Raw genomic sequence first — 113,874 nt, forward strand, 5'->3', positions numbered from 1 at the left:
TGGTCGAAAAGCTGAATGACCGTCCTCGAAAGCGACTCGGCTACCGGACACCGGCGCAGGTGTTTCTAGGGGAATACTCAGGTGGGCTGGATACTGCAGGTGCTGCGCTTATTGCTTGAATTCAGGGCTTTAGCGTTTTCTCAACGGCTCCAGCAGCGCATTCAACCCGTTGTGATCAATCTCGTGCATCAGCGCGAGCAGGCGACCGATCTCGCCCTGCGGGAATCCCTTGCGCGCAAACCAGCCCAGATAATCCCCGGGCAGGTCGGCAATCAGGCGTCCGGCATACTTGCCATAGGGCATCTGGCGGGTCGTCAGTTTCTGCAGGTCTTCAGGGCTCATCCTTTGACTCTCATTCGGTTTCGGTAGGGGGGATGCTCTCAGTTGGCGGTGCCATTCTGGCATAGCTGAGTTGCGGTGGTTGGGTTTTGCCACACTATCGCCATGTCTCCTATAACCCCATAGCACGGAGAGACTCATGCCTCGCGATTACCAGAACCTGGAGCAGCTACCTCTCGCCGGTGAATGGCGTGCCGGACGAGCCGGCAAGACGCTTGAGGTGTTGGACCCCTTCGATCAGAGCTCGCTGCTCTCGATTTCCATGGCCAACGCCGAGGATCTCGACGCCAGCTATCGCAAGGCGCGCGATGTCCAGCCTGACTGGGCCCAGACGCCGGCAAGCGAGCGCGCGGGCGTGATGCACAAGGCGGTGGAGCTGATGGACGAGCGACGCGAGGAGCTGCTCGGCTGGTTGATTCGTGAGTCCGGCAGTACTCGCATCAAGGCGCAGGCGGAACTGGCCGCGGCTCGCGCGATCACGCTGGAATCTGCCGCGATGGCCAACCGCGTGGCCGGAATGGCGATGGAGGCTCAGGTGCCGGGCAAGGAGAGCCGTGTCTTTCGCAAGCCGCTGGGTGTCATCGGCATCATCAGCCCGTGGAATTTCCCGCTGCATCTGACCCAGCGTTCCCTGGCACCGGCATTGGCGCTTGGCAACAGCGTCGTCATCAAGCCGGCGAGTGACACGCCGCTGACCGGTGGCCTGCTGCTGGCCAGATTGTTCGAGGAGGCGGGCCTGCCTGCCGGCGTCTTGAGCGTGGTGGTCGGTTCCGGCAGCGAGATCGGCGATGCCTTCGTGGATCACGAGGTGCCGCGGCTGATCTCCTTCACCGGTTCCACCCAGGTGGGCAAGGGCATCGGCGAGCGCGCCGTCGGTGGTGATCATCTCAAGCACGTTGCCCTGGAACTGGGTGGTAACAGTCCCTTCGTGGTGCTGGATGATGCGGATATCGAGCAGGCGGTGGACGCCACTCTGGTCGGCAAGTTCCTCCATCAGGGGCAGATCTGCATGGCCATCAACCGCATCATCGTCGATGAGTCGGTCCATGACGCCTTTGTCGATCGCTTCGTGGCGCGTGCCCGTGCACTCAAGGTCGGCGATCCCGCACAGGACGATACCGTCATCGGGCCGATCATCAATGCCAAGCAGCGTGATGGTCTACTCGAGATGATCGAGACGGCCAAGGGCGAGGGCGCCCAGGTGATGCTTGAGGGCGAGACGCAGGGTCAGCTGGTGCCGCCGCATGTGTTCACCGAGGTCACCAATGACATGAGTCTGGCCCGCAACGAGATCTTCGGTCCGCTGGTCGGCATCCAGAAGGCCCGTGATGAAGCTCACGCGCTGGAGCTTGCCAATGGCACCGAATATGGCCTTTCGGCGTCCGTCTTCACCGCGGATATCGCACGTGGCGAGCGCTTCGCGCGCCAGGTCGAGGCTGGCATGGTGCACGTCAATGACATGCCAGTGAACGATGACCCGCGCGCGCCCTTCGGTGGCGAGAAGAACTCCGGCCTTGGGCGCTTCAATGGCGACTGGGTGCTTGAGGAATTCACCACCGACCAGTGGGTCAGCCTGCAGGTCGAGCCCCGCCAATATCCGTTCTGATGTCTCTGACCTGTAGTTGACGCATGACAAGCAGCGCCCCGCTCAGCCTGATGCCTGAGCGGGGCGCTTTTGATGGTAGGTAATGCTGACGTGTCATGATGGACGAGGTAGGCAAAGAGCCAGCTCAGTGTGACACCCAAGGCATCCCTGTCGAGAGGACAGGGACACATGCTGTGATCATCAGCGCGACCGCCAGATGAGCCGTGCGTGAGAAGCGGATCAGGGCGCGCCTGACGGCGGATCAATGACTGATCAGAGAAGCGCTACCCAGCCAGGCAAGCCTGAGCGCCAGCAATGACAGCGCCCATTTGAACAGGCCATCGAAATGCCGGTTGGAGACGCGATCCAGAAAGCGCAGTCCGAGGCGGGTACCGATCAGGCCCGCGCCGATCATCAGCACGATCAGGGGCAACCACTCCTGGAAGAGAAACCCTGCCATGCCGAAGATGAAGGCTTTGGTGAGGTGCTGCGCGACCATGCAGGCCGCGAAGGTCGCCACCTTGGCGTGACGCTCGCCGCCGCCTTGCTTGATGAAGCTCGCGACCAGTGGGCCGCTGGCACCGATCAGACTCGAAAGGAAAGTCGTGATGGCTCCGGCGATCAAGGTGCCCGTGCGGCTCAAAGCTCGCTTAGGCAGTGCCGGCCCCCAGCAGGTGAACAGCACGAACAGCGCGATGGAAAGCTCCAGTACCCCTTCAGGCAAGCGGATCAACACCCAGGCCGCGACCAGCGCACCCAGCGCCACGCCGGGCAGAAAGGCCAACAGGCGGCGCATGTCGATATGGCGCCACGTCATCGCCATGCGCCCGCCGTTGGAGCCCAGCTGCACCATGCCATGCACCGGAATCAGGGCAGCGGCAGGCATCAACTGCGCCATGAACATGATCAGCAGGGTGCCGCCGCCGACCCCGACAGCTGCGGACATGGCTGACGTCAGCAGGGCAAGCAGCAGCAACGTGCAGACGATAGATAGCGAGAGCGGGAAATACTGCGCGAGGCCCTCAAGCAGGCTTGCGAGGTAGGGAATATCGGCGGGACTTGCGAGCATTGCGGGCATCCTGTGCAATTAGCCAATAGAGAGAGAATAGGGGCTCAGGCAGCCGACATGATGCATGTCCTGCCTGACAGGCGTGCAAGGCTACCGTGACCAAGAGGCGCTATCCAGCCAAGCGTGCGTGGCTGGATAGCGCCTAGGAGATTCGAGCGGCTTCGCGTGTTGGTGAAATTGCATGTTGCTGTCTTTTCAGCTAGAGATCAGCTTTCCCCTATAGGATGGTGAGGCTTACCATGGCATGTTGGTTTAGCCATATGCCGCAGTGTTCAGTGGGTGTTTTGTGGATCAGGAGAAAGCTGGCATGAAGCTGTTGTTGCTTGAAGATGATGACCTGCTGGCGGAAAGCCTGGCCGAGCTGCTTGAGGACAATGGTTATCGACTGGATGTCTCCTCCAATTTGAATGATGCGCAAGCCTTCATGGCAACCGAGCAGTACGCGCTGGCCATTCTGGATCTGGGACTACCGGACGGCTCCGGGTTGGATTTGCTCAAGCGCTGGCGTCAAGGTCAGGTGGATATTCCGATACTGATTCTCACGGCCCGTGACACGTGGGAAGACAAGGTCGTCGGTTTGCGCAGCGGGGCAGATGATTACCTGACCAAGCCATTTCATGAAGCAGAGTTGCTGGCACGTCTTCATGCGCTGCTTCGGCGTCGTCAAGGGGCAAGTCATGGGTATCTTCAGGTGAGCGGAATTCAGCTGGATGAAGAGGCGCAGCGTGTGTGCTGTGATGGAGAGCAGTGGGCGAGCTTGACGGCCACCGAATTTCGCCTGTTACGGTACCTCATGCATCATCCAGACAGAGTGCACTCCAAGACACAGTTGCTGGATCAGCTATATGCCCTGGAGCAGGACGCCGCGGCGCCCAATCTGGTAGAAGTCTATATCGCTCGCCTTCGCCGCCGCCTGGGCAAGGACTTGATACAGACCCGCCGCGGACAGGGGTATCTGCTTGTTTCACATCGATCGTCGTAGCCTTCGTTTTCGCCTGCTGACCCGCCTGGGAGGTGCATCCCTCGCGGTGGTGTTGTTTGCCTGGTATCTGCATGGCTTCTTTCTCCACGAGCTGGCGAAGGACTTTCTTGGGGAGCGTCTCAAGGATGAGGCATCGCATATCGTCACCTTGCTCAAGAAGGATGAGCGGCCTGTTGCCCAGCTCATGGCAGCGGCCCGTGAGGAATCTCTGAGCTTTCATCATTTCTATGTGTTGCGAGTCGGGGAGAAGGTCAGTACCTCGTTGCCTGCCTTGCCGACGCAGATGCTCCCTTTGCTTGAGGGCAAGGGGGATGCGTTATTCATGCATCAGTTTCAGCAACAGCCACTGTTGGTCTATCGGCACGTCTTCGATATCCGCGGGGACGCGGTGCAATTGTTGATTGCCGAGAATTTCTCGCCAGTGGAGCAGGGCTTGACCCGAGTTCATTGGTGGATCGCCGCCAGCGCCATCCTGTTGTGGGGGATTCTGATATCACTCAATCTGCTGGCGGTAAGGCGGGGGCTCAAGCCGTTGAGTGTCCTGCGCCATCAATTGAGTGAACTTCAGTCCGGGTATCGAAAGCGGATTGTGCTTGAGGCCCCTTCCGAGCTTGATGCGCTGGTATCACAGCTCAACACCTTGCTGGATGAGTTTGATCTTAGGTTGACTCGTTCACGAGAGTCTGTGGCGAATCTGTCCCATGCGCTCAAGACACCTCTGGCGGCACTGACACAGGTGCTGCGTGGCAAGCGACCGATCAATGAGGTACGTCGTGGCAAGATGCTGCAACGTGTAGAGACGATTCATTCCCAGCTGGAGACAGAACTCAGGCGAGCCCGCATTGCTGGCCCGCGCGCCGGTCAGACAACACGCCCGGTTGAAGAGGCCCAGCGCTTGATCGAGATGTTCCAGGGGATCTATCCGCAGCGTACCTTCTTGCTGGAGTGTCTGGGCGTATCTAATGAGCATGCGGATAGCTGGGTGAATGTCGAGACACAGGATTTCACCGAAATGCTCGGCATATTGCTGGATAATGCGGGCAAGTGGTCTGTCAATCAGGTGCAATGCCGATTGACGATAGAGAGTGACCAGATCGTGCTCTGCGTCGAGGATGATGGTCCGGGGGTGCCGGAGGCACAGTTGGCCCATCTTGGCGAGCGTGGGTGGCGTCAGGACGAAACTCACCCGGGTTATGGGTTGGGGCTCTCCATTCTTGCCCATCTCGTCAAGCATTACGCTGGTTGCGTGAGCTACTCAACAGCCGGCGCAGGGGGATTGAGAGCCGAGGTGCATCTGCCCACACGCAAATAGGCACTCCATTCAGGTTCGTTTCAGCTTGCCGTGGCTTCATCCATGTCATGACTCTTCATTCATGACTCGGGAGCAGCAACGGCCATGGCACCAAAACCGTCTGAATTTTCTGTATCACGTCGTCAGTTGCTCAAGGGAGGTTCTGCCCTGGGGCTGGGCGCAATGGTGTCAGGCGTGGCACCCGCCTGGGCCAACCCCTGGGGGCGCACATCAGGTTACTCCCAAGGGGTTGAGCATGGGCCCGAGATCTCTCTTGTCATTCGACGTGAAGACATCGACATTGCCGGGCAATTCGCTCGTCCTATCAGCATCAATGGCAGTAGTCCCGGGCCCATGGTGCGCTTGAAGGAGGGGCAGGATGCTGTCATCAAGGTGACAAACCTGCTCGATGAGCCAACCTCCATTCACTGGCATGGCATCATACTTCCTCCGGAAATGGACGGCGTGCCGGGTATCAGCTTCGCAGGGATAGCACCGGGCGAAACCTTTACCTACCGGTTTCCTGTCACTCAGAGCGGTACCTACTGGTATCACAGTCATTCAGGCCTCCAGGAGCAGGAAGGCCACGCAGGTCCATTGATCATCGACTCCGCAACACCCGAAGCCTTCACCTATGATCGTGAGCATGTCCTGCTGCTGACTGACTGGACATTCGAAGACCCCAAGTCCGTATTTCGCAATCTCAAGACCATGGAAGGCTACTATAACTACCAGGAGCGCACCGTCGCTGATTTCTTTGCGGATGTACGACGGGGTGGTTGGGTGGACACGATCGAGTCGCGCAGCATGTGGGCAGAGATGCGCATGAGCTCACGGGATATTGCCGATGTCACCGGCAGTACCTATACATATCTTCTCAATGGTCATTCACCAGAAGAAAACTGGAGCGCGCTATTCAAGCGTGGGGAAACAGTGCGTCTGCGTGTCGTCAATGGCTCGGCAATGAGCTACTTCGATTTACGCATTCCCGGCTTGAAGATGACCGTGGTGGCGGCAGATGGTCAGCCAGTGCAACCGGTTGAAGTGGATGAGTTCCGTATTGCCGTGGCGGAAGCCTACGATGTGCTGGTGACACCGGAAGATGACAAGGCGTACACCATCTTCGCCGAAGCCATGGACCGCAGTGGCTACGCGCGAGCCACGTTGGCACCCCGCCCCGGAATGGAGGCGCCCGTACCTGAACGACGGCAGATCGCTGATCGCGGGATGGAGGCCATGGGCGCTCATGCTGGAATGGACCATTCGCAGATGGCAGGCATGGATCATTCGCAGATGGCGGGCATGGATCATTCGCAGATGGCGGGCATGGACCATTCGCAGATGGCGGGCATGGACCATTCGAAGATGGCAGGTATGGACCATTCGAAGATGGCAGGCATGGACCATTCGCAGATGGCGGGCATGGACCATTCGAAGATGGCAGGCATGGACCATTCGCAGATGGCAGGTATGGACCATTCGCAGATGGCGGGCATGGACCATTCGCAGATGGCAGGTATGGACCATTCGAAGATGACTGGCCTGCAAGCCGATGCAGCCCAGGGCGGCATGCTGATGGCGGGTGCTGCTCAGCAAGGGGCTCGTTATGACCAGGCAGGAATCGGTCTGGACCAGTCGCTGCGTCGTGTACTGGTCTATCAGGATCTCAAGGCCTATTCACCATGGCCGGACAGACGTGGGCCCATGCGCGAGATGGAGTTGCATCTGACCGGCAATATGGAACGTTATATGTGGTCCTTCGATGGCAAGAAGTTCAGTGAAGTCAATGGCCCTATTCATTTTCATAAAGATGAGCGCCTCCGTCTCATCTTGATCAATGACACCATGATGGAGCATCCCATTCATTTACATGGGATGTGGATGGAGCTCGAGAATGGCCACGGTGACCTGATCCCTCGCAAGCACACCTTGAATGTCAAACCCGGTGAGCGCGTCTCAGCGTTGATCACTGCCGATGCAGAAGGTAGCTGGGCTTTCCATTGTCATCTTCTGTACCACATGGATGCAGGTATGTTCCGTGTCGTAAAGGTTTCCTGAGGAGTCATCATGTCAATCAGTCAGCATTCATTTCGTCTTGCCTGCGTGACGGTATGTCTATTCTCCAGTGCTGGTGCCTCCCAGGCATTTGCCCAGGATGGATATGATGCCCCGGCGTCATGGCCATCGCCCATGGCCGAACATCTCCAGTGGAGCGCAGTTTTCGATCGCCTGGAATATAGCCTTCCGGACAAGGGAGAGGACTCCCTGGTGTGGGATTTTCAGGCCTGGTATGGCGGAGATACCCACCGCGTCTATCTCAAGTCAGAAGGGGAGAATGTCCAAGGCGATGGTGAAGAAGCCGAGTTTGAATCCCTTGAGCTTCTCTACAGTCGCCTGGTTGCCGATTTCTGGGAGTTCCAGGTTGGAGCTGGCTATCAGGGTGGTGTGTTCAACGATGATCATGATGAAGGCGTATATGGGGTCTTCGGCTTTCAGGGGACCGCCCCCTACCGGATCGAGACGGATGCCGCAGTGCAGTACCGAGAGGAAGGTATCGTGACTGCCAGCCTGGAGCTTGAACATGATGTGCGCCTGACCCAGCGCTGGTATCTACAGCCACGTAGTGAAATGGTGTTCGCTGCCAATGAGTCCAGGCAGCAGGGGATTGGGACGGGCCTCAACTCAGTACGAATCGGCTTGCGTGCACGCTATGAGATAACTCGGCGGGTAGCGCCTTACGTCGGCATGTACTGGCAGAGAGAGTATGGCGAAACCGCCGATATGCAGCGTGAAGAAGGTGAGGATGTGGAGGATACGGCTGTCGTGGTCGGTGTGCGCATGATGTTCTAGAGGAGTCAGGATGGCAGTGACATTTTTCAATTGAATAGCGGTGGTGTAGTTGCGTGATCATGTTTTACATGAATATGCAGAATGGCCTTTTGATTGGGAGACTATGTCTTATGGTTTTGTACAATGTGATGATAATCTATTCTATTTTCAGGATGTTTTCAGGTTGTGTTGCCATGATGATAAGTGAACCCATAAAGAGATGATTTTCATGAAAACATCAACGCTGTTACTTGCTGCTACCATGACTTTTTTTACCGCTGTGACGCAGGCCAATGATGAGCATAGCCGTCTTCCGACTCTTTCGGCTGGAGTTTCAGAAACATATGGACTTGTGGCTGGAAAGCCATTGCGTTTCCAAATAGCCGTTGAACATGATGCAGTTCTAAAGATCAGCAGTCGACATTTTGCAGCTGATTCGAGTAAGAACAACCTGATGACTGCTGTGCTACGAGACCCACAAGGAAATGTCGTCGCGACAGCCTCTGATGATAATGGGCATTTTTCACTGGAGCAGGATGTCCAAGAAGGCTATTACCAATTGGAGGTCGCAGGAAATTCAATAAGTGGTTCGGCTGACGAAAATGGGCGTAGCTATTCTCTAAATGTTGCTTTTGAATAAGAGGTGGTTATGGCGAAAGATGATCAATGATAGGTTTAATGTAAATTGCTGAGCGATATTTTAAAATTATTCATTGATGTTGTGTTGTAAATAAGGCGTCACTCTGGATCGTGTTGATGGCCGGCATTCGTCGGCCTTTTTTTTCGCTTTGGTTGACAGCCTTGTCATTGACTATTCTTGCCGTCTAAAAGGGGGGCGACATGAAGAAATTATTGTTGGGGATGTGTCTGGCATTCATGGTGCTGCTGGCAGCAGGGGCCGGAGTCATTTACTCCGGCGTCGTCAGTGTCGCGGCAGATGATCCGCATGGGTCATGGGTCCATGGAATTCTTGAAACGGCGCGTGAACGTTCGATCGAAAGCCACGCGAGTGATATCGCCGCGCCACCCCTCGATGATGAAGCCATGAAAGTGGCGGGGGCCGGCAATTATGCATCGATGTGTGCCTCCTGCCATCTCGCGCCAGGCATGCAAGAGACAGAGCTCAGCAAGGGGCTTTACCCCAGTCCACCGAATTTTGTATCTTCGGATATGCATGGTGAGCCTGAAGAGCGCTTCTGGGTCATCAAGCATGGGATAAAAGCCAGCGGAATGCCGGCATGGGGCAAGAGCATGCAGGATGAATATATCTGGCAGATGGTCGCTTTCATGCAAGAGCTACCGGACATGAGTGCTGCTCGTTATACGGCTCTTGTGGCAGCAAGTGATGGTCATCAACATGGCGGAGGCGAGACTGCACAATCACCGTCATCGCATCATGACGATGACACCCGCCAACCACATCACGCTAGGGAAGCTGATGGGCCTGCTGATTTACAAGACAGCCATGAGCCGGAGGGCAGTCATGAGCCGAAAGAGAATCATGAGCCGAAGGACAGTGGCCGGGCTGAGGATCATCCTCACTCATCACATGATGCAGAGCATCAACATTGAGGCCAGGGCCAGCATCAGGCATCGGAAGTGACGTACACGGCCAGCCGCAAACAACATGACCTGCCTGACAGGCGTACGATGCCAGAGCCGGCCTCAGCTTGAAGAGGTGGTGCACGGCGACATTCTCGATGTGCTGGCAGAGACGCCGGCATCCTGCGTGGCGATCAGCTGTCGCATCAGTGCCAACTGGCAGCAGGGCGAGCAACTCGCGAGACTCGTCGAGGTGATTCTTCGTCATCCACGCCTGCGAATCGTGATCGATGCCTGTGATGTCGAACGTCTGCCGTTGTCCACGCGCATCGTGTCGGGCAGCGGTCGCCATCAACTGGCCTGGCAGACCCTGTCACGTCACATGCTGGAGCCGGAATGGGGCATGCATGCCGTCCACTGGCGGGGCGAGAAGCCTGATAGGCCGGCATGGGTCAGCGCCTGTGAACCTGCGACGCTGACCCGATGTCTTGCCCGCCAGTTGCCTGGTCATGAGGTGCGTTGTCTGCCGCCCCTGATCCCGCAGGACCCCGGCTTCACGCTCGTCATCACGCCACGCACGCCCTGATTCCCCCGCACGTTCTCATTCTCATGCCGGCCATCGGCGTGAGCTGATGTGTGAGCCAATTCGCGAGCAGAGGCATGCCGTGCCGAATCACGCCGTCTGGGTAGCTTCCTCGACCCGCTCGGCGCGTTCGGCGCGTTCGGCACGCTTGAGCATGCGATAGCGAGAGCGCACCTCGTCACGTTCCAGGTAGCAGCCTTGCAACCAGCGGCTGCCGCTGTCGCCCTCGAAGGCATCGCGGGCGTGCAGCAGGCGGCGATTGTCGAAGATGACCATGTCGCCGGGGGCATAGGTGAAGCGCATGGCGAAGCGCGGCTCACGCAACATGCGCTGTAGCGTCATCAGTGCCTCATAGGCGGTCTCGGTCTGCTCGAACGGCGCCATCATCGGCCCGCGCAGGAAGTCGGCGATTCGCACCTCCAGCAGTTCTCCTGCCTGACCCAGCACGATCATCGGCGAATACCAGACATGATCGGTATTGCGCGAGGTATTGGCGTAGCGCCAGTGCACCGTGGTGAGTGTCGCGTAGGCCTCGGGGTGTTCTTCCTTCAGCGCCGCCGCGATGGCGAAGCCATCCATCATCACCGCCATGCCGCCTTCCACGGTGTTCTCGAGACAGTAGAGGCATTGCAGGCCCGGCTGATATTCCCGGGTCGGCAGGTCCACATGCGGCGGCAAGGCGATGGAGGTATAGGCGTTCGAATCCGGGTTCTGGATTGCGCGGACATTGAAGAGGTGGCCGAAGTTGGTGGTGCGGATCGAGCCGATGCGCTCGGCGACCTTTTCGATGGCGCCTTCTTCCGTCGGCAGGTTGCGCAGGCGCACCAGTCCCTTGCCGAGCAGTTCGTGCAGGGTCGGATACAGAATCTCCGCCTCCTGCGCGCTGCCATGATCGGCCTCGGCCAGGCGGGCGGCATCGATGGTCGGCGGCTGTTCCAGCTGCTCACCGTGCCAGAGCGTCAGCGGCGGCAGTTCCGGCGGCAGCGCGTCCTGGTTGTCATAGTCATTGGCGCGCAGGAAGCCCGGGTGGAAGCGCAGGCGGCGGTCTTCTGGCGTGAACAGTACGCTGAGTGCGCCGTCCTCATCGATGCTGGCCTCGGCGATTTCCGGCCAGGCGGGAATCTGGGAGAGGTCCAGAATGCGTTCGCGCGTCGCCGGATTGACGGTGGTATCGTCCGCGGCGTTCTCGCGCAACCAGACACTATGAAAACGGCTGACGCGGCCATCGCTCCAGGTCACGCTCAGATAGCGTGCTTCGTGAACGACCTTCACGAGAGTCTCGTCAATTGGCCAGCTGTCGTAATCGGGTGTGATCGGGAGCGCCATGGAGAGTCCTTCCTTCTGTCAGGTGAGCGATTCCCCGACAGAATGGCAGCCCACGGCGCTCGCTACTGTGCCCAATTCGACACCGACTGTGCCCAATTCGACATCGCGTTGCGGGTATCGAGCGTGGATCACATCAGAGGACGTGGTGGCTGACGGCGTGCCTGGGTCGGGGTAATGCCGAAGCGACGGCGAAAGGCACGGGTGAAACTCGAATGCGAGGTGAAACCGCAGGCCAGGGCGATATCGGTCACGCCATGGCGGGTATCGTGAAGCAGGCTGCGTGCATGCAGCAGGCGACGCTCCCCATGATAGGCGCGAGGCGTGCAGCCGAGCCCTTGCTGGAAGCGGCGCTCCAGCTGGCGCCATGAGAGGCCGAGTTCCTCGGCGAGTGCCTCGATGCTGAGCGGGGCCTCCAGGGTGTTCTCCATGCGCGTGATCGCACGCCTGAGCAGCGGGTCAGCCAGATCGGCCGTCTGCTGACTGATGCCGCGCTGGCGGCTGGCCGGCAGTCGGCCCTGATCGAGAATCAGCTGTTCGCGTACCGCTTGATAGAGTGTCTGGCCATGCTGGCGGCGGATCAGCTCCAGGCTCATGTCCAGCGGGGCGCTGCCGCCGGCGCAGAAGAAGCCATCGTCACTGATTTCATACAGTGACTCCACGGCGTCCACCTCATCGAAGCGCTGGCTGAATTCCGGCAGGCTTTCCCAATGCAGCGTGACCGTCTTGCCGGCGAGCAGGCCGGCGCGCGCCAGCACGAAGCAGCCGGTATCCACGCCTCCCAGCTGGCAGCCGCTGTGTGCCCGCTTCTGCAACCAGTGCAAGGTGCGGTCTTCCAGATAGGCTTCCGGGGCAAAGCTGGTGCACACCACCAGTTTGTCCACTGCGGTGAGCTCATCACGTGCAGTATCCACCGGCAGCAGCATGCCGTTGGAAGCCTTGACCGGCGCGCCATCCTGGCTTGCGAGTGTCCATTGATAAAGGCGCGCACCACGCAGTCGATTCGCGATGCGCAGCGGCTCGATCATCGAGAAAAGCGCGACCATCGCAAAGCCCGGCAGCAGGAAGATGCCGAGTTGGTGACGGTCAGCGGGGGCAGGCGAGGCAAGGGTGGCGGTCAGGGGCGCAATGCTGGTGGGCTGGTCAGACAACACGCCGTCTTCCGGAAGGCCGAAGGCGTAGGACGCACCGGGTGGGACAGCGCTGGAATCGTGTGAAGGCATGAGGATAGGCAACGACGACGTCGGGTGGCTCGGCAGAAGGGGATGGGCCTGACCTTAGCGTGTTCGCTACCTGACTGCGAGAGAGACGATGGCGTGACCCAAGGGCTCTGTTGAAAGGAGTTCAGTAAGCAGGCTCCGCCTTGCATGTGGCTCCTGATCAGGACAGACAGGGCGGAGTATTTCACGAATCATTGCGTTATAGCATCCTGAGGCAGTTGCGCCCTGCTTCCTTGGCCGCGTACATGGCCTCATCGGCGCGTGCGATCAACTGCTCACGCGTGGCGCTGTCATCGGGCTCCAGACAGGTCACCCCGATGCTCAATGACAGTGGAAGTTGTTGGCCATTGTACTTCAGGACACTGTCCATCATGCGTTGTCGGAGCAGGTTGAGACGCGTGGCCGAGTCACTGAGCAGCGAGTCAGGTAGAATTGCCAGGAATTCTTCTCCACCCCATCTGGCAAGGGTGTCGCCGGGCAACAGAACCTCTCCGGCGAGGACGCTCAAGTGTTGTAGAGCAAGATCCCCGGCGTCATGGCCATGATTGTCGTTGATCTTCTTGAAGTGATCGAAGTCCAGCAGCGCTACGCACAGGGGGTGATCCACCTCGGCACTGGCAAGTGCCGCGATGCTGTCGTCGAGCACCTGCTGGGCATGGCGGCGATTGTAGAGGCCGGTCAATGGATCGGTGATCGCGATCTTCTCGAGTGCCTGATGCGCTTCTTGCAGGGCAGTGAAGTCATTGGCGCGTGCGACCTCGTGGCCGGCCCAGAGCGCTATCAGACGCACCAGCTCGATATCCTGTGGGGTGAAGGGGGGGACCGGGTCCGGGCTTGAGAAATTGAAGGTGCCATAACGCTCGCCATCCACGATCACTGGCGCCCCGATATAAGCTTCCAGGTTGAAGCTGGCGTAGCAGGGGTGATTGCGTATCTCACTGTTGGCCACATGGTGGAAGGCCTGCACACTGTCAGCCCTGTAAACGTGATCGCAGTAAGTCTCGCTTAGCGAAAAGCTCAGCCCTGGCTCCAGCAGGTCTTCCGGGTGACAGGCACGCTGGACGATATAATCGTCGCCCGAGATGCGGCTGAAGATACCGATCGGCAGACCGAAATGAGCGCAGCCCAGTTTCAGCAGCTCGTCAATACGCGCATTGAAGTTGAGATCGCGTGATGAAGTGATGGCATGCAGGCTGTGCAGGGTATGTTCTGCTGTCACGCGCCGTGAGACATCGCGGATCAGCCCGAACATGAAGATGTTGTCGCTGGTGGGGTCCTTGATGGGGCCACCGAGCGTTTCTCCATAGAAGTAGGTGCCATCCTGGCGTCGGTAGCGGATGACCCGGCCTTCCTTGGCGGGTTTGGCATCGACACGAAAGCGTCTCTGCCCCTGGCGTTCGAACTCATCACTGGAGGCATACAGCACACGTGTCTGCTGGCCGATCAATGCTTCACGCGGGTAGCCGAATGCCTCCACCGCACTGTCGTTCATATAGGTGATATGGCGCTGATCATCTGCAAGCAAGATGATGTCGTCGATCTGGCCCAGCATCTGGCCCAGCAGGGTTTGAATCGTCTCAAAGCGTTGCATGATGCAGACTCCTTGTGAGTGCCGCTATCTCGGGGAGAGGCTTCCCTTGTCTCAGACATCCATATTGTCATGTCGACGGGAAGGCACGGCATTTCTGGCATCAAGCTCAGGCTTCACGCCAAATGTTGTACGATGCAGAATTCATATTATCGTATGAGGAGGCAGGTACGCCTTGCTATCATCCCGTCCGGCATTCGTGTATTCAACGCAAGGGTAATTCAGTGCCAGAGGCCGTATCTGAAGATATCCCCCACGCTCCTGTCGAACTTCATGGCTTCGTGCTGACACGCCATTGGCGGGACACGTCAGAGGGAGTGGTGATCAGCTTCTGGATCCGCACCGAAGAGGGCGCCGTACGTGTTGAATGTGCGCCCCAGAATGTCGTCGCTTTCCTGCCCGCCGAACAGCAGGTGCTGGCAGAGACACTGGTGAGGTTTGAGGTCGGCGCCGAGTTGCGTCCGCTGGCATTGGAAGACTTCCACCATCGCCCGATAGTGGGGCTCTACTGCCGTGAATATCGCACCCTGGACCAGCTGGCGCGTCGTTTGAAGGCGATTGGGGTCGATGTCTACGAAGCGGATGTTCGTCCGACGGACCGCTATCTGATGGAGCGTTTCATCACGGCAGGCGTCACGGCACGCGGCGAGCGCCAGCCTGATGGCAGCGTGAGGAATGCACGGCTGGCTCCGCTGAAGGGCTATCGGCCACCACTGCGATGGGCATCGCTGGATATCGAGACCGATGCGCGGGGCAATCTGTATTCCATCGCGCTCGAGGGTTGCGGTCAGCATCAGGTGTACATGCTGGGCCCCCCTAATGGCGAGGAGAGCGCCAGCCGCGATTTCTCGCTGGAGTACCGCGTCAGCCGGCGTGACTTGCTGCAATGCCTGCTGGACTGGGTCGCAAGGCATGATCCTGATGTCATCATCGGCTGGAACGTCATCCAGTTCGATCTGCGCATGCTGGTGCGGCTGTCAGAGGCCGAAGGCCTGCCGCTGCGACTGGGGCGTGACGCCAGCGTGATGCAGTGGCGCCCTCATCCTCGCCAGGCCGAGCACTTCTTTGCCGGGATCGCCGGGCGCTGGGTGGTGGATGGCATCGAGGCGCTCAAGTCAGCCTTCTGGCATTTCGAGTCGTTCAGCCTCGAGAATGTCTCGCGTGAGCTGTTGCACGAAGGCAAGGCCATCGATGACCCTTACGGCCGGCTGGACGAGATTCTGCGCATGTTCGCCGAGGACAAGCCTTCCCTGGCGCGCTACAACCTCAAGGATTGCGAGCTGGTCACCCGTATCTTTTCGAAGACGCGACTGATGGAGTTTCTGCTCGCGCGGGCGGCAGCCACGGGGCTCGAGGTAGATCGCAGCGGTGGTTCGGTGGCGGCCTTCACGCATCTGTATCTGCCGAGATTGCACCGGCTGGGCAAGGTCGCGCCCAATCTGGGAGACGTGGTGGGGGAGGACAGCCCCGGCGGCTTCGTGATGGATTCCCAGCCAGGGCTTTATGACTCGGTGCTGGTGCTGGATTTCAAGAGTCTGTATCCCTCCATCATCCGCACTTTCCTGATCGACCCGCTGGGCCTGGTCGAAGGGCTGCGTGGGTCGGAGAACGGCACGGATGATGCCCCTGAGGCCGGTGTGCCCGGTTTTCTCGGCGCGCGCTTCTCGCGTGACCGACACTGCCTGCCGGGCATCGTCGCCGAGATCTGGCAAGCACGTGACGCCGCCCGCGCGGCGGGTGATGCCCCGCTGACCCAGGCGCTCAAGATCATCATGAATGCCTTCTACGGCGTGCTGGGGTCACGCGGCTGTCGTTTCTTCGATCCACGGCTGGCGTCCTCGATCACGCGGCGTGGCCATCAGATCATCCAGCAGACGGTGGAGTTGATCGAGGCGCAGGGCTATCGCGTCATCTATGGCGATACCGACTCCACCTTCGTGTGGCTGGGCGCTGCGCATGAGGAAGCCGAGGCGAGCCGGATCGGCCGTGAGCTGGCGGCGCATGTCACCGACTGGTGGCGACGGCATCTCAAGGACAGTCTGGATCTCGACAGCGCGTTGGAGCTGCAGTTCGAGACCCACTATCAGCGCTTCGTGATGCCGACCATTCGCGGGGCCGAAGAGGGCAGCAAGAAACGCTACGCTGGGCTGCAACAGACAGGCAGCGGCAGCCAGACGGAACTGGTGTTCAAGGGACTGGAGTCTGTGCGCTCTGACTGGACGCCGCTGGCAAAGACCTTCCAGCAGGGACTCTATCGCCGCATCTTCGAAGGCAGCCCCTATCAGGAGTACCTGAAAGGCTTCGTGCAGGATTACCTGCAACGCCATGCCCATGGAGCGGCGGACACTACGGATGTCGAGGCCTTGATCTACCGCAAGCGACTGAGGCGCAAGCTCGACGATTATCAGCGCAACGTGCCGCCCCATGTCCGTGCGGCGCGTCTGGCGGATGAAGAGAACCGCCGGCGGGGCCTGCCGTTACGCTATCAGCGCGGCGGCTGGATTCGCTATGTGATGACCACCTCCGGCCCGGAACCTCTCGAATATCTGCGCTCGCCCATTGATGTCGAGCATTACCTGAGTCGCCAGCTCAAGCCCGTCGCCGATGGCATCCTGCCATTCGTGGGGGATGATTTCGATCGCCTGCTGGATCGTCAGATGACGCTGTGGTGACGCTTTTTGCGTAGTGATAATCTTTCTCATTATTTCTTGCATTAATGTATGTTCGACGTAAGATCCTCTCTCGGTGCAGCCATCAGGCCTGCACAGTTTTCATGTGATGGCGGTCTGATCGCCATGGTGCCCGGGAGCAGGTGTGACGTTACTGAAAGTGGTTCTTGCCCATTATCGCTGGTCCTTTGTTGGCGTGATGCTTCTCAGTCTTGCCAGCGCGGGATTGGGTATCGGTGTCATTGCCTATATCAACCAGCGACTCATCACACATGCTGATTCCGCCCCCCTGGATCAAGGGCTTGCGGCCCATGTCGGGGTGCTTCCGGAGTTTCTCGGACTGATTCTGCTGTTGCTGGCGATCACCTTGGGGGCACAGCTGGCGTTGACGACGCTGGGGCATCATTTCGTGCACGGACTTCGCGGGCGTCTGGTCAAGCAGATTCTCGATACCGATATCGAGCGGCTCGAGCAGCTGGGCAGTGCCAATCTGCTGGCGAGTCTGTCCAGCGACATCCGCAACATCACCCTGGCGTTCGTGCGTCTGCCGGAACTGGTGCAGGGCATCGTGCTGACCCTGGGGGCCGTGTTCTATCTTGGCTGGCTATCCCCCGGCATGATGCTGGTCACTGCCATCTGGGTGACCTTGACCATCATGGGGGGCAGCTGGCTGGTCACGCGAGTCTATCGCCACCTGGCCGAGGTGCGAGAAGCGGAGAGTCGCCTTTACGCCGACTATGAGGCTGTCATCGATGGACGCAAGGAACTGGCGCTCAATCGACCCCGTGCGCGTGACTATTTCGACACTCGCTACAGCGTCAATGCCCGCGAGTATCGTCACCACGTCGTACGTGCCGATACCTACCACCTGAGTGCCGTCAACTTCTCCAATATCATGATGCTGGGGGCCATCGGCATCGTCTTCTATCTGGCCAATGGCCTGGGGTGGGCCAGTGGTGAGGTCGCCGCGACCTTTTCCCTGACGCTTCTCTTCCTGCGTACCCCGCTGATTCAGGCAGTAGGCGCATTGCCGACTCTGCTGGGGGCGGATGTGGCCTTCGCCAAGCTGCGCAAGCTGGCATTGGCTCAGGTCAACGCCGATTTCTCATCACCTCAAGGTGTGCAGCCTCAGGCACAGGCATCAGCCGCAGACACGTCGGCCGAATCTGGCTGGCAGACCCTGAGCCTGCAGAGTGTCTGCTTTCGCTATGGCAGTCACGTGAATAGTGAGCACAGCGCACAGCAGGACGATCAACAGGCCTTCTCGGTCGGCCCGCTGGATCTCACCCTCAGACGCGGTGAGCTGGTGTTTCTGATCGGCGGCAACGGCAGTGGCAAGTCGACTCTGGCCAAGCTCTTGACCGGTCTCTATCAGCCGACGTCAGGCTCACTTCTGCGCGATGGGCGCCCGATTAAGGCGCATGAGCGGGAAGGTTGGCGTCAGCAGTTCTCGGCAGTCTTCACCGATTTCCATCAGTTTGATCGTCTGCTGGGGCCGACCGGCGAGCCGGCGGACCCGGCACTCATCGCACAGTGGATGGAATATCTGCAGATGCGAGAGAAGCTGATGCTGGACGGAAATCGCATCGTCAATACGGAGCTGTCGCAGGGACAGCGCAAGCGACTGGCGCTGTTGATGGCCGTGGCCGAGTGTCGTGACATCCTGCTGCTGGATGAATGGGCGGCAGATCAGGACCCGCAGTTCCGTCGTATCTTCTATCGTGATCTCTTGCCGCATCTGCGCGAGATGGGCAAGACGGTGTTTGCCATCAGTCACGATGATCATTATTTCGAGCAGGCGGACCGATTGTTCGAGATGCGTGCCGGCAAGCTGCAGGAGTTGTCGGGCGCCCAGCGTGATCGCATCAGTCAGGATGCCGTCGCGCGTCTGGATGAAGCCTGAAACACCCCGATCGGGCTGGCGGAGAGGACGGCCGCGGGATGCCGCGGCCGCTCATTTCCACCGAAATCACCTGACAGGCAGTGGCAGGACGTGAGCCCAGGAGCCGGGCTCATGTGATGGGCCAGGGAGGATACCCACGGCAGCAGACTCCACGACTTGCGTTGCTGCAGTGTGGTGACACGCGCGATTCTCGAGATTGCAGGCAGGATCTCCGTGAAATGGCGGGCCATCATGATCGATGAAAGATAAATACGAATCATCCTGATTCCATTCCGTATTCGATATCAGCGTGCCAGTGAGAGAAGCGTCGAGACGGAAGGGGAGATTGACCACATAACGATCGTTGCAAGGGAACACGACATGTCCAGATATCCAACATCACGGCAGGCACCTGTCCGGCCGGCACTCGCCCCTCTTTCGCATGCCATACGGCTCTGCATCGCGGCAGGGCTCCTGTCACAGTCGGCCAGCGTGCTGGCTGACGAGACCGATGACACCATGGTCGTGGTCGGCACGGCACTGAAAGTCGATGCGCCGCTGGTGGAGACGCCGCGTCCGGTCTCGACGGTCAATCGCGAAGAGCTCGACACGCGCAACGTCCAGCAGCTCGATGAAACCTTCCGCTACCGTGCCGGCGTCCTGTCTGGCCACTATGGGTCGGACAACAATACCGATTGGTTCAAGGTGCGAGGCTTTGATCAATCCACCTATCAGGATGGCCTGCGCATCTACCGTGAAGGCTTCTATCAGTGGTTGCCGGAGACCTGGGGGCTGGAGCGCGTCGATCTGTTCAAGGGGCCTTCTTCCATCCTTTACGGGGAGGCGCCTCCCGGCGGATTGATCAACGCCATAAGCAAGCGCCCCACCGATGAGCCACAGAGCGAGATTCAGATTCAGGTCGGCAATCGCGGTCTGCGCCAGACGGGGCTCGATACCAGTGGCTATCTGAGCGATGACGGTGACGTACGCTATCGGCTGGTCGGGTTGTATCGCGAACGTGATGGGGATCTCGACCACACTGAGAACGAGCGCTACTACTTCGCGCCGAGCCTGACCTGGGACATCTCGGATGCAACCCAGCTGACGCTGCTCGCCAGCCTCCAGAAGGATGATGGCGTGCCCACCAATGCCTTCAAGCTGGCCTATGGCACCGTGGACGATACACCGTTCGGCAAGGTGGACCCGCAGACCAACTACAGCGAGCCGGGGTATGACAAGGATGAGCGTACCCAGACCTCCCTGGGCTATGAGCTGCGCCACCAGCTGAACGACACTTGGGCGCTGGAGCAGGACTTCCGCTATAGCCAGCTGGATCTCGACCTGATCAGCAGCTACATCCTCTTTCAGTCCTCGGCGCGCGAAGGGCAGCGGGGGCTGCTGTACCGCGAGGGCACCATCGACAGCTATACCGTCGACAATCGCGCCATCGGCAAGTGGTATGGCGAGCGCACCGAGAACACCTTGCTGCTGGGCGTGGATTATCAGAATCTGAGCCTGTCGGGCAAGGAAGCTGATGATTATGCCTTTGGCGATCCGATCGATCTATTTGACCCGCAATACGGTAATTACACCGCCTTGAGCGATGACCAGATTACGCGGCGCGATATCGACAAGGAGCAGATCGGCCTCTATGTGCAGGATCAGCTGCGCATCGACGACGAGTGGGTATTGCTGGCCGGGGTTCGCTACGACCAGGCCGAGACCGAGAACGTCAATCGGACTACAGGGGTTCGTGAGCGCTCCGATGATGACGAGATCAGCTGGTCGGGCGGGGTGATGTACCTGACGGACTTCGGTCTCAATCCCTATCTGAGCTATACCGAATCCTTCGAGCCGATCAGTGCGACCGATGATGGTGGCTCTCTGTACGAGCCTCGAGAAGGACGCCAGTGGGAGCTGGGTGCCAAGTATCAGCCCGCCGGCTGGGATGGTTACGTGACGGCGGCTGTCTTTGACCTCACCGAAGACAATACGCTGGTCACCACCGGCGGTGTTCAGGTGCAGGAGGGCGAGCGTCAGTCGCGTGGCTTCGAGCTGGAAATGGTCGGTTACCTGACGGACCACCTCAAGCTGACCTCGGCGTATACCTATACGGATGCACGCCTGGAAGACGATGTCCGCGCGCCGCTGATACCGCGCCACCAAGCTTCCAGCTGGCTGGATTACGCCTTCGAGAGTGGTTCCCTGGAGGGCCTGCGTCTGGGGGCGGGTGCCCGCTATGTCGGTGAATCGGTGGATGGCGACACCACCGTGTCGGACTATCTGCTGTTCGATGCGATGGTGGGGTATGACTTCACGCGCGAGCTGAGCGCTCAGATCAATGTCAGCAACCTCACCGACAAGGAATATGTCGCCAGCTGCAGCTACTGGTGCTACTACGGGGAATCCCGCAGCATCATCGGCAGTCTGAGCTATCGCTTCTGATCCCTTGCGCCTTTGCATCATGTCCTGTTGAACGACAACGCCCCGCAGGCAGCAGCCTGCGGGGCGTTGTCGTGTCTGGCCGGGTGTCACCTTCCTTCCCGTCATGGGGTGCTGTTGTCCCCGGTAACGTCCTACATCAACGCCAGATGATTGTCCCAGTGGGTATTGGCCAAGCGCACCGGCCCCAGTGCCGGCAGGCCCTCCTCATCGATCAGCAGCCATTCCCCGCGTCCATTGCTGACCACGAAACCTGCGGGGGTCTCCTGCGTCACCGGTACCGCCAACACCCCGGCGCAATCGGCAAAGTCCAGCGTGGTCTCAAGTTCACCTGCTGCAAGATTCCACAGCGTGATCAGATTGCCGCGCGGTGCGGTCGCCACGGCCAGGTGACCCTGGGGGGCGATGGCGATGCTCGCGATGTATTGCTTGAACTGCGGGACGTATTCCTGTGGTAGCGGCAATTCCTGCAAGGTCTCGCTGGCGGGGCGCTTCATCACCACCAGGGGGTGATGGTCCGAGGCCGGCCCCTGATACTGATACCCCGCGACGATGGTGCCATCACGGCTGACATCCAGGTGTCGCAATGACAACTGGTGATGTGATGGCTCGCCTTGCCAGCGAATCTCGCCCGAGACGCGATCCAGCAGCGTCAGGTTGGGCTGCATCGTATCAAGATTGAGCTTCACGCGACCGGTCTCCGGGCGCGTGAGAATTCCGCCATTGGCGATGATCAGCTGCTGGCCATCCGGATGCAGGCGAGTTTCATGCGGGCCGATCCCGCCACTGGCGAACTCGCCGATCCGCGCGAAGTCGCGATTCACGTCGTAGATGCCGATGCGGCCTTCTCCGGGCGCGATGGCATTCTCGGTGGTGTAGAGCAGACCGCCATCCGGGCTGAACACGCCATGCCCATAGAAGTGGCGGTCCGGTGCGGCCTCGATGCGTGCGATCCGCTCACCGCTATCGAGGTCGAAGACATTGATTTCCGTCCCCGGACGCCGTGAGAAGGTCAGCGCCCACGGCTTGTGAGGGTGCCGAGTGGCACCGTGGGCGCGCTGGCGTATCGGCTGGCGCCAGCGCTCCACTCCCTGATAGCTGGTGCAGCTGGCAAAGTGCTGCCCCGTGTCATCATCACATGCCGAGATGGCCACCCCGAGCGGCTCGCGCCCCTGGGCGCTGGCGGCGTTGTTGCCGCCTGCCACGGCCATGCCGCCGGGCAATCCCATCAGTGGCGTGCAGGCCAACGCCTTGAGCAGCCGACGTCGCTGGCGGGCGTCGGCTGCGTGTGTGTCTGTCATGCCGTGAGGCATCTCGCCTGGCCCCTTGTCAGTTGTCATTCGCCGCTCTCAATTCCTCAGTCGCCATCGGTGCTGTTGAAGCCCAGTGACAGGCCAAGCGCCGGGTTGAGCGTGTCGGCAAAGCCGGCCTGCAGGGTCTCGACATGGATCATGGCCTGCTGCAGCTCACCATTGCGCGGGTCATCGCGCAGTATGCCGGCGAGGTCATCCGGCAGGGCGGCGAAGGCCTGGCGCGCATCGACGAAATCGCTTGTGGTGGAGGCCACCATGCGCGGGTCGAGCTGGCCATTCAGGTAGCCTTGAATGCCTGCTACATCGTCATTGCCAAGCCAGAGGCGTTCCATCATCGCCAGGGTCGCCGCGATGTTGGCAAGCCCCATGCCGCCGCGCCAGGACTCAGCCGCATAGGGGTTGGCGGTGCCGCCGTTGTCGAGGCCGATCGGCCGACGCAGTTTGCGGTCCTTGATGGCTTCCAGCTGCACGGTCAGCGCGCGAACCAGAGACAGCACGGCGTCGCGTGAATCGCTGAAGGCGCCAGTGCCTTCGGCCAGTTGCGGCGCGAACTGCTGCCACTCATCACGCAGCGTCTTGCCGGTATTGGCGGCGTAGGCGGTGTTGGCCGTCATCAACTCGCAGCGACGTGAGTCGGCCGTGAGGGGCGAGTCGGCATAGCGGGCATCGAACAGCTGATACTCCACGCTGCCCAGTCCCTGCATGACGATGGATTGCTCCGCCAGACTCTCGACCGTGATCGGGGCATCACCGGCGAGCAGGGCGCGGGTCTTGCGCGCGACCAGATCCTTCTTGTCCGGCCAGAAATACAGCTGCCACTGACGCGAGTTCTGCAGTATCGGGCCCATTTCCACCCAGTTGACCTGATTCAGTCCCAGCATGGCGCTGCGCCAGTCCTGCTTGAGGGTGTCGAGGGTCACGTCGCCCTCGGCGGAGCAGAACGCTTGAGTATGCTGCGCGAGCTGTTGCAGGCGGCTGGCAAGTTGCTGGTGCGCCTCGCTAAGCGTGTCAGCGGCAAACTGGCTGACGGCCGCTGCGCTGTTGGTATCTGTGGCGGCGTCTGTGTTGGCAGCAGAAGAGTCCGTCGCCGCCAGTGTGCTCGTAGGCAATAGCGCGGCGCCCAGCAGTGTCATGCCACAGGCCATCAGGGCCAGGGGCGAGGTCTTGCGCAGGGCAGGTTTCATCGGGGTTGCAACTGGGGTGAAGGTGTCGCGGGGCATGAACGGGTATTCCTTGTCAGAGGGTCTCGAGGAAGCGTAACAGGGCTTCACGCTGGTCAGTCGGCAGGGCCACGACGGCATCGCGGCTGGGCTGGGCTTCGCCGCCATGCCAGAGCACGGCCTCGAGCAGGGTGCGTGCACGGCCATCATGCAAGAAGCCCGTGGCAGGGTTGACCGTCTGGGCCAGGCCGATGCCCCACAGGGGCGGCGTGCGCCATTCCTGGCCGCTGGCCTCGAATTCGCGGCGATCATCCGCCAGTCCTTCGCCCATGTCATGCAGCAGCATGTCGCTGTAGGGCCAGATCGTCTGCTCGGCCAGTTGTTCCGCCACGCCGCCGGACTGGGTGGTCAGGCGAGGGCGGTGACAGCTGGCGCATTCAAGCTCGCGGAACAGTTGCTCGCCCTGGCGCACCGTCGGGTCATCGATGTCACGCCGGGTGGGCACGGCCAGATTGCGCGAGTAGAAGGCCACGTTGTCCATCACGTTGTCGTCGACCTCGATCTCTCCCCCATCGGGCAATGCCTCGCACTTCTGGAGCGGGGTGCAGTCGGTGGAGCTGACCAGATGGGAAGTCAGCCCCATGTCGCCGGCGAAGGCCTTGGCGCTCTGCTGTCGCACATCGGGCTGGCCGGCCTTCCAGCCGAAACGCCCCATGACCTCGCGTTGCTCGGCGAGTGACCAGACAGTATTGGCGCGCCCGCTGATGCCGTCGCCATCCGCATCCTGCGGGTCGGCCCACTCGAGCAAGGTCTCGTCGCTGACCGCCTCGAGCAGCCCCAGCCCCACCATGCCGGGGGCGAGACGCGGGGAGAGCGCGATGGCGCCCGGGTCACCGAAGCCGGGTTCGACGATGGAATAGCGCGGCTTGCGCAACGCGATCACTTCCCCGTCCGCCAGAGTCACCGTCACGTCCTCGTAGTCCACCTGCATGCGGCCTTCGCGCTCGATGCCGGGCACGGCGGCATTCTGCAGCTGGGTGCCATAGACAGGATGTGGCATCACCCCGGCGATACGCCGGAATTCACGCTCCTCATCGCTCCAGCTGTCCTCGTGGCTGTCCGGCAGACCCAGGCGCAGGAAAAGGCCCACCGAGGGGTCGCCCTCGGCCGGCAGGCTGCCGCGACCATCCTTGACGTGGCAGTTCTGGCAGGCGTTGGTGTTGAACAGTGGGCCGAGGCCATCGCGCGCGGTGGTGCTGGCGGGCGCGATCACCCAGGGGCTCTTGAAGAAGCTGTTGCCGACACTGAAGGACAGACGCTGATCGAAGCTCAGGTTCTTGGCCGGCAGCGAATAGGCATTGGTATCGTGCTTGGGCACGCTGCCTTCACCGCCGCTTCTGGCGTTCTCCTGCATCGGTAGCGCGGACAGGTACTGTGTCACTGTCAGCGCTGAATTCGCGGCAGGCTCGTCATGAACTGCCCACACCGACTGCGCCGGCAGGAATGTCAGCGCGATAGCGAGTGATAGGGAGCGCCGTAGCGGGTGGCGTGAGGGGATATCGGATATCAAGGGTTGCATCACGGTAGGTCCTTGCATGCGCTGTCAGGTTGCGAGCTCGTCTCAGGCTGCCGAATGCCCAAGAGATTTAGCATGAGCGCATAAAACACTGTCACGAAAAGCATCAACGCCCGCCCTGTACAGGACAGGAGCGGGCGAGGGGGTTGACACGATACGGGGCGATTCAGGAATCGCCCCATGAACTGGTAATGGCGAGATCAGAACTCATGGTCCGCGGTATCGGCCTTCATGCCGCTGATGCCGACATCGTCTGCAATCTCTTCGATCAGGCGGGTCTGGGCGACCAGATCCTGAATGCTGGCATTGATGATCTCGGCGCCTTCAGCGTTGCCCGGGGCGATCATCTGGTCAAACTTCATGCCGCCGTCGGCTTCTGCCGTGTCGACCATCACCTGCAGCTGGCCCATGGTGGTGTCCAGTGCCTCGTGCATCTTCTCGGCCAGTTCCGGGTCATTCTGGGCGACGAGTGCATGCAGTGACGGGCCTTCGAAGGTGCGACCGTCCAGGGTCACGTACTTGCCTTCGTAGACGTTCTGGATGCCCTTGGCATTGTAGAAGTGCGAGTAGTGGGTGTTGTCGGAGAAGCAGTCATGCTCGTCTTCATAGGAGTTGGCTTCCAGCGCGACCTTCATGCGCTCACCGGCCAGCTCGCCCAGTGACAGGGAGCCCATGCCGAACAGCATCTTCTCGAGGCCTTCACCGGCTGGCAGTGAAGTCAGTTCCGCACGGTAATTGTCCTTCTCGTCCTGTGCCCACTGGCCGACCATGTATTCCAGGTCGCTGATCAGCAGGTCGTTGGCGGCCAGCAGGTAGGCGCCACGACGGTCACAGTTGCTACCGGTACAGTCCTCGCCCTTGGCGAAGTCGGTCGCCGGACGCTCGCCGGCACCGGCCTCAAAGCCGTGCATGTCCTGACCCCAGAGCAGGAATTCGATGGCATGGTAGCCACTGGCCACGTTGGCCTCGAAACCGCCCAGCTCGTTGAGGGACGCCAGCAGCTCCGGGGTGATCTCGGTGGTGTCGATCTTGTCAGCACCGATCTGCACGCTGTCGCTGGCGATGATGTTGGCGCTGGCACCCGGGTTGCCCAGCTCTGCCTGATAGCCGTCGCCTTCGACGTAATCGATCAGCCCTTCATCCAGCGGCCAGGCGTTCAGCTGACCTTCCCAGTCATCGACGATGGAATTGCCGAAGCGGAACACTTCGCTCTGCTGGTAGGCGACGCGCGCTTCCTTCCAGGCGGCACGTGCCGCGGCCAGCGTCGCCTCGGAGGGAGACTCGATCAGCGCGGCATTGGCGGCGCGCAGGGCATTGGCACTGGCCAGGGCATCGCTGTAGGTAGCGTGCGCGACGTTGGCGTACTGAGCGACGACAGCGGCTGCCGTCACCGCATTGTCATGTGCGTCGCCATGATGCTCTGCCAAAGCGGCACCGGTGAACATGGAGGCTGACAATGCGATGGCAGCTGCCAGCGGCTTGCGTGAGGCAAAACGGAAAGAGGCAGTCATGTGAATCCCTTGATCGGTCTGTTGTTATGCAGTGCGCGCAGAACGGCAGTGCGTGGGGTAGCTCGAGAGAGGACGGGAAGTCATTACACGATCTCTCGATGGTCGGCCCGCATCTCACTGGATAATATTGAGAACCTTTATTATTTGCAATCGACAAAACGTGAGTCCTGCAACGCAAGGGTGCACTGACTGCAATGCGTCAATGCGCTGCACATCACTTGTGGCTGCCTGAGCAGGGTGATCGTCACACTCGTGCTGGTCGGGCCAGCCAGGCTAACCGAGTCCGGTCAGGCCATGGCAGAGCGTGTCAGGCCAGACCCGCGGCCTGTATCAGGGCACGCGTATAGTCCTCGCGAGGGTTGCCGAGCACTTCTGCCGTCGTGCCCGTTTCCACCAGACGTCCTTCACGCAACACCATTACCCGATGGGACAGCGCGCGAACCACTGCCAGGTCATGACTGATGAACAGATAGCTCAGGCCTCGGCGTGCCTGAAGTTCACGCAGCAGGGCAATCAGCTGTTTCTGCACGCTGCGGTCCAGTGCCGAGGTGGGCTCATCGAGCACCAGCAGTCTGGGCTCGAGGATCAGGGCGCGTGCCAGGGCAATCCGCTGACGTTGGCCGCCGGAGAACTCGTGGGGATAGCGATCGGCACACGCCGAGGGCAGTTCGACTTCCTCCAGCACCCGTGCCACACGCAGGCGAACCTCGTCCTTGTTGAGCGTTGGATGATGAAAGCGCAGACCTTCACTAATGATGTCCGCCACCGGCATGCGCGGCGACAGCGAGCCATAGGGGTCCTGGAAGACGATCTGCATCTGACGGCGACGCAGGCGCAGCGTATTGCGATCCAGCGTATCGATGCGTTCGTTCTCGAGGTGGATCTCGCCCTTGGCGGCCTGCAACTTCAAGAGCGCCAGGGCGAGTGTTGTCTTGCCGGAGCCCGATTCCCCGACCACGCCCAGCGTCTCGCCGCGGGCCAGTGTCAGATCCAGCGGATGAACGGCGACGAAGTCAGCGGGGCGCTTCTGGAACAGCTTCTTGCTGCGCGCGAAGCGCACCTCCAGCTTGCGCGCGGCGAGAACCGGTGTCGCGGCGTCCTCGGCACTCAAGTCGCTGGCGAGGCCTTCGGGTTCGGCGGCCAGCAGCTCGCGGGTGTAATCGGCCTGCGGCGCATCGAATACCCCGTCGACGCGCCCTTGCTCGATGCATTCCCCGTCGCGCATCACGATCACGCGGTCGGCATGACGGCGCACCAGATTGAGGTCATGGCTGATCAGGACCATCGCCATGCCCTGGTCGCGACGCAGGCGATCCAGCAGCTGGAGTATCTCCTGCTGCACGGTGACATCCAGCGCCGTGGTCGGCTCATCGGCGATCAACAGCGGTGGCTGATTGGCCATCGCCATGGCGATCATCACGCGCTGGCGTTGCCCGCCGGAGAGCTGGTGTGGCCAGGCGTCGATCAACTCCTCGGGGCGCGGTAGCTGCACCTGGCAGAGCAGCTCCAACACGCGCTGGCGGGCGGCATTGCCACGCAGTCCCTGCTGGAGGCGCAGGCTTTCACTGATCTGTTCGCCGACACGCATCAATGGGTTGAGCGAGGTCATCGGCTCTTGGAATACGAAGCCGATCTGTCCACCACGCACCCGCTGCCATTGGCGTGGCGTCAGGGCGGCCAGATCCAGCGTCTTGCCGTCCGGCTGCGTGAATTCGCGCTGCCCGGTGACATGGGCGTGGCCTGGCAGCAGGCCAAGACTCGCCAACAGACTGACGGACTTGCCCGATCCGGACTCGCCGACGATGGCCAGGCATTCTCCCCGTCTGACTTCAAGGCCGAGATGCTTGACGACGGCTGTCTGACCGAAGCGGATGCAGAGGTCGTCGAGTCTCAGCACGCTGGCAGTGGCGGCGGTGTTGGCTGCAGGTGAAGAGGGATGACTCATGCGTTCTGCTCCCGGGCACTGATATGACGTGGGTCGAAGGCATCGCGCAGCCCTTCGCCGATGAAGACCAACAGCGTCAGCATGATGCCGAGGCTCAGGAAGGCGGTCATGCCCAGCCACGGTGCCTGCAGGTTGTTCTTGCCTTGGGCGACCAGCTCGCCCAGTGAGGGGGAACCGGCCGGCAGGCCGAAGCCGAGGAAATCCAGTGCGGTCAGAGTGGTAATGGCGCCGGTGAACAGGAAGGGGATGAAGGTCAGGGTGGCGACCATCGCGTTGGGCAGCACATGACGCCACATGATCAGGCGCGAGGGCAGCCCCATGGCCCGGGCGGCGCGCACGTATTCCAGATTGCGCGCGCGCAGGAATTCGGCGCGCACGATATCGACGATGCCCAGCCACGAGAACAGCAACATGATGCCGGTCAGCCACCATAGGTTCGGCTCGACGATGCTGGCGAGAATGATCAGCAGGAACAGCACCGGCAGGCCAGACCACACCTCGATCAGGCGCTGGCCGATCAGGTCGACCTTGCCGCCGAAGTAGCCCTGCACGCCACCGATCACCACCCCCAGCACCAGCGAGCCCGCCGTCAGTACCAGCGCGAAGATCACCGACAGCCGGAAGCCATAGATGACGCGCGCCAGTACGTCACGGCCCTGGTCATCGGTGCCCAGCCAATGCCGGCCATTGGGGGCCGACGGCGCCGGAGAGCCCAGATTCAGATCCAGGGTGTCGTAGGAGTAGGGAATCAAGGTGTTGAGCATGAAGCCCTGCGCCTCGATGGCCTCGATCACATAGGGGTCGCGATAGTCTGTGGCGGTGGGCAGGAAGCCGCCGAAGGTGGTCTCCGGATACTCGTGCAGCATCGGCAGGTAGGTCTCGCCTTGATGCTCGACCAGCAGGGGGCGGTCATTGGCGATCAGCTCGGCCCCCAGCGAGAGCACGAACAGCACGCCGAAGATCAGCAGCGACCACCAGGCGCGACGGTTGTCACGAAATGCCGCCATGCGCCGTCGGGTGATGGGCGACAGGCGTGAGGCGCGCGGGCGTTCCAGTGGCTGCTGGCTTTCGTCGCTCGCGTCGTGAGCGGGTGTTTCGTGATTTGAGGTTCTGTGAACCGTTGTCTCGTGGCGCATGTCAGGCCTCCCGTGTCGCGAAGTCGATGCGCGGGTCGATCCACACATACATCAGATCAGAGACCAGCTTCAGGATCAGACCGATCAGGGTATAGAGATACAGGGTGCCGAAGATCAGCGGGTAGTCGCGCTGCAGGACAGCCTCGAAGCCGAGCAGTCCCAGCCCGTCGAGGGAGAAGATCACCTCGATCAGCAGCGAGCCGGTGAAGAAGATGCCGACCAGCGCCGCGGGCAGCCCGGCGATGATGATCAGCATGGCGTTGCGGAAGACGTGCCCGTAGAGGATGCGGTTCTCGCTGGCTCCCTTGGCGCGTGCCGTCAGGACGTATTGCTTGTGGATCTCGTCCAGGAAGCTGTTCTTGGTCAGCATCGTCAGGGTCGCGAAGCTGCCGATGGCGGAGGCCAGCACGGGCAGGGCGATGTGATGGAAGTAATCCAGAATCTTGCCGGCGGTGGACAGCTCCTCGAAGTCCGGCGAGGTCAGCCCCCTGAGCGGGAACCAGTCCAGATAGCTGCCGCCGGCGAATACCACGATCAACAGGATCGCGAACAGAAAGCCCGGAATGGCATAGCCGACGATGACGACGCCGGAGGTCCAGATGTCGAAGCGCGAGCCATGCACCAGTGCCTTGCGGATACCCAGTGGGATCGAGACCAGATAGACCAGCAGCGTGGTCCATAGCCCTAGCGAGATGGAGACCGGCAGGCGCTCCAGCATCAGGTCGATCACCGGGCGATCACGGAAGAAGCTGTCGCCGAAATCGAACTGCGCGTAATCGACGACCATGTCGGTGAAGCGCTCCCAGACCGGCTTGTCGAAGCCGAACTGCTGCTCCAGCTCCTCGATCAAGGCCGGGTCGACCCCTGACGCGCCGCGATAGGTCGAGGAGCCCCCGCCACCGCTGATGACGCCATCACCGCCACCACTGTTGAGACGGGTGCTGGCACCGGCACTCATGCCGTCCAGACGTGACATCAGTTGTTCGATCGGGCCACCGGGGGCGGCCTGAACGATCAGAAAATTCAGCAACAGGATTCCGAGCAGCGTCGGAATCATCAACAGAATCCGGCGCAGAATATAGGCACCCAATGGCAATCTCCCTGCGTGCCCCTCATCACCGGCATCTTGTGTGCGGTGCAAGGGGCATCGGTTATTGGTGTCGTGGACGCATCAGCAAGGCGTCAGTCCCGCCAGGCATCTATGCCTGGCATAGGCGGCGAGCGTGTTCTTCAGGTTTGTTGACCAGACGTATTCGCTCGGCTCATTCACCTGGTTCAAGCGAGGCATCCTTGTCGGGCTCGATCCACCAGCTGTCCAGACTCAGCTGGTATTCCGGGAAGGGCTGCGGGTAGCCGAACTTGTTCCAGAGCGCGATGCGCGTCGCCGCCAGGTGCCACTGGGGCACGACATGGAAGCCCCAGCGCAGTACGCGGTCGAGTGCCCGTGTCGCGCTGAGCAGGTCTTCGCGGGTCTGTGCCTGAATCAGAGCATCGGTGAGCGCGTCCACCACCGGGCTCTGCAGCCCGATCAGGTTGCGTGAGCCGGCCACGTCGGCATAGTCGCTGGTCCAGTATTCACGCTGCTCGCTGCCGGGACTATTGGACTGCGGATAACTGCCGACCACCACGTCGAAGTCGAAGCTGCGACGGCGGTTGATGTACTGATTGACGTCGACGGTGCGAATTCGCGCCTTGATGCCGATGCGCGCCAGATTGCGAATCCACGGCTGGATGATGCGCTCGAACTGGGTGTCGTAGTTGAGCACCTCAAGCGTCAGCGGCTTGCCGCTGCTGCGGCTGACCAGCTGGCCCTTGACCACTTCATAGCCCGCTTCGCGCAGCAGTCCCAACGCCTTGCGCAGGCGAGGGCGCAATTCCTGTGGCTCATCGATCGGCAGAGGCTTGTCGAAGACCGCGCTGGGCAGCTCATCCTTGAAGGGCTCAAGCAGCGCGAGCTCCTTGCCGGTGGGCATGCCATCCGCGGCCATGTCCGAATTCTCGAAATAGCTGTGGGTCTGCTGGTAGGCACCGTAGAAGAGGTTGCGGTTGATCCAGTCGAAGTCGAAGACCAGCGCCAGTGCCTCACGGACCCTCGGGTCCTGGAAGCGCTCGCGGCGCTCGTTGAGCACGAAGCCCTGCATGCCTGCCGGGTTGCTGTCCGGGACTTCCAACTTCTTCAGTCGCCCCTCGTGGAGCGCGGGAGTGTCGTAGGCGGTCGCCCAGTTCTTGGCGCTGCTTTCGACGTGCAGATCGATGCTGCCGGCCTTGAAGGCTTCCAGCGAGACGGTCTGGTCCCGGTAGTAGTCGTAGACCAGTGTCTGGATGTTGTGGCGGCCCTTGTTGACCGGCAGGTCCTTGCCCCAGTAGTCGTCGACACGCTCGTAGCGAACCTGGCGGCCGGCGTCCAGAGATGCCATGCGATAGGGGCCGGAACCCAGCGGGATTTCCAGGGTGGCGCGCGTGAAGTCTCGGCTCTTCCAGTAGTGCTCCGGCAACACCGGCAGCTGTCCGATGATCAGCGGCAATTCGCGCGCCGCGCCTGGCGCCATCTCGAAACGTACGGTGTCGGCATCGATCACGCTGACGCCGGTGACATCGTGGTAATAGCTCTTGAAGAACGGCAGACCTTCATCCTTGAGCAGGCGATAGGTGAAGACGACATCTTCGGCAGTCACCGCCACGCCATCGTGAAAGCGCGCTCGATGATCGATATCGAATTCGATGGCGCTGCGGTCCTCGGCCAGGCGGACGCCGCTGGCCAGCAATCCGTATTCGGTGAAGGGTTCATCGGCGGAGGGGATCATCAGGGTGTCGTAGATCAGCCCCCCGAAGTAGTTGAGTCCCGCCACCGAATTGCCCTTGAGAATGAAGGGATTGGTGGAGTCGAAACTGCCGATGGCGGCGCGCGTCATGCGGCCGCCAACCGGCGCCTCAGGATTGACGTAAGGGAAGTGCGTGAAGCCGGGCTTGTGGGCGGGCTCGCCATAGATGGCCAGGCCATGCACGGTCGGGACGTCCAGCGGTGTCTGCACGTTCGAGGTTGGGATACTGGATGCCTGCGCGCTGGTTGTCTGTGTGCCCGGCGCCATGTCGGCGCTGGGGCGTGAATCGGCAGGTTGCTCGCTATTCGCAGTGGACTTGGCCGTATTGGACTCAGCCGCATCGGCCGTGGCAGTGAACGAGCCGCTCACCATCAGCGCTCCCAGGCAGAGCGCACGTAGCGCGGCCCAGCGGCGGTGGGTGAGTGAAGAAACACGCTGCATCGAAGACTTCCTTGACTGAATGACCCGGGCCTCGCGGCCGTGATGAAATGACCAGCATATGAGCAGCGCGGCTGGTTTGCGCCTGACTCGCTATCAACTCCGCTGGCTTGGGAAGCCTGCGCGGCTGTCGACAAGTGTGGCCGGCCATCGACACACTACCTGAGCTGCCGTGAGCTGAAGGAGAGCTGCAGAAGCGGTACGGAAGGACTGCGTCACGCGCCGGGCTGCGGCCGGTCTCCTTGCATCAACCCCGCCAAGAGTAACGAAGTTCCCTGTCAGCGGCCATGCTGCGGCGTTTGAATCGCAAACGCCCCCACCATCACGGATGGCAGGGGCGTTGAGGAATCGCGTATCACTTGTCGCTTCAGGACGCGTGAATCGACTGGCTTGGTCTGGCTGAAGGCTCAGTCGGGCTGAAGGCTCAGTCGGGCTGAAGGCTCAGTTGGCGCTGTAAAGGGTCAGCATCTGACCGGGGCGCAGGTAGTCCGCAGATGACAGCTTGTTCCAGCGCGCGAGCTGGTGGGTGCTGACATTGTGACGCGCGGCGATCAGCGACAGAGAGTCGCCACTCTTCACGCGCACCTTCTTCTCGCCGTTGGCCGAGGCCAGCTGAGTGGCGATCGAGTTGCCGCGGTCCGGTACCAACAGTGCCTGACCGATGCGAATGGTGTTGCCCGAGAGACGGTTCCTCTGTTTCAGCTCAGACAATGTCAGCCCATTGCGGCGTGCGATGACGGACAGAGTGTCGCCGCGTTTCACGCGATAGCTGGCCCAGCTCTGGCGCGCTTCTTCGGGCAGCGTAGCCAGCTGACTGAGGAAGGTGTCGCGGGCGGTGACCGGAATGACCAGCGAGCTGTCGCCCGGCTTGGTGGCCCAGCGCTTGTAGGCCGGATTCAGGGCGCGCAGCTTGTCTTCACTGATACCGGCCAGCTCCGCGGCAGTGGAAAGATCCAGCTGTCCGCCCGTCTCGACGGCCGCGATCTGCGGCTTGTCGGCAATCTTGGGCAACGACAGGCCATATTCCTGCGGATCGCGAATCACCGCGGCCAGGGCCAGCAGCTTCGGCACGTATTCCATGGTCTCGTTGGGCAGCTTGATGTTCCAGTAATCCTCATCGCCACCGGCGCGGCGGCGTGCACGATTCACGGTGCCGGCACCGGCATTGTAGGCGGCCAGTGCCAGCTCCCAGTCACCGTCATACCAGCGCTCGCCCTGAGTCTCCAGGTAATCCAGCGCGGCGTCCGTGGACAGCAACACGTCCTTGCGACCGTCATACCAGCGGTTGCGTGTCAGCCCCATGGCGTCACCGGTGCGCGGCATGAACTGCCACATGCCGGTCGCACCGCCCGGATGCGCGGCATCCGGATCGTAGGCGCTCTCGATGAAGGGCAGCAGTGCCAGCTCTGCCGGCAGGCCGCGTGCTTCGGTGCGCAGTGTCACGTAGCGAATCCAGGGGCGGGCCTGTTCGGCGATGCGCTCCACGTGGTGGGGGTGTTCCTGATACCAGCTGATCCATTTGCGCACGCGTGGGCGACCGGTGTCCTGCTGCAGCTGATAGCCGGCGCGCAGGCGCTCCCAGACGTCGTCGTAGTGCGCGGGAATGGCATCGACGGCCTCCATGAAATTCAGCGGGGCGCGCTGATATTCACTGGTGGGCGTAACCCCGGGCACCATCGCTGAATTGGCGCTGGCGGTCAGCGGCATCAGGCACAGGGTGGCACCCAGAGAGGCGAGGTGAATCAGGTGACGCAGTCGAGCCGGACGGAAAGGGGGCTGGGTCGGAGTGACACGACACGGCGTGTCGGCGGCCATCTGGCCGTCGGTACGGAGGTCTTGCTGATGCATTGACGAAATACTCTCTGGCGAGCCGCGGCTGGATGGGGTCAGCTGCGGCTCGGCTGGCCGGCCATGCCGGCACGAATCAGTGACTGCGGGGGCTGATCGAGATCAGGAATGTTCTCGACCCGCTGTCACGCGAAATGCCATTCACGCCGCGCTCCAACCGCTCACCAGAGTGGCGTCAGAACGGGGGCAATGGCACGCGGGCAGCAGGGCTAGAAGTTGTCCTTCCACTGACGCAGTGCCGTGAAGGCCGCCAGTGGGGAAGCTTCCTGACCCGAGGGTGCCGAGAGGCGTCCTTCCTGCTCGAGGTGGCGTTGCAGCGCCACCTCGTCACTACGCAGGAACGGATTGATCTGCTTTTCTCGGCCGATGAGGGTGGGCAGCGTGGGGCGGCCCAGTGAACGCAGCTGTTCACATTCTGCGTTGAGGGTGTCTCGCGTGGGGTTGTTTGGCTCGGCGGCTCTGGCGAAGGCCAGATTGGCCAACGTGTACTCGTGTGCCGGGAAGACGAGCGTCTCTTCCGGCAGAGCGGCGAGGCGCGACAAGGAGTGATGCATCTGCTCCGGCGTGCCTTCAAACAGGCGACCGCAACCGCCACTGAACAAGGTGTCGCCGCAGAACAGCAGTCCCGGCATGCCGGAGCTGACAAAGGCGATGTGGTCCAGGGTATGGCCCGGCACTTCCAACACCTCGAAGAGGCGGCCCTGCAGGCGGAAGCTGTCGCCATCGCCGACACGCTCGTCGATACCGTGGATGGCCGGGTTGTGCGGGCCGACCACGTGAGGTTGATAGCGTTCGATCAACTCCGGCAGGCCGCCGGTGTGATCCTGGTGATGATGGGTGATGAGGATGGTGTCGAGGATCAGGCCTCTGGACTCCAGGACCTCCATCACCGGGCGTGCATCACCGGGGTCGACGACCGCCACGCGGGGATTGTCGTCGCTCTGTATCAACCAGATGTAGTTGTCCTGAAAGGCCGCTATGGGCGTTACGCTCATCATGGTGGTCAGGTGCTCTTGATGTCTTGCAGTCGTCGATCGAAGCAATGACAGGCCAGTGACGCGAAAAGGGGCTTCATACGTCCTCGTCAGGGAATCGGCGAGGCTGAAGCAGATGAACATGGCATGTCATCGTCGCCTGCAATGATGCTGGGCAGGCGTTCCATCGACTCCTCACTGAGAGTTAGTTGTCGAAAGCGGCACAAGATCATGCTCAGAGACGGCTCAGGCCGCTCGTGCTAATGAGAGCTCCCCCATGCCGCGTATCCGGGCGGCAGGGGCAATACGGGGGCTCCATCATCGACAACGCATGTTTATGGGTCATTCGCAGGATGTTGGGTAACACCTTGCTTCACTCTATCCTGAGTGTCGGGTCGGGCTGTCGAGAAGCTCGGCACCCACAGTTCTGTTCAAGACTCGCTCATCGGCATTTCGTTCCCGATCGGGCTCGCCGTTTGCGATCAGGCAGCGGATGGCAGATGCCTGGTCCTGCAGGGAGTGTCCTTGAGGAAGAGTCCATCAGGAAAAGCCACGACTGGCCGCCTGTGCTCAGGTCCATGAGCGCCATCAATCGCAAGGCCGAAAGCCAGCATGATGATGCTCAGTGGACTGATTCGTGGCGGGAATCTGATTTTTCCGGATAACAAGCCTGACGAGCCAGCAGGTAAGTGTCAAACCTCTTATGGTGTGAGAATGTAGACAAGTGTCAAAGCCTGTCTATGCCGTGGGGAGTGTCTCCCCGCCTGAAGCCCGGGAGATGCAAGATGTGGAAAGGCCCCTTTGGTGTGAATGACTCCGGTGCGGACGAGGCCAGCGCGTCCCTGACCGCCGAGGAACGCCAGCGCCAGCATGCGCGCCAATTGAGTGCCCATGTGCGCGCCATGCGTGCCTTTTTCGAGGGCTCGGATGGCCAGGACATCCTGACGGCGGAGCGCGAGATGCTGTCCCCGCTGTTCGAGCGCTGCTTCGGTTTTCACAGTCTGAACCTGGGCCCGGGCGGCAATGACCTCCTGTCACTCTCCGCCATCCGCCATGCCATCCAATGGAGTCCCGAGGCAGCGCTTGCCGAGTCGCCTTCCACCTTGATCTGCCCGCTGACGCAGCTGGCATTGCCGGACGAGAGCATGGATCTGGTGATGCTCCACCATCTGTTGGAAGTCGCGCCGGAGCCGCACCGACTGCTGCGCGAGGCGGCTCGTGTCCTGCGCTCCAGTGGCTGTCTGGTCATCGTCGCCTGGCAGCCGTTATCTGGCGAGGGGCTGCTGCGTCTGGACCCGCGCCGTCGCCACATCACTCCCTGGGAGGGGAGCTGGCGAACGCCGGCGGCCCTGCGCGATTGGCTGGCCTTCGTGGATTTCGAGATCGAGCGCATCGACTATGCCGGCTTCCACCTGCCGGGGTTACGCCTGCGACACGGTTGGCTTGAACGTATGGGGCGCCGCTACAACCTGCCGCTGGGCAGCCTGATGTTGATACGGGCGCGGCGCAATGTCGGGTACGTGCAACCCTTGAATGCCAAGCGATCGCGAGTCGCCATTCCCGGTGTCTCCATCGGCCAGGCCACGCGGGTGCATTCCCGGGAGGAGCATGTGAAGCGTGAGTCACGCAAAGACCTGTCCGAGCGCAGCTAGCTCGGCGGCTCGCTGCAGGGCTCCCTTTTCTTCAAGGCTTCAGTCTGGCGGAAGCTGTAAAAAAACACAGGGGCTTTGGCCATGCTGCATGCGAGTGGGTAGAATGACGCTCATTGTGGCGAGGCCTGCTGTTGCCGCGGGAGGGCTACCGGATAGTGATTGTCAGGGGGCGGTTTCCAAGCCCCGCCTCTGCGAGCCAGGCTTGCCCCTGTCGTGACAGCCAGCGCCGTCGCACTTGCCCGTCTTCGTTTCCTTTGTCGAGAGTGCCGTTTGTGAGCCAGAGTTCATCCACGTCCGAACCCCAGAATCTCTCCGCTGTTGCGACGTCCGAATCCAAGGCGGCGCCGACGCGCGTGGTCATCCACACCGATGGTGCCTGTCGTGGCAACCCGGGGCCGGGTGGCTGGGGCGCGATTCTGGTCAGTGGCAAGCATCGCAAGGAACTCAATGGCAGCGAGGCCCAGACGACCAACAATCGGATGGAGATGATGGCGGCGGTCGAGGCGCTTACGGCGCTTACCAAGCGCTGTCAGGTGGTGCTGTGGACCGACTCCGAATACGTCAAGAACGGCATCACCAAGTGGGTGCACGGCTGGGTTAAGCGCGGTTGGAAGACGGCAGCCAAGCAGCCGGTAAAGAATGAAGATCTGTGGAAGGCACTGCTGGCCCAGAGTGAGCGGCATGATATCGAGTGGCGCTGGGTCAAGGGCCATAGCGGCGATGAGGGCAACGAGCGCGCCGATGCGCTGGCCAACGAGGCCATCGACGAGATGCAGCGCCGCCGCTGAGTGCCTCGGCTGGCAGGCACGCCGAGCGCGGTGGCCAGCCGTGTTTGAGCACGGACATGCAGGATCCGATATTGAGGCACCCTGATGCGCGGGCCGAAGCTTGAGGCGGACCGATCAGGGAGCTGTCACTGTTTACCAAGAGGTCTGAGATGCGTCAGATTATTCTCGATACCGAAACGACAGGTATCGACCCGAAGGAAGGCCATCGCCTGATCGAGATCGGCGCGGTGGAGATGATCAACCGCCGCCTGACCGGACGCACCTACCATCAGTACGTCAATCCTGAGCGCTTGATCGATGCAGAGGCGATCGGGGTCCACGGCATCACCGATGACCGAGTCGCCAACGAGCCGGTCTTCGCCGAGATTGCCGATGCCTTCTGGGACTTCATCAAGGGTGCCCAGCTGGTCATCCACAATGCGCCCTTCGATGTGGGCTTCATCGATCACGAATTCGGGCTGATCAACCCCGGGCGTGCCAACCCGCTGGGCCCGGTCGCCGATCACTGCGCCATACTCGATACCCTGAAGCTGGCCCGAGAGAAGCACCCCGGACAGCGCAACAATCTGGATGCGCTGTGCAAGCGCTACGATATCGACAACGGGCATCGCGTGCTGCACGGCGCCTTGCTGGATGCCGAGATTCTCGGCGACGTCTATCTGGCGATGACCGGTGGCCAGACGGCGCTGGGCCTGGACGTGATAGAGGAAGGCGATGGCGAGGAGGGCGGTATCGTCGGGGTTCGTCGCCTGCGTGCCGATCGCCCACGTCTGGTCACGCCCGGCTTGTCCGCGCTGGAACTTGAGCGTCACTCGGCCTGGTGTGAAGAGATTCGAGGCAAGGCGGATGAGTGCCTGTTCGATCGCCTCTCGATCGATGCCTTGGGCAGTCTTGAAGGCGCCAGTCTGGACAACCGAGGTGCCCGCGGAGACGACGCCTGATGTTGATTCGTGATCTCTCGCGTGTGACTCAGCGCCATGGTTATCTGATTCGCGTGGGACGTGATGGCGTGGCGCCTGCGCCGGATGGCGGCATCATCCAGCCTATCGCGGATTGGCCCAGCGGCGCCGTGGCCCTTGGGGAATGGCTGGGCGCACCGATTGCGGTGTTCGGTGAGAATGGCAGTGCGGATTGGCCCACCGCGCGTCAGTGGCTGCATACGCTACCACGTGATCAGTTTCCGCTGCTTTCCAGCGCGCTGCAGGTACTCAAATGGCTGCGTGACCATCGATTCTGTGGCCGTTGTGGCAAGCGCATGAAGCGTCTGGAACATGAGTTCGCCATGCACTGCACCGGTTGTCAGCATCGCAGTTACCCGCGTATCTCGCCCTGTATCATCACGCTGATCACCCGGGGTCGCGAGATGTTGCTGGCGCGCAGTCCGCGCTTCGGGCCGGGCATGTATTCGACCCTGGCGGGCTTCATCGAAGCCGGTGAAAGTGCCGAGGAAGCCGTGCGGCGTGAGGTGCATGAGGAAGTCGGTGTCGAGGTCGGGCGAGTCAGCTATTTCCAGAGTCAATCGTGGCCGTTCCCGCACTCGTTCATGCTGGGCTACTACGCGGAATATGCCGGTGGCGACATCACCATCGATGGTGTCGAGATAGAGGATGCCCAGTGGTTCACGCCGGAAGACTTGCCGGGGCTGCCCCCGAAGTTCTCGATCTCGCATGCCTTGATCGACAACTTTCTGCGCTCGGTCGCGACGGGCCGCTGAAATTGTGAGCCTCTCCCCAAAGAAAACGCCCCGACCATTGGCCGGGGCGTTTTCTTTGGCAGGTGCATCAAGCGAACCTTTCCATCGGGCATGTTCGCAGCGTTGCAGCTGCTCAGCAGACGCTTACTTGTTCGGGAACAGAGACGTCAGCTTGGTGGCCAGCATGATGTTGCCGGTGGCTTTCAGGCGGCCAGTCATGAAGGCCTGCATGCCGTCGACTTCGCCCTTCATCACACCCTTGAGGGTGTCGCTGTCGGTGCTCAGGGTCACGGACGGATCATCGTGCTCACCCTCGCCGACGTCCAGAGAGCCGTCCTTGACGACCATGTAGTAGTCATCGCTGTCGGTGATGTTGAATTGAAAGACTTCATCCATGCCCTTGGCGGCTTCGGGGTTGAAACGGCTCTTGAGCATGTCGATGACGGCGTTGGCGTCGGCCATGGTGATATTCCTTGTCAGTGCTAGCGGTGGAGAAAGGCCAATGATCACGGGGAAAGATGACGTGCATGATGAGGGGGGGGGTCGTTCATCACCTTGCTCACCATGAAGTGATCACGCTGCTGACCTTCAAGACTGACATCAGACTATTTCAAACGAGCGTTCCAATCAAGTCGTGTGATCGATCTGGCGTGTTCCGCGCTTCAGCGCTCAGCTCTGAACCTGCAGAAGTAACGTGCAAACATAACGTACAGGGATAACGTACAGATCCCTTCCAGGTCACCTGGAGAACTCACACAGGCGGCACGCCAGTCCCATGACAATACGAGCAGTGTGAAAGATGCCCAGGCGCCAACCAGCCTTGCAGGCGGGCAAGCTTGCCCCCATATCGAGTATCATCCCGCGCCGGCCCTTTAGCCGGTGATTTCGTTATGGGGTCCTGGTCGTGTGGCAGATGTCTTGACCTTCTGCCTGACAGCCATGCACTCGAGAGCGAGCGTTCGTCGCTCACGTGCAGGCGAGAGATCAGACACCTTCTTCAATGTTTCAGGAGCAAGTGCATGCAATGGATTTCACAGTACGGCCTCTTTCTGGCCCAGGCGATCACCGTGGTGGTCGCGATCGCGGCCATCGTGCTCATCATTGCACGTGCACGACAGGGGGATGCGGGGGAGCGCCAGGCCAAGCTGAAGATTCGTCCCTGGCATGAGCGCATCAAGGGCTATCAACGCGAATTGAGCCACGCCGGACTGGAAGAGGCCGAGTGCGCCGCCAAGGAGAAGGCGCGGGCCAAGAAGCACAAGCAGGAAGCCAAGGCGCTCAAGAAATCGCTCAAGGCCAAGGCGAAAGCCAACAAGGGCGGCAATGCGGACAAGGACGATGCGCCGGCTAGTACGCGTGGGCGTCGGGTCTTCGTGCTCGACTTCGTCGGCGACATCAAGGCCAGCGGTGTGGAAAGCCTGGCTGAGCAGATCACGGCACTGGAAGGCGTGCTGGGTGAGCAGGATGAGGTCGTGCTGCGACTGGAGTCCGGTGGTGGCCTTGTGCATGCCTATGGCCTGGCCGCGGCACAGCTGGACCGTCTGCGTGCCAGTGGTGCGCGCCTGACGATCACGGTCGACAAGGTCGCGGCCAGTGGCGGCTACATGATGGCCTGTGCGGCGGACCACGTGGTGGCAGCGCCCTTTGCGGTCATCGGCTCGATCGGGGTCGTGGCTCAGGTGCCCAATGTGCACCGTCTGCTCAAGAAGCATGATGTGGATGTCGAGATTCTGACGGCGGGGCGTTACAAGCGCACCTTGACCATGCTCGGCGAGAACAGTGAAGAAGGGCGTGAGAAGTTCCTGTCGGACCTGGCGCGCACCCATGAACTGTTCAAGCAGCATGTTGGCAGCCGTCGTCCGCAATTGGACGTCGAGGCAGTGTCCCAGGGCGATATCTGGTATGGCAGTGAAGCCATCGATATCGGTCTGATCGACGAGGTCGGTACCAGTCAGGCGTTGCTGGCGCGCTATCTGAAGGAAGAGGTCAAGATATTCGAGGTGAGTCTCGAGAAGCCGCGCCGCGTGATGGACCGTTTCGGCAAGGGCGTGACATCGAGTCTGGATCGCGTGCTGGACCGCGTGCTGGAGCGCAATGCGGAGTCGCGCTGGCATCAGCAATAAAGGAGATTGCCGTCGCTGGCAAAGATAAGAGGCTTGGAAGGCCATTCCGTGGCCTGCCCGATCTTGTTGGAGTCGGCGAGTGATACAGATGTCCAGCGGGTCACGATCAGCGTGACTCAGCGACATTCCCCTCTAGGGGCGTCAGTCACCGGCTGGCGCCCTTTTTCAGTTATAGAGCTCCTGCAGGGCACGAATGACACCCGTGGCGTTGGGGCCTTGCAGCGAATAGTAGATGGTCTGCGAAGCGCGGCGTGTGCGGACCATGCCTTCACGACGCAGAATGGCCAGATGCTGTGACAACGCGGATTGCGACAGCTCCAGGCGCGAGTTGAGCTCGCTCACCGACATTTCGCTGTCGCTGAGCAGGCACAGGATGCGCAGGCGGTTCTCGTTGCCCATCGCCTTGAGCAGGGCAGTGGCTTCTTCGATGACGCGGTCACCGGCCTGGTGCAGGGTGATGGCATCGCTGGACACTGGCATGGGGTTATTCCTTGCAGCTGTAGAAAGTGTTGCGTTCATGCGGTCTCTCCCGGTCGGTCTATCTTGGTGCATCCCGAGGGACGCAATGGGCCATTGGCATGTTGTTATGACTTAACCTTGTTTTAGTGAATGATCAATAACTCCGCCTGCTACGTCCAAGAAAATCTTAAACGATAAATCATCGACTATGTCGTTCTCAGGCTTTGACTTTTTGTCGCATCTGCTGTGAGACCGTGTTCAAGCGTATGTTTTATTGCGCGAATGACGCCTTTCACGCTGTCAGCTCGTCTGCGACCAAGGATTGAGTCTAAGACCATCAGACGCTGAAAACGGTGAGCTGAGCAGGTTTGAAGGGCGATTTTTGGCCTAAGGTTTCAACGTAACTATCGGTTCAGGCATCTCTGTCCTGCCTGTCCTACCTCCATCGTCGTCTGTCGCATCGTCGTTGGTGAGCGACATCAATGACGACATGAAAAGAGGTCCGGTCAACGGGCCCCGGAGACAAGGCCTTGCGTCAGGACAGGCAAGAGATGCCCACAAAGCCATTCGTGGATCATGAGGTACGCCATGCCCGACGCCAATCACACCTGTGCACGCGAGCGTTATCTAGCTCTGACGGCAAGAGCCAACGAGACGCCAGAAGACTTCTGGGCTGAGCAGGCGCAACGCATCGCCTGGTTTCGCCCGCCGCAGACCATTCTGGCCTGGGATGAGCAGCAGCATGCGCGCTGGTTCATCGATGGCGAGATGAACATCTGCCATGCCGCGCTGGACCATCATGTCGCCAATGGGCGCGCGGATCAGGTCGCGTTGTACTGGGACTCGCCGGTTACCCAGAGCAAGCGGCAGTACACGTTTCGTGAGCTGCGTGATGAGGTGGCCCTGCTGGCGGGGGCGCTGCGCAATCTCGGGGTGGAGAAGGGCGACCGTGTCGTGCTCTACATGCCGATGGTCGCCGAGGCCATGATGGCGATGCTGGCCTGTGCACGTCTCGGGGCGGTGCACTCAGTGGTCTTCGGCGGCTTTTCCCCCAAGGAGCTGGCGGTACGTATCGATGACGCCGCGCCCAAGGTGATCATGGCGGCGTCCTGCGGGGTGGAAGTCGATCGCATCATTCCCTACAAGCCCTGGCTGGATGCAGCCATCGAACTTGCCGAGCATACCCCGCAAGCCTGTCTGATCCTGCAGCGTGAACAGCAGCGGGCGACACTCGGGCCGCGTGATCATGATTGGCATGAATGTCTGGCCAGCGCCCAGGCCACCGAAGCGGTCAGCATGCTGGGCAGCGAACCTCTCTATGTCCTCTATACGTCCGGCACCACCGGCAAGCCCAAGGGAGTGGTGCGTGATCACGCCGGCTACGCCGTGGCGTTGCATTATTCAATGCAGCTTCTCTATGCGACCCGCCCCGGCGATACCTTCATGGCGGCCTCGGACATCGGCTGGGTCGTCGGCCACTCCTATATCGTCTATGGCCCGCTGTTGATGGGGGCCAGTACCGTCATGTATGAGGGCAAGCCGGTCAAGACCCCTGATGCCGGAGCCTTCTGGCGCTTGATCGAGGAATACCGCATCAACTGCTTCTTCACTGCGCCGACGGCATTTCGCGCCATGAAGAAGGAAGACCCGGAAGCCAGTCACATGGCCAATTACGACCTTTCCAGCCTGCGCAGTCTGTTCCTGGCCGGAGAGCGACTGGACCCGCCGACCTATCACTGGCTCGCCGATCTCCTGCCGGTGCCGGTCGTCGATCACTGGTGGCAGACCGAAACCGGCTGGCCCATCGCCGGCAACCTGCTGGGCTTCGACATGTTCACCGAAGGCAGCCGCGAGGTGAAGGCGCCGGTCGAGGCGCGTGCCGGTAGCGCCACCTGGCCGTTGCCGGGCTTCAATGTGCAGATTCTCGATGGCATGGGAGATGAGGTGCCCACGGGAGAGCAGGGCAATGTCGTGTTGCGCCAACCGCTGCCGCCGGGCTGCCTGACCGGACTCTATCAGGACCCCGGACGCTTCCATTCTGCCTATCTTGCCGCCTACCCCGGCTATTACCTGTCCGGTGATGGCGGCTACTTCGATGAGCAGGGCTATCTGTTCGTGATGGGACGCATTGATGATGTCATCAATGTGGCGGGGCACCGTCTGTCGACGGGCGAGATGGAGCAGGTGCTCGGTGCACACGCCGCGATCGCGGAATGCGCGGTGATCGGCATCGAGGATTCGCTCAAGGGCGAGATGCCGATGGGGCTGGTGATTCTCAAGGATGGCTGGCAGGGGGATGAAGCCAGCCTGTGCGCCGAGCTTGCCCAGCGGATACGCGAGGAAATCGGGGCCTTTGCCTCGCTCAAGGAGGTGCTGATCGTCGAGCGCTTGCCCAAGACTCGCTCAGGCAAGATACTGCGCAAGATGATCCGTCAGATCGCCGCGGGCGAGCAATACCAGGTGCCCTCGACGATAGATGACCCCTCAAGCCTGGAAGATGTGCGTGAGGCGCTGAGCGAGGCCGGCGTCGGTCAGGCGAGAGAGGCACGTAGCGCATGACTCGAGACGCATGAGCCGATGCAGTGATATCGCGGACGCATGACGCGGCCCGCGCTGCTCCAATAATGAAAAAGCCCCCACCATGAGACATGGCGGGGGCTTTTTTTCTGCAAGGCAGCATTTATTGCATCAGGTGCGTGCCACGACCGGATTGGCCATCTCGCGGCGTGCAAGCCAGGCAATGCTGATGACCAGCAGACCCGCCAGGCTCAACCAGCCAAACAGGGTGCTGTCGGTCAGGCCCATCACCAGGTAGGCGATCAGCGAGATCGCGGCACCCAGCAGGGCGTAGGGCAACTGGGTGATCACGTGATCGATGTGATGGCAGCTGGCACCCGTCGAGGACAGGATGGTGGTGTCGGAAATCGGCGAGCAGTGATCCCCGAACACGGAGCCGGCCAGCACCGCCCCCATCATCGGCAGCATCATGGCGAGCTCGGTGGCGGCCGCCATGTCACCGGCGATGGGCAGCATGATGCCGAAGGTGCCCCAGCTGGTGCCGGTGGCAAAGGCCATCAGGCCGGAGAGCACGAACAGCAGCATCGGCAGCCAGGTCGGAGACACGACGCCCTCGACCAGCGTGGCGAGGTACTGACCGGTCCCCAGGGAGCCGATGATGCCGGTCAGCAACCAGGCGAAGACGAGGATATAGACGGCCGGCAGCATGGAACTGGCGCCCTGGGCGATGGCGCTGAGACTGCGACCAGCGCCCATGCGATGCCGCAGCAGCATCGCTACCGCAGCCAGCAGACCGATGGCGCCGCCGATGATCAGCGATTTGGCGACATCCGTCAGTTCAAAGGCGCGAATCAGGCCGAAGGCCTCGCCCTCGGCGGCCAGTGCACTGGCGCCGGTCTGCACGATCATGAAGAAGGTCGCGATGACCAGCACGATGATCGGGATCAGCAGGTCCATCGGGCGGCCACGCTCGGACTCTTCCACGTGGGTGTTGCCCGGCGGATTGCCGCGCTTGGCATCGAAAAGCTCACCGTCGCGCGCCGCGATGGCATGACGGCGCATGGCACCGAAGTTGATGTCGAACCAGGCGGAGGCGATCACCAGCACCAGCGCCGCAATCGCGTAGTAGTTGAAGGCGGATAGCTCGAGGAAGGCACCGAACGGGCTGACATCCGTGATGTGGTGGGTCGCCAGAATACCGGCGATCAGGCTGATGATGTAGGCACCCCAGCTGGAGATCGGCGTCAGCACGCAGACGGGCGCGGCGGTGGAGTCGATCAGATAGGCCAGGCGCGCGCGCGACAGCCCCTGACGATCGGTCAGTGGACGACAGATGTTGCCCACGGCCAGGCTATTGAAATAATCATCGATGAAGATGAATACCCCCAGCAGCACGGTCATCAGCTGCGAGCCACGGCGGGTAGTGACTCGCGCCCGCGCCCAGTTGCCGAAGGCACGGGTGCCGCCTGCCAGCGTGATCACGCCAACCATGGCACCCAGTGCAAGCAGGAACAGCAGGATATAGACATTCCAGCTGTTGAGGCTGGCATCGGCAAGCTGATCGCTGTCCGGCATCTCGATGAAGACGGCAACCAGCTGTTGCCAGAGATAGTGCAGCGTGACGAGCGGCGAGAAATCATTCAGCAGCAGGGCGCCTGACACGATACCCAGCCCGAGGGAGAGCATGACACGACGTGTCAGTATTGCGAGACCGATGGCTATGATCGGGGCGAGCAGCGAAAGCGGGGACGCCGCGTAGCTGGTCAGTTCCATGTATCACCTGTAATCAAAGGCAGGCGCCGGGACAAAGCGCGCTACCGGGTGCCGTGATGGCGGTTATGGTGCGTGGGTGTCAGGGAGTTGCACCGCCTGATCGCAGCGCACACTCACGGGATCGCCGTTGCGCAACGGCAATCGATGAGTCGCGAGCCTGCGCTCGACAAGTCCTGGGCCGCCACTGGCAGGCGGCGACTTCCGGAAGGGGGCGCATTATGCCCGAGCCAAACAAGACGTGAAACATTACCGTGTTCACCTAAAGTCTAGATCGCAGTGAAAAACACCGTCATTGCGCTATTTCTCCCCTAGAATTCGGGCGCAGAAGACCGCTATACAGTGGGCTCTTCTTGCTTATCCCCGTGGGATATGAAGAATGGCGCTCACCAAAGCATGTCGAGCAGCCCTATCGTAGTGGTTGCTCGCTGTCAGTCGCAGGAAAGTCATGGGCTTTCCGTTGCCCTGGCAGCGTCGACAAGACCAAAAACCCGCCAAAGCGAGACCGACATGTCGGAAACAACGTCCATCATTCCAGCGCCGATTCTGGCGTTGATCGATGCAGGCAATGGCCTGCTGTGGGGCAGTGTATTGATTTACCTGCTCATCGGAGCGGGTCTCTTCTTCACGGTCATGACCAAGGGTATCCAGTTCCGTTATTTCAGACACATGTGGAAGCTGCTGGCCACATCTCGTCAGGGCAGTGAAGGGGGTATCTCTTCCTTCCAGGCGCTGGCCACTTCTCTGGCGGCGCGCGTCGGTACCGGTAACCTCGCCGGTGTCGCCGTGGCGATTTCCCTGGGTGGCCCGGGCGCCATCTTCTGGATGTGGATGACGGCGCTGGTCGGCATGTCCACCAGTTTCATCGAGTCCACCCTGGCGCAGGCCTACAAGGTCTCCCACGATGACAATACCTTCCGTGGTGGTCCGGCCTATTACATCGAGAAGGGCCTCGGTCAGCGCTGGATGGCCATCCTGTTCTCCGTCTGTCTGATCATCGCCTTCGGTCTGGCCTTCAACTCCGTGCAGTCCAACTCCATTGCGTTGGCCATGGAGCAGGCCTTCAGCGTGCCGCCGTGGATCATGGGTGTGGTGCTGGTCGTGGTCATGGTGCCGATCATCTTCGGTGGCATGAAGCGCGTCACGCGCACCGCTGAGCTGATCGTGCCGATCATGGCACTGCTCTATCTGCTGCTGGCCATCTTCGTCGTCGCCATCAACATCACCGAGCTGCCGGCGGCGCTGGGTACCATCTTCCGCAGTGCCTTCGGTCTTGAGCAGGCCGCAGGTGGCGCGCTGGGCTACACCATCGCCCAGGCGATGATGAATGGTATCAAGCGGGGTCTGTTCTCCAACGAAGCGGGTATGGGTTCCGCCCCGAACGCCGCCGCAATGGCGACCACCAAGCATCCGGCGTCCCAGGGCTTTGTCCAGATGCTGGGCGTGTTCATCGACACCCTGGTCATCTGCACTGCGACCGCGGCCATCATCATCATGAGTGGCACCCTGGGCAACGATGGCGGCAATGACGGCATCCAGATCACCCAGGTGGCGCTGTCTTCTCAGGTCGGTAGCTGGGGGGGCGGCTTCGTGGCGATCGCCATTCTGCTGTTCGCCTTCACCTCGCTGGTGGCGAACTACTCCTATGGCGAGTCCAATATCGAGTACATCGCCGGCAAGAAGAACGCCAAGGCCGTCGTCATGGTCTACCGCTTCGCCGTGCTCGGCATGGTCATGCTCGGCGCTGTCGCCAGCCTGAAGAACATCTGGAACTTCGCTGATCTGTCGATGGGCGCGATGGCCTTGATCAACCTGATCGCCATCCTGCTGCTGTCGCCGCTGGCCTTCCGTATCTTCAAGGATTACGACCGTCAGCATAAGGCCGGCAAGGAGCCGACCTTTGATCCGGAGCAGTTCCCGGAGCTCAAGGGCAAGGTCGATGCCAGCATCTGGAAGAAGTGACTCTGAGACTCGCTTTCTTTGCAACGTAAGGGGCACCGGGGGAGACTGACGGCCTGATCATCTGGCCAGATTTTACCCGCAGGTACCTGTCAATGGCCGCGCATCGTGATACGATGCGCGGCCATTTTGCGTTCTGACGATGTGCAAGCCGCCCTGCGGTTGTCAGTGGAGCATGTCGGCTGCCGCTTGCCAGCAGTGCTCAATCGTTGCGCCTAGGCGTCAGCGGCCGAATGCCAGTCGATGGCAGTGATGTCAGCATCGACGATGCAAACCTCAACACGCTCGTGACAGGGTTCCCTCACCCCTGGACGACGGCTTTGATCCAAAAAGGACCTGCAATGCTACTCCTCTCGTCTGCCCAGACGCAGCGCGCACTCGTCGCCCTGGCCCTGTTTCACATCCTCATCATCACCGCCAGCAATTACCTGGTGCAGTTGCCGATGACCCTGTTCGGCTTCCATACTACCTGGGGCGCCTTCAGTTTCCCGTTCATCTTCCTGGCAACGGATCTGACGGTTCGTCTGTTCGGTAAGTATAAGGCGCGGCGCATCATTGCACTGGTCATGCTGCCGGCGCTGTTGGTCAGCTACATGGTGTCGGTGATGTTTCAGGCGGGCAGCTTTGCCGGAGTAGAGGCGCTGGCTGACTTCAATCTGTTCGTGGCCCGTATCGCGCTGGCAAGCTTCATTGCCTATGTGATCGGTCAGTTGCTCGACATTCAGGTGTTTGATCGTCTGCGTCGCAATGCCCACTGGTGGATCGCGCCGCTGGCGTCGACATTGTTCGGCAATCTCGCTGACACCTTTGCCTTCTTCTCGGTGGCGTTCCGCAACGGGCCCGATGCCTTCATGGCGGCTCACTGGATCGAGATCGCCTGGGTGGATTACGCGATCAAGCTGGCCATCTCGATATTGCTGTTCCTGCCGATGTACGGATTGTTGCTCAATCGCCTCACGAATCAGTTGCTCAAGCGCGGCCTGGTCGATGAGCGAGAGCCTGTTTGACATAAAACTGTCATATCATTTTCTCTCGTTTCGCCGTTGTCAGTCAGGGATATGGCGCCGGATTGTGCTAACGTTGCACAAACTGGAATGAAGGGAGGGAGCCATGAAAATTGCTGCGGTGTACAGCATCAAAGGGGGCGTGGGCAAGACTGCTTCTGCCATCAATCTGGCGCATTGTGCCGCCAACAGTGGCCTGCGTGTGTTGCTGTGGGATCTTGATCCGCAGGCCGCTGCGACCTTCTACGTGCGTACCAAGCCCAAGCTGAAGGGCGGGGTCGAGAAGCTGATCAGCGGCAAGCAGGACATGTCCCGCGTGATCCGTTCCACGGATTATCAGAACCTGGATGTCCTGCCGGCGGAATTCTCCTACCGCAATCTTGACCACATACTCGAGGAAGAGAAGCGAACCCGACTGCGCAAGGTCCTCAAGCCGGTACGCGATGACTACGACCTCGTCATCCTCGATTGTCCGCCGAGCATTTCCAGTCTTTCCGAGCAGGTCTTCGCCGCTGCCGATACCCTGCTGGTGCCGATCATTCCCACGGTTCTGTCGCTGCGTACCCTGGAGCAATTGAACGCCTATCTGGCCGAGATCGATCTCGATGTGCCCGTCTGGCCGTTCTTCACTCTGGTGGATCGCCGCAAGACATTGCACAAGGATGTGATGGAATCGCTCAAGCAGGATTATCCGCTGCAGCTCAGTGGTTTTATCCCGTATTCCAGCGTGGTCGAGCGTATGGGAATCGAGCGCAAGCCCATCGGGACTTTCTCGCGTAACAGCTCACCGGCCGTCAGCTATCGCAGCCTGTGGCAGGAAATCGGCCAACGCCTGAGCCTGCTCAAGGAGCCGACGGTGTCGCCAGCGCCAGCCGCCGCCAAGCCCGCAAGCAAGGAAGCTTCGAGCAAGCCAGCGGCCAAGCCTGCCGGCAAGAAAGCGCCCAGCACTGACAAGAAGCCGGCGAGCAAGGACTCTGCCAGCAAAGACACCAGCAAGGCGACCAGCAAGGTGACCAGCAAGTCGGCCGCCAAGGGCAAGAAGAAGGGCGGTAACCTGGGCGATTGATGCCGAGTGTCAGCCAGCCAGAAACACAGAGCCCCGCCAATTGGCGGGGCTCTTGCGTATTGCAGCGGCAGACTGTCATTAACGTCACGTCATGAAAGTCATGTCATCACAGTAGCGTCACTACTGTCTTTGACGAAGCACTTCGCTACAACCCCGGCAGCCCTGAACTGGCATCGGCTTCTTCCAGCAGGCGCTTGAGCGGGGCATGCAAGGCCGGTGAGGCCACCACAATATTCTCGCCATAAAGCTCATCGGGAATGCCGTCCGGGCAGCGATACAGGTGCCCCGTGCGTGCGCCGGCTTCACGCGCGATCAGAAGGCCCGCCGCAAAGTCCCAGGGGGAAACGCTTTCGTAGTAGGCATCCAGACGTCCGCACGCCACATCACAGAGATCCAGCGCGGCACTGCCGTTGCGGCGCACATCCTGGCAGACCAGCAGCATGGCCGAGAGGCGCTTGAGTAGCGGCGGACGGCTGTCACGGTTGTAGGGGAAGCCGGTCGCGACCAGTGCGCGGCTCATCTCATCGGTCTCGCTGACCGAGATGCTCTCACCGTTGAGCCAGGCCCCCTTGCCGCGGATGGCGGTGAAGGTCTCGCCGAGGAAGGGGGCATGCACGACCCCCATCTGGATCTTGCCGCGCTCGCACCAGGCGATGGACACGGCGACATGGCGCAGGCCATGGGCAAAATTGACGGTACCGTCGATGGGGTCGATCACCCACAGGCCGCCCTTGGTACCGATCACATCCCGCTCAGGCGACAGCTCTTCGGTAAGGCGCGCATCCTCGGGAAACTCGGCTTCGAGCGCTTCCGCCAGGAAGGTATCGATCGCCACGTCGATGTCGGTGACCAGCTCATCGCCTTTCTTGAAATGGTGCGCGAAACTCTGTTCCTCGCGCGCTTGCACCATGCGTTCACCAGCCTGTCTGGCCAGTTCCGTTGCTCGTTCCAGGCGTTGTTCCAGCGTCATGTGGCTCTCCGGCAGCGATGATCAGGTCGGATGAGACAACCCTCACTCATCCGATGCCTCCTTGTATAACAGACTCATGTGGCGAGTTCAGCCTCGGGCAGTGAGCGCCGGCGCATGAAACAGGTAATGAAAGCGTCGATTCATCTCATTCATGCCCCGTCATGGTGCCTGGCAGGCAAGGCATGCACTGTCAGAGCGATACTGGGCAGTGTGGTCAGCAAGATTCAAGCGTTATCCTCGAGCCATGCCGTCTTTTGCCGAGGTGCCTTTCTGTCACACGGTTATCAGGTTGCCTGGTTGCCTTTTGCCCCTCGATGCCCACGCCATGACAGGGAGGTGGCGCCCGCCAAATACACCGGTAATTCAACATTTGTTTCATATCTGAAATTCTGGCGCATTTGTTGCAGTGATCTGGTCATGAGGCTCGGCGAGTTGGCGAGTCTTCCCGCATTCCATGCCCTGCTGCACGAGGAGCGACCGTGAGCCCGACCTTTGACCAGATTCATCCTCCCCAGCGCCTGCTGATGGGCCCCGGTCCGATCAATGCGGACCCGCGTGTATTGCGAGCGCTTTCCGCTCCCTTGATCGGCCAGTACGACCCAGCGATGACGCACTACATGAACGAGACGATGCAGCTCTATCGCGGCGTCTTCGAGACCACCAATGATGCCACCCTGTTGATCGATGGCACCTCGCGTGCCGGTATCGAGGCGGTGCTGGTCTCGCTGATCCAGCCGGGGGAGCGTGTGCTGGTGCCGATCTTCGGCCGTTTCGGTCATCTGCTGCGCGAGATCGCCGAGCGCTGCGGTGCCCAGGTGCATACGCTGGAATGCGAGTGGGGCCAGGTGTTCCGCCCGGAGCAGATCGAAGCGGCCATTCGCGAGGTCAAGCCCAGCGTGCTGGCACTGGTACAGGGCGATACCTCGACCACCATGTGCCAACCGCTCGAGGAGATCGGCACCATCTGTCGCCGCGAAGGCGTACTGTTCTACAGCGACGCCACGGCCTCGCTGGCGGGCAATCCTCTCAAGACCGATGAGTGGGGACTGGACGCCGTCACCGCTGGCTTGCAGAAATGTCTCGCCGGGCCATCAGGCAGCTCGCCGTTGACGCTGTCGCCGCGTGCAGTGGAAGTGGTGCATTCGCGTCGTCATGTCGAGGCAGGTATCAGTAGCGGGGCGGATCGACTGGCGGAGCCGGGCGCACGCATCCGCTCCAACTATTTCGATCTCTCCATGGTGCTCGATTACTGGGGTGAGCTGCGCCTCAATCACCACACCGAAGCCACCAGCATGCTGTATGGCGCACGTGAGTGCGCGCGCCTGCTGGTCAATGAGGGCATGGACAACGCCATCGCGCGCCACGCGTTGCATGGTCAGGCGATGGTCGAGGGCTTGAAGGGGTTGGGACTTGCGCTGTTCGGCGACCAGGCCCACCGCATGAACAACGTCAGCGCGGTGATGATTCCCGACGGCCTGGATGGCGATGGCCTGCGCCGCAGCATGCTGGAGGATTTCGGCATCGAGATCGGCACCAGTTTCGGCTCGCTGCACGGCAAGGTCTGGCGTCTTGGTGTGATGGGCTACAACGCGCGTCGCGATACCGTGCTGACTACGCTGGCGGCGCTGGAACAGACTTTGCGCCGGGGTGGCGTCAAGACTGTGGCCGGCGGTGGCGCCGGCGCCGCGCTGGACTTCTATCAGGAGCATCAGGGTCAGGCGGCCAATGGTCGTGCCAAGCCCAGCACGGGAGGCCAGCCATGAACGATGCAGGATCCATGGGGGCAGATGCCATCGCGCCGCTGGAAACGGCCGCCGATGTGCTGGCCGCCTGCGACACCCTGGCGGCGATCTCACGCAGCGACAGTGGAATCGACCGCCGCTATCTGACGCCGGAACACGCCGCCGCCAATGCCACCACGGCTGGCTGGCTCAGGGCTGCCGGTCTGCGCAGCTGGCAGGATGGCGCCGGCAATCTCTGGGGCCGCTGGTGTCCACCCGCTCTCACCGCTGCCGCTGACAGCGAAGCCGGCGTGCCGCGACTGGTGATCGGCTCGCATCTGGACAGCGTGCCGGACGCCGGCCGTTATGACGGCATTCTTGGTGTCCTGCTCGGGGTGGCCGCCTTGACGCATTTCAGGAAGTGCGCCGATGCCGGCGAGCAGAGCTTGCCCTTCGCGCTGGAAGTGGTCGGTTTCGGTGATGAAGAGGGCACCCGCTTCGGTGCGACCCTGCTCGGCAGCCATGCCATCGCCGGACGCTGGCAGTCGGACTGGGAGCGGGTGGAGGATGAGGACGGCATCCCGCTTGGCGACGCGCTCGAACGCTTCGGGCTTTCCGGGCAGACGGCCGCCGGGGCCAGCCTGCAGGCGAATCCGCCGCTGGGCTATCTGGAAGTGCATATCGAGCAGGGCCCGGTGCTGGAAGCCGAGAAGCTGGCGCTGGGCACCGTGACCGGTATCGCCGGTGCGCGACGCTTCGCGGTCAACTTCGTTGGCCAGGCGGGGCATGCCGGCACCACGCCGATGGCACTGCGTCAGGATGCGCTGTGTGCGGCGGCGGAGTGGACACTGGCGGTGGAATCGCTGGCGCGTGATGTCCAGGCGGGCAAGCGCGCTGACATGGCGGACCACTCGCTGGTCGCGACCGTGGGCTGTTGCGAGCTGCGTCCCGGGGCGGTGAATGTTATCCCCGGGGGTGCGGCGTTGAGTCTGGATATCCGCGCGCTGGACGATGCGCAGCGTGATCGTGCGCTGGATGAACTCTTGAATGTGGCGCACAGAATCGCGGCGCGACGGGGCCTCACCTTTCACTGTGAACAGACGCATGCGGCCGATGCCGTGGCCTGTGACGAGGGATTGATGAAGGCCGTCGATGCCGGTATCGCGGCCATCGGTCAGGCGCCATTCCGGCTGCCGAGTGGTGCCGGGCATGACGCCATGGCGGTCAGTCATCTGTGTCCGGTGGGCATGCTGTTCCTGCGCTGTGAGCGCGGTATCAGCCACCACCCGCTGGAGGCGGTGACCGAAGACGATGTCGCCAAGGCCCTGGCGGCACTGATCGCCAGCATCGAGGCAGTGGCTGCCAAGTACGTGTAGGACAGCACGCGTAAGACAGAGCCTATTAGCTGCCGCAGGGGCGCTGGTCATTAACTGGCGTCGAGCAGGCCCGGCAGGCGCACTGCGGCGATCGCATTTATCTGGGCCAGAGCCTCCTGGTATTCCGCCTCGCTGGATTGCGGCAGACGGCGCTCCAGTTCCTCGAGAATGCTGGTGACGCTGTTGCCCTTGACGCAGATGATGAACGGAATGCCGTGGCGCGCCTGGTAGTCGGCATTGGCCGTCAGGAAGCGTTCACGGGTGGCATCATCGAGCTGATCGAGCCCTGCGCCACGCTGCTCGCCCTGCGAGGCGGGCGTCAGGCTCTCCAGCTTGCCGGCAGCCAGCTCAGGATGGGCCAGAATCAATTGATGGCGTTCGGCATCACTGGCCTGGCGTACCGCATTGGCACACGCCGTCAGCAGGACTTCCATGCTCGCGAACGGGCGCTCTGCCGCGGCGCGCTCCACCACCCAGTCCGAGTGCTCATAGAGACCACTCAAGCGTCGTGCCAGCGCCTCGGGTGGCAGGGCGTTGAGCGTGTCCAGCATCACCAGATAGTGCATCGGGGTCTCGATTGGCATGCGCCTTGCTCCAGAGAAGGGGATAGGTTTGAAAAGCTCACGGAATCATCAGCTTGCAAGGCACATGCCGTCGCTGGCAACGCGCCTGACCAACGCTCAGTCACACGCTGCATCGCCATGCCAGTGGTTGATGACAAGGCTGAATCGCCACCGGCTTGCCTGACGGCGCCGAGCGGCGTCTGTCATGGGGCGATACGGCCTGCACCTTGACCGATCGGTCAGAATGCAGCATTGGACTCATCGGGTGCAATACCACCAACCGCTGACGGCAGGCCAGAACAGGGCAAGCCAGAAAACCGAAACACGGTCGTCTTTCGCAGGGCTTCATTTGTACAGGCCCCCGCCTTACAGGGCCCAGCCGTACCCGCCACACCCACACAAGAACAGGAAATCGCCATGCCCAGACTGACGACGCATGTGCTCAACCAGGCCGAAGGCATCGCTGCCAGCGGTGTGCATATCACCCTGGAGCACCAGGATGCGCAGGGTCACTTCCACGAGATCGCGCAGGTCACGACCAATGCCGATGGGCGCCTCGATGCACCGCTGCTTGAGGAGACCGACGCTTCCGCTGATCTCTCCGGCATCTATCGTCTGACGTTTCAGGTCGGGGATTACTTTGCCAGCCGCGCGGTGGGCCGGGGCATGCTCGGCCGAGTGCCGGTCGAGTTCACCCTCGAGGCCAGTGGCCATTATCACATTCCGCTGCTGGTCACTCCGTGGGCCTACAGTGTCTACCGCGGCAGCTAAGGAGCCGGCATGAGCGCATATCTTCTCGATTGGGCGATGCTGCTGACACGCTGGCTGCATGTCATGGCGGGGATCGCCTGGATCGGCGCATCGTTCTTCTTCATCTGGCTCGACAACCGGCGACAGCCTGCCACTCATGCAGTCGATGGCCGTCCTGGCGGCGAGCTGTGGGCGGTGCATGGTGGCGGTCTCTATCATCTGTTTCGTCATGATGGGGTCAGCGAACGGCTACCCAGCGAGATCCACTGGTTCAAGTGGGAGGCCTATGTCACCTGGCTGTCCGGGATGGGACTTTTCACGCTGATCTACCTGCTGCAGCCGCACGCCTACCTTATCGACCCGCGCGTGTTCGAGATGAGCGGCACGCTCGCCGTGTGCAGCGCTCTGGGTGTGCTCGTCGGCGGCTGGCTGGGCTACGAGGCGCTGTGTCGCAGCCCCTTCAAGCGCCATGCCGGGGCGCTGTTCGTCGCGGTCGGTGTGTGGCTGACGCTGGCGGCGTGGGTCGCGACCGAACTGTTCTCGGGGCGTGCCGCCTTCCTGCTGATGGGCGCGCTGATGGGCAGCATCATGGCGGGCAACGTCTTCAATGTGATCATCCCGGGTCAGAAGGCCCTGCTGGCTGCTGCCAAGCGTGGAGAAACGCCGGACCCGATCCACGGCCAGCGCGCCAAGCAGCGCTCGGTGCACAACACCTTCATTACGCTGCCTGCGGTGCTGATGATGATCAGCAACCACTACCCGCTGCTGTATGCCAATGACTATCGCCTGGGCGTCATTCTGCTGCTGCTGGTGACGGGCGGTCTGATCCGCATCGCCACGGTGGATCACCACAAGGGCGTCAAGTGCCTGTGGGTGCCCGCGGGGGGAGTGTTGGCGTTGATCGGCGTGATCCTGCTCTGCGCGCCGCGCTCACAGACGGCGCCCGCGACTGGCGAGACAAGCGCACCTTCAGCGTCCATAGCGGCCAGCAGCGGCGCTGACAATGAGGCCCCGGGGGAGAATCAGGCCCTGCGAGACAAGGTCAGCCATATCGTCGAGCAACGCTGCGCCGGCTGTCACAGTGATACGCCGAACTTGATCGGTTTGACGGCCCCTGCAGCCGGCGTGGCCTTCAATGGCTGGGAGGACATCCAGCGTCAGGCCATGCGTATCCATCAGCGCACGGTGGTCGACAAGAGTATGCCGCTGGCCAACATGACCCAGATGACCGATGCCGAACGTCAGCTGCTGGACGACTGGTGGCAGATGAGCCAGTAACTCTACCACTGAATCCCTGTCGTCTCGTCGCCAGTGAAGCCCCCGCCAATCTCTCTGGCGGGGGCTTTGTCCTTTCAGGTCGGGTGTCGCGCCGCAAAGCGTGCCAGCTCCTGAGGCTCGCAGCGCTCGCCGACGAAGACCTCGACATACTCGGCGACGCGGCTGATGCGCTCGCTGACGCTTTCCTGAGTGCGCATCGACAGATAGCCGATCTGGGTCAGGTAAGTGGTGCGCGCCCGCACGTTGGCGAGTTGCTCGGGCTGGCCGTAGCGCACCAGCATGCTGGTCAGCGCCTGAATGCGTGCCTGATCGGCGCGGGCGACGGCAGCGGCGACCTCTGCGTTCTGAGAGGCCCAGTTGCGGATCGCCAGCTCGAAGCGTGAATCGAACAGTGATGCATCCAGCCAGCAGTCGAAGACATTGAGCATGGCTTCCACCACCGTGGCGGCGTATTGCTCGCAGCGCCCGATCAAGCCAGCGGTATTGTGAGCATCCCATCGGGCGAGCAAGGCCGCGAGCAGGGCATCGCGGTCCTTGAAGCTCCAGTAGAAGCTGGTGCGAGACAGTCCCAATGTCTTGGCCAGCGTCAGAACGCGTACCGAGTCTACGCCACCGAGCAACAGCTGCTGATAGGCGGCCTCCAGCCAGTCTTCGGCCTTGCCGCGCCCGGCAGCCTGGGCGCCGTCACTTGCCGGGGGGGCGCTTGGGGACTCTGGCATGGGCGGTCTCCTGAAAGGCGGGGGATGGTGGGGCTGATGTGAGGTAAATCGTGTGATGACGCCAAGAGCATGCTGTTTGCGACAGCGACGAGTCTGGCTGCGTCAGGCGGGCGAGAACGGCGTGTCCGGCGACGCATGGTCTGAAGCCTAGGACTATAGTCAGCGTATGTACACAGGTGTACTCAATAAAGACACCCCTGTTCTCGCTGTCTGCTCATCAGGAGGCCACATGGCTCAGGACCCGCTGCTCACGCCGTTCACGCTCAAGCATCTGACCCTCAAGAATCGCTTGATGATGACTTCCCACGAGCCTGCCTATCCGGAAGATGGCATGCCGAAGGCGCGTTACCGTGCCTATCACGAGGAGCGGGCGCGCGCCGGCATTGCCCTGACCATGACGGCGGGCTCCGCCTCGGTGGCAAAGGACAGCCCGCCGGTGTTCAACAACATCCTGGCGTATCGCGATGAGGTGGTGCCCTGGCTCAGCGAGCTGACGGATGCCTGTCACGAGCACGGTACCGCGGTGATGATCCAGCTCACTCATCTGGGGCGTCGTACCCGCTGGGACAAGGCCGACTGGTTGCCGGCGGTCTCGGCGTCCCATCGTCGCGAGGCGGCTCATCGCGCCTTCCCCAAGCGCGTCGAGGACTGGGATATCACACGTCTCGTCAAGGATTACGCGGATTCTGCCGAGCGCATGCAGGCGGCAGGGCTCGACGGTATCGAGTTGCAGGCCTATGGCCATCTGATGGACCAGTTCTGGTCACCACTCACCAACACCCTGGAAGGCCCCTACGGCGGCAGTCTCGAGAATCGACTGCGCTTCACCATGGAAGTGTTGAGCGCCATTCGCGCACGGGTGGGCAACGAGTTCATCGTAGGCGTGCGCTACACAGGAGATGAGTGTCTGAGTGGCGGGCTGGATGCCAGCGATGGCCTGGAAGTCTCGCGACTGCTGCGCGATAGCGGTCATGTCGATTTTCTCAATGTGGTGCGCGGCCATATCGATACCGATGCGGGCCTCACCGATGTCATTCCGATCCAGGGCATGGCCAGTGCGCCGCATCTCGACTTCGCTGGCCAGATTCGCGAGGCGATGGATTTCCCGACCTTCCACGGCGCCAAGATTCAGGACATCGCCACCGCGCGTCACGCCATCGCCACCGGCAAGGTCGACATGGTCGGCATGACGCGCGCCCACATGGCGGATCCGCACATCGTGCGCAAGCTGATGGCCGGGCAGGAGGAGACCATCCGCCCCTGTGTCGGGGCCAACTATTGTCTCGATCGCATCTATCAGGGCGGCTCCGCCTACTGCATCCATAACGCTGCGACCGGGCGGGAGCTGGAGCAACCGCATGACATCACGCCTGCCGAGGTTGCCAGGAAGGTCGTGATCATCGGGGCGGGCCCGGCAGGGCTCGAGGCCGCACGCGTCGCCGGTGAGCGTGGGCATCAGGTGGTGGTACTGGAAGCGGCCGACCAGCCGGGTGGCCAGATTCGCCTCACCGCCCAGAGCGAGCGGCGACGCGAGATGATCGGCATCATCGATTGGCGCATCAGTCGCTGTGAGGCGCTCGGCGTCGAGATGCGCTACAACGTCTTCGCCGAGGCCGCGGATGTGCTGGCGGAGCAACCCGATGTTGTCATCGTGGCCACCGGTGGCTATCCCGAGGAAGACATGCCCCAGGTCGGCAGTGGGCTGGTCGTCTCCAGCTGGGACATTCTTTCGGGCCACGTCACGCCTGGCCGCAACGTGCTGCTGTTCGATGATGCGGGAGATCACGCCGCACTCCAGGCCGCCGAGATGATCGCCAACTCCGGTGCCAGACTCGAGATGATGACGCCAGACCGCACCTTCGCGCCGGAAATCATGGCCATGAACCTGGTGCCCTACATGCGCAGTCTGCAGCGTCTCGCCGTCATCTTCACGCCGACCTATCGTCTCGGCAACGTCACACGCAGCGAAGATGGCCAGCTGATCGCCCATATCGGCAGTGATTATCTGGATGACGCCGTGGCGCAGGGCAAGGGCACCGGCGCCTACGCGGATCAGCGAATCGTCGATCAGGTAGTGGTCAACTACGGCGCCCGCCCGATGGAAGATCTTTACTTCGAACTCAAGCCTCACTCACGCAACGGCGGTGCAGTGGACTACGACGCCCTGATCGGAGGCCTCGCCCAACCGGCGGACGGTCCAAGTCCGCAGCACACCGAGCGCGCAGCAGATGGCAAGTTCCAGCTCTACCGCATCGGTGACGCCGTCGCGACCCGCAATACCCATGCGGCGATCTACGACGCGCTGAGGCTGATGAAGGTGGTGTGAGGGTGAGCAGAGAGATGGGATATCACAGGGGAGTCATGGCAAGTGGCATATAAAGGCTCAGGGAGAGTCTTGAGAGCAGGTGTGGATCACTCGCCCCTTGACCAGCCGACAAGACAGCATCCCCATCATCTCGGAAGAAGTACTGTCTGGATGGGTGCCTTCCAGCCATAGCATGCCGTCTCGCTGTATCTTGCAGATGCGCTTGATGATGCGGCCGAAGTGGGGGTGCTGCGCCACCACGATATCGCCGATGAGATAGCGCGATTTCCAGCGTTTCAGCGTCACGACATAATCTCCCGGCGCAAGGCCGGGAGACATGCTGAGTCCATTGACGCGATAGAGTCCGATCGGCATCCGTTCACTCTTGATCAATTCAGGCTTCATCAGTGCTTTGGCGCGTCATGTCGTTGCCTCAATCCAGCTTCGGATAGACGACGCTCTCAGACGGCGGGTACGGGCAGGTCGCGGTAAAGGTGGTGAGTCCCTTGGTATCCCAGAATGCCGCAGCGAATTCATTGATGAGGGTCAGCAGTTTCTCGCCCTTGTCGCGCTCGATGCCCTGTTTGCAGGCAGAGCCGGCCAGCATGATGCTGTGGACCAATGCATCGATGTCCGGATAGGCATCACGCTGCGGTTGCTTGATGTAGTCGCCCCAGATGATGCGGATCTCATGCTTGGCTTTCTCGGCGTGGCTTTCCTTCTGTTCCACCAGGCGCGCCAGCAGGGCCTGGTCTGCCAGCGTCAGGCTGTCTTTCTGGCCCAGCTCATTGATGAGGTCCATGAAGCGGATCACGCTGAGCGCGGCGATCTGCGCAGCGGATGGGTCGTAGATCTTGCAGGGAATATCACAGTGCGCGGAAGCCGAAGGGACTGATACCAGGCGGTCAATCCCGCGAAGCAGGGCGTGAATCATGCTCAATCCTCCTTTTGCTGAGAGTTCTGGCGCTTGTGACGAGACTGGCGGATGACGAAGAACGCGGTACCGATGATGGCTGCGATGGCGCCATAGAACAGGGTGTGAACGAGCGGGCTGCTCCAGTCACTGTGGTCATGTCCCGGGTGGGCCAGGGCCGTATTGGCGGCGGTCAGCAACAGCAGTCCGCCCGTGGTGAGGGTTTTCTTCATGCCGTATCTCCTGTGAGGGTGAGAGTCAGTGATAGACCCGCGTCGTGGAGTGTTCCGCGGGTTTTGTCGGTTGAGTCCGTCGCTTGGTAACGCCGAGCCATTGCACGGTATTCATGATCTCCATGCGTACCTGGCCGCTGCCGCGCAGCAAGGCTTGTTGATGGGCATGGCACAGACCCGGGGCGGAAAGCGCATGGGAAAGGCGCGCATGGGCAGCCTGCAGGGCGCGCATCGCTTGCGGATGTCGGCCCTGGGCGCGATAGAGCTCTGCCAGATTCTGGTAGCTCACGACCAGTGCCGCGACGCCGCCATCCGGGTCTGCTGAGGGCATCAGAAAGATGTCGGCAAAATGGCAGGCGCTGAGATAGTGCTGCTCTGCCTTGGTGTAGTCGCCCTGTTCGAACAACGCATTGCCTGCCCGTGTTTCACGCTTCCATTCGTCCATGAGGCCCTCCCGTGTCCGGTTACCGTCTCTTTAGCGAATCGTAATGATTATGATAATCATTATCATTCAATAATGGTGCAAAGCCTCAGCGACTGCAAGAGGGAATGGAAAATCAGGGGGGAGGTGGCTTGGCCCCGGGTCGTGCGCGCAATATCAGATATGCTGTCAGCGCGTAGGCTGGCTGCGATGCAGTACTGGTGAGCGTTCTACGTTCAGAGAGCTTGGCTTGCGAGGCCCGGGCCCGGCGAGAACGGGGTAGCGTCTGGTGAGAGGTCCGCTGACTGTGGCGCTTGTTCGGGCGAGGAATAACGCTGTTTCGCCGTGTGCATGATGGTCTCCATGCTGGCATATACCATGTAGAGATCTCCCAGGTTCCTGTCGGTCCGGAGCGTGGCATCGTGAATCGGCAGCAGGCCGAAACGCTTGAAGATCTTCATGTTGGCGCGTTTGCACAAGGCCAGGATGCCATCGCCTTCTTGAGATCTGACATGACGTGCCGCGGCTGCCATCAGCAGATTGCCGTGGGAAAAACGCTTGGCCTCCGGCGCCATCACCAGCCGGCTGAACTCATAGATGGCGCCCTCCGGGATGGACACTGCATCGCTGTCATCGAAGAGTGTGCGCGACTCGAGACTCCCGGGGGTGACGCGAATGCTGCCCAGTAGCGTGTCGAGCTGGGTGTCTACCAGGCAGATATGCTGACTGTTGCTGTCGATCACATCATCGTGATCACGGTGCTTCTTGAGGTAGGCCTTCGAGGCGCTGTGGTGGTCTTCGCGTAGCGTGAGCACCTGGCGAAAGAGAGGGTGATTGCGACCAAAGAAAGATACTGTCTCGCGATGAGCCTGATGCGTGAAAGATGAAGTGAACTGCTGGATGACGGCAATGTCCTGAGTGTCTTGCATTCCCTTTCTGTCTCCTCGTGTCATGAGGTTGCTTAGTTTTCTCATTCATTTGGAATGGCAAATCTAACACTTAATTAGTTTTAATGCATGTTTGTTTCAGCATCATGACGTAGGGCTGGATGTGGCGAAGATGGCCCAGATAGCATGATTGTCAGCGCGCCGACGAAATGAAACCGACGTGTCGGAGGATGTCCGCATGTCACGATAAACTCGATATGGGCGGCTAACATGAGGCGAAAAGAGATTAAGCTGCGCTTTACCACATTGCTCGAGACGGGCTTGTGGATGGCCTTGAGGCCTTTGCCCCTCAAGATACGAGAGCAGTATTGTCATGAGAAATGGCGGTGCTGATGACGCAACGCCAAGGACTCCGCCACGCTACCTTCGCAGAGGGGTATCAGTCGCCAATTGCAGATACTGAGGGTGATATGGTTCATGCCAGCAGGTCATGCCCTTCGGGGATTGGAAGGGGGCTGGCGCAGCAATCAAGTAAAGAATGGGGAAGGTGGTAAAGCCACCAGGCAAGAAATTCATGGCAGGAAATTCATGGTAGGGAATGCATGGCTGGGAATGCACATTCATGATCTGTGTCAGGCGCAGCATGAAGATTGATGCAGTGTCTTGCGACGCAGTGCATCGGTGTTCAGAGTTCGGGATATGATGCAATGCAAGAGCGAATATCGAGTACAGGAATCCATTTCACAGGGCTCGCTACAAGGAGAGAACAATGGCGCTGAAGATTCTGGTCTTTCTGGGGTCGGTGCGGACCAGCACACCCCCAGCACCTGCACGTCTTGGGGAGAGGGTCGCCAGATGCTGCGTCGCGCAGCTCAAGGAAAGTGGCCATAAGGCGGTGCTAATCGATCCACTCGATTACGATCTGGCAGACCCCTTCAAGCCGCTGTTTTCCTATGCGCAGCGCAATGCCCCTCAGGACTTGCTCAATCTCGCCCAGCAGATCGAAGCGGCGGATGGTTACGTGATGGTCAGCCCCGAGTACAACCATTCCATGAGTCCGGCGCTGGCCAATCTCCTGAATCACTTCGGTAGCTCGCTTTACTCCTACAAGCCCTCGGTAATCGCGACTTACTCCGCAGGACAGTGGGGCGGGGTACGTGCAGCGGTCAACATGCGCACCTTCCTCTCGGAGCTGGGCTGCCTGCCGGTCTCGGCGATGATTCACGTGCCTCGAGCGCAGGAAGTACTCGATGAAGATGGCGGCTACGCCGAGAATCAGGATGCCCGGGAATGGGGCGGCTATCTCCAGCGCGCCTTCGAACAACTTGTCTGGTGGGCGAATGCCGCCAGGCGTTATCACCAGAGCGAAGACGGCGAGAAGCGCCCCGGCGCCTTCACGCGTAGTCCCTCGCAGCGCAACGCACCTTGAAGAAGTGTTGGCGTTTCACGCCTCGACACATGGGTGATGCAGCAAAAAGGGACTGCCTGAGCAGTCCCTTTTTGCATTGATAGTCAGTCACGTTTCGTCATGAGACTGCCGGCTCACTCGAAGTAGCCACGCACCTTGTTCATGTCATCGGTCTCCGTCAGCGCCAGCGAGAGCAGAATGCGCGCCTTCTGAGGATTGAGGGCGCCACTGCCGATGCCTTCTTCCTTGGCACTGACGATACCATTGCCGGTACGGGTGCTGCGCACGACCGGGATGCCATCCGCCATGGCCTGCTTGACCACCGGCTTGACGGTCTCCGGAATCGAGCCATTGCCGCTGCCGGCGATCACGATGCCTTTGGCACTGTTGTCGAGGGCGGCGGTGAACAGCGCCGGGTCCATGTCCTGGTGGGCGTAGATGATATCGACCTTCGGCAGGCCATCGAGGGACGTCACATCAAAGTGAGGCTTGTCGGTCGGTGTCGCCGGTGTGTAATAGAAGTGCGGCTTGCCGCTGATAAAGGCACCGAGGTAACCCTGCTCGGTCGCCTTGAAGGTGTCCATCATGATGGCATTGGTCTTGGTGGTGTAATACGCCGAGCCGATGCGGTCGTTGAGCACGATCATCGCCCCACGTCCCTCCGCGCCTTCATCGGCTGCCAGAGTGACCGCCTCCAGCAGGTTGAACGGGCCATCGGCGCTGATGGCAGTCGCCGGCCGCATGGCGCCCACCATGACCACCGGCTTGTCACTGTCGACGGTGAGATCCAGGAAGAAGCCGGTCTCCTCCAGCGTGTCGGTGCCGTGGGTGATGACCACGCCGTGGGTGGTGTCCGTCGCGAGCTCTTCATTGATCGCCTTCGACAGCTTGAGCAGGATTTCCTGATCGATATTGCTGCTGCCGGTATTGGCGATCTGTTCACCGCTCACTTCGGCGACATCGGCCAGTTCTGGTACGGCGTCCAGCAGCGCTTGCACCCCCAGGCTGCCGGATTTGTAGTTTGTGGTGTCCGTGGAGGAGGCAGAGCTACCCGCAATCGTGCCGCCGGTGGCATAGATCTTCACCCCCGGGTGTTCTGCGGCATTGGCCTGAATGCCATAGGCCAGAGAACAGGCGGCGATCGAGATGGCAGCTACAAGGCGGCGGGGAGTCATGAAGTCAGCTGTTGTCATTGTGGTGAGTCGCTCTGTCGTTGTTATGAGTGCAGATGAAGGTCGTGTCGCAGTCTTTTCATTGTTTATGGATAAGTAATATCTAAATTAAGAGTGTCTGTTCTCCTTGTCATCTTGTGTGCAATTGTTGCTCAGTATGCGGTGGCGGTGGGAGCCAGCCGGAAGGGCCCATCCCCCATGAGAACAAGCAAGAAGCCGGCCAGTTCGTGACATGACACTGGCCGGCTTTCATCACGTCAGCGCCGCGCCACCATCACTGCGTGGGTCGTGGGCTGCCTCGACCTGTCCATCCGGGTGGCGCATCACGGCGCCGGCGTGCCCCAGGGTGTCGCTGAAGGCTTCATCGAGGACTTCCACCTCATGGCCAATGGCCGCGAGTGTCTGAGCCATCTCGCCTGCGAGGCGTGATTCGAGCTTGAGGCTGGTGCTGACATCGCCCCAAGTGCGGCCGAGCAACCAGCGGGGCGCACTGATGGCGTCTTGCAACGACATGCCGTGGCGGGCGATGCGCGTGAAGACTGCCGCCTGGGTCTGCGGCTGACCTTCACCGCCCATGGTGCCGAAGGCCATCACGCGGCCATCATCGAAGCAGGCCAGTGATGGATTGAGGGTATGGAAGGGCTTGCGGCCCGGTGCCAGGCTGCGCAGTCTGTCCGGCGCCAGGTCGAACGCCAGCCCACGGTTCTGCCACATCACGCCGCTGCTGGGCAGCACCAAGCCACTGCCGAACTCCCAATAGACGCTCTGGATGAAGCTGACGGTGGTGCCGTCACTGTCCGTGGCGCCCATCCAGATGGTGTCGCCCTCGGCGGGCTCTTGCGGCCAGCCCAGCGCGGACTGCATGTCGATCATCTCGGCCTGGCGGGCGAGGGCCTCCGGGGAAAGCTGTGCCTGTTGCGTGGCGATGCTGCCTTCGAGGCTGTCCTCGAGCGCCCCCTTGATGCATTCCGGCGAGGTAATCAGGCTGTCGCGTACCAGGAAGGCGCGCTTGGTGGCTTCGATCAGTGCATGCAGGTGACGCGGTGTGTTGCCGTCTGCCTCGCTGATGCCATTCGTCGCGCTCAATGCATCGTAGAGCCCCAGAATCATCAGCGTCGCGAGGCCCTGGGTCGGGGCGGGCAGGTTGTATACCTCACTGTCACGCAGGCGGACCTTGAGCGGCGTGACGCGCTGGGCGCGATAACCGTTGAGGTCAGACAGGCGCAGCGGGCTGCCGGCGGCTTCCAGCTCCTGTGCCATGCGCGTGGCAAGTTCACCACGATAGAAGTCATCGAGTCCGGCATCTGCCAGACGCGAGAGCGTTTCGGCCAGCGCCGGCTGACGCAGGCGTGCGCCTTCTTCCAGCGCGATCGGCTCACCTGACTCACTCTGACCCAGATAGCGCTCAGCGAAGCCGGGCTGCTGCGAGAGCACAGTTAGGTGTTTTTCGCTGAGTGCCTTCTGGCTGGTGCTGACAGCCACGCCCTCATTGGCATGCCGAATGGCATGGCCCAACAGTGTCGCGAGCGCCACAGGCGAGCGCCCATCTGCCGAGGTTTCGGCAGAGAAGGCCAGCGCCTCCTGCCAGCCGCCGATGGTGCCGGCCACCGTCAAGGCGGACAGCGGACCCCGCGAGGGAATGCTGTCGCCATTCATCAGGGGAGCGGCAGCCTCATCACCAGCGACACCGTAGCCTTGGGCGGCATAGAACTCCCGGCTGGCAAGCCCTGCCGCCGGGCCACAGGCATCGATCGCCAGCGGCGCCAGCCCCGGGCGCTTGATCAGCCAGAAGCCGTCACCGCCGATGCCGTTCATGTGGGGGTAGACCACCGCGATGGTCGCCGCCATCGCGACCATCGCCTCGATGGCGTTGCCACCATCGCGCAGGATATCGCGGCCCGCTTGCGCCGCCAGATGATGGGGCGCGGCGCAGGCGCCGCCAAAACCACGTCGGGTATGAATCATGGCGTCTTGCTCCTGAGGGTTCCGTTGTTGTTATTGAGCGTCCAGTGCGTCTCAGCTACCGGTGAACAGGTCGTAGAACATGCGCAGTGCCGTGAACATCAGGAAGATGGCGAAGACCTTCTTGAGCTTGGCGGCGTCCATCGCGTGAGCCAGCTTCGCGCCGATCGGGGCGCACAGCATGGTGGCCGGGACGATGGCGGCAAAGCCGAGCAGATTGACGTAGCCGATGGAGCCCGGCAGCAGGTTCGGTTCGCCGATGCCATTGAGCAGGAAGCTGGCGGTGCCCGGCAGACTGATGACCAGACCCAGCGCCGCGCCCGTGCCGACGGCCAGGTGCATCGGGGTGCCCAGGGTGCTCAGGGTCGGTACGCTCAGGGTGCCGCCGCCGATGCCCATCAGCGTCGAGACACTCCCGATGAAGGTACCCAGTGCGCTGCTGCCCAGCGGGCCCGGCAGGCCATTGCCCAGCACGGTGGACTGACGGCGGAACATGTTGAGCGCGACCAGGAAGGCCACGGTGGCAAACAGCCCCATCAGTACCGCACCACTGAACAGGTTGGAGAGCAGGCCGCCGATGATGACGCCGATGATCACGCCCGGCAGCAGGCGCTTGAGAATCGCCGGGTCCAGATTGCCCTTGGCGTAATGCGCCCTGGCCGACATGATCGAGGTGGGAATGATGGTCGCAAGCGAGGTACCGACCGCCTGGTGCATGCGCACCGCTTCATCGACGCCCAGCAGGCTGAAGAGGTGAAAGAGTACGGGCACGATGACGATGCCGCCGCCGACCCCCAGCAGGCCGGCCATCACGCCGGCAATCATGCCGGTGACGATCAGTGCGGCGATCAGGCCGAGAATCCAGTGGAGTGGATAGGCTGAGAACAGTTCCATGGTGTTTCCTTGTCGTCCCTTATGGCGCGGGGTGGTTCATTGCTGATGAAGGTTGCCGATGAACGCCATCGGCAGTCGATGCATGTCCCCTGAAGCACTGCCTGAAGCGCTGGCGGGTGTACTGTCTTGAGGGGCGGCGAGCCGCAGGGCAGGCCACAAGACATTACGCGTTGCTGAATTACCTTTCCAATGGCCTTTGCGCTGAATCATCACTCGAGTGTCTCGAGCCGTGCCGCTACATGTCTGACCGGCTACCAACCGATTGCCTCCGGCAGCCAGGTCGCGAGCCCCGGGAAGCAGAACAGCAGCACGACTGCCGCAGCCTGCAGGCCCACGAAGGGCAGCACACCGAGATACAGATGGCGGGTGGTGACTTCGGGCGGAGCGACGCCCTTGAGGAAGAACAACGCCCAGCCAAAGGGCGGCGTCAGGAAGGACATCTGCAGATTCATCGCCACCAGCACGCCCAGCCACACCATGTCGGTGCCATAGCCGATGAAGACCGGCAGAAACATCGGCAGCGCGATATAGCTGATCTCGATCCACTCGAGGAAAAAGCCGAGCACGAAGAGTATCACCATCAGGAAGATCAGCGCGCCCAGCTCGCCACCCGGCAGCAGGTTGAACAGATCATGCACCATGTTCTCGCCGCCAAGGCCGCGGAAGGCCAGTGAGAAGGGCTGCGCGCACAGCAGAATGAAATAGACCATGGCGGTGATGGTCAGGGTCGAGTGCAGACAGGCCTTGAGCATGGTGAAGTTGAGACGCCGGGCCAGCAGCGCGATCAGCATGCTGCCCAACGCGCCCATCGAGGCCGCTTCGGTGGGAGCGGCCACGCCGCCCAAGATCGAGCCGAGCACCGCGAACACCAGCATCAGCGGCGGAATCACGCTACGCGCCAGGTCACGCAGCAATTCCTTCATGCCACCGGCGGCGGCGCGCTCCTCTTCCGGGATGGCCGGAACGAGAGCCGGCTTCCACCAGCCCAGTACCAGCAGATAGACGATATAGATGACGGCAATGGCCAGCCCCGGTACGAAGGCGGCGGCAAACAAGGTGCCGACGGATTCACCGAGAATTTCCGAGAGCAGGATCAACACCAGACTCGGCGGAATGATCTGCCCAAGGGTGCCGGAGGCGCAGATGGTGGCCGAGGCCACGCCGGGGTGGTAACCACGCCGCAACAGGGTCGGCAGCGTCAGCATGCCGACGGTGACCACCGTCGCGCCGACGATGCCGGTAGAGGCCCCCATCAGCACGCCGACCAGGATGATCGCGATGCCCATGCCGCCATTGACGCCGCCCATGGCGCGCCCGATGGTCTCGAGCATGTCCTCGGCGACCCGCGATTTCTCGAGCATGACCCCCATGAAGACGAACAAGGGGATCGCCAGCAGGGTGTAGTTGGTGACCACGCCATACAGACGGGCCGGCATCAGGCTGAACAACAGCGGGCCAAAGCCTGCCAGCCCCGCCACGAAACCGGCTACGGCCAGGGAAATCGCGACCGGAATGCCGATCAGCATCAGGACCAGAAAACCGCCGATCATGGCCAGCGCGATCCAATCATTCGGACTCATGGCGTCACCTCGCATTCCAGCTCACCGTCGACGGACTTGCCGGACAGCACCAGCAGCGCGCGCAGGCAATCTGCCACGCCCTGTAGCGCAAGCGCGGCGAACCCGAGGGGAATGAAGGCCTTGAGCAGATAGCGATAGGGCAGGCCGCCGGGGTCGGGCGAGCCTTCCATCAGCTGCCAGGACTGCTCGGTGTAGCTCAGGCCCAGCCAGGCGATGGCGGCGCCGATGACGATGGTCATCAGCGCACCGATCAGATCCACCAGCGCGCGGCCCTTGAGAGAGAAACGGTCGTAGAAGACATCGACGCGAACGTCGGCGCGATGCTTGAGGGCGTAGGAGATGCCCAGCAGCGCGATGGGAGAAATCAGGTGCCACTCGAATTCCTGGAGTGGCACGGGACTGATGCTGAAGAAGTAACGCAGCAGCACGTTACTGGCGACCAGCAATACGAGCGCCAACAGCGAGTAACGGGCGATGACGCCCAGTCGCTCGATGATGCCCTCGAGAAAATGGATGACGTACAGCATGGCATGGCCTCATGAACGCCACGACGGGACAGGTCGTGGCGTTGGACAGGGAAGCGGAAAATCGGGAGGAACAAAGACGCACTGTCACGGCACAGCACCGTCAGGCGTCAGAGCGCCAGGAAGGTCTTCTCGCTGACGGCGGCCCATTCCTTGTGCTGGTCGCGGAAGGCCATGAAGGACTCGTGGACGCGCGCGGTATCCGGATCGGCCGCCGCCATGTCGGTCAGCGTCTTCTCGGTGACTTCCTTGAGACGCGCTACCACCGCGTCCGGCAGCGGCTGGGCGGTGACGCCTTCGTTGTCGACCAGATCATTGAGCGCTTCGGCGTTCACCGACTCGCACCAAGCCTGGCTCTCGACGTTGCACGCCTGGGCGGCGGCCTTGACGATAGCCTGCAGGTCTTCGGGCAGGCCCTCCCAGGCGGCCTTGTTGATCATCAGCTCGGTAACGTTGGTCGGCTCGTGCCACCCGGTGGTGTAGTAATACTTGGCGGCCTTCTGCAGCCCCAGACGGCGATCCTGATAGGGGCCGACGAACTCGGCGGCATCGATGACGCCACGTTCCAGCGCCGGAAAGATCTCGCCACCCGGTAACAGGCGTACGGCGACGCCAAGTTCGGCGTAGACCTTGCCGGCCAGTCCCGGGATGCGCATCTTCAGGCCCTTCAAGTCTTCGACGCTATTGATCGGCTTGCGGAACCAGCCGGTCATCTGCACGCCGGTATTGCCCATCGGGAAGGCGATCAGTCCCTTGGGGGCGTAGAGCTCATGCCACAGCTCCAGCCCGCCACCGTGATATAGCCAAGCATTCATGCCCTGGGTATTCATGCCGAAGGGCACGGTAGTGAAGTACTGGGCAGCGGGAATCTTGCCGGCCCAGAAATAGGCATTGCCGGCGTTCATCTCCACCACGCCACTGGCGACGGCATTGAAGCCCTCCAGGGCCGGAATCAGTTCACCGGCTGCGAAGTGCTGGATTTTCATGCGCCCGCCGGACATGGCCTCTACCTTGCGGCAGAAGTCGGTCGGACTGCCTGGACCCTCGACATAGAAGGGCGAGCCCGGACCATAGGCATTGGTCATCTTCCATTGATAGGTCTTGTTGGATTCCGCGCGCACGATGGCGGGCGCACCCATCACGAGTCCAGCGGTTGAGGTTGCCAGTGCGGCACCCAGGAACTTGCGACGATCGAATGTCATGGGAGGATCTCCTGCGGACGGATGACCAGTAATGCCCTTGCGACAGACTGCTTTGAATGCTCTGTGTGAAAGAGTTTCTGTCTCAAGGGGCGCCTGTACGGCATGCCGACATCGAGGCCGGCGATCTTGTTGTGTAGGTGTTTCTGCATGTTCTTGAGTAGCGTTGCCTGTCATTTGTCAGCCAGAAGGCTGCCATTTGTCAGTGGGCTACGTGTAAGACATTGCAAGGCATGTGCCATTTGGCGAGCAGGGAGATTTGTTCTTTATTTTCAATTGATTGCATGGGGATGCTGGACGCTGTGTTCCGCGGACTGAGCGTGAGCGCGCCCCTGGCGTTGCCCAAGTGAGGCCGTGGCAGCGCTGATTGGCAGAGTTCAGGGCCTGACAAATGTCAGAAGATGACGCCTGTCGCGGCATTTGTTCACCGATTGCGACGGGGAGGGTGACATCTGGCTCACGAATGTGGGGTGGGGATGATCAATTGTCATGCTCGCGACCTGATGGTGCGTGCGATCGATCATGGTGCACCTGGATAGGGGCGCTCAGCGTCGGTCAATCAGAGTCGGTCAATCAGAGTCGGTTCGCCCATATCGAGTCTTCATGCGAGGCGCCATAGACGACAGTCTGACGGGTCGGTGGCATCATGCGGCTTTGTCCTGATGGAGCGTTAGATGTCACCTCATGAGCCTGAAGAGCCTACCGCCCGCTCGGAGTCTTCGCCTGCCGCCTCATCCACCTGCGTGACGAAGACTGCCGGGCCGCGCCTGCCCGCCACGCTCGGGGCGCCCATAGAGGCACCGGTGCCGCGCATCCTGCTGGTCGCCATCCTGGTGATGATGGCGGTGCTTGCCTGGTGGGAAGTGCCGCAGCAGTGGGCGCTGGATTTCCTCGACGCCACTCTGGGTCAGGCCTTCAGTGCCTTCGCCATCGCCAAGGGGTTGAATGCGACCATCTCGGTGCTGCAGTCCTCGACCATCGACCTGCAGGTCTTTCAGGTCTCGCCCGGGGAAGCGTTGGACCCCGCCAATGACATGATCGAGCGCTTCTCGTGGGTGATGTTCGCGGCGACCGGCTCGCTGGCGCTGCAGAAGCTGCTGCTGGGCATCTCCGGCTCGCTGATCATCAAGGCATTCGCCAGTGGTGCCTGCATGCTGGCAGCGCTTGGACTGCTTACGGGGAGTCGCCAATCGGACGAGGGGATGTATCCCCGCCAGCGCTGGTGGCAGGTGGCCATTCTGCGCGTGGCCCTGTGGGGCATCGCACTGCGCTTCGCGGTGCTGAGTGTCGCGCTGGCCAGCGGCGCCGCGGGGCAGGCCTTTCTCGATGACAGCCGCGATACCCAGATGGCGCAGTTGAGCGTGACGCAGCAGCAGCTGGCGGAAGTCGCCGACAAGCAGGTAGGTGGCGCGCACGAGGAGCGCAGCTGGTGGCAGCAGTTCAAGGGCAGCATGGAAGGCTGGGTCGGTGGTCCGATCACCAGTGTTACCCAGGGCTTTGATGCGATGACCGACAAGGTGATCGGCCTCACCATGCTGTTCATCACCCAGACGGTGCTGTTCCCGCTGGGCTTTCTGTGGATAACGCTACGGCTGCTGCGCGGGCTGGGAAGATTGCAGTGACGCTTGAGGTGATACTGGAGATGACGATTGAGCTGACAGCCTTGGCGCCGGCCGGGGCTGCGGCGTCAGAGATAGAGGCGGAGGCAGAAACAGAGACGTTATAGCCGCGCACCGCCACGCCGGTGCTTCACGCGAGTCATCAGCGACTTGCAGTCGACGGAGAGGATCTCGTCGCGATTGAAGATATGCGCGCGCACGAAGGCATCGAAGGCCTCGTAGGTGTCGGTGAGGGTGTGGATGTGCAGGCTTTTCAGGTCGCTCATGATATAGAGGCTGACCACCTCGACGCAGGCGGAAAGCTCCTCGGCGATGCGTTCGATGGCACTGGGGGCGACGGTCAGATCCACGAAGGTGGAGATGCCCTTGCCGAGCTTGTCGGGGTTGATGACGGCGGTGAACTGCTCGATCACGCCGCTCTCGACCAGCGCCTGGACGCGGCTGCGTGCATGGGCACGCGAAATGCCGAGCTTGCGGGCGATATCGGCGTAGGACATGCGACCGTCCTTGATCAGCAGGTTGAGAAGCTCACTGTCGGTGCGGTTGAGATTCATGGGCCAGGGTCTCGACGGTCTTTGTTGTAGTGGTGCGCATGTCGTATCAAACCTGTGCGATCCGCACTTGTATAGTCCGACTTCCGCCTCTGGCGAGGATATTCCGGCTCTGGAAACGACAACGGGACGCCAGGGCGCCCCGTTGTCATGTGCATGTTTAGAGCAGAAGCCTCAAGCGTCACTGATAGACGATCTCGCCCGCAGGCAGCGAGGCGCGCACGCCACCTGCCCTGATAGGGGGCAGGAATTCGCGCAGTTCGCTGTCCTCGGAATTTCCTTTGCGACCAGCACCTTCCTGCGCTTGCCATTCTTCTCTACGGTCTTCTTTGGAACCACCGGAATCAGCTGATAGTTGACCATTGTCAGCTCGCCATTGCGGAACTCGTAGTCGGTGGGCTTCTTCCTTGGGGTCGCGGAAGTCGAGGTTGATGAAGTATCGGGGTTGCCGATGCGCACGGTGTCTTCGGTGGTCAGGCGTGTTCCTGATCCGCGCTGATGCTGTCGGTGGACTCACGCTCACTCGCTCTGGGATTGAACACCTCGGCGTCTTCCATCTTCGGCAGCAGCAGCTCGGCGATGATGGCGGTCAGGCCGCCCATGGTGATCGGCGAGCGCAACGCATCGGCGAAGGCGCCCGGAATGGCGTTCAGCACATCCGGCACCATGCCGACGCCAAGCCCCAGACCCAGGGCCAGCGCGATGATCATCATCTCGCGACGCCCGATGGGCTGCGCCATCAGGATACGGATACCGGACACCGCGATCAGCGCAAACATCAGCGTGGTGGTAGCACCGAGCACTGGACGCGGCATCTGGGTCAGCAGGGTGGCGATGAAGGGCGACAGGCCCAGCAGCAGCAGGAAGCCGGCCACGTAGCGGCCCACATGGCGGCTGGCGATGCCGGTCAGCTGGATCACGCCGGTGTTCTGGCTGAAGGTGGTGTTGGGGAAGGTGCCGGCCAGCGCGCCGAGCGCGGAATTCAGGCCATCGCCCAGTACGCCGCCGCGCAGACGCTTCTGGTGCAGCTCATCATCCACGGCGAGCCCCGAGGCGCGTGCGCTGCCGGTGAGGTCACCGACCGTCTCGATGGCGGTGATCATGAAGATGAAGGCCACCGGCAGGAAGGCGGCCAGCGAGAAATCGAAGCCGGTATTCAGGGTCGCCGGATGCGGCAGGGCCAGCAGAGCGGCATCGGCGAGTTGCGGAGCGTCGTACATCCCGCCCAGCGCCGCGATCACGCAGCCGACGGCCATGCCGATGAAGATGGAGGCGATTCTCAGCCACGGATGACGCGAGACCTGACAGGCCAGCACCGTGATCAGCACACAACCGGCCAGGGCCAGATTGGCGGGCGCACCGAAGTCCTCGGCGCCGAAGCCGCCGCCGATGTCCGTCATGCCGACCTGGATCAGGCTCAGGCCGATCAGCATCACCACCACGCCGGTGACCACGGGCGTGATGACCCGCTTGAGCCACGGCAGCACCGTGCCCAGCGCCATCTCGATCAGGCTGCCCGCCAGGCAGGTGCCGAACAGCACCGCCAGTACCTGTTCGTCACTAGCATTCTGCGAACGAGCGATCAACCCCGCGGTGATCAGCGCGGACACGAAGCTGAAACTGGTGCCCTGGATGCTCAACAGCCCTGAGCCGAACGGGCCGATGCGCTGGGACTGGATCCAGGTGGCGACACCGGAGACCACCAGTGCCATCGACAGCAGGCTGGCGGTGTAGGCATCGAGGCCCAGCGCGCTGGTGATGATCAATGTCGGTGCAATGATACCGGCCAGACTGGCCAGCAGATGCTGGGCGCCGGCGAGGGCCGAGATGGGGGCCGACGGGCAGCTTTCGAGGCCGAGCAGTGGTTCGTCGATCCCCTTGGAATCGGAAGAGGATTGGCTCATGTGACGCTCCTTGTTCTGCTCGCGGTGCAATGGCGGAAATGGTGTCGGGCACTGGAGGGTTCAGCGCGGGCAGCCAATTATAAGCAAGATGTGAACCAAGTTCAGTGATCGTATCGATTTTTCCATCACTTGTTGCGTGTTCCGCGGCCAGGCCCGTGTGCCACAAACGCAAGATCCCCGCCGGGCGTGATGCCCGGCGGGGATCTGTCTTTGCTCTCGCGGCGCCTTGTCTGAGCGAAAGTACGCCCAGCGGCTCAGGGCGTCAGCAGGCGCTGGATATTGAGGCTGATCTCGCCTTCGCCGAAGGTGCTCAAAAAACCCTGGAAGTGTTCGGTGGCCACGTGGGCTTCGATGGCGTCTTCATCCCACCATTCTTCCAGTACCACGAAGTCGCCTTCCGGTACTGGCTCACCTTCCGCGACGTTCTTGTCGATCGCGAAGAATTCGTACTGCAGGCAGCCCTTGTCGGACCGGCTCTTCTCGACCAGTTCGGCGAGAGCATCGCGTGCCTTGTCCTGCTGGTCGGCGGGGAAGGTCAGTGTCGCGATAAGCTTGATGGACATGGCATGAATCCTGTCGTGGGCGTAAGAAGTGGACGTAACGGATGGGCGAAATAAATCAGGCACGCAAGCCGGCCATCGCCGCCGGGAATGCAGTGCGCTGGCCTGCCTCGAAAAGGTGGCATGTCCGCCATCGGGATGCAATGCGGCGGGCACGGGCGGCGACTTGCCCCCCGTGCCCGCCGTTGGCCCGCAAGGCGGTCACGTCGATGTCTTGCGGACAGCTGCTGTGAACAGATCTTCAGAATCCGCTCTTGAGAGCGAGCTGCTGAGAGCCTGACCTTGAGAGCCCGGCCTTGAAAGCGAGCCTTACAGGCGAGTGAAGATCTCGTCTGCCGGCAGACGGGACTTGGGCAGCTCGGCATTGAAGTCGTCAGCGGCGCGGTAACCTAGGCTCACCGCGACCAGGGCATTGAAGCCTTTCTCGCGCAGGCCGAATTCCGCATCCAGCGCTACCGGGTCGATGCCTTCCAGCGGCACCGCATCGATGTTCAGGCTGGAGGCTGCGTACAGCAGGCTGCCGTAGTTGAGGTAAACCTGCTTGTCCATCCAGTGCTGCAGGTCCTTGAGGTCATGACGGTGCAGGTCGATGAACAGACGACGCGCGCCGTCCATCATCGCGCTGAACTCGTCATCTTTCTTGAAGCGGCCATCAGACGCTTCGGTGTCCAGCAGGTGGTTCAGGTAGTCGTCGTCCAGGGTGGAGCGAGTGCAGAACAGCACGACGTGAGACGCATTGGTGATCTTCGGCGAGTTGAAGGCGTACTTGTCATCGGTACCGGCACGAGCGAAGCGCTGCTTGGCATCGTCGGATTCCAGCACCAGGAAGTGCCACGGCTGGGAATTGACGCTGGAGGCGCTCAGGCGCATCACGTTTTCCAGTTCCTGCCAGTCGGCGGCGCTGATCTTGCGTGCCGGATCGAAGGCCTTGGTGGAATAACGACGTTGCATGATGGCGGTGGGAGTCATGATGATGGTCCTCGTAGTGGCAGGCCAGTCGCTGAGCGTCCATGACCTTGTGAGAAGCCTTGTGGAAAGACTTGTAGAAGAAGATGTCGCCATCATAGCGAGTGGATTCAGCGTTGAGTATCCGCGTTGCGCGCATCTTTAAGATGAAAAAATGGCACCAATCCAGAGAATTGGTGCCATATGTCAATTACTTGTCATCGCTGTGATGCTTTCATGGCATTAATGCTGCGGCAGGCTCTCTGGATGGTGTATCAGAAGAGGCACTCAGCATCAGGCCGTGCAGCTTGCGGCACTGGCCCGCCACATGGACTTCGCGTATCACGCGGTCGTCGCCCAGCATCATCAATGCGAACAGCACCTCCTGCAGCGATACCTGGCTGGACTGACCCCAGCGCGTGCGCCGCGCCAGCAAGGGCGTGGCGGCGGGGTCGAGCACGATGACATCGGCTTCCATGCCCGGATGCAGGTTACCGACCTTGTCTTGCAGGCGCATGGCACGCGCGTTGCCCAGCGTCAGTTGATAGAAGCCCTGCCAGGGTGTCAGCGGTTGATTGGCGCGTGCGTCGAGTCCGGCGACATCATGGGCGACCGCGCCGTGAAGCTGGCCGACCTGATAGGCGGCCTTGAGGCTCTCCAGCTGACACAGGCTGGAGCCACCGCCGACATCGGTGGCGATGCTGATGTTCATGCCCATGGCGCGGGCACTGGCGCGATCGAAGAGTCCGCTGCCGAGAAACAGGTTGGAGGTCGGGCAGAAGGCGATGCTGGCGCCCTGATCCGCGATGCGCTGTCGCATGCCATCGTCCAGGTGGATGCCGTGGGCGAAGGTGGTGCGCTCATGGCTCAGGCCGACATCCTCATAGACCGCCAGATAGTCCCGAGCGTCGGGGAACAGCTCGGCGACCCACTTCACCTCATCGAGATTCTCGGCCAGATGGGTCTGCAGGTGCAGGTCCGGCTGGCTCTTGAGCAGCTGACCGGCAGCCACGAGTTGCTCGGGCGAGGAGGTCGGCGCGAAGCGCGGCGTCAGTACATAGCCGAGGCGATCACGTCCATGCCAGTCGGCGATCAGACGCTCATCATCCTTGAGTGCGGCGGCGCCGGTGTCCAGCAGCTGGGGCGGGGCATTGCGGTCCATCATCACGCGCCCGGCATGCACCCGCATGTCACGAGCTCGAGCGGCCCTGAACAGGGCATCGGCACTGCTGGCATGTGAGGTGGCGAACACTTGGGCGCTGGTCGAACCATGACACAGCAGCGCATCGAGGAAGGCATCGGCGACCTCGGCGGCATGTGCGGGGTCGGCGAAGCGCTGCTCGGCGGGGAAGGTGTAGGTGTTCAGCCAATCGATCAGGCAGTGGCCGTAGCTTGCGATGATATCCAGCTGCGGGAAGTGCACATGGGTATCGATGAAGCCCGGCATCATCAGGCCTTCGACCTTGCGCGGCGGAGACAGGCGCATCAGTTCGCCCACGGCCTCATGCCGGGCAAGCGAGCGATGATCCCCCACGGCGACTACATGGCCTGCGTGCAGCACCAGCAGGGCATCGGCGTAGTGTTCGACGGCGCGCGCCAGGGTCGCCGCCATGTCAGAGGCTCGGTTGTCTCTATCATCGTTGCCATCGCTCGAGGCCGCCTCACTCAGCATGGCGTCTTCAGGGTCGGCGACGAAATGCAGCAGTGCCCCGCGCAGCAGGCTGACGCAGGAAGCGTCCCTGGCGGCCGCGCGCAGGGCTGCCGTTAGGCGCTGCTCATCCAGGTGGCAGGCCGCAGTGTGCGACGTGTCTTGGTCAGTCATCATTCGGCCTTCTGTGTCGGTGCTGTCTGGTGCGTGGCGTCAGGGGAAAAGCGGGCACGCAGCTGGCGGGCCTCCCGGCGTGTCAGCCCATGGCCATCCAGTGAGGTACCTTGAATTGACGTGCCATGTCCGCTGGCCCTGTCGTGTGAGCTCAAGGCCGCTTCATCATTGCGCCGCGCCTCGATCTGCAACAGTTCTGCGACGACGCCAATCGCGATTTCCTCAGGGCGCTTGCCGGGAATGCCGGGTACGCCGATCGGGCAGCGAACCCGGGCGATCTCGTGCTCATCGAGATCACCGCGCAGGCGCTGACGAAAGCGCGCCCACTTGCTGTCGGAACCGATCAGTCCCAGTGAGGCCAGGTCCTCGCGCGTTGCGAGCGCCGCTACCAGGGCCTGATCCTCGATATGGTCATGGGTCAAGATCAGTACATGGCAGTTCGTCATCCCGGGCAGCAGGGTAGACAGTGACTCCTTGGCGGGAGTGGCGCTGGCAAGCGACGGCTCACTCAGGATATTGAATATCTGACGCTGCACCCGGCCCTCACAGCCCGGCGGTACCGCGGCGGCCGCGAGCTGCTCGGCACGTGAGTCGTGCCAGTCGATCTGCCAGCCCAGCGGCGCCAGCAGGTGGACGATCGCCTGACCGACATGGCCGGCGCCGAACAGGGCGAGGCGTGGCGCAAGCGCCGGATACAGCTCGATCAGCACCTGCACATGGCCGCCGCAGCATTGCTGGGCATGCTGGCCGAGCGCGATTTCCTCCAGCAGGCAGCCTGACTGCCCTTGGGCCAGCCTCTCGCGGGCGCGCTCCACCACCAGCTGCTCCAGCCGACCGCCGCCGAGGCTGTCGTGCAGCGTATCGGGGGTGATCAGCATCTTGCTGCCGGCACCACGCGGGGCAGAGCCCGCCACCGTCACCACGGTGGCCAGTGCATGCGCCGTCAGCGCTGCCTGAGCCTCGGCGAGCGCCTGATACCAGCGGCCGGTCGCGGCACTCTTTGCATTCATGACGGCACCTGCGCTGGCTCTGCGCCAGCAGTGGCGTGCTGCGCCTGCCAGTCACGCTGTTCGCGCGCCGCCAGCATCACACGCTCCGGCGTGGCCGGGGTGTCGAGACGTACTGCGCGGCGGTAGTCGGTCAGCGAGGCCAGCGCATCGCGCAACGCCGCCCACACGCTGATGGCGAGCATGAAGGGCGGCTCGCCGACCGCCTTGGAGCGGTAGATGCTGGCGGCCGAGTTGGGGTGGCCCTCAAGCAGGCGCACCTTGAGCGCGCCGGCCGGCACGTCACTGATCGCCGGAATCTTGTAGGTCGCTGGGCCATCGGTGAGCAGTCGGCCATCCTCGTTCCACTTGAGCTCCTCCGTCGTCAGCCAGCCCATGCCCTGCACGAAGCCGCCCTCGATCTGGCCGATGTCGATGGCCGGATTGAGCGAATCACCGACATCATGCAGGATCTCGGCGCTTTCCAGACGGTATTCACCACTCAGCGTATCGACGACCACTTCGCACAGCGCCGCGCCGAAGGCGTAGTAGTAGAAGGGGTGACCGGTGCCGCTGGCGCGATCGTAATGGATATCCGGGGTGGCATAGAAGCCTTTCTCGGACAGTGAGATGCGTTCCAGATACGCCGCCTGGATCAGCTCGCCCCAGGTCATCAGCACACCGCTTGGGCCATGCAGTTTGCCGTCCGTGAGGCTCAGGCCCACGCGTGGCTGCGCGAGATGCTCGGCGGCGAAGTCGAGCAGGCGCATCTTGAGGCGCAGGCATGCATCACGCGTCGCCATGCCGTTGAGGTCCGCGCCGGAGCTTGCCGCCGTCGGCGAGGTGTTGGGCACCTTGTCGGTGCGGGTGGCGGTGATGCGCACCTTGTCCACGCTCAGCCCCAGTTCACGCGCCGCGACCTGGGTGATCTTGGTGTGCAGGCCCTGGCCCATCTCTGTGCCGCCGTGATTCACCTGCACGCTGCCATCGGTGTAGACATGCACCAAGGCGCCTGCCTGATTGAGGTGCTTGGCGGTGAAGGAGATGCCGAACTTGACCGGCGTCAGTGCCAGCCCCTTCCTGACCACCGGATTGGCGGCATTGAAGGCGCGTATCTCGGCGCGGCGCGTCCAATAGCGGCCACTCTCCTCAAGCTGATCGATCAGGGTGGTCAGAAGTGGGTGCTGATTGACATGCTGACCGTAGTGGGTCGTCTCACGGCCCTCGCAGTAGAGATTGCGCTTGCGGATCTCCAGCGGATCACGCCCCAGACGCCGGGCGATATCCTCCATCGCCGACTCGACCGCCAGCATGCCCTGAGGCCCACCAAAGCCACGGAAGGCGGTATTGGATGCCACGTTGGTGCGCGCACGAATGCCACGGACATGGGCATTGCCCAGGTAATAGGCATTGTCGGCATGAAACATGGCGCGATCGACGATGGCATCCGACAGATCCGGCGAGTGGCCGCAGTCGCCGGTCAGCTCGATGATGGCGGACTCGATGCGCCCACTGTCATCGACGCCGAACTGGTAGCGGTGGTGGAAGGGGTGGCGCTTGCCGGTCAGGCGCATGTCATCACCACGTGCCAGGCGCAGGCGTGCCGCACGCCCCGTGCGCCGGGCGACCATCGCGGCCAGACAGGCCACCGGTGCGGCCTGGGTTTCCTTGCCGCCGAAACCGCCCCCCATGCGCCGGGTTTCCACGGTGACGGCGTGGAAGGGTACGCCAAGCACCTCGGCGATCAGCTTCTGGACTTCGCTGGGGTGCTGGGAGGAGCTGTGCACCAGCATCTCGTCATCTTCGCCGGGCAGGGCGAGCGCGGCCTGACTCTCCAGATAGAAGTGCTCCTGGCCGCCGCTTTCCAGCTCACCACTCAATTGCCAGGCGGATCTGGCGAGCCTGGCGCTGATGCTGTCGAGGTCGCCGGCGCGACCATTGGCCAGGCGTGCCTGGGTGTGGGTCGGGCGCACCAGGTCTTTACGGCTGGCCGCCTCGCGCGGGTCCAGGCATATCGGCAGGGGGGACGTTGCGACCTTGGCCAGTCGCGCCGCCTGACGTGCCGCGCGCTCGCTGTCGGCGGCGACCACGAACAGCGCCTGACCATGATGGCTGATGATGTCACTGACCAGCAGTGGGTCACCGGGGAAGACCGGCCCCACATCGCTGTGACCGGGGATGTCGGCGGCGCTGAGCACGCAGACCACGCCGGGGGCGCGGCGCACGGCTTCGAGATCCAGCGCCTCCAGGGTAGCGTGCGCGACTTCACTCATGCCGATGGCCAGGTGCAGCGTGTCCGCTGGCAGTGGCAGGTCATCCACATAACGCGCCGAGCCGCTGACATGGCGCTGGGCGCTTTCATGCTGACGCGACTGGAGAACGGGGGCGGCCGGCGCGGTGCTGGCGTCGGACTCAAGACTGTGCAAGGTACGCATCGAGGCTCTCCAGTGCGGTGTGGGAGGTCGTGGCCTGGCGCTCATTCAGGATGCGCTGGGCGACGCGGGGAATCAGATGGCTGGCGGCCAACAGGCGATATTCGCGTGAGCCGCGCACGTCACTCAGCGGCGAGAAATCCGCCTCGACCGCCTGCTCGATCTGCTGGCGAGTCCCTGCCGCGAGGGCGCCAGGCGCGAGGCTCTCCAGCGAGTGTCGCGTCAGCAATGCCTCAAGATGCGGTGCGCGGGCCGGGATACCGGCCATGCCGCCGAAGGCCACGCGCCAGTGCTGCGCGCGCCCGCTGGCATCACGCCGCCAGGCGAAGACGCCCAGCAGAGTGGAAATGTCATCGTCACGCCGCTTGGAAAGCTTGTGCACTGCCAGTCGCTGGTTGGGGAGCGGGCGCGGCAGGAAGACGGAGTGAATGATCTCGTCAGGCATCAACTGGGTGCGCTTGTAGTCGAGGAAGTAGTCCTCGAGCTTCAGGATGCGCTCATTGTCCTGGCTCATCAGCTGGAGATAGGCGTCCAGCGCGATCAGCAGCGGCGGCATGTCCCCGATGGGTGAGGCATTGCCGATATTGCCGCCCAGGGTGCCACGATGGCGGATCTGCTCACTGCCCAGCCGCGTGAGCAGCTCCGCGCCATCCGGGTAATGCTCCCGCAGCAGTGGCATCAGCTGGTGATAGCTGACCGCAGCCCCGATCCACCAGCCTGCCTGACCGGCGTGCTCGCCTTCCTCTATCTTGCCAAGCGCCGCGACCTGGGTGGTGTCGATCAAGGCCGGAAAATCGCGCAGGCGCTGGGTGTGCTCCAGCATCAGGTCAGTGCCACCGGCGATCAGCGCGGCATCCGGGCGCTCGGCGCGCAGTGCCAGCAAGGCCTGCAAGGTAACCGGCCGATAGAAGCGGCGGGTGTCGCGCTCGTCATCAGGGGCGGTGTCATGCGCTTTTGCCGTACTCACGCCAGCATCCTGCAGGCAGGCAGACCCGAATTCGCCTTGCAGCAGACGGTGAGCGGCCTCGCGGATCGGGCGATAGCCGGTGCAACGACACAGGTTGCCGCCCAGTGCATGGTCGATCATGGTGTCGCGCTGTCTGGCATCGATCACTTGGCCCTTATCGACCTGGCGCTGATGACGGGCATGCAGCACCGCAAGGCTCATGGCGATGCCCGGGGTGCAGAAGCCGCATTGGCTGGCATGAGTGCTGACCAATGCCTGCTGCACCGCCGAGAGCGATGGCGCCTGGCTTGTATCCGCCAACCCCTCGACGGTGATCAAGTCGCAGCCGGCCAGCTGGTGGGCGGGCATCAGGCAGGCGTTGGCGGTGCTCAGACTCTGGCCCGGCCCCTGCAAGGCAATGGTGCAGGCGCCGCAGTCGCCGGAGGCACAGCCTTCCTTGGTGCCGCCTTGCCCAAGTGAGGTGCGCAGCACTTCGAGTACGCTCGTTCCCGGTGCAGGTGAGGGCAGTCGGCATGCGTGCCCGTTCAAGGTGAAGTCGATCATGCGGGCATCCTGTCAGGTCGTATTTTCATTATGGTGCCTTGTTGCGTACAGCATGGTTCCAGCGCTCAAGCCCCTGTCGTGTCCTGGCGGCGAGCGGTGTCCTGTAGGCTGTTGTCTCTATCAATGTAACAGGTCGTATTGTGATTCCTGCAAGAATCTGACCAAATGGTCAGTGCATGTTGTGGTATTTTGTTCGCCGGTGTCTCAACGGGCTGTTTTCACTGCTGTTCCAACGCCACGTGATAGTCGCTTGACCAGAGCCTCCTGCTTGCGCCCATCGCCGCTGACAGGCGAGCGAGATAGACAAGCGGCTGTCGCCAAGAGACTCGAATGCTTTCTTCTGACCTGATGAGTGATGCCGATGCCCGCGGATTCTCCTTCTTCCCTTTACGCTGAAGTCCGTCGTACCCGTAGCGCGGAATTGAGCGTGCCGCCTGCCAGCTCTCCGCGTGAGCAAGCCGAGAGCCGCATTCTCGAGGCCGCCGAATGTGTATTCGCCTGTCACGGTTATCGCGGCAGCACCTTGAAGCAGATTGCGGAAGTGGCCGAGTTGCCCAAGGCCAATCTGCTCTATTACTTCGGCTCCAAGGAGAAGCTCTACGTTCACCTGCTGGAGCAGACCCTGACGCGCTGGAATGCCTCGCTCGAGGATATCTCGCCTGATGACGAGCCGCGTGAGGTGTTGGAGGCGCTGGTGCGCGTCAAGCTCAAGCTGGCGCGCCAGGCACCGCAGGCCTCGCGTCTGTTCGCGGCGGAGGTGATCAGCGGGGCGCCTTTCCTGCGCGATTATCTCAGTGGCGACCTGCGTGACTGGGTACAGGCGCGCTGCGATGTCATGAAGGCCTGGATGGCCGCGGGCAAGCTGCGTGAGGCGGAGCCGATGTGGGTGATCTACCTCATCTGGTCCACCACTCAGCATTACGCGGATTTCGCCGCCCAGATCGATCAGCTGGGGGGAGCGCCGCAGAGCGATGAAGACTGGGAGCAGCTGGCGGATTTCGTGGCCAGCACGCTGTGTGATGGTCTGTGCCCGCGACAGTCATGAGCGGAATGAGCGCTTGAGCGGCATGAGTGGCGTAAGCGCTTGAGCCGGCGGGTTCAGCGCTCTGTCAGTCGCATGTTGTCTGTTGTCAGTGCCTCGCCGCACATCAAAAAGCCCGCCCCGGAATCGGGGGCGGGCTTTTTGGTTCTTGAGTCTGGAGTCGTTCTTGCGTCGCTCTTGCGTCATTCTGGAAAAGCGGAGGAAACCGCCATCAGGTGGTCAGCTTGCCATCTCCAAGGGCATGCCAGGATCGCGATCCAGCATGGCTTCTTCCTCTTGCTTGGCCCCCGACAACTCGGCTTTCTCCAATTGAGAAGCATCACAGTGTTGGTGCATCTGCCAGCCATCGCGGGCATCGTCGGCAAGATAGATCAGCGCGGCATCGGCGCTGGCCCATAGCCGGGCGAGGTCACGTTGGTGGCGGGTGCGGTTGGCCAGCGGCAGCGCACCGGCGGTGACCACCACTACCGGCGCCTTGCGCAGCCAGCGCGGCGCATGACTCGGCCAGCTGTGATGCACGGCGTCCAGCCAGGGCGCCTTGGGATGGCCGGGCGATGACTGCCAACGCCAGCCACGCCCGACTTCGGTGATCCCGTGCGCCGTCCAGATCAGGCTGCGGCGCGGCAGCTGCGCCTCCAGGCTTTTCAGCAACGCATCGTCGCTATCCGTCAGCGGCTGGATGGCGCCTGACATCATGCTCAGGTACTCGCCAGCATGCTGGCCGGCGGTCAGTTCCAGCTTGATGCGAGGCGCCGGGGTGAGGGCGATGCTGTTCTCCAGCGGTATGTGCATGCCGCATTCCATGCCGATGGTATAGACGCTCATGCCAGCATTCCTCGACGCGTCATGGTCTGGCGCAGCAGGGTGTGGTGGCGGTGCATCGCCTCCCAGTCGGCGTGAGCCCTGTGATTGATGTCCGGGTTGAAGACGGCTTTCTGCTGCGCGATGGGCGATGCTGTCGAGGTCGAAGTCGGAGTGGATGTCTCGTCTGAGGTCTGGGCCGCGACGTCCGAGGCGGCAATGTCAGCCTGGCTGCGCGTGTCATGGGCCGGCGAATGCGGCGTGGGGGCCGCCGTTGTCTTCAGACTCAGCGGCGGTGCCTCGTAGCCCATTGCCATCACCCCCAGCAATTGAGCGGACTGGGCATTGGCGACATCCTGGCTAGCGCTGCCAGAGCGCGGCAAGAGGGTGAATGTCTGTGTCGTGACCTTGGCTGTCATGGCTCGGCAGGTATCGAGGAGGGCAGTCATCGTTGAGGTGGCCATGAGAATGCTCCTTGCGCATCGCGAGCGCTTTATCGGGAATATTGCAGTCCGGCAAGGGTCATTGGCGTGACTTCAGGGCATATGACCTGTCGGCTGGCTAGTCTTGATCAAGCGGCTCGCGTGCCGATTTGATGTGATGAACAGTAAAAACAGGCGCTTGTGTCTGTCGCGCGGTGCGGATGGTTGGCGTCGTGCAGCGCTTGAGGGCGTCAGAGGCGCTCAGGATGAGGAAAAAGCGCTCATCGCGAGGGTTACGCCTTTCGTCTATGCACTGTCAGTCAGCACCTGGCCCAGGCTTTGCACTGTCTTGATGCAATCGTTGAGGCAATCATTGCTCTGTGCTCACGCAGAATCTTTTCAGGAGTGTGTCTTCATGCCACGAGCGCCCATAGATCACAGCGCGCCCCCCGAGGATGACGTGTCCGGTGAATCCCGGGCAGTGCACCCGGATGGGGAAGCGCCTGCCCCCGTTGCCGATGCCGACGACACTGTCAATCTTGCGACCAGTCTCGCTCGCCATGCCGCAAGGCAGGGCACCAGGAGCCTGAGTCTGCATCAGCGTCTGACCCGTTCGCTTGAGGAGCTCACCCCGAATGAGCAGCGCATCGCGCGCTTTCTGCTCGCGCATCAGGATGAATTGGCGCTATACAACGCCGCAGAACTGTCACGCCTGACCGACGTCTCCAAGGCGACGGTCAGCCGTCTTTTTCGCCGCCTCGGCTATCAGGACTTCCGTGAAGCGCGGGACCAGGCGCGCAGTCTGCGTCAATCGGGTGTGCCGGTGGCGGCAGCGCCGACGGCAGACCATCACCAGCGTCACTATGAGCAGGAGTGTCGCAACCTGCGTCAGGCGCTGGCGGCGCTGGACATGCTCGACATGGAGGCCTTGAGCAGCGCTCTGGCCAAGGCCGAGCGGCTGCAGATCATCGGCTTTCGCAATGCCTATCCGCTGGCGCTGCACCTGCGCCAACAGTTGCTGCAGCTGCGCGCGCAGGTGGCGGTGTTGCCGCAACCCGGCCAATCACTCGGCGAGGAGGTCGCACGCCTGGGTGCCGATGATGCCGTGGTGGTATTCGCCATGCGCCGGCGACCGCAGGGGCTGGCACGATTGCTTGAATGGCTGGGGCAGGCGCCCTGTACGGTGCTGTTGGTTTGTGATGACAGTCTGAGCACCATCCCCGCCGGTATCGAGCATGTCCTGCGCTGCCCGTTGGACAGCGTCAGCGCCTTCGACAGCTATGCCGCAGCCATGAGCCAGATCAACCTGCTTGCCACGCGCCTGCTGCATGACGATCTCGTCGGCGGGCGCAGTCAGATACGCCGCGTGACCGATACCTTCGATGCGCTGGAGGAACTGGGCGACGGCTGATCGTCCAGCGTGAAGTACTCCTGCCTTTCCTTCCTCTCTCTCTATCTCCCGGTGGGCCGGCAGCCTTGCTTGTGATCTGTGCGGCGGCCCGATTCGACTCGCCGCGCTCTGCGCACCCGCAGGGCGCATATGCCTGCCTGACTGCACCATCTGCTGCCATGTCGCTGGTGTCGGCGCCCTGATCTCGTCGCCCGGTGAGGGCGTCATCCGCGACTTCATCTCCCGCAGTCCATCTCCCGCAGGCATGTGTCGCTCCTTTTCCTTTCCATTCGCTGCTTGGCTTGCATGCCTGTGCTCAAGCGCGTTCTCAAACCCCTGCTCGGGCGTGTGAGCCGCAGGCGCCTCAGCACTTCCTGCAACTTGACCATCTTGTTGAGCGCGAAGCGGAGGTCTTTGGCACACCTGTTGCAAAGATTGATAAGGGAATCACTTGTTTCATTGGTCAGGTTCTGAAGACCAATGGGGCAGGGAGTCACTGGATATGACTCGACGAGACACTCGGCAAGCAGCACGGCGGGACACTCAACAACAACCAACAACAATCCACTGCCGCAAGGCACCAGGTGCACCAAGAGCCGTTCTCGCATCAGCGCCTGGCATTGACGGATACCGGAGTCGACCGATGAGCAAGCGTCACGAGAGCAAGGCCCAGCAGCGCGCCACACGGACAGGCAACAAGCAGCGTCTTGGCAACTGGGTCCGCAAGGGAATATTGCTGGCCCTGTGGGGCACGTTGGCGTCCACCGCCCTGAGCGCACACGCGGATGCACTGAGTGACATCAAAGATAGCGGGGTGCTGAAAGTGGCGGTGCCCCAGGACTTCCCGCCCTTCGGCTCGGTCGGCCCGGACCTCAAGCCGCGTGGCTACGATATCGACATGGCGCGCTATCTGGCAGACGAGATGGAGGTGAAGCTTGAGCTGGTGCCGGTCACCACGGCCAATCGCATCCCTTACCTGCAGACCCGCAAGGTCGATCTGGTGATCTCGAGCCTGGGCAAGAATCCCGAGCGTGAGAAGGCGATCGATTTCTCCGATGCCTATGCGCCGTTCTTCCTCGGCGTGTTCGGCGAGAAGGGCAGTGAGGTGGACTCCGCGCAGGGACTGAGCGAGAAGACCATCGGCGTGACACGTGGCTCGGTGGAAGACATGGAGCTCAGCAAGGTGGCACCGGAATCGACCACCGTGAAGCGCTTCGAAGACAACAACACGACCTTGTCGGCCTTCCTGTCAGGGCAGGTCGAGATGATTGCCACCGGCAATCTCGTCACCGCCGCCATCGCCGAGCGCAATCCTGCCCGCGTGCCGGTCAGCGTGCTGCCGCTCAAGAATTCTCCCTGCTATGTGGGCATGCGTCATGACACGCCGGCGCTCAAGGCGCGCGTGAATGAGCTGATCGCCCAGGGAATCGAGGATGGCACGCTCAATACGCTCTCCGAGACCTGGTTCAAGGCGCCGCTGCCGTCACTGGATGCCTGAATCGAGACGTCACACGTCTGATCCCTTTGCCCGTGAGGCTTGTTCGATGAATTATCTCCCTGATTTCCCGCGCCTGTTGCCGTATCTGCCCGACCTGATGGCCGGGCTGATGACGACGGTCTGGCTGACGGCGCTGACCACCACACTGGGGATACTCGGCGCGGTGATGTGTGTCTGGCAGCGCCATCGTGCGCCGACCAGCCTCTTCAGCCGGCTGCTGGGCATGCTGGTGGAGCTGCTGCGTAACACGCCCTTCATCGTCCAGCTGTTCTTCATCTTCTTCGGCCTTCCAGCGCTGGGGCTGTCACTCAGTGCCGAGATGGCCGCGGTGATCGCGATGACACTCAACCTAGCGGCCTACAGCAGTGAAATCCTGCGTGCCGGGGTCGATGCCACCGGTCGTGGCCAGTGGGAAGCCGGGCGAGCACTGGGACTTACCCGCTGGCAGAGCTATCGCCATGTGGTGCTGATGCCGGCGCTGGAACGCATGTATCCGGCGCTGACCAGTCAGTGCGTGATCGTGATGCTGGGCTCCGCCGTGGTCTCCCAGATCAGCGTGGCGGACCTGACCTTCGCGGCCAACTTCATCCAGTCACGTACCTTCCTGAGCTTCGAGAGCTACGTGGTGACGGCGGGCATGTACCTGCTGCTGGCCATCGCGATGCGTGCCTTGCTCAACCGCATCGGGCGTCGCCTGTTCGGCTTTCGCCACCTGACGCCGGCCCCGCGTAGCCGTCTGTCTTCCCCTGTCCTGAAAGAGGCCCACTCATGATCGACTTCACGCTGTGGGACATTCTGCGCAACCTGTTGCTGGCGGCGCGCTGGACACTGGCGCTGTCCCTGATCGCTTTCATCGGCGGGAGTCTGGTGGGGCTGGCGCTGACCTTTCTGCGCCTGACCCGCTGGCCGGGGGCGGCGCTCTTCTGTCGTCTCTACACCGAGCTGTTCCAGGGCACGCCGCTGTTGATGCAGCTGTTCCTGGCCTTCTTCGGCGTGTCGGTCTTCGGGCTGGATGTCTCGGCCTGGACGGCGGCGGCCGTGGCGCTGACGCTGTTCAGCAGTGCCTTCCTGCACGACATCTGGCGCGGCTGTGTCGAGGCGGTGCCCAAGGGGCAGTGGGAAGGGGCGCGGGTGCTGGGGCTCGGCTACCTGAAGACCATGCGCCACATCATCCTGCCGCAGGCACTGCGCATGGCCATCGCGCCGACCGTCGGCTTCTCGGTGCAGATCATCAAGGGCACCGCGCTTGCCTCGGTGATCGGCTTCGTCGAGCTGACCAAGGCCGGCACCATGCTCAACAACGCCACCCTGGAACCCTTTACCGTCTTCGCGCTGGTCGCGTTGCTGTATTTCGCCATGTGCTATCCGCTGTCGCGGCTGGCTCGCCATCTGGAGGCACGTCTCAATGTCACTGCTCGCTGAAGTTTCCGCGCTGGATAGCGCCTCATCCGACGCCGCTGTCTCCGAAAAGACTACTGTCACCGGGAGCGCTCCCGTTTCCGAGAAGACAAAGTCACCGCTGGTCAGCCTGTCGGTGCTGACCAAGTCCTTCGGCGACGTGGCGGTCCTCAAGGGCATCGATCTCGAGGTGCGCCCGGGGGAAGTGGTGTCGATCATCGGGCGCAGCGGTTCCGGCAAGAGCACCTTGCTGCGCTGTATCAATCAGCTCGAACGGCATGACGGCGGCGCCATTCATGTCGCCGGCAAGCTGCTGGATGGTAGCGAGATGGATGCCGCCGCCCTGGCGCAGGATGTCGGCATGGTGTTCCAGAGCTTCAATCTGTTTCCCCACAAGCGCGTCGGCGAGAACGTGATGCTGGCACCGATGCTGGTCAAGGGCGTCGCTCGCGATGTCGCCGAGCGCGAGGCCCGCGAGATGCTGGCCAAGGTCGGGCTGGGGGAGAAATTCGATGCCTGGCCGATTCAGCTCTCCGGTGGACAGCAGCAGCGGGTGGCGATCGCGCGCGCCCTGGCGATGCACCCCAAGGTGCTGCTCTGCGATGAGATCACCTCGGCGCTGGACCCGGAACTGGTCGGCGATGTGCTCAAGGTTCTGGAACAGCTCAAACGTGAGGGCATGACGCTGATTCTGGTCACCCACGAGATGAATTTCGCCCGCGATGTGGGGGATCGCGTGATCTTCATGCACCAGGGGCGCGTGCATGAGTCAGGCGATCCCGCAACGCTGTTCGCCAATCCGGCAACGGAAGAGCTGCGCCAGTTCCTCGGCGCGGTGCTATGAGCGCAGCGTCTTGAGCGAACAGCGGTGGACCACATCATGAGTCGAAAGGAGTCGCTCCCAGTGGACAAGCGTATCTATGTAGCGCCGGCACGTTTTTCGGGGCCGCGGAAACAGGGGCCGCTTGATGGTCAGAGACTGGTGGTGAAGGATCTGTTCGCGATCAAGGGCGAGCGCATCGGCCAAGGCAACCCTGACCTGCTGGCCAGCGCCCCCATCGAGGGGCAGACGGCGCCTGCTGTCCTCGCGCTTCAGCAGGCGGGGGCCGATAATCGTGCCCGCACCACCACCGATGAGCTGGCCTATAGCCTCAACGGCACCAATGCGCATTTCGGCACGCCGCAGAACCCACGCGCGCCGCTGAGGTTGCCGGGCGGCTCGAGCGTGGGCTCTGCGGTGGCGGTGGCACGTGGCGAGGCGGAGATCGGTCTGGGCACCGATACCGGCGGCTCCATCCGTGTACCGTCCAGTTACTGCGGGATTTATGGGCTGCGCCCGACGCATGGTCGTATCAGCATGTCGGGGCTAAAGCCGCTGGCGCCGCGCTTTGACACCGTCGGCTGGATGACGCGGGATCTGGCGACGCTGACGCAGGTCAGTGAGGTGCTGATGCCGGCGACGACAGCCACTCGACTGCCTGCTCGTATCATCCTGCTGGTGCCGGAAGGGCTGGCCGCGGGGCCTTATCAGCGCCTGTTGGGGCCGCTGTCCCGGCGCCTTGAGTCGCTCGGCTTTCAGTGCGAGCGGCGCATGCTGAGCCAGGCCTTCATGGCACACGCCAGTGAAGCCTTCCGGATTCTGCAGGGCTGCGAGATTCGGCGTACGCACCAGGCGTGGTTGAGTACGCCGGAGCAGGGGCCCGAATCGCACTGGCCGCGCCTCAACCCGGATATCGCGGCGCGTCTCAAATGGTGCATGACGCTCAGCGATACCGACGAGCAGGCAGCAGAAGCCAAGGCAGATACCATTCGCCGCTGGTATCGCCAGCAGCTGGCAGCCAGTCAGCCGGCCAGTCATCAGGAAGGCAGCGAGGCGCCAGAAGAGGCTGGCAGTCGCGCGTCTCACGCCCAGACCGAAGCCACCAGCGAGGCGGTCTTCGTGCTGCCCACCACGCCGGGCGCCTCACCGCTGCTGGGTGCAAGCCTTGAGGTGATGGAGGCCTATCGTCATCGCCTGATGGGACTCACCGCGCTGGCGGGCTTGAACGGTGCGCCGCAGCTGAGTCTGCCGTGGCTTGCCGACTCGGCGGCACGCCTGCCACAGGAAGCCGCGCCCCCGCCCTGGGGCGTGTCATTGCTGGGCCTGCCGGGTCGCGATGAGAGCCTGCTGGCCTTGGCCCGTATGTTGGAAGACTGACCAGCGCTGCCTTGCATGTGCGATTGCAGACATTGTCTGGAGTTGAACAGAAACGCCGTATCCCGCAAGGGCTGCGGCGTTTCTGGTGCTGGCGCTTGAAGGGGTGGTTCGTCAGCTGGCGGGGGGATAGGGATGTTCGCGCTGCCAATGCTCGGCGATATCGATGCGCCGCGTGATCCATACCTTGTCGTGGGACTGGACGTAGTCGAGGAAGCGTTTCAGCGCCGCGAAGCGTCCCGGGCGGCCGGCGATCCGGCAGTGCAGCCCGACGGAGAGCATCTTGGGCGCGGTGTCGCCCTCGGCGTAGAGCACATCGAAGGCATCGCGCAGGTACTGGAAGAAGTCCTCGCCGCTGTTGAAGCCCTGGGCGCTGGCGAAGCGCATGTCATTGGTGTCCAGGGTGTAGGGAACGACGAGATGCGGCACCTGCTCGCCATTGGCGGTAGTCACCTCCATCCACAGTGGCAGGTCATCGCCGTAGTAATCGCTGTCGTAGGTGAAGCCGCTGTGTTCCACCACCAGACGGCGGGTATTGGGGCTGTCACGTCCGGTATACCAGCCCTGCGGCGCATGGCCGACCAGCTCGCGATAGCTTTCCACCGCGCGTTCCAGGTGGGCGCGCTCATGGACCTCATCCATGTGCTGGTAATGAATCCAGCGCCAGCCGTGACTGGCGATCTCATGGCCATCCTCCAGAAAACGCGCCACCAGATCCGGATGGCGCGCCAGCGCCATGCCGACGCCGAAGACCGTCAGAGGTAACTCGCGGCGCTTGAATTCATCCAGAATCCGCCACACGCCACTGCGCGAGCCGTATTCGTAGATCGACTCCATGCTCATGTGCCGCGCGGGGTAGGCCTCGGCACCGATGATCTCGGAGAGAAACTTCTCGCTCTCGCTATCCCCGTGCAGCAGGCAGTTCTCGCCGCCTTCCTCATAGTTGAGCACAAACTGGACCGCGATCTTCGCGCCACCCGGCCAGTTGGCATGGGGGGGATTGGCACCATAACCGATCAGATCACGCGGATAGTCGTCGCCCCACAGGGCGTTGTCGTTGTCTGGCATCGTGCGGCTTCCTTGCGGGTGGCTAACGAAATGAAGAGCGATATGAATACCCCATCACTCTCCATTGATGTGCAGGCATTGTGCCATCACGGCGCATGGTGGCGTCGTCACGCTTGCATCCCGCATCAATTCGTCGGTGTCCACCAGCGAGGCAGCAACCGTGCGACTTCCGGGCGCATGAAGCGGTCATCGATCAAGTGGATCACGCCCTGATCCTGCTCGCTGCGAATCACTCGGCCGGCAGCCTGCACCACTCTGGTGAGTCCCGGGTACAAATAGGTGCAGTCATCGGCATTCAATGGCTGGATGACCGGGCGAGGTGCGCGCGGATCGTCGTGTGGGTCGCCTTCAGCCTGATTCGGTTGGCTGCGCCGCTGAGCGTCGTTGTTCAGCCACGTGGCCAGACGCTGCTTGAGTGCTTCATTCTCGGGGCTGAAACCGGCCAGACCCAGGGTGGCGATGAAAGCCCCGATCAGCCGCGAGCCGGGCAGATCGATCCCTTCGCCGAAGGCGCCACCCAGCACCGCGAAACCGATGCCTTGTCCCTCGGGCGTGAAGCGCTGAATGAAGCGGGTGCGCTCAGCCTCCGTCATGGCGCGGGTCTGGCGCCATTGGGGAATCTCCGGCGCCAGCTGTTGCAGGGTGCTGGCGACCTGTTCGAGATAGGCGAAACTCGAGAAGAACGCCAGATAATTGCCCGGGCGCTGCCGGTATTGGCGCGCCATCAACTCGGCGATCGGCCGACAGGAGGCGTCGCGATCCCGCAGGCGTGTCGAAAGCCGATGGCGACTGACCTGCACCTGGGTCGCGGTAAAGGGGGAGTCGACACTCAGCCAGACCGCATCGTCCGCCAGACCCAGCAGACGATGGTGATAGGCCGGTGGATTGAGCGTGGCCGAGAACAACAGGGTAGCGTGACTGGCGCGCAGGCGGGGCGCCAACCATGGCGCCGGGCTGACGCAGCGCAGTCGCGGGTGGATCTGGCGCACGCTGCGCCCACGGGCCTTGCGTGGTCGGGTTGCTGTTCCTGCTCCTGCTTCTGCTCCTCCTGCTTCTGCACCTGCATCCGATGCTAAGCCGGAACTCGAGCTTGAATCGCTGGCGAGTGATGTCTGCCGCGCGGGGGGCGTGAAGGCGAGTTCGACCTCGAACAGTGAGTGATCGCCGAAGCCTTCGGAGAGTCGCGCCAGTGTCAGTGCCGCAAAATACGCCTCCATCATCTCTACATCGGTTTCCACACGGCGCCTGGCCGTGGAGGAGGTCGAGCCGGAGACCGTCGTTGCAGTGCCTGTATCCTTGGTAATCGGTGCCGAAGAGGAAGCATCGCTTGCGATCAGACCCAGCTGTTCGGGGGCTTGTGTGGCTGTGACTCTCGCCGGCTGTTGCCTGTCCGCAGCAGGGGATGCGGCCTTGTCAGGCTCTGCCAACCAGTCACCCATTGCACCGGTCCACTGGCTCAAGGCCTTGAGGAAGTCGCCGGGCAGAGCCTCCAGCGCAAGTCGCTGGGCCTTGCGGCCTTCGTCCTTGCTTGTCTGTGTAGCGCCTTCAGTACCCTGCTCGAGCTGCTCCAGCGCGCGCCATTGGCGAGCCAGCGCGCGTGAGGCCGATCGCAGCGGAGCCGGATGGCCCGTGCGGCTCAACTGCTTGAGCAGAAAGTGGAACTGGCGCGCGTCGAGCTCGGTGCTGTACATGCCGCGGGCGCGCTCGATGAGATTGTGGCTCTCATCGACCAGTACCACCGTGCGCCAGTCATTGGCCTGGGTCAGGGCGAACAGCAGCGCATGATTGTCGAAGTAGTGGTTATGGTCGCCGATGATGACATCCGCCCAGCGCGAGAGCTCCTGGGCGAGAAAATAGGGGCAGATGTCATGGGCCAGGGCGTGGCGGCGTGTCGTCGCCAGATTCAGGGGCCGTCGGTCGGCGAGGGCGGCGTCGCGCACCGCGGGCAGGCGATCATAGAACCCGCGCGCCAGCGGGCATGACTCGCCATGACAGGCGAGGGTCGGGTGCTCGCAGGTCTTGCTGCGCGCGCCCAGTTCCAGAATGCGCAGCGGTGTCGTCGGTGTTTTTTCCTGGCCCTCGCTGCCATCAGCGGCTGGTGCCAAGGTGGCCAGCGCATCGAGTGCCAACGCGCGCCCCGGGGTGCGAGCGGTGAGGTAGAAGAGCCTGTCCGTGCCGCTTGCGGGCATCGCGCGCAGTGCCGGATACAGCGTCGCCAGGGTCTTGCCGGTGCCGGTCGGTGCCTCGGCCAGCAGCTCACGGCCGGTCATCACCGCCTTGTAGGCATGCTCGGCCAGCTGGCGTTGCCCGGGGCGCCAGCTCGGCCATGGAAAGGCCAGGCGGCTCAGCGCGCTGTCGCGGGCACTGCGATGAGCCAGCTCATTGGCGGCGAACTCGCTGAAGCGTGCCGCCAGACGTGCCAGCTCCCCCTCCAGCGCCTCACGGCTCCACCAGGCTTCCAGACGCTGCTCATCATGCTGTGCCTTGCGGCTTTTGGGGTCAGCCTGGTCAGGCTGCTCGTCTCGGTCAGCCAAGGCGCCTGCGTCCTGCTCGTTCTGCTCATCCTTGCTGCCCTTGGCGCCCCCGGGCGCATCCGCCGCGATATCCAGATAGACCAGCGCCAGCGTGATGCCTTCGAGGTCTCGGCTGCGACACATCAGTGCGCCGTAGACGCGTGCCTGGGCCCAGTGCAGGGCGCGATGGTGTGCGGGCTGGCGGGAGAGGTCGCCGCGATGGGTCTTGATCTCCTCGAGGCAGTTGCGCTTGGGATCATAGCCATCGGCGCGCCCACGGATGGTCAGGTTGCCGATGTCACCGCTGAGCGAGATCTCGCTTTCATAGTCCTTGCCGCGTCGGCGCACGATACGCTGATGACCACGGATGCCCTGCTGGGCGGTAGGCGATGGCGTGAAGCGCAGATCCAGATCGCCCTCGCGCGCGGCAAAGGCGCACAGTTCACGCACCGCGATCCGGTAGCGTGCGGGCTCAGCGTGGGTCTCGTCCGCCTTGATCATGATGCAGGAGGTGCCTTGTGCTGGGAGCATTCGTCCGCTGAGGCCTCGGTCGCGCTCAGCCACTCGACGCGACACTCCAGCGCCGGCATCGCATGGCGTGCGAACAGGGCCAGCCATTGACGCTGGTTGTCCTGCAGACGGTCAGTGGGCGCCTTGACCTCGATCAGTCGATAACGGTCGCTGCTGTGCTCGGGGAAGAACTGGATCAGGTCTGGCAGGCCGGCGCGATGTTCGCGAGGGTTGGCCAGCAGGTGGCGGAAACAGGCTTCCAGATGCGCGGGCGGAATGCAGTCCAGTGCGTGGTTCAGCAGTTCCTCGCTCAATAGCTCCCAGTGCACGAAGGGTGCCTGAATGCCCTGTTTCTGCTGGTGGCGTTCACGGATCACCTTCCGGTAGCTTTCATCCTTCAGGCGCGCGAAGCAGGCCTCGAAAGCGGCCTGGCGGCGGCTGACGAAGTCAGGACGATAGAGGTCCGCCGGGCCGGTATGGAAGGCGTGGAAGAAGGCCCCCGGCAAGGGGGCGAACAGCGCCTCCCAGCACAGCAGAGTGAAGAGCGCGGGGATCAGGCCATTCTCGACATAGAAGACCGGTGCCTCGGGCGTGGCCAAGGCATGGGCGGCCGCGCGCTCGACGCCGTGGATGCCGGCCGCCGCAGAGGTGGCAAGATCGGGCACCGTGAGGGTGATCTGTGGCGTGGTCGGTGCCTTGGCGCGTCTGGGCGCTGGCAATCCGAGGCCACGACACAGACGCGGCAGGGCGCGTTCGAGTGCCAGCTGCTCGTCCAGCGTGATCTCGGCGCGCGCCAATCGCTCGCTGGCCAGCCCGTGGGCTGTGCTGATATCGCCAGACAGCTCCAGCGCTCTCACCCGGCGCGGCATGGCACGCGGGGCATACGCGGAGTCCTCGAGACAGGCGTACTGGCGGGCAGCCGCCTGATGCCAGCCCTGACGCTCGGCGTCGCGGGCCAGGGAGAAGCGCAGGCGGTCACGCCGCTGTGCCAGCCAGGCATTGGCATGATCATCAATAGCGCGCCCGTCATTGGCATGAGCGTCAGTGAGCTGATGAGGCGCGGACGGCTCAGCGGGGATCTCATCTGACGCTGCAGACGGCGTCGCATCCAGCGCTGCGACGATGCGCTGCCAGTGCAGCTCAAGCTCAGCGTTCGCCGTGCGGCCCAGCCGCTCGCGGGCTTGCTGCCAGTCCTCACGCAGCTGCTCCAGGGCCAGATAACGATCCACCTCCCAGCGATGGGTGAAGGCGCGAGAGGCCGGCGACAGGGCGACCGTCTCGCAACGCAGCAGGCCCAGCTCGCTGAGTACGAAGTCCGACAGATTCTGGCGCAGGTTGCCGAAGAACATCAGGCTCAGGCGCCGCGACAGCTCACCCAGCCCGACACTCAAGGTGTCGGCGGCAGGGTCGTTCAACCAGGCTGGCAGTGGCCGTGGCGTGACGTCGCCCAGCAGCTCGCTGAGGGCATCATGCATGCGGCGCTTGGGTGTACTTCTGTGCAGCTCGGGAAAGGCTGCCCGGAGGCGCGGCAAGGTCACCAGCGCCAGCATCTCGTCCAGCGTCAGATCGGCATTGTGGCGGCACAGACCGTCAGGCGTGGCACTGTCGGCGAGCGGTGTGATCAATGGCTGGCTTGCCGCCTCGATCGCACCGATCTCGGCATAGTGCAGCTGTGAGCGCTCGAAATGATCGCCCTTGCGCATCAGCAGTCGCACCAGCAAGGCCCGCGACGCATCCGGCAGACGCGTGATGGCGTCCACCGTGGCACGCTCCGTCTCTGTCAGCAGATCGGCGTGACACTGGCAGACCCAGTCGAGCAGGGTGTCGAAGTTGGCCAGGTAGTAGCGTGGATTGTCGAGGGGAGCGGCTTGCATGGCGACCTGTCGAAGTGGCGGGCAGTGCAGCGGTTTGCCCGAAAGCATGGGGTTATATACAGTATATGGCCATCTATCGTGCTGCAATCTCTTGCAAAGCCTGTCACGAGTCACCACCTGACCGTCATCCAGTGATAAAATCGTTTCATCTGCATGTCTTGAAAGCTTCATGACACGACAGGTGGGCAGGTGTGACAGCGCGCCGACCGCGATTCCTCCCCTCGGAGGCATTTCCGCGATGGTTCAGGATGGGCCATCGATCATCATTCAAGCAGGGCAGGAAGGCAGTCCATGTTTCTTGATCAGTTTCACCGGGTCGAAGATGGCCGCGTGCGGATCACCGCCGAGCAGGCAAGTCGTTTCGCCAAGCAGATGGCGGGGGATTACAACCCCATTCATGACCCGGACGCGCGACGCTTCTGTGTGCCCGGCGATCTGCTGTTCTCCCTGTTGCTGGCGAAGTTCGGTCTGTCGCAGTGCATGACCATCCGTTTCTGCGGCATGGTCGGCAACGATGTGCCCTTGATCTTCGAAGCGCTGGACGCCCCCGACGAGAATGGCGTGTCCCTGCTGGTGCGCGATGAAGCCGGCAAGGTCTATCTGACGGTCGAGCGCAGCGGCGATACCACCCATGACGAGGAAGTGGTCGCCAATTTCACCCGCCAGTACATCGCCTTCTCCGGGCGCAACTTCCCGCACTTCCTGCAGCCGTTGATGCTGGAGAAGGGCGTGATGTTCAACCCGGCGCGCCCGCTGGTGATCTACGACAGCATGGGCTTCTGCTTCGAGCGTCTGGATATCGCCGACCTGCACCTCGATTTCGTGGGGTCCTCGCTCGAGGTCAACGGCAAGCGTGGCGATACCCTGCTCGAGTTCAGCATCCATGATGGTGAGCAATGCATCGGCAGTGGCTCCAAGAAGCTGGTCGTCAGCGGTCTGCGCGATTACTGCGCCGAGACCATGGATGCGTTCGTGGAGTCCTTCGAGGCGCTCAAGCGCGAAGCCGAAGCCTGAGATAGCCGGTCAGTCTGACGCTTGTCGCCAGACGCCCCGCGCATGAGTCGGCAGTCATGCAGACGCCCGCCAGAGAATTCTCTGGCGGGCGTCTTGGCATCTGAATTTCACAACGCTGAATGTCACACCGCTTGTGAAGCGTCGCTGGAAGTCGCCGGTTGTCATTCACCGCCAACTGGCCGGCTCACCGTGTGACCGTCTAACCACGCTCAGCGCTTGATGCTGATCGGCGCCAGTGCATCGCCCTGGGGCGTGATGCGCCCGATGATAGCGCTGGCGTGATAGCCGGCGGCCTTGAGCGCGGCCAGGCAGGCCTCGGCCTCTTCGGCCGGCACACTGGCCAGCAGGCCACCGGCGGTCTGCGGATCGAACAGTAGCGGATAGCGCGGGTGATCGATGACGCCGGCCTGATCCTTCAGGGCACGCTTGAGGCGCAGATTGGCCGGTTGCAGCGAGCTGACCACGCCGCGGGCGACACAGTCCTCGGCGCCTTCGAGCACCGGCAGGGCATCGATCTCGAGTTCGGCATCCATGCCGCTGGCACGGGTCATCTCCACCAGATGGCCGAGCAGGCCGAAGCCGGTGACATCCGTGGAGGCGCTCGCCTGATGTGCGCGCAGAATATCCGCCGCGCGCTGGCTGGATTGCTGCATGCTGTTGAGCGCGGCGTCGATCCAGCGGCCGCGGGCTTCCAGGCGTGCGTGCGCCGCCAACAGCGTGCCGGTGCCGATGGCCTTGGTGAGCAGCAGCACATCGCCCGGTTGCATGCCGCCCTTGCAGGTAACGCCGGCCAGACTCTCCTCCACCAGACCATTGAGCGCGAAGCCCAGCGCCAGCTCCTGACCTTCGCCGGTGTGGCCGCCGACCAGACTGCAGCCTGCCTCGTTGAGCACCTCGGTCGCGCCCTGCATCAGCTCGCGCACCAGCGGTTCGACCTTGCGCTCGACTCCTTGCGGCACCGTGGCGACGGCGGTGGCGGTATGGGGTGTCGCGCCCATGGCGTAGAGATCGCCCAGGGCATGATTGGCGGCGATGCGCCCGAACAGGTAAGGGTCATCGATGAAGGCGCGGAAGAAGTCGACGCTGTGTACCAGTGCCTGACCCTCGGGCACTCGCACGATGGCGGCATCGTCGGGGGCATGTAGCCCGACCAGCACGTCCGGGTTCTCGCGTGGGGCAAGGCTCTGAAGCGCTCGGGAGAGCACGCTGGCACCGACCTTGGCGCCACAGCCGCCACAGCGCATCGCCAGAGCGGACAGGGCCTGATGTGCCTCCTGCTCATCCAGCTCGGCGGTCAGGCGCGGGTGGAGCCTGCCATCGCCGCCCTTGAGCGTCTGCCAGGCAGCGCTGATACGCTGGTGCACTCCGGCAAGGCCGCCGGTGGCCGTGGTGTCCTGCATGCTGGGCAGTTCATTGAAGCGTGCCATGAACTGGCGATCGATATGGTCCTTCCAGCGCCACAGCCACGGGCGCAGACGTGGCGCGACCACCCCCAGCTTGCCGCGTGAGGCGATGGCGTCGCGATCCCCGGTGCTGATCAGCGCCAGCCAGCGCGACTGCGGGATATGGTTCTTGAGCGGCTCGCCGCGCACGGCCCGTCGCAGGTTGTCGGCCAGTGGTCGCGCCTGACGCACGGCAAACACGCCGGCCTTTTCGCGGGGATGATTCAGCTGATGCGCGATATCGCCCGCGGCGAAGATGGCGTCATCCTCAAGCGTCTGCAGGCTATCGCGCACCTTGAGGAAGCCATCCTCATCGAGGCTCAGTCCGGTCTTCTCCAGCCAGCGCGCGCCCCCGGCGCGTGTCACCCAGATGGCCTCATCGGCTTGATGGCGGGTGCCACTGGCGCTGATCAGCAGCCGCTGTGAGGACGTCGTGGAGGATTCGACAGCGGTGATCTCCTCACCGAAATGCACCTGGATACCGCGCTCGTGCAGGGTAGTGGCAAGCGCCTCGCTGACCGTGTGCGCATGGGTGGGCAACAGACGCTGACCGCGGGTGATCAGCATCAGGTTCGGCTTGAGCGCATCAGGCAACTCGGTGGCGAGGCGCTGTTGGATGGCCAGTAGCAGCTCGACCCCGCCGGCACCGCCGCCGACCAGCACGATATCGAGCGGGCGCTCGGCGCTTCTGGCGCGCTCGAGCAGACTCAGCCAGCGCTGCTGGAAGGTGCTGATCGGCTTGACCGCCACCACGGGGGCGTCTGCGACTTCAGGATCACCGATACCATCGATGTGGGACAGGCGAGGCGTGGAACCGATATTGATCGACAGCAGGTCGTAGTCCACCGCCGGGCGCTCGGCGCAGATCACGCGGCGTTCACGGCGGTCGATGTCGATCACCTGATCGCGATAGAAGCGGGCGCCGGCGAACTGACACAGCCGGCGCAGGTCGATATGCACATCGTCGAACGTATAATGACCGGCGACGTAGCCCGGCAACATGCCGGAGTAGGGCGTGTCGGTGTCGCGACAGATGACGGTCAAGCGGACACCGGGCTCTGGCTGCATGGCAAATCGCATCAGCACGCCGACGTGGCTGTGCCCACCGCCGATCAGGACGATATCGCGCACGATGGGTGCTTTGACTGGCATGGAGGCGGACGGCATCGTGAATCTCGATAATCAGTAAAATAGGGAAACAGGAGCACAAGAATGCAGAGCCTGGGTGTGACAGATCAGACCGGCGACAGAATGCGCAAAGGCCGGAGTCTAGCAACTTGAACTTCCTCGGTCATGCACGCCTGAGCCTTTCGGGCAGCGATAACTACCTGTTTGGCAACCTGATTGCTGATGGCGTGCGCGGCAGTGACCTGAGCGACTGGCCGCACGAAGTGGAGGCGGGCATCCGTTTCCATCGCCGCTGTGATGCGGTGATCGATGCCCACCCCGAGACGCGCTGGCTGCTGACGCAGGTGCCACCCACATCGCGACGCGTGGCCGGCATCGCCTTCGACATGATGTGGGATCATCTGCTGGCCGCCGACATGCAGGATGACGATATCCAGCGCCTCTATCGCTTGCTGGCACGCGAGGAGGTGCCAGCACGGCTGGCGAGCCTGATCGAGTGGATTCAGGTGCGCGATGCACTCAGGCGCTATCGAGAGCTGGACTTCACGCTCGCGACGATTGCCAGCATCGGCGAGCGCATGGTGGCCAGACGTCGGTCACGCAATGGCGGTCGTTCGAGCGGCGTGGAAGGTACGCACGGACAGCGAGTTCTGGATGCAGACGCCAATCCGCTGGCGGACATGACGCCGTGGCTGGCGGATAACCGCGCGATGCTCGAGGACAGCTTCGCGCGGTTGTGGCCGGACATGCTGGCATTGCGCCAGCCGCCCGCTATCTGACGATCAGGTTTGCGCTCAGCGCAGCTCCAGTCGTGTGAAGGGCCTCAGGAGATACGAGAGCACGCTGCGCTCACCGGTCTCGATGTCGACCGTGGCGACCATGCCCGGCTTGATCGGCAGCGTCTCGCCGTTGTGCTCAAGCGCCGCGGTCTCGCTGCTGACCAGCACGCGATAGTAGCTTTCCTCGCCGCGTGGTGTTTCCTCCTCCAGGGTGTCCGAGCTGATGCGCTCGACCTTGCCTTCCAGCGTGCCGTAGACCGCATAGTCGTAGGCGCTGATGCGGATCGTCGCCGGCATGCCCGGGGCGATGAAGGCGACATCCTGCGGGCGGATGCGCGTCTCGAACACCAGAGTGTCCTCCAGCGGCGTGATCTGCATGATCTCCTCGCCGGGCGGAATCACCCCACCGCGCGTGGTGATGGCGATGTTGTTGACCACCCCGCGAACCGGCGAGAGCAGCCGGGTACGGTCCAGCTGGTCGCGGCGCTGCACGCTGGTTTCCTCGAGGGCGGCCAGTTCGGACTTCTTGTCGGCAAGCTCGGCGTAGGCATCCTGCAGATAGGTGTTGCGGATCTCTGCCTGACGGCCCTTGAGCTCTGCGATCTCGCGATCCAGTTTGAGCATTTCCATTTCCCCCACGGCACGCCGCTTGACCAGCGGACGAATCATCGCAAGTTGACGCTGGGCCGCACTGATTTCCTTGCTGACCGCATTCAGGGCGCTGTCACGCTTCTTGCGCCGGGCCGTGAACAGCTCGCGCTCGGTGGCGGTCAGTGCCTCGTTGTCACGCACTTCCTTGGGGAACTCGATGCTCGACTTGTCCAGCACCTCGGCCTCCAGACGAGCGATGGTGGCGCGCAGCGCCTGCGCCTGACTCAGTGATTCCATGTAGGCCGAGCGGAAGCGGGTCTCGTCGATGGCGGCCAATAGCTGACCGGCCTCGACGATCTCGCCCTCGCTGACCATCACTTCATCCAGGATGCCGCCCTCGAGGCTCTGGATGGTCTGCTGGCGCGAGGAGGGGATGACCTTGGCTTCGCCACGCGCCACTTCGTTGACCTCGGCCCAGCTCGACCAGGCGATGAACAGCGCGATGACCAGGAAGCTGGCCCATAGCAGCGGACGCGACCAGTGGCTTTCCAGCGTCTGGTCCGGCGCGCCCAGCTCGCGTTTGATGAGTTCGGAATCGAAACGCTGGCTCATGAGGCCTCCTGGCGCTGACGGGATGCGGAGGTGGCCGGTGTCTTGCCGGCCGATTGTCTGGCCATGATCTGATCCAGCGGGCCGTCCATGACACGCTTGCCGTGGCGCAGCACCAAGGCGCGTTCGACCCAGCCGAGCAGCGACTTGCGGTGCGTGGCCAGCACCAGGGTGCGGCCGGGAAGCCAGGTAGCGAGCGTCTTGATGACGTGCTGCTCGGTGGCCTGGTCCAGCGAGGCGGTGGGCTCATCCAGCAGCACCACGACCGGGTCCTGCAGCACCAGGCGGGCAAGGCCGAGGCTCTGACGCTGGCCACCGGACAGGCTGTGGCGATCATGCAGCATCATGTCCAGCCCCAGCGGGTGGCGGCGCACGAAATCGCCCAGCCCGGTCATCTCGATGACCTCCAGCAGGCGCATGTCGCTGACATCCCGCCCGTCGATGCACAGGTTGTCGCGCAGCGTGCCGCTGAACAGGCTGATGTCCTGCGGCAGATAGCCAATGGCGCGCTGACGATCGGCAGGGTCGATCTGACTCAGGGCGAGATTGTCGAGGGTCAGCTCGCCACTGGTGGGCGTGAAGTAGCCGGCCAGCAGACGCAGCAGGGTGCTCTTGCCGGCGCCGTTGCCCCCTAGCAGGGCGATGTGCTCGCCGGGTGCGATGCTCAGGCGGTCCAGCGCCAGGGCCTCCGGGGCTTCCTCATCGTAGCGCCAGTGCAGATTCTCGGCCTGGTAGTGACCGCGTGCTTGGGCGAGGCGCGCGAAGCGACGATCGCTGGGACGCTCGATATCGGTCTCCATCAGCGCATCCAGTCCTTCCTTGGCGACCTTGACGTGCTGCCAGCGGCTCAGCAATGCGCTGATCTGCAGGGTCGGGCCGATGGCCCGCGACGACAGGATCGAGCAGGCGATCAGCGCACCGACGCTCAACTCGCCGGCCATGATCAGGTAGACCCCGGCAATGATGACGCCGACATAGGCCAGCTGCTGCATGCCGGTGCCCCAGCTGGTCAGCCAGGCGACGGCGTGGCGGAAGGTGACGCCACGGTGGGTCTGCTCGGAGGTCAGGCGCTGCCACTGACGGCTGGCATGGCCCTCGGCGCGACAGGCCTTGAGGTTCTCGAGGTTGTCGAGGGTTTCGAGCAACACGCCATTCTTGACCGCGGATTCGCGCATGCCCTCACGGGACAGACGCGACAGCCACGGTTGCGCCAGCAGCACGGGAATCAGCATCAACACGATGGCCGCCACCGGCACCCAGACCACCGGGCCGCCCAGCAGGGCGATCAGCCCCAGGAACAGCAGCGCGAAGGGCAGGTCACCACAGGCGCCGAGGGTCGAGGCGGTGAAGAACTCGCGAATGGCGTCGAAGTCACGAATCTGGCTGGCCATCGCACCGGTCGAGCGCGGCTTGGCGGCCAGGCGCATCTGCACGGCGTGACGGAAGATGTGATCGTTGAGTTCGAGGTCAATCTTCTTGCCCGAGTTCTCGATCAGCTGCGCCCGTAAGGCGCGCAACAAGGCTTCCAGCCCGATGGCGAGCATCACGCCGATGCCCAGCGCCCACAGCGTATCGACGGCACTGGTCGGCACCACCCGGTCATAGACCTGCATCGCGAACAGGGCTGTCGCCACGGCCAGCAGGGCGGCAAGCGAGGAGGACAGTGCGACCTCGGCAAAGACGCGCCAATGTGACTTGAGCCGTGAGGTCAGCCAGTGCCCCTTCCGGGTCTGGCTGTAGCCTTCCGCGCGCTCCAGCGAGATCTCGCCATGTGCAAACAGCGCAATGCCGGCGTAGACGGCAGCCAGCGCGTCCTGTGGCAGCCAGTAGGCGCCACCGGACAGTGGGTCGAGCAGCTTGTAGCCGGGGCCGCTGGGGGCGGTATCCAAGTCATCGCCTGCCTGGGTGTCGCTCGTGTCGCTGCCCGGCTCACTTCTCGTGTCGGTAGCCGACTCGCTGCTCGATCCCGTGCTCGACTCGGCAGGCCACTGATGCGCGGCCTCATGGGACAGCAACACGCGACTGCTGCCGTCTTCCAGCAGCACGACACAGGGCATCAGACTTTCGGGAATCTCGCTGAGAGGTGCCTGACTCAAACGCGCGGCGATACCCTGGCGCGAGAGGGCTTGCTCCAGATCCTGCGGCGCCAGTTCACCCTTGGTGAGTGGCATGCCATGTCGCAGGCGCTCGAGATCGATGCCGTGGCCCTGCAGACGCAGCAACTGGCGAACGCTCTCCAGCAATGGGTCGGGGTGCGATGCCGCCGTGGCCGAGGAGGCAGTGGTCTGTGGGGCGCTCATGGGCTGACTCCCTGGCTGGCATGGTGATGAGAGTGGGGCAGCGAGGTATGCGCCGTCTCTGGCGGGGTGGCAGCGGCGTCGGCCCGATAGGGCGAGGTGACCAGCGGCAGGGCACCCAGCTGGGTCGCCAGGTCATATTGATCGGTGAGCAGCTGGGTGTTGAGCTCGATCATCTGGCGCCGTGCGGCGAAGATCTCGCGCTCGATGGTCAGCAGATCCTCGATATTGCGCGAGCCGGTGATGAACTGGTCCCGATAGCTGCTGCGCAGGCGTTCGCCACTGCGCGCCTGCTGATCCAGCGCCTTGATACGTGCCTCGACCGCGGGCTGACTGGCCGACAGACGCTGGATCTGGCGGCGTAGCTCGCGGGCGGTGGAGGCGGTCTCGAACTGGGCGGCGGTCAGGCGTGCGCGGTCCGCTTCGGGTTGGCGCAACGGCGTCAGTCCCTGGAAGACCGGGGCCTCGATGCGCAGGCCGATGCTTGAGTCGCTGACCATGTCGTCGTTCGACTCATAGCGTGAGCTGGTCGCCTCCAGACGCAGTTCCGGCCAGCGCTCGGCCTTGCTCAGGCTCAGGGCGTGGCGCGCGGCATTCTGCTGACTGACATGACTGCGATAGGCCGGCGCGTTGGTGATGGCGGCATCGGTGGTGGCAGGGTCACGGGCCAGATCCGCCACGAGCGGCAGAGGTGGCGGGGCGCTCAGGGCAACACCCCTGAAGGAGCGGCCGCTGAGTATCTCGAGCTCCTGACGGGCGGTGTCGGCATCGCCCTGCAGACGTGCCAGCCATTCGCGGGCACTGGCGAGGTCCACGGCCGCGCGGTCCAGCTCGACGCGGTCACCGTAGCCCGAGAAGGTGCGGTCATTGGCCAGGGTCTCGAGGCTTTCCAGCTTCTCGATGTAATCGCGTACGCGGCGCGTCATGGCGCGGTTGGCTCCGAGATCGATATAGGCGGTAATCGCCTCCTGTGCGACTTCCATGCGGGTCTGATCCAGAGTGTCACGCTCGACATCCCGCTCTGCCTTGCGCTGCTCGACTTCGGCCTCCACCTGGCCCCAGTCGTACAGCATCTGGCTCAGGGTGAGCCGGTAGCCGCCTTCGGTGAAGTTGTCCTCGGTGCCGACACTGCTCTCCAGGCGCGGCCAATAGCCATCCTCGGCGATCTCGATCTCTGTCCCTGAGGCACGCACATTGGCCTGAGCGGCCTCGATGCGAGGGTCATGGGCAAGTACATCGCTCAGCACGGCGGCAAGATCGCGATTCGTCTGGGCAGTGGCCGGGAGTGATGCTGAAAGCCCGGCCGAGATGACACAGATGGCGACGCAACGTTTCGTCGCTGGCATGCGCGGCAGTGTTGCCTGTCTGTGGGCAGACGGGCAACGAAATAGGGTGGGCATCATGTGACTCCTTGTCTTCAGTGTGTCCTCTGAAGTGCTGCGTCGTCCTGACGCTCGAGTGTTTCTGAATCATGCTGATCATCAAGGAAGGTGCCCCTTGCGGGGCACCTGGATCAGGCTTATCCGTTGCTGGTATTCACGGTCACGTCTTGATCGATATACAGCGTTGCCTCACCAAGCTGATAAGTATCATACGTCGTGCCGTTGAACTCGGTCGTTGTCGCGGAGGATGTTGCCCCAGCCGCTTCCACGCTATCGCCTTCATCGCCATCGATGTACAGCTCGTTATCACCATCGGTGAGGTTCAATACCGTATCGGCATCGACTTTCAGGCTAGTGCCGGTCTCGCTGCTGGCCGAGATATCGAGCACTTCGATGTTGGTCATGACACTGGGCTCAGCCTGGGCGGACAAGGCGACGAGATCGATGCCTTTTCCTGTGCCATCGAAGCTGACGGTATCGATGTCAGCGCCACCCTCGATGGTGAAGTCCAGGCTGGAAGTGACGATAAGGTCATCACCCCCGCCACCATCGAAGGTGTTGCTGCCCGAATCGCCAATCAGCAGGTCATCTCCCGCATTGCCGACCAGGGAGTCATCCCCCTCGCCCCCTCGAATGACATCATCAAAGCTACTGCCGATGAGAGAGTCATTGCCGGAAAGGCCGAATATGGTGCTTCCTTCGAGGTTAGCTGAAATATCGATTTCATCATTGGTCAGCAGGCTGCCAATAAAGGTGTTGCTCTCGTTGATACCCGAGAACAAGGGGTCATTACCATCGAGCAGCTCCACACCTGCCAAAGAGGAGATGCCATCCGTGGTGCTGGCATCGTAGGCATCGGTTGCCGTGATGCTATAGGCATCAAGTAGATCGATGTCCAGCAAGTTGTATTCGGCAGCACCGCCATCATCAAATCCGATAGTCGCCAAGAATTGAGTGAGCGCCAAGTTGTCGATATTTCCACCATCAGTCGCGGTAATGGTCAGCTCCGCGGTAGTGGCGAGTGTCCCGATGATCCCGCCATTGCTACTTGTAACTGATAGACCAAGCGAAGTTGCCAAGTCGTTGTCCCAAGTGAATTGAGGATCAGTGAGCAAACCGCTCAGTGCACTGACATCCACAACTGCAGCGTAGTTGATCACGACTGCGCGCAGGTTGTTGTCGGGGTCTGCGACGAAGACCTTGTTGTTGGAAAGGTCAATCAGATCGAGTGCCTCGAGACCGACCAGGCCCAACAGCTCAGAATCCTGCAGGGTGACCATAGGGGCGGTATTGGAGACCGCATCCAGGCTTTCCTCGCCGACGAAGGTGACTTCGCCCGTCGTCGTATCCCCATCTCCATCCACGACCGTGACACTGACATCAGACTCATTGACCTCCGTGCCCACCAACAACTGCTCGCCGCTGATGAGGGAATCAATGACCTCACTGCTCGTCAAGGTGCCACCTTCGGTCAGGTCGAGGCCATTGATGTTGATGACCTGATTGGCTGACGTGGCAGGGTCAGCGGTCAATCCACCCTCTGTGTTGAGATAGAGGACGGTAGTATCAGTTGCCGAAACATATTCGGCACTGATATAGCCCGCAAGATTGTTGGTGGCGCTATCGATGTAATAGGCCCCGTTGAGCATATCGCGCAGATCAAGAATGTCTCCCGATCCGGCGCCACCATTATTGAAGTTGAGCACGGTGTCTGTTGCCGCAGCAGCGACAGTGCCCTCATCACCAGCTTCCCAGCGAATGACGTCGACGCCTGCTCCGCCATTCAAGCTGTCATTACCTAAACCGCCGATCAGCAAGTCGCTGCCAGCCGCACCATTCAGGGTGTCAACGCCACTACCACCACGCAGGATATTGCTTCCGCTTCCACCATTCAGTGTGTCATTACCGGCGTATCCATAGAGGTTGGAGCCTGCCTGTGAAGCGTTAACAGAGTCGTTTCCAGTAGTCCCTTCATCTACAGGAATCTCATAGTCATCTACAAGGAGATCCACATTGGCCAATGAAGCATCTGTGTCAGATGAGGTTGCACCGAGTGAGTCGGTTGCATAAATAGTGGTACTGCTCAGGATGGAATCGGCAATGGAGTCCAAGTCAAGTAAAGCTAGGATTGTAGGCAATACTCCTGGAGCAGTAACTGTGAAATCTATACTAGCCAATAGCTCATTGATTTCGAGGTTGGTTATTTCGCTACCATCATTTTTAGTGATGGTGATTGTTTGCACTGTCTCCCCTGGGGATGAAGCTTGTACATCCAGCCCTAATTCAGATGCTATCTCTTCGCTATAGCTCCAGCTGCTATTGCCAAGCAAAGTGTTGACAAGCCCGGAAACGATGGTATCCGTAAGTAATACGCTCACAATTCCATCAAGGTATGCAGTAATGGTATCAACTAAATTGCCTGATGTAATAGTTATAGAGAACACATTGTTCTCAGCATCGTAGACACTATAGAGCTGGTCATTGCTCAAGGTCACGATATCAAGAACATTGACGCCGACGAGGCCTAGCACACCATCGCTTTCAGTCAGATTGGCTTGCGGGCGTGTATTGGCCTCCTCTGTTGCGCTGAACTGGCCTTGGTGGCTGTAGCTATAGTTCCCTGAGTCGATATTCAGGCTGAAGGATTCACCGGACAGCGTTTCGACCGCCAGAATGCCATCGACGATGCTGACAATACCGCCAGCCTCCAGGCCAATCTCGGTTGAGGTGCCGGTCACGTCCGCGTAGGTGCCATCATCAGAGACAGTAAATGTCAGACCCTTGAAGGTGAAGGACTGTACCTGCCCATTTGCCGCATCAGCCCCAAATCCGAAGTCGCCCTCACCATCGAAGATGGAGCCGGTGTAATGCGTGTTCGAGCTCAGTGACTCCACGATGGTACTTGCCGCAATCGTCGGTACATCATCAGTGATATCGATGTTCAAGGTACTGCTGGTGCTCGACGCACCGTCGGTCAGAGTGACTAGCACATCCACCGTGGATGACTCGGCATCCACCTGATCAATATTGCCGAGCAGTTCTGCGCTGTAGATAACTTCCGAGCCATCCTCGGTGACGGAAACGACCATGACGGACGTCGCTGCAGCGTTGTCGACATCACTTGCCAGTGTGAGCGTGCGTCCTTCATCCGTGACAACCCAATCAAGCGCCTGGCCGTTGCTGGTGAGCGACTCGGTGGAGCTGAGTGAGAGTGTTGCCTCACCGCTGGTATCAGCGAATGCCGGCGTGCTGGCGACAGCACCTGCCACAGAGGCGATCAGCGCTTCCGAGATCGTCAGACGGTTGGCATTGCCCAGATCGAGGAAATCGTCGCTCAGCTTGGTCGCCGTATCGGTCACGGCGGCCACATTCTCGTTACCTGCATCGTCCGTCACGGTCATGGTCACGGTCAGCAGTCCCTCTGCCAGACTGGTGAGATCGACGCCTGACACAGTCACTTCGCCCGCCGCCGAGACAGTGATGTTCTCGGTCGGGACGGTGACGGAGCCATTGTCGGTATCGGTGATCACGATCGTGAGATTGCTGCTGGTCAAGCCAGCTTCGACAGTGCCTTCGAATGTCACATCTGTCGCTTCTGCAGCGTTGAGGTCATCCCCATCTGAATCCGTGAAGTTGATGACGCTCCCTGACGGAGCAGTCGTATCGATGACGATGTCTTGACTCTCGATGGCGCCATCGTTACCGGCGGCGTCCTGCACCTTGAGCTGCACGGTGGCAGAGGTGGTGAGGTCGGTATCTACGTAGCTGACGGCAGTACCGATCACGCTGTCGGTGATGTCTACCCAAGTGGTGCCATCGGTGCTGTAGAGCAGAGTTTCCCCGGTGGCGAGCTCGGTACTCAGCGTAGCGGTAACGGTCAGACCATCATCGTCATTGGTGATGAAATCATCGGCTGCGAGGCCAGTATCATCACTGATGGAGTCGATGGTGATAGTCGTTGTGGGGGCAGTGGCATCTATGGTCACTGTACCCAGATTGACTTCATTGCTGACGTTGCCTGCGGCGTCAGTAATGACAGCTGAGGCGTTGTAGCTACTGCCATCGGTCAACGTGTCAGCCGGGATGGTCACAGCCACAGTGCCTGCGTCGATATCCGTTTCATCCAGCTCCACATCAGCAGTAATCACATTGACCGCATCATCTGTGTCAACCAAGGTGACCGTGGCCGTATCCCCTGCGACGGTATCCGCACTGAGCGCGACCTCGGCTTGCAGCCCATCTGCCAGCTCATCGATATTTACGCCATTGAGGGCTTCACCAATCACTAGTGACGGAGGTGCGCCCGGCGCTGTGTTATCAACCGTCACAGCGCCCAGGTTCACGGCGTCGCTGACGTTGCCGGCGACATCGGTCTGACGAATCTGCACAACACCATCGGCATAGACACCTTCCTCCAGTGTGAAGGTGGTGCCAGTGCCATCGATCCAGGTGCTGCCGCCGTCGAGGGAGTACTCCCAGGTCGCCCCAGTCTCGAGGCCACTGACTGTGACCTCACCATTGCTGGTGATGCCGTCGGCATCGAGCGTGTCGGTGGTCAACGCGACGGCCGGATCAGCGATGGTGGTATCGATCGTCACTGCGCCGAGGCTGGCCTCACTGCTGACGTTGCCGGCCACATCGGTCTGACGGACCTGCACAACGCCATCGGCATAGCTGCCTTCAGCGAGGGTGAAGGTGGTGCCGGTGCCAGCATCCCAGATGCTGCCGCCGTCGAGGGAATACTCCCAGGTCGCGTCGGTCTCGAGGCCACTGACGGTGACCTCGCCATTGCTGGTGATGCCGTCGGCGTCGAGCGTGTCGGTGGTCAGCGCGAGGCTCGGAGCGTCAGGCGCCGTGAGATCACTGGTGGTGGTGCCGTCGGTCTCGAACGTATTGCCCGCCACATCGGTCACGGTCATCGAGACGGTGAGGGCGCCCTCAGTGAGCCCGGAAGTTGCGGTGCTCAGGTCCAGACCGGTGACGGACAGATTGCCGTCACCGTCGACCGTGATATCAGTCGTGGGGACGGTGATCTCGTTGGCCGGATCGGCGCTGTCAGTGATGGTGATCACGACATTGCTGCTGTCGAGACCGGCCTCGATGCTGCCAGTCAGGTCGACGGCGCTGATGTCTGCCAGATTGAGCAGGCCATCGTCACCATCGACGAAGGCGATGCTGCCCGTCGGGGCGGTCGCATCGATCGTCACCGCTCCGAGGCTGGCCTCATTGCTGACGTTGCCGGCCACATCGGTCTGACGGACCTGCACAACGCCATCGGCATAGCTGCCTTCAGCGAGGGTGAAGGTGGTGCCGGTGCCAGCATCCCAGGTGCTGCCGCCGTCGAGGGAATACTCCCAGGTCGCGTCGGTCTCGAGGCCACTGACGGTGACCTCACCATTGCTGGTGATGCCGTCGTCGGTGATGTTGGTGTCGGTGGTGAGCGCAAGGCTCGGAGCGTCAGGCACCGTGAGGTCACTGGTGGTGGTGCCGTCGGTCTCGAACGTATTGCCCGCCACATCGGTCACGGTCATCGAGACGGTGAGGGCGCCCTCAGTGAGCCCGGAAGTTGCGGTGCTCAGGTCCAGACCGGTGACGGACAGATTGCCGTCACCGTCGACCG

Annotated in this window: 86 protein-coding genes; 36 read left to right on the forward strand and 50 right to left on the reverse strand. The window is 62.1% G+C overall.

The window, feature by feature from the left end; genetic code table 11:
* Positions 1-129 precede the first annotated feature (129 nt).
* Positions 130-342, reverse strand: coding sequence for a DUF3820 family protein (locus NH396_RS14525; protein WP_175090234.1), 213 nt, complete (start codon positions 340-342; stop codon positions 130-132).
* Positions 343-478: 136 nt separating this feature from the next.
* On the opposite strand from NH396_RS14525, the gene NH396_RS14530 reads away from it, so the two are divergent.
* The gene (locus NH396_RS14530) at positions 479-1,945 is read left to right on the forward strand and encodes an aldehyde dehydrogenase family protein (protein ID WP_176676967.1); all 1,467 of its coding nucleotides are present in this window, start codon (positions 479-481) and stop codon (positions 1,943-1,945) included.
* Between the two features lie 241 nt (positions 1,946-2,186).
* On the opposite strand, the gene NH396_RS14535 is transcribed toward NH396_RS14530, so the two are convergent.
* Positions 2,187-2,993: a sulfite exporter TauE/SafE family protein gene (locus NH396_RS14535; RefSeq protein WP_175090232.1), complete on the reverse strand. Its 807-nt coding sequence runs from the start codon at positions 2,991-2,993 to the stop codon at positions 2,187-2,189.
* A 307-nt stretch (positions 2,994-3,300) separates the two neighbouring features.
* Here NH396_RS14535 and NH396_RS14540 point away from each other — a divergent pair, with 307 nt between their 5' ends.
* The 7 genes from NH396_RS14540 (at position 3,301) to NH396_RS14570 (ending at position 10,223) form a co-directional block, all read left to right on the forward strand.
* Positions 3,301-3,975: a response regulator transcription factor gene (locus NH396_RS14540; protein ID WP_153635664.1), complete on the forward strand. Its 675-nt coding sequence runs from the start codon at positions 3,301-3,303 to the stop codon at positions 3,973-3,975.
* A 148-nt stretch (positions 3,976-4,123) separates the two neighbouring features.
* Positions 4,124-5,287, forward strand: a complete 1,164-nt coding sequence (locus tag NH396_RS14545) for an ATP-binding protein (RefSeq protein ID WP_253064624.1) — start codon at positions 4,124-4,126, stop codon at positions 5,285-5,287.
* A gap of 84 nt (positions 5,288-5,371) precedes the next feature.
* Positions 5,372-7,324 carry a copper resistance system multicopper oxidase gene (locus NH396_RS14550; RefSeq protein WP_153635666.1) on the forward strand — a complete coding sequence of 651 codons (1,953 nt, stop codon included), beginning with the start codon at positions 5,372-5,374 and terminating at the stop codon, positions 7,322-7,324.
* Positions 7,325-7,333: 9 nt separating this feature from the next.
* Positions 7,334-8,116 carry a copper resistance protein B gene (locus NH396_RS14555; RefSeq protein WP_084589316.1) on the forward strand — a complete coding sequence of 261 codons (783 nt, stop codon included), beginning with the start codon at positions 7,334-7,336 and terminating at the stop codon, positions 8,114-8,116.
* Between the two features lie 208 nt (positions 8,117-8,324).
* Complete coding sequence (locus NH396_RS14560) at positions 8,325-8,735, forward strand: hypothetical protein (protein ID WP_153635667.1); 411 nt, start codon at positions 8,325-8,327, stop codon at positions 8,733-8,735.
* A 200-nt stretch (positions 8,736-8,935) separates the two neighbouring features.
* A complete protein-coding gene (locus NH396_RS14565; RefSeq protein ID WP_153635668.1) occupies positions 8,936-9,667 on the forward strand; it encodes a cytochrome c in 732 nt (243 codons plus the stop codon).
* A gap of 55 nt (positions 9,668-9,722) precedes the next feature.
* Positions 9,723-10,223, forward strand: a complete 501-nt coding sequence (locus tag NH396_RS14570; protein ID WP_175090229.1) for a hypothetical protein — start codon at positions 9,723-9,725, stop codon at positions 10,221-10,223.
* 87 nt (positions 10,224-10,310) lie between these two features.
* Here NH396_RS14570 and NH396_RS14575 read toward each other — a convergent pair whose 3' ends face one another.
* The 3 genes from NH396_RS14575 to NH396_RS14585 all read right to left on the reverse strand — a co-directional run bounded on the left by NH396_RS14575 (position 10,311) and on the right by NH396_RS14585 (position 14,354).
* On the reverse strand, positions 10,311-11,546 hold the full coding sequence (locus tag NH396_RS14575) for a TauD/TfdA family dioxygenase (protein WP_253064625.1): 1,236 nt from the start codon (positions 11,544-11,546) through the stop codon (positions 10,311-10,313).
* Positions 11,547-11,674: 128 nt separating this feature from the next.
* The gene (locus NH396_RS14580) at positions 11,675-12,766 is read right to left on the reverse strand and encodes a GlxA family transcriptional regulator (protein WP_253064626.1); all 1,092 of its coding nucleotides are present in this window, start codon (positions 12,764-12,766) and stop codon (positions 11,675-11,677) included.
* Positions 12,767-12,962: 196 nt separating this feature from the next.
* The gene (locus NH396_RS14585; protein ID WP_176676969.1) at positions 12,963-14,354 is read right to left on the reverse strand and encodes a diguanylate cyclase; all 1,392 of its coding nucleotides are present in this window, start codon (positions 14,352-14,354) and stop codon (positions 12,963-12,965) included.
* A 221-nt stretch (positions 14,355-14,575) separates the two neighbouring features.
* Between NH396_RS14585 and NH396_RS14590 the strand changes: the two genes are divergently transcribed.
* The 3 genes from NH396_RS14590 to NH396_RS14600 all read left to right on the forward strand — a co-directional run bounded on the left by NH396_RS14590 (position 14,576) and on the right by NH396_RS14600 (position 21,347).
* Positions 14,576-17,023: a DNA polymerase II gene (locus tag NH396_RS14590; RefSeq protein ID WP_253064627.1), complete on the forward strand. Its 2,448-nt coding sequence runs from the start codon at positions 14,576-14,578 to the stop codon at positions 17,021-17,023.
* 142 nt (positions 17,024-17,165) lie between these two features.
* On the forward strand, positions 17,166-18,923 hold the full coding sequence (locus NH396_RS14595) for a multidrug ABC transporter permease/ATP-binding protein (RefSeq protein WP_176676971.1): 1,758 nt from the start codon (positions 17,166-17,168) through the stop codon (positions 18,921-18,923).
* A 360-nt stretch (positions 18,924-19,283) separates the two neighbouring features.
* A complete protein-coding gene (locus NH396_RS14600) occupies positions 19,284-21,347 on the forward strand; it encodes a TonB-dependent siderophore receptor (RefSeq protein WP_176676972.1) in 2,064 nt (687 codons plus the stop codon).
* 131 nt (positions 21,348-21,478) lie between these two features.
* Here the strand turns inward: NH396_RS14600 and NH396_RS14605 are convergent, their stop codons facing one another.
* The 10 genes from NH396_RS14605 to gloB form a co-directional block, all read right to left on the reverse strand.
* Positions 21,479-22,645: a DUF1513 domain-containing protein gene (locus NH396_RS14605; RefSeq protein ID WP_253064628.1), complete on the reverse strand. Its 1,167-nt coding sequence runs from the start codon at positions 22,643-22,645 to the stop codon at positions 21,479-21,481.
* 56 nt (positions 22,646-22,701) lie between these two features.
* Positions 22,702-23,877, reverse strand: coding sequence for an imelysin family protein (locus NH396_RS14610; RefSeq protein WP_253064629.1), 1,176 nt, complete (start codon positions 23,875-23,877; stop codon positions 22,702-22,704).
* Between the two features lie 16 nt (positions 23,878-23,893).
* Positions 23,894-25,396: a di-heme oxidoredictase family protein gene (locus NH396_RS14615; protein ID WP_253064630.1), complete on the reverse strand. Its 1,503-nt coding sequence runs from the start codon at positions 25,394-25,396 to the stop codon at positions 23,894-23,896.
* 197 nt (positions 25,397-25,593) lie between these two features.
* Positions 25,594-26,904 carry an imelysin family protein gene (locus NH396_RS14620; protein WP_253064632.1) on the reverse strand — a complete coding sequence of 437 codons (1,311 nt, stop codon included), beginning with the start codon at positions 26,902-26,904 and terminating at the stop codon, positions 25,594-25,596.
* A 307-nt stretch (positions 26,905-27,211) separates the two neighbouring features.
* On the reverse strand, positions 27,212-28,849 hold the full coding sequence (locus NH396_RS14625; protein WP_253064634.1) for a dipeptide ABC transporter ATP-binding protein: 1,638 nt from the start codon (positions 28,847-28,849) through the stop codon (positions 27,212-27,214).
* Positions 28,846-29,985, reverse strand: coding sequence for an ABC transporter permease (locus NH396_RS14630; RefSeq protein WP_290441804.1), 1,140 nt, complete (start codon positions 29,983-29,985; stop codon positions 28,846-28,848). The genes NH396_RS14625 and NH396_RS14630 overlap by 4 nt, the downstream gene beginning before the upstream one ends.
* A 1-nt stretch (position 29,986) precedes the next feature.
* Positions 29,987-31,075, reverse strand: coding sequence for a microcin C ABC transporter permease YejB (gene yejB, locus NH396_RS14635; protein WP_253064636.1), 1,089 nt, complete (start codon positions 31,073-31,075; stop codon positions 29,987-29,989).
* A gap of 172 nt (positions 31,076-31,247) precedes the next feature.
* The gene (locus NH396_RS14640; RefSeq protein ID WP_253064638.1) at positions 31,248-33,248 is read right to left on the reverse strand and encodes an extracellular solute-binding protein; all 2,001 of its coding nucleotides are present in this window, start codon (positions 33,246-33,248) and stop codon (positions 31,248-31,250) included.
* 438 nt (positions 33,249-33,686) lie between these two features.
* A complete protein-coding gene (locus NH396_RS14645; RefSeq protein WP_253064640.1) occupies positions 33,687-35,093 on the reverse strand; it encodes a LysM peptidoglycan-binding domain-containing protein in 1,407 nt (468 codons plus the stop codon).
* A 209-nt stretch (positions 35,094-35,302) separates the two neighbouring features.
* Positions 35,303-36,091, reverse strand: a complete 789-nt coding sequence (gene gloB, locus NH396_RS14650) for a hydroxyacylglutathione hydrolase (protein WP_253064642.1) — start codon at positions 36,089-36,091, stop codon at positions 35,303-35,305.
* 761 nt (positions 36,092-36,852) lie between these two features.
* Here gloB and NH396_RS14655 point away from each other — a divergent pair.
* From NH396_RS14655 to nudC, 4 genes are all read left to right on the forward strand, one after another.
* A complete protein-coding gene (locus tag NH396_RS14655) occupies positions 36,853-37,719 on the forward strand; it encodes a class I SAM-dependent methyltransferase (protein ID WP_253064644.1) in 867 nt (288 codons plus the stop codon).
* Positions 37,720-38,072: 353 nt separating this feature from the next.
* Entirely contained in the window at positions 38,073-38,507 is a 435-nt protein-coding gene (gene rnhA, locus NH396_RS14660) for a ribonuclease HI (protein WP_054556047.1), read from the forward strand.
* Positions 38,508-38,656: 149 nt separating this feature from the next.
* A complete protein-coding gene (dnaQ, locus tag NH396_RS14665; protein WP_253064646.1) occupies positions 38,657-39,448 on the forward strand; it encodes a DNA polymerase III subunit epsilon in 792 nt (263 codons plus the stop codon).
* Complete coding sequence (gene nudC, locus NH396_RS14670; protein WP_176676983.1) at positions 39,448-40,221, forward strand: NAD(+) diphosphatase; 774 nt, start codon at positions 39,448-39,450, stop codon at positions 40,219-40,221. The genes dnaQ and nudC overlap by 1 nt, the downstream gene beginning before the upstream one ends.
* 123 nt (positions 40,222-40,344) lie before the next feature.
* On the opposite strand, the gene NH396_RS14675 is transcribed toward nudC, so the two are convergent.
* A complete protein-coding gene (locus NH396_RS14675; RefSeq protein ID WP_253064648.1) occupies positions 40,345-40,662 on the reverse strand; it encodes an SCP2 sterol-binding domain-containing protein in 318 nt (105 codons plus the stop codon).
* A gap of 557 nt (positions 40,663-41,219) precedes the next feature.
* Here NH396_RS14675 and sohB point away from each other — a divergent pair.
* The gene (gene sohB / locus NH396_RS14680) at positions 41,220-42,323 is read left to right on the forward strand and encodes a protease SohB (protein ID WP_253064650.1); all 1,104 of its coding nucleotides are present in this window, start codon (positions 41,220-41,222) and stop codon (positions 42,321-42,323) included.
* Positions 42,324-42,488: 165 nt separating this feature from the next.
* Here the strand turns inward: sohB and NH396_RS14685 are convergent, their stop codons facing one another.
* Positions 42,489-42,803, reverse strand: a complete 315-nt coding sequence (locus tag NH396_RS14685; protein WP_253064652.1) for a metalloregulator ArsR/SmtB family transcription factor — start codon at positions 42,801-42,803, stop codon at positions 42,489-42,491.
* 567 nt (positions 42,804-43,370) lie between these two features.
* Between NH396_RS14685 and NH396_RS14690 the strand changes: the two genes are divergently transcribed.
* Positions 43,371-45,341, forward strand: a complete 1,971-nt coding sequence (locus tag NH396_RS14690) for an acetate--CoA ligase (RefSeq protein WP_253064654.1) — start codon at positions 43,371-43,373, stop codon at positions 45,339-45,341.
* Between the two features lie 129 nt (positions 45,342-45,470).
* Here NH396_RS14690 and NH396_RS14695 read toward each other — a convergent pair whose 3' ends face one another.
* The gene (locus tag NH396_RS14695) at positions 45,471-47,072 is read right to left on the reverse strand and encodes a Na+/H+ antiporter NhaC family protein (protein WP_253064655.1); all 1,602 of its coding nucleotides are present in this window, start codon (positions 47,070-47,072) and stop codon (positions 45,471-45,473) included.
* 507 nt (positions 47,073-47,579) lie between these two features.
* On the opposite strand from NH396_RS14695, the gene NH396_RS14700 reads away from it, so the two are divergent.
* The 3 genes from NH396_RS14700 to NH396_RS14710 all read left to right on the forward strand — a co-directional run bounded on the left by NH396_RS14700 (position 47,580) and on the right by NH396_RS14710 (position 51,098).
* The gene (locus NH396_RS14700) at positions 47,580-49,031 is read left to right on the forward strand and encodes a sodium:alanine symporter family protein (RefSeq protein ID WP_253064656.1); all 1,452 of its coding nucleotides are present in this window, start codon (positions 47,580-47,582) and stop codon (positions 49,029-49,031) included.
* A 338-nt stretch (positions 49,032-49,369) separates the two neighbouring features.
* Positions 49,370-50,035, forward strand: coding sequence for a 7-cyano-7-deazaguanine/7-aminomethyl-7-deazaguanine transporter (locus NH396_RS14705; protein WP_253064657.1), 666 nt, complete (start codon positions 49,370-49,372; stop codon positions 50,033-50,035).
* A gap of 103 nt (positions 50,036-50,138) precedes the next feature.
* Complete coding sequence (locus NH396_RS14710) at positions 50,139-51,098, forward strand: ParA family protein (RefSeq protein WP_306424423.1); 960 nt, start codon at positions 50,139-50,141, stop codon at positions 51,096-51,098.
* Positions 51,099-51,243: 145 nt separating this feature from the next.
* On the opposite strand, the gene NH396_RS14715 is transcribed toward NH396_RS14710, so the two are convergent.
* Positions 51,244-52,068 carry an inositol monophosphatase family protein gene (locus NH396_RS14715; protein ID WP_253064658.1) on the reverse strand — a complete coding sequence of 275 codons (825 nt, stop codon included), beginning with the start codon at positions 52,066-52,068 and terminating at the stop codon, positions 51,244-51,246.
* Between the two features lie 479 nt (positions 52,069-52,547).
* On the opposite strand from NH396_RS14715, the gene NH396_RS14720 reads away from it, so the two are divergent.
* Together NH396_RS14720 and NH396_RS14725 are read left to right on the forward strand one after the other, a co-directional pair.
* On the forward strand, positions 52,548-53,831 hold the full coding sequence (locus NH396_RS14720) for an alanine--glyoxylate aminotransferase family protein (RefSeq protein WP_253064659.1): 1,284 nt from the start codon (positions 52,548-52,550) through the stop codon (positions 53,829-53,831).
* The gene (locus tag NH396_RS14725) at positions 53,828-55,165 is read left to right on the forward strand and encodes an allantoate amidohydrolase (RefSeq protein WP_253064660.1); all 1,338 of its coding nucleotides are present in this window, start codon (positions 53,828-53,830) and stop codon (positions 55,163-55,165) included. Before NH396_RS14720 ends, NH396_RS14725 begins: the two co-directional genes overlap by 4 nt.
* A 50-nt stretch (positions 55,166-55,215) precedes the next feature.
* Here NH396_RS14725 and uraD read toward each other — a convergent pair whose 3' ends face one another.
* Positions 55,216-55,749: a 2-oxo-4-hydroxy-4-carboxy-5-ureidoimidazoline decarboxylase gene (uraD, locus tag NH396_RS14730; RefSeq protein ID WP_253064661.1), complete on the reverse strand. Its 534-nt coding sequence runs from the start codon at positions 55,747-55,749 to the stop codon at positions 55,216-55,218.
* A gap of 396 nt (positions 55,750-56,145) precedes the next feature.
* On the opposite strand from uraD, the gene uraH reads away from it, so the two are divergent.
* Both uraH and NH396_RS14740 read left to right on the forward strand, forming a co-directional pair.
* Positions 56,146-56,499: a hydroxyisourate hydrolase gene (uraH, locus tag NH396_RS14735; protein ID WP_253064662.1), complete on the forward strand. Its 354-nt coding sequence runs from the start codon at positions 56,146-56,148 to the stop codon at positions 56,497-56,499.
* A gap of 9 nt (positions 56,500-56,508) precedes the next feature.
* Positions 56,509-57,756 (forward strand): urate hydroxylase PuuD, encoded by a 1,248-nt coding sequence (locus NH396_RS14740; protein ID WP_253064663.1) that lies wholly within the window; start codon positions 56,509-56,511, stop codon positions 57,754-57,756.
* Positions 57,757-57,830: 74 nt separating this feature from the next.
* On the opposite strand, the gene NH396_RS14745 is transcribed toward NH396_RS14740, so the two are convergent.
* A complete protein-coding gene (locus NH396_RS14745) occupies positions 57,831-58,475 on the reverse strand; it encodes a TetR/AcrR family transcriptional regulator (RefSeq protein WP_253064665.1) in 645 nt (214 codons plus the stop codon).
* A 229-nt stretch (positions 58,476-58,704) separates the two neighbouring features.
* On the opposite strand from NH396_RS14745, the gene NH396_RS14750 reads away from it, so the two are divergent.
* Positions 58,705-60,801, forward strand: a complete 2,097-nt coding sequence (locus NH396_RS14750) for an NADH:flavin oxidoreductase (RefSeq protein WP_253064667.1) — start codon at positions 58,705-58,707, stop codon at positions 60,799-60,801.
* 57 nt (positions 60,802-60,858) lie between these two features.
* Here NH396_RS14750 and NH396_RS14755 read toward each other — a convergent pair whose 3' ends face one another.
* From NH396_RS14755 to NH396_RS14775, 5 genes are all read right to left on the reverse strand, one after another.
* Entirely contained in the window at positions 60,859-61,155 is a 297-nt protein-coding gene (locus NH396_RS14755; protein WP_253064669.1) for a S24 family peptidase, read from the reverse strand.
* Between the two features lie 58 nt (positions 61,156-61,213).
* Positions 61,214-61,714 (reverse strand): superoxide dismutase, Ni, encoded by a 501-nt coding sequence (sodN, locus tag NH396_RS14760; RefSeq protein ID WP_253064671.1) that lies wholly within the window; start codon positions 61,712-61,714, stop codon positions 61,214-61,216.
* Positions 61,715-61,716: 2 nt separating this feature from the next.
* Complete coding sequence (locus NH396_RS14765; RefSeq protein WP_253064672.1) at positions 61,717-61,926, reverse strand: hypothetical protein; 210 nt, start codon at positions 61,924-61,926, stop codon at positions 61,717-61,719.
* Positions 61,927-61,951: 25 nt separating this feature from the next.
* Positions 61,952-62,371, reverse strand: coding sequence for a tetratricopeptide repeat protein (locus tag NH396_RS14770; protein WP_253064673.1), 420 nt, complete (start codon positions 62,369-62,371; stop codon positions 61,952-61,954).
* Between the two features lie 212 nt (positions 62,372-62,583).
* Entirely contained in the window at positions 62,584-63,276 is a 693-nt protein-coding gene (locus NH396_RS14775) for a hypothetical protein (RefSeq protein ID WP_253064674.1), read from the reverse strand.
* Between the two features lie 727 nt (positions 63,277-64,003).
* On the opposite strand from NH396_RS14775, the gene NH396_RS14780 reads away from it, so the two are divergent.
* Positions 64,004-64,663 (forward strand): NAD(P)H-dependent oxidoreductase, encoded by a 660-nt coding sequence (locus tag NH396_RS14780; protein ID WP_253064675.1) that lies wholly within the window; start codon positions 64,004-64,006, stop codon positions 64,661-64,663.
* A gap of 113 nt (positions 64,664-64,776) precedes the next feature.
* On the opposite strand, the gene NH396_RS14785 is transcribed toward NH396_RS14780, so the two are convergent.
* The 6 genes from NH396_RS14785 to dctP form a co-directional block, all read right to left on the reverse strand.
* Positions 64,777-65,817: a type II asparaginase gene (locus tag NH396_RS14785; protein WP_253064676.1), complete on the reverse strand. Its 1,041-nt coding sequence runs from the start codon at positions 65,815-65,817 to the stop codon at positions 64,777-64,779.
* 249 nt (positions 65,818-66,066) lie between these two features.
* A complete protein-coding gene (locus NH396_RS14790; RefSeq protein ID WP_253064677.1) occupies positions 66,067-67,779 on the reverse strand; it encodes a gamma-glutamyltransferase family protein in 1,713 nt (570 codons plus the stop codon).
* Between the two features lie 51 nt (positions 67,780-67,830).
* A complete protein-coding gene (locus NH396_RS14795) occupies positions 67,831-68,670 on the reverse strand; it encodes a sulfite exporter TauE/SafE family protein (RefSeq protein ID WP_176676999.1) in 840 nt (279 codons plus the stop codon).
* Between the two features lie 251 nt (positions 68,671-68,921).
* Positions 68,922-70,250: a TRAP transporter large permease subunit gene (locus NH396_RS14800; RefSeq protein ID WP_253064678.1), complete on the reverse strand. Its 1,329-nt coding sequence runs from the start codon at positions 70,248-70,250 to the stop codon at positions 68,922-68,924.
* Positions 70,247-70,777, reverse strand: a complete 531-nt coding sequence (locus tag NH396_RS14805) for a TRAP transporter small permease subunit (RefSeq protein ID WP_253064679.1) — start codon at positions 70,775-70,777, stop codon at positions 70,247-70,249. The genes NH396_RS14800 and NH396_RS14805 overlap by 4 nt, the downstream gene beginning before the upstream one ends.
* Before the next feature lie 107 nt (positions 70,778-70,884).
* Positions 70,885-71,976, reverse strand: a complete 1,092-nt coding sequence (gene dctP, locus NH396_RS14810; protein ID WP_253064680.1) for a TRAP transporter substrate-binding protein DctP — start codon at positions 71,974-71,976, stop codon at positions 70,885-70,887.
* Positions 71,977-72,647: 671 nt separating this feature from the next.
* Here dctP and NH396_RS14815 point away from each other — a divergent pair.
* Positions 72,648-73,595, forward strand: a complete 948-nt coding sequence (locus NH396_RS14815) for a hypothetical protein (RefSeq protein WP_253064682.1) — start codon at positions 72,648-72,650, stop codon at positions 73,593-73,595.
* A gap of 98 nt (positions 73,596-73,693) precedes the next feature.
* On the opposite strand, the gene NH396_RS14820 is transcribed toward NH396_RS14815, so the two are convergent.
* From NH396_RS14820 to NH396_RS14855, 8 genes are all read right to left on the reverse strand, one after another.
* Positions 73,694-74,146, reverse strand: a complete 453-nt coding sequence (locus tag NH396_RS14820; RefSeq protein ID WP_253064684.1) for an Lrp/AsnC family transcriptional regulator — start codon at positions 74,144-74,146, stop codon at positions 73,694-73,696.
* A gap of 470 nt (positions 74,147-74,616) precedes the next feature.
* The gene (locus tag NH396_RS14825; protein ID WP_253064686.1) at positions 74,617-76,047 is read right to left on the reverse strand and encodes a solute carrier family 23 protein; all 1,431 of its coding nucleotides are present in this window, start codon (positions 76,045-76,047) and stop codon (positions 74,617-74,619) included.
* Positions 76,048-76,301: 254 nt separating this feature from the next.
* Positions 76,302-76,610, reverse strand: a complete 309-nt coding sequence (locus tag NH396_RS14830) for a putative quinol monooxygenase (protein ID WP_253064688.1) — start codon at positions 76,608-76,610, stop codon at positions 76,302-76,304.
* 306 nt (positions 76,611-76,916) lie between these two features.
* Entirely contained in the window at positions 76,917-77,576 is a 660-nt protein-coding gene (locus NH396_RS14835) for an oxygen-insensitive NAD(P)H-dependent nitroreductase NfsB (protein ID WP_043333519.1), read from the reverse strand.
* A 211-nt stretch (positions 77,577-77,787) separates the two neighbouring features.
* Entirely contained in the window at positions 77,788-79,374 is a 1,587-nt protein-coding gene (gene guaD, locus NH396_RS14840; protein WP_253064690.1) for a guanine deaminase, read from the reverse strand.
* The gene (xdhC, locus tag NH396_RS14845; RefSeq protein WP_253064692.1) at positions 79,374-80,384 is read right to left on the reverse strand and encodes a xanthine dehydrogenase accessory protein XdhC; all 1,011 of its coding nucleotides are present in this window, start codon (positions 80,382-80,384) and stop codon (positions 79,374-79,376) included. The genes guaD and xdhC overlap by 1 nt, the downstream gene beginning before the upstream one ends.
* Positions 80,381-82,795 carry a xanthine dehydrogenase molybdopterin binding subunit gene (xdhB, locus tag NH396_RS14850; RefSeq protein WP_253064694.1) on the reverse strand — a complete coding sequence of 805 codons (2,415 nt, stop codon included), beginning with the start codon at positions 82,793-82,795 and terminating at the stop codon, positions 80,381-80,383. Before xdhB ends, xdhC begins: the two co-directional genes overlap by 4 nt.
* Positions 82,773-84,302, reverse strand: coding sequence for an FAD binding domain-containing protein (locus NH396_RS14855; RefSeq protein WP_253064696.1), 1,530 nt, complete (start codon positions 84,300-84,302; stop codon positions 82,773-82,775). The genes xdhB and NH396_RS14855 overlap by 23 nt, the downstream gene beginning before the upstream one ends.
* A 361-nt stretch (positions 84,303-84,663) precedes the next feature.
* Here NH396_RS14855 and NH396_RS14860 point away from each other — a divergent pair, with 361 nt between their 5' ends.
* A complete protein-coding gene (locus NH396_RS14860) occupies positions 84,664-85,347 on the forward strand; it encodes a TetR family transcriptional regulator C-terminal domain-containing protein (RefSeq protein WP_054556074.1) in 684 nt (227 codons plus the stop codon).
* Positions 85,348-85,563: 216 nt separating this feature from the next.
* Here NH396_RS14860 and NH396_RS14865 read toward each other — a convergent pair whose 3' ends face one another.
* Positions 85,564-86,169: a hypothetical protein gene (locus tag NH396_RS14865; RefSeq protein ID WP_253064698.1), complete on the reverse strand. Its 606-nt coding sequence runs from the start codon at positions 86,167-86,169 to the stop codon at positions 85,564-85,566.
* Positions 86,166-86,609 (reverse strand): hypothetical protein, encoded by a 444-nt coding sequence (locus NH396_RS14870; RefSeq protein ID WP_253064700.1) that lies wholly within the window; start codon positions 86,607-86,609, stop codon positions 86,166-86,168. The genes NH396_RS14865 and NH396_RS14870 overlap by 4 nt, the downstream gene beginning before the upstream one ends.
* A gap of 373 nt (positions 86,610-86,982) precedes the next feature.
* Here NH396_RS14870 and NH396_RS14875 point away from each other — a divergent pair, with 373 nt between their 5' ends.
* From NH396_RS14875 to NH396_RS14900, 6 genes are all read left to right on the forward strand, one after another.
* A complete protein-coding gene (locus NH396_RS14875) occupies positions 86,983-87,978 on the forward strand; it encodes a MurR/RpiR family transcriptional regulator (RefSeq protein ID WP_253064702.1) in 996 nt (331 codons plus the stop codon).
* A 622-nt stretch (positions 87,979-88,600) separates the two neighbouring features.
* Complete coding sequence (locus NH396_RS14880) at positions 88,601-89,455, forward strand: transporter substrate-binding domain-containing protein (protein ID WP_253064704.1); 855 nt, start codon at positions 88,601-88,603, stop codon at positions 89,453-89,455.
* Between the two features lie 46 nt (positions 89,456-89,501).
* Positions 89,502-90,227 (forward strand): amino acid ABC transporter permease, encoded by a 726-nt coding sequence (locus tag NH396_RS14885; RefSeq protein WP_253064706.1) that lies wholly within the window; start codon positions 89,502-89,504, stop codon positions 90,225-90,227.
* Entirely contained in the window at positions 90,224-90,877 is a 654-nt protein-coding gene (locus NH396_RS14890) for an amino acid ABC transporter permease (RefSeq protein ID WP_253064708.1), read from the forward strand. The genes NH396_RS14885 and NH396_RS14890 overlap by 4 nt, the downstream gene beginning before the upstream one ends.
* Positions 90,861-91,697, forward strand: a complete 837-nt coding sequence (locus tag NH396_RS14895) for an amino acid ABC transporter ATP-binding protein (protein ID WP_290441805.1) — start codon at positions 90,861-90,863, stop codon at positions 91,695-91,697. The genes NH396_RS14890 and NH396_RS14895 overlap by 17 nt, the downstream gene beginning before the upstream one ends.
* A gap of 60 nt (positions 91,698-91,757) precedes the next feature.
* Positions 91,758-93,050, forward strand: coding sequence for an amidase family protein (locus tag NH396_RS14900; RefSeq protein WP_253064710.1), 1,293 nt, complete (start codon positions 91,758-91,760; stop codon positions 93,048-93,050).
* Positions 93,051-93,161: 111 nt separating this feature from the next.
* On the opposite strand, the gene puuE is transcribed toward NH396_RS14900, so the two are convergent.
* From puuE to NH396_RS14915, 3 genes are all read right to left on the reverse strand, one after another.
* The gene (gene puuE / locus NH396_RS14905; protein WP_253064712.1) at positions 93,162-94,115 is read right to left on the reverse strand and encodes an allantoinase PuuE; all 954 of its coding nucleotides are present in this window, start codon (positions 94,113-94,115) and stop codon (positions 93,162-93,164) included.
* Between the two features lie 125 nt (positions 94,116-94,240).
* Positions 94,241-97,129, reverse strand: a complete 2,889-nt coding sequence (locus tag NH396_RS14910; protein ID WP_253064714.1) for a helicase C-terminal domain-containing protein — start codon at positions 97,127-97,129, stop codon at positions 94,241-94,243.
* The gene (locus NH396_RS14915; RefSeq protein ID WP_253064716.1) at positions 97,126-99,012 is read right to left on the reverse strand and encodes a VRR-NUC domain-containing protein; all 1,887 of its coding nucleotides are present in this window, start codon (positions 99,010-99,012) and stop codon (positions 97,126-97,128) included. The genes NH396_RS14910 and NH396_RS14915 overlap by 4 nt, the downstream gene beginning before the upstream one ends.
* A gap of 291 nt (positions 99,013-99,303) precedes the next feature.
* Between NH396_RS14915 and NH396_RS14920 the strand changes: the two genes are divergently transcribed.
* Positions 99,304-100,026, forward strand: coding sequence for a DUF3581 family protein (locus NH396_RS14920; RefSeq protein ID WP_054556084.1), 723 nt, complete (start codon positions 99,304-99,306; stop codon positions 100,024-100,026).
* A gap of 209 nt (positions 100,027-100,235) precedes the next feature.
* Here the strand turns inward: NH396_RS14920 and selD are convergent, their stop codons facing one another.
* Positions 100,236-102,620 (reverse strand): selenide, water dikinase SelD, encoded by a 2,385-nt coding sequence (gene selD, locus NH396_RS14925; RefSeq protein WP_253064718.1) that lies wholly within the window; start codon positions 102,618-102,620, stop codon positions 100,236-100,238.
* A 125-nt stretch (positions 102,621-102,745) separates the two neighbouring features.
* Here selD and NH396_RS14930 point away from each other — a divergent pair, with 125 nt between their 5' ends.
* Positions 102,746-103,375 carry an ACP phosphodiesterase gene (locus NH396_RS14930; RefSeq protein WP_253064720.1) on the forward strand — a complete coding sequence of 210 codons (630 nt, stop codon included), beginning with the start codon at positions 102,746-102,748 and terminating at the stop codon, positions 103,373-103,375.
* Positions 103,376-103,390: 15 nt separating this feature from the next.
* Here NH396_RS14930 and NH396_RS14935 read toward each other — a convergent pair whose 3' ends face one another.
* The 4 genes from NH396_RS14935 to NH396_RS14950 form a co-directional block, all read right to left on the reverse strand.
* The gene (locus NH396_RS14935) at positions 103,391-104,578 is read right to left on the reverse strand and encodes an HlyD family efflux transporter periplasmic adaptor subunit (protein WP_253064722.1); all 1,188 of its coding nucleotides are present in this window, start codon (positions 104,576-104,578) and stop codon (positions 103,391-103,393) included.
* Complete coding sequence (locus NH396_RS14940; protein ID WP_253064724.1) at positions 104,575-106,875, reverse strand: type I secretion system permease/ATPase; 2,301 nt, start codon at positions 106,873-106,875, stop codon at positions 104,575-104,577. Before NH396_RS14940 ends, NH396_RS14935 begins: the two co-directional genes overlap by 4 nt.
* Positions 106,872-108,218 carry a TolC family protein gene (locus NH396_RS14945; RefSeq protein WP_253064726.1) on the reverse strand — a complete coding sequence of 449 codons (1,347 nt, stop codon included), beginning with the start codon at positions 108,216-108,218 and terminating at the stop codon, positions 106,872-106,874. The genes NH396_RS14940 and NH396_RS14945 overlap by 4 nt, the downstream gene beginning before the upstream one ends.
* A 173-nt stretch (positions 108,219-108,391) precedes the next feature.
* The gene (locus NH396_RS14950) at positions 108,392-113,785 is read right to left on the reverse strand and encodes a hypothetical protein (RefSeq protein ID WP_253064728.1); all 5,394 of its coding nucleotides are present in this window, start codon (positions 113,783-113,785) and stop codon (positions 108,392-108,394) included.
* Between the last annotated feature and the right edge of the window lie 89 nt (positions 113,786-113,874).

Origin of the sequence: Cobetia sp. Dlab-2-AX (assembly GCF_024124625.1) — a bacterium.
Taxonomy (GTDB): domain Bacteria; phylum Pseudomonadota; class Gammaproteobacteria; order Pseudomonadales; family Halomonadaceae; genus Cobetia.

Excerpts from the sequence above, each read along its gene's own strand:
- NH396_RS14525 (WP_175090234.1), bottom strand. The coding sequence starts at position 342 with ATGAGCCCTGAAGACCTGCAGAAACTGACGACCCGCCAGATGCCCTAT.
- NH396_RS14555 (WP_084589316.1), top strand. The coding sequence starts at position 7,334 with ATGTCAATCAGTCAGCATTCATTTCGTCTTGCCTGCGTGACGGTATGT.
- NH396_RS14715 (WP_253064658.1), bottom strand. The coding sequence starts at position 52,068 with ATGACGCTGGAACAACGCCTGGAACGAGCAACGGAACTGGCCAGACAG.
- NH396_RS14825 (WP_253064686.1), bottom strand. The coding sequence starts at position 76,047 with ATGAGCCAATCCTCTTCCGATTCCAAGGGGATCGACGAACCACTGCTC.
- NH396_RS14870 (WP_253064700.1), bottom strand. The coding sequence starts at position 86,609 with ATGGCCACCTCAACGATGACTGCCCTCCTCGATACCTGCCGAGCCATG.
- dnaQ (WP_253064646.1), top strand. The coding sequence starts at position 38,657 with ATGCGTCAGATTATTCTCGATACCGAAACGACAGGTATCGACCCGAAG.
- NH396_RS14945 (WP_253064726.1), bottom strand. The coding sequence starts at position 108,218 with ATGCCAGCGACGAAACGTTGCGTCGCCATCTGTGTCATCTCGGCCGGG.
- NH396_RS14830 (WP_253064688.1), bottom strand. The coding sequence starts at position 76,610 with ATGTCCATCAAGCTTATCGCGACACTGACCTTCCCCGCCGACCAGCAG.
- NH396_RS14605 (WP_253064628.1), bottom strand. The coding sequence starts at position 22,645 with ATGACAGACACACACGCAGCCGACGCCCGCCAGCGACGTCGGCTGCTC.
- NH396_RS14655 (WP_253064644.1), top strand. The coding sequence starts at position 36,853 with ATGTGGAAAGGCCCCTTTGGTGTGAATGACTCCGGTGCGGACGAGGCC.
- dctP (WP_253064680.1), bottom strand. The coding sequence starts at position 71,976 with ATGACATTCGATCGTCGCAAGTTCCTGGGTGCCGCACTGGCAACCTCA.
- NH396_RS14535 (WP_175090232.1), bottom strand. The coding sequence starts at position 2,993 with ATGCTCGCAAGTCCCGCCGATATTCCCTACCTCGCAAGCCTGCTTGAG.
- NH396_RS14570 (WP_175090229.1), top strand. The coding sequence starts at position 9,723 with ATGACCTGCCTGACAGGCGTACGATGCCAGAGCCGGCCTCAGCTTGAA.
- NH396_RS14890 (WP_253064708.1), top strand. The coding sequence starts at position 90,224 with ATGATCGACTTCACGCTGTGGGACATTCTGCGCAACCTGTTGCTGGCG.
- NH396_RS14805 (WP_253064679.1), bottom strand. The coding sequence starts at position 70,777 with ATGCTGTACGTCATCCATTTTCTCGAGGGCATCATCGAGCGACTGGGC.
- NH396_RS14645 (WP_253064640.1), bottom strand. The coding sequence starts at position 35,093 with ATGCATCAGCAAGACCTCCGTACCGACGGCCAGATGGCCGCCGACACG.
- NH396_RS14950 (WP_253064728.1), bottom strand. The coding sequence starts at position 113,785 with ATGACCGTGACCGATGTGGCGGGCAATACGTTCGAGACCGACGGCACC.
- uraH (WP_253064662.1), top strand. The coding sequence starts at position 56,146 with ATGCCCAGACTGACGACGCATGTGCTCAACCAGGCCGAAGGCATCGCT.
- NH396_RS14630 (WP_290441804.1), bottom strand. The coding sequence starts at position 29,985 with ATGCGCCACGAGACAACGGTTCACAGAACCTCAAATCACGAAACACCC.
- sodN (WP_253064671.1), bottom strand. The coding sequence starts at position 61,714 with ATGATTCACGCCCTGCTTCGCGGGATTGACCGCCTGGTATCAGTCCCT.
- NH396_RS14875 (WP_253064702.1), top strand. The coding sequence starts at position 86,983 with ATGCCACGAGCGCCCATAGATCACAGCGCGCCCCCCGAGGATGACGTG.
- NH396_RS14835 (WP_043333519.1), bottom strand. The coding sequence starts at position 77,576 with ATGACTCCCACCGCCATCATGCAACGTCGTTATTCCACCAAGGCCTTC.
- puuE (WP_253064712.1), bottom strand. The coding sequence starts at position 94,115 with ATGCCAGACAACGACAACGCCCTGTGGGGCGACGACTATCCGCGTGAT.
- NH396_RS14540 (WP_153635664.1), top strand. The coding sequence starts at position 3,301 with ATGAAGCTGTTGTTGCTTGAAGATGATGACCTGCTGGCGGAAAGCCTG.
- NH396_RS14920 (WP_054556084.1), top strand. The coding sequence starts at position 99,304 with ATGTTTCTTGATCAGTTTCACCGGGTCGAAGATGGCCGCGTGCGGATC.
- NH396_RS14755 (WP_253064669.1), bottom strand. The coding sequence starts at position 61,155 with ATGCCGATCGGACTCTATCGCGTCAATGGACTCAGCATGTCTCCCGGC.
- NH396_RS14885 (WP_253064706.1), top strand. The coding sequence starts at position 89,502 with ATGAATTATCTCCCTGATTTCCCGCGCCTGTTGCCGTATCTGCCCGAC.
- nudC (WP_176676983.1), top strand. The coding sequence starts at position 39,448 with ATGTTGATTCGTGATCTCTCGCGTGTGACTCAGCGCCATGGTTATCTG.
- NH396_RS14675 (WP_253064648.1), bottom strand. The coding sequence starts at position 40,662 with ATGGCCGACGCCAACGCCGTCATCGACATGCTCAAGAGCCGTTTCAAC.
- NH396_RS14585 (WP_176676969.1), bottom strand. The coding sequence starts at position 14,354 with ATGCAACGCTTTGAGACGATTCAAACCCTGCTGGGCCAGATGCTGGGC.
- NH396_RS14575 (WP_253064625.1), bottom strand. The coding sequence starts at position 11,546 with ATGGCGCTCCCGATCACACCCGATTACGACAGCTGGCCAATTGACGAG.
- NH396_RS14940 (WP_253064724.1), bottom strand. The coding sequence starts at position 106,875 with ATGAGCGCCCCACAGACCACTGCCTCCTCGGCCACGGCGGCATCGCAC.
- NH396_RS14775 (WP_253064674.1), bottom strand. The coding sequence starts at position 63,276 with ATGCAAGACACTCAGGACATTGCCGTCATCCAGCAGTTCACTTCATCT.
- NH396_RS14910 (WP_253064714.1), bottom strand. The coding sequence starts at position 97,129 with ATGATCAAGGCGGACGAGACCCACGCTGAGCCCGCACGCTACCGGATC.
- NH396_RS14895 (WP_290441805.1), top strand. The coding sequence starts at position 90,861 with ATGTCACTGCTCGCTGAAGTTTCCGCGCTGGATAGCGCCTCATCCGAC.
- NH396_RS14860 (WP_054556074.1), top strand. The coding sequence starts at position 84,664 with ATGCCCGCGGATTCTCCTTCTTCCCTTTACGCTGAAGTCCGTCGTACC.
- NH396_RS14600 (WP_176676972.1), top strand. The coding sequence starts at position 19,284 with ATGTCCAGATATCCAACATCACGGCAGGCACCTGTCCGGCCGGCACTC.
- NH396_RS14565 (WP_153635668.1), top strand. The coding sequence starts at position 8,936 with ATGAAGAAATTATTGTTGGGGATGTGTCTGGCATTCATGGTGCTGCTG.
- uraD (WP_253064661.1), bottom strand. The coding sequence starts at position 55,749 with ATGCCAATCGAGACCCCGATGCACTATCTGGTGATGCTGGACACGCTC.
- gloB (WP_253064642.1), bottom strand. The coding sequence starts at position 36,091 with ATGATGAGCGTAACGCCCATAGCGGCCTTTCAGGACAACTACATCTGG.
- selD (WP_253064718.1), bottom strand. The coding sequence starts at position 102,620 with ATGCCAGTCAAAGCACCCATCGTGCGCGATATCGTCCTGATCGGCGGT.
- NH396_RS14560 (WP_153635667.1), top strand. The coding sequence starts at position 8,325 with ATGAAAACATCAACGCTGTTACTTGCTGCTACCATGACTTTTTTTACC.
- NH396_RS14685 (WP_253064652.1), bottom strand. The coding sequence starts at position 42,803 with ATGCCAGTGTCCAGCGATGCCATCACCCTGCACCAGGCCGGTGACCGC.
- sohB (WP_253064650.1), top strand. The coding sequence starts at position 41,220 with ATGCAATGGATTTCACAGTACGGCCTCTTTCTGGCCCAGGCGATCACC.
- NH396_RS14615 (WP_253064630.1), bottom strand. The coding sequence starts at position 25,396 with ATGCAACCCTTGATATCCGATATCCCCTCACGCCACCCGCTACGGCGC.
- xdhB (WP_253064694.1), bottom strand. The coding sequence starts at position 82,795 with ATGCGTACCTTGCACAGTCTTGAGTCCGACGCCAGCACCGCGCCGGCC.
- NH396_RS14725 (WP_253064660.1), top strand. The coding sequence starts at position 53,828 with ATGAACGATGCAGGATCCATGGGGGCAGATGCCATCGCGCCGCTGGAA.
- NH396_RS14740 (WP_253064663.1), top strand. The coding sequence starts at position 56,509 with ATGAGCGCATATCTTCTCGATTGGGCGATGCTGCTGACACGCTGGCTG.
- NH396_RS14640 (WP_253064638.1), bottom strand. The coding sequence starts at position 33,248 with ATGCAGCGTGTTTCTTCACTCACCCACCGCCGCTGGGCCGCGCTACGT.
- NH396_RS14880 (WP_253064704.1), top strand. The coding sequence starts at position 88,601 with ATGAGCAAGCGTCACGAGAGCAAGGCCCAGCAGCGCGCCACACGGACA.
- NH396_RS14855 (WP_253064696.1), bottom strand. The coding sequence starts at position 84,302 with ATGATCGACTTCACCTTGAACGGGCACGCATGCCGACTGCCCTCACCT.
- NH396_RS14815 (WP_253064682.1), top strand. The coding sequence starts at position 72,648 with ATGTCACCTCATGAGCCTGAAGAGCCTACCGCCCGCTCGGAGTCTTCG.
- NH396_RS14695 (WP_253064655.1), bottom strand. The coding sequence starts at position 47,072 with ATGGAACTGACCAGCTACGCGGCGTCCCCGCTTTCGCTGCTCGCCCCG.
- NH396_RS14710 (WP_306424423.1), top strand. The coding sequence starts at position 50,139 with ATGAAAATTGCTGCGGTGTACAGCATCAAAGGGGGCGTGGGCAAGACT.
- NH396_RS14750 (WP_253064667.1), top strand. The coding sequence starts at position 58,705 with ATGGCTCAGGACCCGCTGCTCACGCCGTTCACGCTCAAGCATCTGACC.
- NH396_RS14780 (WP_253064675.1), top strand. The coding sequence starts at position 64,004 with ATGGCGCTGAAGATTCTGGTCTTTCTGGGGTCGGTGCGGACCAGCACA.
- NH396_RS14865 (WP_253064698.1), bottom strand. The coding sequence starts at position 86,169 with ATGAGCGTCTATACCATCGGCATGGAATGCGGCATGCACATACCGCTG.
- NH396_RS14770 (WP_253064673.1), bottom strand. The coding sequence starts at position 62,371 with ATGGACGAATGGAAGCGTGAAACACGGGCAGGCAATGCGTTGTTCGAA.
- NH396_RS14550 (WP_153635666.1), top strand. The coding sequence starts at position 5,372 with ATGGCACCAAAACCGTCTGAATTTTCTGTATCACGTCGTCAGTTGCTC.
- NH396_RS14530 (WP_176676967.1), top strand. The coding sequence starts at position 479 with ATGCCTCGCGATTACCAGAACCTGGAGCAGCTACCTCTCGCCGGTGAA.
- NH396_RS14690 (WP_253064654.1), top strand. The coding sequence starts at position 43,371 with ATGCCCGACGCCAATCACACCTGTGCACGCGAGCGTTATCTAGCTCTG.
- NH396_RS14785 (WP_253064676.1), bottom strand. The coding sequence starts at position 65,817 with ATGACTCCCCGCCGCCTTGTAGCTGCCATCTCGATCGCCGCCTGTTCT.
- NH396_RS14705 (WP_253064657.1), top strand. The coding sequence starts at position 49,370 with ATGCTACTCCTCTCGTCTGCCCAGACGCAGCGCGCACTCGTCGCCCTG.
- NH396_RS14745 (WP_253064665.1), bottom strand. The coding sequence starts at position 58,475 with ATGCCAGAGTCCCCAAGCGCCCCCCCGGCAAGTGACGGCGCCCAGGCT.
- NH396_RS14765 (WP_253064672.1), bottom strand. The coding sequence starts at position 61,926 with ATGAAGAAAACCCTCACCACGGGCGGACTGCTGTTGCTGACCGCCGCC.
- NH396_RS14700 (WP_253064656.1), top strand. The coding sequence starts at position 47,580 with ATGTCGGAAACAACGTCCATCATTCCAGCGCCGATTCTGGCGTTGATC.
- NH396_RS14620 (WP_253064632.1), bottom strand. The coding sequence starts at position 26,904 with ATGACTGCCTCTTTCCGTTTTGCCTCACGCAAGCCGCTGGCAGCTGCC.
- guaD (WP_253064690.1), bottom strand. The coding sequence starts at position 79,374 with ATGACTGACCAAGACACGTCGCACACTGCGGCCTGCCACCTGGATGAG.
- NH396_RS14800 (WP_253064678.1), bottom strand. The coding sequence starts at position 70,250 with ATGAGTCCGAATGATTGGATCGCGCTGGCCATGATCGGCGGTTTTCTG.
- NH396_RS14580 (WP_253064626.1), bottom strand. The coding sequence starts at position 12,766 with ATGCCTTCACACGATTCCAGCGCTGTCCCACCCGGTGCGTCCTACGCC.
- NH396_RS14790 (WP_253064677.1), bottom strand. The coding sequence starts at position 67,779 with ATGATTCATACCCGACGTGGTTTTGGCGGCGCCTGCGCCGCGCCCCAT.
- NH396_RS14820 (WP_253064684.1), bottom strand. The coding sequence starts at position 74,146 with ATGAATCTCAACCGCACCGACAGTGAGCTTCTCAACCTGCTGATCAAG.
- NH396_RS14795 (WP_176676999.1), bottom strand. The coding sequence starts at position 68,670 with ATGGAACTGTTCTCAGCCTATCCACTCCACTGGATTCTCGGCCTGATC.
- NH396_RS14625 (WP_253064634.1), bottom strand. The coding sequence starts at position 28,849 with ATGAGTCATCCCTCTTCACCTGCAGCCAACACCGCCGCCACTGCCAGC.
- NH396_RS14935 (WP_253064722.1), bottom strand. The coding sequence starts at position 104,578 with ATGAGCCAGCGTTTCGATTCCGAACTCATCAAACGCGAGCTGGGCGCG.
- xdhC (WP_253064692.1), bottom strand. The coding sequence starts at position 80,384 with ATGAATGCAAAGAGTGCCGCGACCGGCCGCTGGTATCAGGCGCTCGCC.
- NH396_RS14915 (WP_253064716.1), bottom strand. The coding sequence starts at position 99,012 with ATGCAAGCCGCTCCCCTCGACAATCCACGCTACTACCTGGCCAACTTC.
- NH396_RS14610 (WP_253064629.1), bottom strand. The coding sequence starts at position 23,877 with ATGCCCCGCGACACCTTCACCCCAGTTGCAACCCCGATGAAACCTGCC.